Genomic DNA, 113,848 nt, shown 5'->3' with positions numbered 1-113,848 from the left:
CGAGCGCTCGGAGGATTTCGTACCGCCGCGGCCGGTCCATGGGGAGCTCGTGCATGAGCCCACGAAGGCTCCGGACGTCCTGGAGAAGCTCCCACACCTCGACGTCGCGCTCGGCGAGGGCCATCGTGCCGAAGCGGTAGAGCGGCTCGGGGCTCGCGGTCTCGCGGTCGCCTTGGGCCGTGGGGATGAACTGCCACCCCTGGGTGACATCCGGATTCGCCGCTGCCTCGACATAGAACTCGACGGCGCGGCCTCCTCCGAGGGCCGCGAGCGGGATGTACGCGTTCAGCGGGTTGAGCGCCTTGATCGGCGCGCCGTCGGGCCGCCAGGCCTGGCCCTCGCATTGGAAGCCGGGCTGGTTCGACGTGAAGCCGAGATCCACGAGGGCCTCGACCGCGAAGCCCTCGCCGCCCCAATCCTCGGGGATCTCCCCCGTGAGCCGCAGCCACGTGGTGCGCCAGGCCGGGCCCCACGCCTCCCCCTGGGCCATGGGGACGTAGTCCTGGGCGATCGCCTCCCGCGCCGGAACAGGTTCGCCGGGGGCGTCCCAGCGCTCGGCCCGGAGGGGCACAGTGCGGCGGTAGATGTTGGCTTCGAGGCGGTCGCGGACGAACCTGTCGATGCGGGCTTCGGTGATGAGCCTGTCGTCGTGCACAGACACTCCGATCAATCAAATCGTTTGACTAATATGCGCTAATCCAACGCTACCCGCCCGTAACCCAGAGTGGAAGCGGTTGCCGTCCGTTGCCCATGCCGTTGCGGGGTCCCGTCCCACCCGCCAGAGACCCCGCAACCCGGCGCCAGAGACCCCGCAACCCGAGGCGGCTAGGCAAGGAGGCGCTCGTGCCCCGCGTACACGTTGAAGCCCGTGCCCCGGCTGAAGCCCACGAGCGTCACGCCCGCCTCCTCGGCCAGTTCCACGGCGAGCGAGGACGGCGCGCTCACGGCCGCCAAGGCGGGAATTCCAGCCATCGCCGCCTTCTGCACGAGCTCGAAGGACGCGCGACCGGAAACCTGCAGGACAGTCCCTCGCAACGGCAGCAGCTCGGACCGGAGAGCCCAGCCCACCACCTTGTCGACGGCGTTGTGGCGGCCCACGTCCTCGCGGAGGCACAGGAGCTCGGCCGAGGTCCCGCCATCGTCCACGCGGAAGAGCCCGGCCGCGTGGACGCCCCCGGTCTTCTCGAAGAGCGCTTGGGCCTCGCGGAGGCGGGCGGGCAGGCCGGCGACGAGCTCCGGGAGGAGGCGCACGCCGTCGTCCGCGGGGCTGTGGTGGCCCGAGCGCCGCACCGACTCGATCGAGTCGGTGCCGCAGATGCCGCATGAGCTGGACGTGTACACATTGCGCCCGGTCTCGGGCATCACGACGTCCGGGCGCAGCTGGGCCTGGACCACGTTGAACGTCTGGCGCCCTTCGGCATCCTCGCCCCCGCAGAACCGCTCCGCGACGATCTGGCCGGCCTCCCAGACCACGCCCTCGGACACGAGGAAGCCCGCGACGAGGTCGAAATCGTCGCCCGGCGTCCGCATCGTGACGCTGTACGAGAGGTTGCCGAGCCGGATCTCGAGGGGCTCCTCGACGGCAAGCACGTCCTCCTTGTCCCGGACGGGGTGCTCGCTCTCGAGGACGAACTTGCGGACCTTACGGCGCTGGCTGAGTCGACCCATGGCGCCCTCCTTCCACGCTGGCCGCGCCCGCGCCGTCGCGCGTCCCATGGCGCTCGAAACGGACGGTGAGGGCCTTGAACCCCGGGGTGTTGGATTCGCGCGCCACGAGGTCGCGGTGCACGAGCGCGTTCGCCTCGGGGAAGTACGCCGCCGCGCAGCCCCGCGCGGTCGGGTACGCGACGAGCCGGAACCGGTCGGCGCGACGCTCCTCGCCCCGGAACACGCTCACCACGTCGACGAGCTCGCGGTCCTCGAAGCCGAGCCCCGCGAGGTCCTCGGGGTGGACCAGGATCACGCGGCGGCCGTCGGAGATGCCGCGGTAGCGGTCGTCCTGGCCGTAGAACGTCGTGTTGTACTGGTCGTGGCTTCGCACGGTCTGGAGGATGAGGTGCCCCGCGGGAGGCTCGAGGTACTCGAGCGGGCTCACCGTGAACCGTGCGCGGCCCGCCTCCGTGGCGAACGATCGCGTGTCGCGGGGCGGGTTCGGGAGCTGGAAGCCGTTCCGCTGCCGGACGCGCCGGTTGAAGTCCTCGAAGCCCGGGATCACGCGGGAGATGTGGTCTCGGATCACGTCGTAGTCCTCCGCCATCGCGCGCCAGTCCACGGGGTGGCCCTCGCCGAGCGTCGCGGCGGCGAGCCGCGCGACGATGACCGGCTCCGCGAGCAGGTGTTCCGAGATCGGCTCAAGCCGCCCTTGGGTCGAGTGCACCATCGACATCGAGTCTTCGACGGAGAGGAATTGGCGGCCGGAAGGGTGTTTGTCGTCCCGGTCCGTGCGGCCGAGCGTCGGCAGGATGAGCGACGTGCGGCCGTGCACCACGTGCGAGCGGTTCGGCTTCGTCGAGATGTGGACCGTGAGCCCCGCACGCTGCATCCCGGCTTCGAGCGCCGCGGTGTCAGAGTTGGCCTGGGCGAAGTTGCCGCCGAGGGAGACGAACACGTCCACCTCGTCGCGCTCGAACGCCGCGAGCGTCTGCGTCGAGTCGAAGCCGTGCTCGCGCGGCGACGCGATGCCGAACTCGGCATCGAGGGCCGCGAGCAGCCCCTCCTTCGGCTTCTCCCAGATGCCCATGGTGCGGTCGCCTTGGACGTTCGAGTGGCCGCGCACGGGGCACGCGCCCGCGCCCGGCTTTCCGAAGTTGCCCTGGAGCAGCAGGAGGTTCACGATCTCTCGGATCGTGTCGACCGAGTGCGGCTGCTGCGTGAGGCCGAGCGCCCAGCACACGATCGTGGCCTTCGACTCGGCGAGCAGCCTTGCGGTCGCCTCGATCTCGGCGCGCGTGAGCCCCGTGGCCCGCTCCGTCTCCTCCCAATCGAGCGACGCGCGGGCGGCGGCGTAGGCTTCGAAGCCCTCAGTCTGCGCGTCGACGAAAGAACGGTCGACGACGGCGCCGGGCGCCTTCCGCTCCGCCTCGAGGAGCAGGTGCCCCAGCGCCTGGAACAGCGCGAGGTCTCCCCCGACCTTGATCTGGAGGAACTCGTCCGCGATCGTCGCGCCCTCCCCCACGTAGCCGTCCACGCGCTGGGGATCCTTGAAGTGGAGCAGCCCGGCCTCGGGCAGCGGGTTCACGGCCACGATCTTCCCGCCTCGGTCACGGCATTCCTTGAGGGCCGAGAGCATGCGCGGGTGATTCGTCCCGGGATTCTGGCCGACCACGAACACGAGCTTCGCCTCGTGGATGTCCTCGAGCGAGACGGTTCCCTTGCCGATCCCGATCGTGGGGTTGAGCGCGGAACCCGAGGACTCGTGGCACATGTTCGAGCAGTCCGGGAGGTTGTTGGTGCCGAGGCTTCGGGCGAACAGCTGGTACATGAAGGCCGTCTCGTTGGCCGTTCGGCCCGATGTGTAGAAGACGCAGCGTTCGGGGGTCGTGGCGCGAAGGTGCTCAGCGACGAGGGCGAACGCGTCCGTCCAGGAGATGCGGCGGTAACGGTCGTCGCCGGGACGCAGCACCACGGGCTCGGTGATCCGGCCCTGCTTGCTGAGCCAGTAGTCCGTCTTGTCCCTGAGGGTTGCGACCGGGTGCCCGTCCCACCACTCGGGCGTCACCGCGCTCACGGTGGCCTCCTCCGCGACGGCCTTCGCGCCGTTCTCGCAGAATTCCGCGGCCTTCCGGTGCCCGTCCGGCTCGGGCCACGCGCAGCCGGGGCAGTCGAAGCCGCCCCGCTGGTTGATGCGAAGGAGCGAGCGTGCGGTGCGGACCGGCCCGGCCTGCTCGAGTCCTCGTTGGAGCGCGACCGCGACGGCCTTGAGGCCGGCCGCCGAGGTCTCGGGTGGTCCGACGTGCAGGGAATCCTCGTCGATGTCCTTTACGCGCGACTGGGAGCTCATGGCTCCATCCTGCCCCTGTTGCGGCGGTGAATGCACCTCGACTGACCACAGCGGCGCCACAACGGCATACTCCGCGCTCACCGAGATCGCCGGGCCGCTCTGATCGGACTTCTCGTCAGGTGGGTGACGCGAGCTGGTCTCGACGTTGCGTCAGGTAGGCGGTTTCCGCCGCGTTGCCGGGCACCTCGATGGCTCTGCCGTAGGCGGCCCGCGCCTCCCCGATCCTGCCGAGCCGGCGCAGGAGGTCGGCGCGGGTCGCGTGATACTCGCGATAACCGGCCAGCGCGTCGCCGAGGCGGTCGACGACGGCGAGCCCCACCTCCGGGCCGTCGAGCTCGGCGACCGCGACGGCCCGGTTGAGCGCGACGACGGGCGAGGGGTCGAGACGGACGAGCTGATCGTAGAGGGCCACGATCTGCGACCAGTCGGTGTCCCGGACGTCCGCTGCGGACGTGTGCACGGCATTGATCGCGGCGAGGAGCTGGTACCGGCCCGGACCCACTCCGGACGTCAGCCGCTCGCGCACCAGGCGATGGCCCTCGGCGATCAGCGCCGTGTCCCACGCGCCGCGGTCCTGCTCGCCGAGCGGGACCAGATCGCCGCCAGCCGTCACGCGAGCGGCTTGGCGTGCCTCAATCAGCAGCATGAGGGCCAAGAGCCCTGCCACCTCCCCGTCGTCCGGCATCAGGCCGCGGATGAGGCGCGTCAGCCGGATCGCCTCCGCGGCGAGGTCGCGGCGCACTGGGTCGGTGCCCGGGCCAGTCGCGAGATAGCCCTCGTTGAAGACGAGGAAGAGCACCTCGAGTACCCCGGCCACGCGGGGACGCAGGTCCCCTGCCGAGGGCACCCTGTAGGGGATGCCTGCGGTCTTGATCTTCGCCTTCGCGCGGGTGATCCGGCGCGCCAAGGCGTCCTCCCCCACGAGGAAGGCTCGGGCGATCTCGGGCACTGTCAGACCGCCCACCATCCGCAGCGTCAGCGCCACGCGAGCCTCCATCGAGAGGGCCGGGTGGCAGCATGTGAAGATCAGCCGGAGCCGCTCGTCCTCGATCGCACCCCGCGGCTCAGGAGGGTCGTCGTCGTACAACATCAGGGCCTCTCTCTGCTTGCCGTCGCGCTTCCCCTCCCGGCGGATTCGGTCGATGGCCTTGCGATTGGCCGTCGTCGTCAGCCACGCGCCGGGGCTGGGCGGCACGCCGTCGGCAGGCCACCGCTCGACGGCGGCCGCGAACGCCTCGGCCGCTGCCTCTTCGGCGATGTCGAGGTCGCCGAAGCGCCTCGTCAGTGAGGCGACCACCCGGGCCCACTCTCCTTGGTGGGCCCGGGTGATCGCGTCCGCAACGTCTCCCGCCTTCACGGGACCTCCGGCGTTCACAGGAACGGACGCACCTCGACCTTGCGGTTGCACGCCTTGGAGCCTTCGGCGGCCAACTTGAGGGCCACGTCGAGGTCGGGCGCCTCGAGGATCCAGAAGCCGACGATGTACTCCTTCGTCTCCACGAACGGCCCATCGGTGACCACGGGAGTCTCGCCTCTGTTGTCGAGGACCGTGGACGAGTCCGGGCCGCCGAGTCCGCCGGCGAAGACCCAGTAGCCGTCCGCAATGAGCCGGTCGTTGAAGACGTCGATGGCCGCCTGCTCGGCGTCGGTGGCGAGGTCGGTACTGTTGTTGATCACGGAAACCAGGTACTGCATCGAGATCATCTCCTTCGGTTTGGGGGACGCCCACTTTCGGTCGGCCGCTCACCCATGCAACGAACGCGTCTGCCCCAATCCGACACCGCCGCCCGATTCCCTTCAAGGCATGCTGAGCCGGTCAGGAGCACTTTCGGTCTCGGGCCACCACCGAGGGCGAGCGATGCCGCTGGCCTCAGTGTCCAACCGGGCCCCTACCATGGCCTTCATGACCGGCAAGCGGAGATTCAACTGGGCCGTCTTCGTCGTGGGGTTCGGACTGTTCAGCCTTCTGTGGCGCACCGTTGGGTTCGTGGAAGGTTTCCTGGCCGGGTTGGCCGGCGTCTTGGTGGTCCTCATGACCCAAGAATTCCCGCGGCGGGGTAAGCGGACCTAGCCGCCCTACGCGTCGAGGCCGCTCCAGTCCACGGGCTCCTTCGAGCCTACGGAGCGGCGCTTGGGCTTCGACCCCGGCTTGGTCTTGGTCGGCTCGCTGAGCGGCCGGCCCCACGGCAGGGGGAATGCCTCGATCGGGTCCCCGAGCTGAACCCCGTGCGGCGGCACGACCATGATCCCGTCCGCCCGCGCGAGGCCACGGAGCATCCCCGAGCCGCTCGCGCCCGCGGGGGACGCCATCCCGTAGACGCGCCGGAACGGCACGAGCCGCGTGCGCTTGAGCTCCGGCTCGAACACCGCACCCGAGGGAAGCTCGACGGCGGTAAGCGGCTCGCGCCCAGACATCGCCGCGAGCAGGGGCTCGCCCACCGCGAGGAACCCCATGATGGCGGCGAGCGGATTGCCGGGCAGCCCGACGAAGAACCGCCCGTCGGGCAGCTCGGCGAGCACGGTGGGATGCCCGGGCCGCATCGACACGCCATCCACCACGAAACGCCCGCCGAGCTCTTCGACGATTGTGCGCAGGTGGTCGGACTCCCCGCGGCCGGTGCCGCCCGTGGTGATCACGACGTCCGCAGGTCCCTCGGCGCTCACGGAAGCGGCGCCGTCGTCCGCTGTCGCGTCGTCGGCGAGCGCTGCACGCCACTCCGTGCCGTCGTCGCCGATCTTGCGCTGCCCCACGAGGATGCCTCCGAAGGCCGCCACAAGCGGGGGGACGAGGAAGCTGAACACGTCGCGCACCTGCCCGGGCGCGGGCGCGCCGGACTCGACGACCTCGCCTCCCGTCCGAACCACCCGGACCAGGGGCCGCCCCTCCACGGGGAGCTCGTCGTAGCCAGCGAGCGCCGCGAGAGCGAGCTGCGCGGGCCCGAGCTCGGTCCCCGCCGCGAGGAGGACATCGCCGGGCTGGGCCTCCTCCCCCGCGGGACGGATGTCGGCCCCGCCGGACGGCGCGCCGGGCGGTGCGGCGGCGCTCAGCCGAAGGTGCGGCAGCCCGTCCTCGTCCGGAGCGATCTCGCCGTGCTCACGCCGCAGCACCGAGCGCGCCCCTCGGGGCAGGGCGCCGCCCGTGACGATCGGACTGGCCTGGTGGGCCGAGAGCGGCTCCCCCGCGTCGACGAGAATCCATGGACCGCTCCCGGACACGGCCCAGCCGTCCATCGCGGACGAGGAATAGTGCGGCATTGCGGTGAGCGCCCCGAGGTCCTCTGAGAGCGTCCGGCCCCCGCAGCGCGCGAGCGGGACCTGGGCCGGAGGGATGTGCCCGCCTGCAGCGGCCGCCGCAGCTCGGGCCTCCGACCAGGAAAGGTGCAGGGAGTGCGGCGCGCTCGCGGCGCCTTCGGTCATTCCTCGGTCCCGGCCTGCTCGGCGCGCGCCTTCGCAAGCCGGCGGGCCGCGCCAATCGCGGAGTCCATGGCGGCCTTCTCCCCCGCCTGCCCGCTGCCAGCGGCAACGCCCGCGGCGTAGGCGGCGAGGAACGTCGTGAGCGGGGCGGCCGGACGGACGACGGCGTGCGCCGCGACCCCTGCGAGCCCCAGGACGGCGTCGATGTCCACCTCGAGCCCGTCGAGCTCGAGAGCCTCGATGAGTTCGGCGCACCACGCGCGAAGGATCTCGTCCTTGTCGTCGCCGGCCGGCGGAGTGCCTCGATCCGCGCCGGGCGCTGTATCAGACATCGTTGGCTCCTCCGCTTCGCTCGGCGCACCCGGGCCATCCGGGCGGCGAATGCCCCAGCGCTCGGCCGCCGGCCACGTGTCGACGTCGTCCGTCAGGCCGGGAGGCAGGCGCAAGGGCTGCACAGCCAGCCTAGCAACGAGGTGCTTGAGCGGGCGGTCGGCGAGGCCGCCATCGTCTGCCAAGGCGGCGACGGCGCGCTCGAGCGGGCCCCTCCGGTAGAGCCCGAGGAGAGGCTGCCAGCGTCCACCCTCATCCTCAGCGAGCACGGCGTCGGCGTCCGCGCCCGCGGCGGCCGCCGAGAGCAGCGGGCCGAGCGCCGCGTCCGCGCGCGGAAGATCGGCGGCGAGCACGGCTACCCAGTGCGGCGCACCATGGGGCTCCCCGAGCGCCGCCAGACCGGCGCCGAGCGCCGCAAGCGGACCCGAGAAGCGCGGTTCCTCAAGCGTGAATACCACTTGGCGCGGCCCGCTCGCCGCCGCCTCGACCTCAGGGCCGACGACGACGGCGCGCCGTGCCGCGTGCGCCGCACCGAGGGCGCGCTCGAGGAGGGTGGCACCTTCGAACACGAGACTGGGCTTGGGATAGCCGCCAAGGCGGCTCGACCGTCCGCCGGAGAGCACGACTGCATCGAAGGCGAGCCCGGCACCCCCGAACTCGGGCGTGTCGCGTTTCAGGCGGCCGACTCCGGCGCGAGGAACGGGCTCCACTGGTCCACGGGCTTCTCAAGCTCCTTGATCTGCCACACGGTCCCGACCGGGGCCTGCGGAGTGAAACGGAGCTTCCACCCCATCTCCCCAGGAGTCTGATCGCCCTTGACATTGTTGCACCGGAGGCAGCACGCGACCAGATTCTCCCAGCTGTCCGCACCACCGCGGGACTTGGGGAGGACGTGGTCGATCGTGTGCGCGGTCTTGCCGCAGTACGCGCACTGATGCCCGTCCCTCCGCAGCACGCCCCGTCTGCTGACGGTCGCCGCGTGCGTACGGCGGGGTCTGATGTACCGGTTGAGCAGGATGACGGACGGGCGCCCCAGGACATCGCGGGGACCGACGACTGGATCGCCGTCTTCGGCCACGATGCTCGCCTTCCCGGCGAGGACAAGGACGAGCGCCCGGCGGAAGCTGACTACCGCCAGTGGTTCGTATCCGGCATTCAAGACGAGTGTGCGCATGCGCGTTCCTCTTCGGCCGTACCCGGTCAGGGGCGCAGGGCCGGCTGCCCTGTGCTTGGCCGGGCTGATCGACTCTCCTAGAGTACTGAACGAATTTGCAGTTAACCGAACGGACGCCGCGCCACGGCGCAACGTGTAGGCGATTGTTCACGCCGCAGACACCTCCGGCGCGGGCCGTTCCCGCCCGAGCCGGGCGCTCGTGGCCGGTTCGGGCTGCGCTCCACCTCCGCACGCTCACCAGCCCCAAAACGACAGGACGCCCCTCCCGCAAGCGGGAGGGGCGTCCTGTCTGAGCTGTGGTGATCAGCCGCCGACGCGGATGAAGACCGGGCCGGAGCCGACGTTCACGCTGTAGAGCGACGTCGAGTTGCCGTTCCAGCCGCCGTGCACGGCCATGCCGTTGCCGACGTAGACAGCGATGTGGGCCATGCCCATGCCACCGTTCTGGTAGTAGGCGAGGTCACCGGGCTGAGCCTCGGCGGCGCTCACCGTGCGGCCGAGCGAGAGGTAGCCGGCCGGCCAGCCGTGGTAGTAGATGCCGACCGCGGCGAGGGCGTTGGTCACGAGGGCCGTGCAGTCCTGGTGGACACCGAGCTGTGCGTACGCGGCGGCGGCGATCGCGGCACCCATGCCCGACGAAGCGACAGGCTTCGTGGCGGCGGTAGCGGTCTGCGCGACGGCGTTCGTCGTGGTGGCGGCGGTCTGAACCGTCTGCGCAACCGGAGCCGGTGCGGCGACAGGCGCCGGAGCAGCGGTGGAGCCGACGGCGGGACGCTCGAAGCTCACCTGGGCACCGGCATCGGCGGCGACGTTGGCGTCGACAGCCGTCTGGACCTCAAGGGCGGTCGGAGCGGAAGCCTCACGCTGCGTAGGAGCTTCAGCGGCGTTGGCAGCAACACCGCTGGTGAGGACAAGGCCGGACGCTGCTGCGATGACGGCAGCCTGGCGACCCATGCCGCCGGCGTTCTCCGTCACCGCCTTCGCGATCACGGCGATGGAGGAAGTGTTCTCGGCGCGGTGCCGAGCGATTCCAGCGCGAGTGGACATCTGGGGCGTATCTCTCTTTCGTCTCCCGCGCGCCATGGGTCTCGGCACGCGGATGAGGGCACGGCCACTGGGGGAAGCCGTGATCCTCTCGATCAGGGGGTCAGCGGAGCGTACAGAAGGCGGAGCTTGCCTTGTGGGGCGAGTACGCCTTCTTTGACGCGTCCGCGCGCGGGGCGCGGAGTGCGTCGGAGAGGATCGCGGCCTTGCGCTGTGCATCGTCGATCACGACGGGCGAGCCCGACATGACGGTCAGATGCATACCAGCAGCAATGACGCCAGCCTGACGACTGGCGCTGTCCGCGTTACCCGACGCGGCCTTCACAGCACCCCTGACGGGAATGCTGCGGACCGGCGCGGCCCGGTGACGCGCAATGACATTGCGTGACGACACAGAGTTAGCCTCTCCCAATGCCTGCGAGGTGAGCTGTCGGGTTCGGACTGGAAGTATCCGGCCTCCCGGTGCAAGCACCGGGCTGCTTTACCCCAAGGCCTTCCCTGGTGAGGGCCGGCCAAAAGTGGTTCCCCCGCCCCTGCCAGACGGTTGTGCGAACGGATTCCGGACGGCGGCAGAGCTAGGCAATCCGTCCGAATGTTTCAACTTGGTTGGAGTTGGAACAGGAACGAGCGTACCCGACCCCGCAGCAAAAGTCACATTCGGATCACAGGGAGATCTCAGACAGTCACGGGCGGGACACAGCGGATTCCCGAAGGGGGCCTGAATCACCGGGATTCCGCCGACTTTGGGGTCTTGTGGCCCAATCCGAGCCCGAAGGTATCGGTTGCCACGGGTTGCATTGCCGCGTCACCAGAAACCAGGCCGTGACCATCTCGTGACCATTATTGAGAGGTCCGTCACACCTGACTGCGCTCTCGGTTTATCCATGGAGTGGATATTTGTGCGAACGCGATGTTCGTTCCTGTGTGCTTGTCGCCGGGGTGCTTGTTGCCGGGGTGCTTGCTGCCGGGAAGGCGGTGGGCGCCGCAGGCTTCAGCTGATCGACACGAAGACGTGTGCCGCCACCTCGACCGGCAGTTCGAGCGCGCCGTCGACCTTTGGCGTCCGGACGGAGATGTAGTCGCCCACGCGCTCGAGGGAGATCTTGGCGCCGGGCCGGATGCCGCCCTCGTCGAGCTGCGAGAGCAGCTCGGGGTCCACTTGGATGGGCTCGGCGAGCCGGCACACGACCACTCGGCAACCGGGAGCGTAGTCGCGCATCGCGTCAACGAGGGTCACGACGCCCTGGCCGAAACCCTCGGACGGCTCTCCCCCGAGCGCCTCAAGGCCCGGGATCGGGTTGCCGTAGGGCGACTCGCTCGGCTTGCCGAGGAGGTCGTAGAGGCGACGCTCGACCCGCTCGCTCATCACGTGCTCCCACCGGCACGCCTCGTCGTGCACATAGGCCCAGTCGAGCCCGATCACGTCCGAGAGGAGCCGCTCCGCGAGCCGGTGCTTGCGCATGACCTCCGTAGCCCTCTTGCGGCCAGCCTCGGTGAGCTCGAGGTGGCGGTCCCCCGAGACGACCACCAGGCCGTCGCGCTCCATGCGCGCCACCGTCTGCGAAACGGTCGGCCCCGAGTGCCGCAGCCGCTCCGCGATGCGCGCCCGCAGGGGAACAATCCCCTCCTCCTCGAGCTCGAGGATGGTGCGGAGGTACATCTCGGTGGTGTCGATGAGATCGGTCATGCGGTCAGCGGCTCCTCGGGACGAATGGCTGCGGCGCAGCCGGAGGCGGTGCAGGCACTGGGCACAGTACACGGCGCGCACTGACAGTCTAGCTTATTTTGAACTGCTCAGATTAGCGGCGGGCGTCGCCGGCGCTTCTCGAATTCGCACCGTGCAGAACCGTTGCGGCACACTGTTTCGGGGCGGGAGGGAGCCTCCTGCCCGGAATCGTCGCAAGGAGCCATCTATGAGCGCAACGACCCCATTGGACATTCCCGCCGACCTCCTCCCGGCCGACGGCCGCTTTGGCGCGGGCCCGTCGAAGGTCCGGAAGGAACAGGTCGACGCGATCGCGGCCGCGGGCTCGACACTCCTCGGCACGTCCCACCGCCAGGCCCCGGTCAAGAACCTCGTCGGCTCGGTCCGCGAAGGCCTGTCTGCGTTCTTCCAGGCTCCCGAGGGCTACGAGGTGATCCTCGGCGTGGGCGGCTCCACCGCGTTCTGGGACGCTGCCTCGTTCGGCCTGGTGCGCTCCAAGGCGCAGCACCTCTCCTTCGGCGAATTCGGCTCCAAATTCGCCAAGGCCACGGACAAGGCGCCCTTCCTCGACGCCTCGAGCATCCTCACGGCCGAGCCGGGCACGCGCCCCGAGCCCGTGGCCGAGGCCGGCGTGGACGTCTACGCGTGGCCGCAGAACGAAACCTCCACTGGGGTCGCTGCGCCCGTGCGCCGCATCGAGGGAGCCGACGAGGGCTCGCTTGTGGTGGTCGACGCGACGAGCGCCGCGGGCGGCCTCGACGTCGACGTTGCGCAGAGCGACGTCTACTACTTCGCGCCCCAGAAGAACTTCGCGTCCGACGGCGGCCTGTGGCTCGCGCTGTTCTCTCCCGCTGCCCTGGAGCGCGTCGAAGAGATCAAGGCTTCCGGCCGGTGGATCCCCGACTTCCTGGACCTCAAGACGGCGGTCGACAACTCGAAGCTCAACCAGACCTACAACACGCCGAGCCTCACGACGCTGGTGGGCCTCAACACGCAGGTCGAATGGCTCAACGGCCAGGGCGGCCTCGCGTGGGCCGCGAAGCGCACGGCAGACTCCGCGAGCCGCGTCTACTCGTGGGCGGAGGCCTCGGAGTACGCGACGCCGTTCGTGGCCGACCCCGCCGACCGCTCGAACGTCATCGCGACGATCGACTTCGACGACTCCATCGACGCGGCACAGGTCGCGAAGATCCTGCGGGCCAACGGAATCGTGGACACCGAGCCGTACCGCAAGCTCGGCCGGAATCAGCTGCGCGTCGCGACGTTTGTCGCGATCGAGCCGGACGACGTCACGAAGCTCACGCAGTGCATCGACTACGTGGTGGGCAAGCTGCGGGGTTGAGCCCGCGCCGACACCTGATACGTTCGGGGCCGGCTCCCTCGGGTCACAACCCGCGGGAGCCGGCCCCGAACGTTTAAGGGAAGGCGACCGGCAGAGCCGGTACTGGTCCGGTCTGTCGCGTGGACCGTCTGTCGAATGGTCCGTCAGTCGAGCTCGTCGTCGATGTCCGTGACGCCTGCGGCCTCGGCCTCGACGTCGACATCGTCCCCCGCCTCGTCCGCGGCAGCGTCGCCGTCAGCCGCCTCGCCGGCGGCAGCGGCGTCGTCGTCCGTCTCGCGTTCCGGCGTGGCTGCGGACGCGTCGCTGTCCTCGGGGCGGATGCGCTCGGACCACGGCACCCACTCGGGAGCGAGGACAGAGTCCTCGCTCGGCAGGATGCCCAGCTCGCTCACGGTCGGCGACTTCGAGCGGGAAACGCGCGCGAGCGTGACGTACCACCGCCAGCCCCGGTACCCGGGGCGGAGGCTCTCGAAGAGGTGCGTGACGAGCCGTTCGCCCTCGCTCTTGGCGGCAAGGTGCCGGCCGACCTGGACCGGGTCGACGGCGTCGACGAGCGCCGCCCGGGCGAAGTCGACGGAGCCGGCGAGGAACGCGTCCGGCTTGCCGACGCGCCACGCGGGCACGCCGGCTCGGCGCTCGGGCCTTGCCCGCTCGGGCTTCGCGGAGGGTGCGGGAGTCACGTCGTCAGCCATGTCAGGCGTCGAGCTGATCCGCGACGCGGCGGAGGGCGGCCGCGACCACGGAGCCCTTCTCGGGGTAGGTGCCCTTCGAGAGCTGGCCCGACAGGTTGTCCAGGACGCTCACGAGGTCCTGCACAATCGGGGCGAGCTCGCGCGCGGGCATGCGCTTGGCGCGGGCGACGGACGGGATCTTCTCGAGCACCCGGACGCTCAGGGCCTGCGGGCCGCGCTTGCCCTCGGCGACGCCGTACTCGAGCCGGGTTCCGGTCCTGATCTCCCCGGCATCGGCGGGCACCGCGCTGCCCGGCAGGAAGACCTCGTGGCCGTCGTCGCCGGCGATGAACCCGAAGCCTTTCGCCTTGTCGAAGAACTTGACCTTGCCTGTGGGCACTGCCCTGACCCCAATCTGTCGATGCAAGCGACCCGAAGGCCGCTCACAGGAGATGCGCGCGCCGAACGCGGCGCCGCTATGTCCTAGATTACTGGCTGCCCCGGCACGCCGACGCCGCGGTTCGCCCGAAGCACACCGCGACTCACATGACTAAGGCACCCAGCGCAGAGTCGCGTCCGGCTGTTAGGTTTGGTGTCATGGCGCCTACATTCCGCCGCGCCGCCTCGTGGGGCGGCGCCGCCGTCGCGGTCTTCTCCCTCGCCATGGTGGCCCTTGCCATCGGTCTCGCCTCGTCGGGTCAGACACCGCCAGGCTGGATGGCCAGCGTCACGCTGTATGGACTCCCCGTCGCGTTCGCCCTGCTCGGCGCCGCGCTCGTCGCGGGGTTCATCGATCGGAGGAAGCGCTAAAGGCATGTCGTCTATCCGCGCTCTCGCCGAGGAACTCACCGCTCGGGGCAATGACTCCCTGCGCAGGCTCTTCATCGCCAGGCCGGACCTCATGATGCCCGGCGTCCCCGACTTCGCTGCCCTCGCCGCCCGGGCCTGCGCGAGGGTAAGCCTCCAGCGCGCGCTCGAGACGCTCTCCAAGCCGCAGCTCGAGGTCCTCGAGGCCCTCGTCCTGACGACCGACGAGGACGAGGGCCGCAGCGGCAGCGCCGTCGAGCTGCGCCACGCCGTGGGCAACGCGACCCTCGGGACACTCGACGCAATCCTCGCCGAGCTCTCCCAGCTCGCGCTCATCTACCGCGCCGATCCCCCGGACTCGATCCACTCCGCCTCGGGGAGCCGCCGCCGGTACTACCAACCGGTCGCCCGGGTCCGCGAGGTCCTCGGGAGCTATCCCGCGGGGCTCGGCCGCTGCTACACCGAGCTCACATCCGCGTCGCAGTTCTTCGCCGAGCGGGCCGCAAGCATCGTCAACGCGATCCCGGCGGCCGTGCAGCAGCAGCCCGTCGAGCACCATATCGCGGCCGCCTACGCGCTCGAACGCTGGGCAGGGCTGCCCGAGGCGCTCGACGGCGCCCCGGACCGCACGCGCGAGGTGCTGGCCAAGTTCACCAACTGGCCGGTGGGCGCCGTTCCCCATGCGGAGGGGCGCGTGCGGCCGGGGCGCCGCACAGACAACCCCGTCGACTGGCTCCTCTCCCACGGCTTCCTCGTGCCGCTCGACGATGAGCACGTCGAGCTGCCCCGGCCGGTAGGCCTCGCGCTGCGCGGCGGCCGGATCGTGCCCGAGCTATCGCTCGACCCGCCGCCGGCTCCCAGGGCGACGACGAGCACGGCGCTGAGGCGCAACGCGGCGCTCGGCGCGATCGGCGAGCTCCTCCGCCTCGTGAGTGCGCTCGCCGTCGAGGCCGCCGAGCGGCCCATCGAGACGCTCCGCGCGGGCGGCGTCGGCACGCGTGAACTGCGGCGCCTCACGTCCGTCCTGCGCTGCGAGGCCGACCAGACGGTCCTCAGCCTTGAACTCGCCGCCGCCGCGGGCATCATCACGCTCGACGTCGATACCTCGACGTGGCGCGCGACGTCCGCCGAGCCGTGGCTCGGCATGGCCCGCCCCGACCAATGGCTCCTCCTCGCCACGGCGTGGCTCGACTCGACCCGCCTGCCATCGCTCGCGATGTCCCCCGAGGGCGGCGGGCAGCTTGCGCCGCTCGCGGGCGAGGGGCAGCGCCCCGACGCCGCGAGCGTCCGCCGGCGCATCCTCGAGGTCGCCGCTGACCTCGGCGCGGAGGCCAACTCACCCGAAGGCCGCGCGAGCGTGGTCACGGCAGACGACATCCGGCGTCGGCTCGAATGGGCCCAGCCCCGCCTCGCGCGCCGTCTCCGCGGCCTCCTAGAAGGGGTGCTCACGGAGGCAGCGATGATCGGCTTCACCGGATCGGGTGCCGTGACCCGCGCCGGGGCCGCCGTGCTGCGCGGCGACTTCGAGGGCCTGCGATCGCTCCTGGACGAGATCCTGCCGCAGAGCGTGGACAGGATCCTGCTCCAGGCCGACCTCACCGCGGTGGCTCCCGGGTACCTTGAGCCGGGACTCTCCCGGCGCCTCTCGCTGCTCGCGGACGCCGAGGGCCGCGGCCCCGCCACGATCTACCGCTTCTCCGCCGCGAGCCTGCGCCGCGCCCTTGATGCGGGGGAGGACGCCGGATCCATCATGGCGTTCCTCAAGGAGCACGCCGAGACGGACGTCCCGCAGCCTCTCGCGTATCTCGTCGAGGACACCGCGGCACGCTACGGGCGCATCCGGGTGGGGCGCGCCGGCTCATTCATCGTGAGCGACGACGAGGCCTCGATCGCGGGACTTCTGCGCGAGCCGTCCGCCGCCCAGCTGGGCCTGACGCAGATCGCGCCCACCGTCGTCGTGAGCAACGCCTCGCCCCAGGAGGCGGCGACCGTGCTCCGCGAGCTGGGGCTCGCCCCCGCCGTCGACACCTCGCTCGATCCCGCCGTGCGCCTCCAGCGGCTCCGCGGCCCGGCGGCGCCGGGACTGCTCGTGCCGACGCCGCAGCCCGTGATCCCCCACCCGGACGACGTCGAAGCCCAGCTTGGCATTCTGCGGAACCAGTCGGCGGTGGGCGGCAATGGCGAGGAGGCGGCGCCGATGCTCGGCATCGAGACGCTCCAGAAGGCCATCCGGCTCAAGCGGGCCGTTCGCCTGAATATCGTCGATGCCCTCGGGAATTCGACCGTCGAGGAGCTGCGCCCCGTCTCCATTTCGGCGGGCCGCGTGCGCGTCTTCGACCCTGAACGCGAGACCGAGCGCGTGCTGAGCGTGCACCGTATTATCGACGTTGAACTCGCGTAATCAGCCGGACGGCGCCGAGCTGGCCTGATCGGCGGGGTCGCCCGCCGGGAGGCCCGAACCTTGCAAGGAGGCCCCGGTGACTGACGGTCCGCTCATCGTCCAGAGCGACAAGACGATCCTGCTCGAGGTCGACCATGAGCAGTCCACCGAGGCGCGCCACGCGATCGCTGCGTTCGCCGAGCTCGAGCGCGCGCCCGAGCACGTGCACACCTACCGCGTCACGCCGCTGGGCCTCTGGAACGCCCGCGCGGCCGGGATCGACGCCGAGCGCGTCCTCGACACGCTCCTCACCTACTCGCGGTACCCGGTGCCGCACGCCCTCCTCGTCGACATCGAGGAGACCATGTCGCGCTACGGGCGGCTGCGGCTCGAGAAGGATCCGCAGCACGGGCTCGTGATGCGCACGGACGACTACCCCGTGCTCGAGGAGGTCCTCCGGGCCAAGAAGATCGAACCCCTTCTGGGTCCGCGCATCGACGGCGAGACGGTTGTCGTGCACTCGTCCCAGCGCGGCCAACTCAAGCAGGCGCTGCTCAAGATCGGCTGGCCGGCCGACGACCGCGCCGGCTACGTCGACGGGACCCCACACCCCATCGCGCTCGAACAGAAGGGCTGGTCCCTTCGCCCCTACCAGCAGCTCGCCGCGGAGAACTTCTGGGCCGGCGGCAGCGGCGTCGTCGTCCTTCCGTGCGGTGCGGGGAAGACGCTCGTGGGCGCCGCGGCGATGGCGCAGTCGTCCACCACGACGCTCATCCTCGTGACGAACACGGTTGCGGCGCGGCAGTGGAAGGACGAGCTGCTCAAGCGCACGAGCCTCACCGAGGAGGAGATCGGCGAGTACTCGGGCTCCGTCAAGGAGGTGCGGCCGGTCACGATCGCGACCTACCAGGTGCTCACGGTCAAGCGCGGCGGCCTCTACCCCCACCTCGAGCTCGTCGACAAGAACGACTGGGGCCTCATCGTGTACGACGAGGTGCATCTGCTCCCCGCGCCCATCTTCCGCATGACGGCGGACCTGCAGGCCCGCCGTCGTCTGGGGCTCACCGCGACGCTCGTGCGCGAGGACGGGCGCGAGGGCGAGGTGTTCTCGCTCATCGGTCCGAAGCGCTACGACGCACCATGGAAGGACATCGAGGCTCAGGGGTACATCGCCCCCGCAGACTGCGTCGAGGTCCGCGTGGACCTCCCCCGTGACGAGCGCATGGCGTACGCGATGGCCGAGGATGCCGACAAGTACCGCCTGTGCGCTTCGAGCGAGACGAAGACGGCCGTCGTCGAGCAGATCGTGCGCCGGCACGCTGGCGAGCAGCTCCTCGTGATCGGGCAGTACATCGACCAGCTCGACGAGATCGGCGAGCGGATCGACGCGCCCGTGATCAAGGGCTCAACGAGTGTGAAGGAGCGGCAGCGGCTCTTCGACGCGTTCCGCTCGGGCGAGATCAGTCGGCTCGTCGTCTCGAAGGTCGCGAACTTCTCCATCGACCTGCCCGAGGCGTCCGTCGCCGTGCAGGTTTCGGGCTCGTTCGGCTCGCGGCAGGAGGAGGCCCAGCGCCTCGGGCGGCTCCTGCGGCCCAAGGCGGACGGCCGCTCGGCCCGCTTCTACGCGCTCGTGGCCCGCGACACGCTCGACCAGGAGTTCGCCGCGAAGCGGCAGCGGTTCCTTGCGGAGCAGGGCTATGCGTACCGGATTGTCGACGCTGGGGACCTCGCCGGCTGAAGCCGCGTGCGCAGTCGTGCGGGCGGCGCGGTCCGCTGCCTGGGCGAGCGCGCGCCGTCGTGCGCACGCCTCGGAACCGCCCCGGATCCGCCGAGCCGCCACCCAGCCGCGCCGCCATCCGCTCACAGAAACCATCCAGCCGATTCTCAGAAACTGAGCGCACGATGGGAACGTGAAGAAGACCGGACCCGAAGCCAAGCTCCTCGTCGTCGACGACGAGCCGAACATCCGCGAGCTCCTCTCGACGTCCCTGCGCTTCGCGGGATTCGAGGTCGTCGCGGCGAGCAACGGCCGCGAGGCCCTCGCGGCTGCAGAGGAGCACGCGCCGGACCTCATGGTGCTCGATGTGATGCTCCCGGACATGGACGGATTCACCGTGACCCGCAAGCTGCGCGCGTCTGGCCGCTACGTGCCCGTCCTGTTCCTCACTGCGAAGGACGAGACCGAGGACAAGGTCCAGGGCCTCACGGTGGGCGGCGACGACTACGTCACGAAGCCGTTCAGCCTCGACGAGGTCGTGGCGCGCATCCGCGCCGTGCTGCGGCGCACGCAGCCCATCCTCGACGACGACGCCGTGATCCGCGTCGATGACCTCGAGCTCGACGACGACGCGCACGAGGTGCGGCGAGGCGGCCTCACGATCGACCTCTCCCCCACGGAGTTCAAGCTCCTGCGCTACATGATGCTCAACCCGAACCGCGTGCTCTCGAAGTCGCAGATCCTCGACCATGTCTGGGAGTACGACTTCAACGGCGACGCCTCGATCGTGGAGTCCTACATCTCGTACCTGCGCCGGAAGGTCGACGCGAACGGGCCGAGCCTCATCCAGACCAAGCGCGGCGTGGGCTACGTGCTCAGGACGGCCGAGAAGCGCTGACGTGCTAACCCGCTGGAAGAAGGCGTCGCTGCGCTCGCAGCTCGTCGCCATCATGATGGTGCTCCTTACCGCGGCGATCGTCTTCACGAGCGCGGGCACCCTCACCCAGCTGCACACCTTCCTGGTGAGCCAGGTCGACGCGAAGCTCCTAGACGCCTCCGACTATGCGCGGCAGAACCAGGACATCGACCTCCTCACCACGCCCAACCCGATCCTGCCGTCCGACTACACGCTCGTGCTCTACACGGCCGGGGCGCCCCCGCGGATCTACCCGGTTCCGAACACCAACGAGGTGCGGCCCGACGTCCCCGCCCTCACAGCGGACCAGGCCCAGGAGATGCAGGCGAGCCAGACCATCCGGCAGGCCAACGGCACCGACCACGACTCGGACTGGCGGTACATCGCGATCCCCGTGCGGATCACGAGCACCGGCGAACGCGCCGCGATGCTCATCGCGCTCCCGCTCACGAGCGTCGACGACGCGATGAACCACACGCTCCTGCTCGAGATCGTGGTGGGCGTGCTCGCGCTTGCTGTCGTGTTCTTCGTGGCCTCGTGGACCGTGACGCGGGCGTTCCGTCCGCTCCGCCGGGTCGAGAAGACCGCGGCCGCGATCGCGGCCGGCGACCTGTCGCAGCGCGTCGACGAGGAGGCCCCCGGCACCGAGCTCGGGCGGCTCTCCTCGTCGCTCAACGCGATGCTCGCGCACATCGAGCGGGCGTTCCAGGACCGGACCGAATCCGAGGCGCGCATGCGCCGCTTCGTGTCCGATGCCTCGCACGAGCTCCGGACGCCGCTCGTGACGATCCGCGGGTTCTCCGAGCTGTACCGGCACGGGGCGCTCGCGACGGCGGACGACGTCGGGACGGCCATGGGCCGGATCGAGAGCGAGGCGAAGCGCATGGGCACCATGGTCGAGGACCTGCTGACGCTCGCACGCATCGACGAGCAGCGCCCCGTGGTCCTCCGACCGGTGGACCTGCTGCCCATCGGGCACGACGCCGTCGTGGATACGCAGGCGTCCGCCCCGGACCGGAGCGTGCGGCTCGTGGGCCTCTCTGACGGGCACGGACCGGCCGCCGCGCCGGCGCTCGGCGACGAGGGGCGGCTGCGGCAGGTCGTCGGGAACCTCGTGGGCAATGCCCTCGCCTACACGCCGGCCGGGACCCCGCTCGAGATCGCCGTGGGCACGAGGCACGACGGCGATCGGCGCCTCTCCGTGCTGGAGCTGCGGGACCACGGGGCGGGCATCTCCGAGAAGGACTCCCCCAAGATCTTCGAGCGCTTCTACCGCGCGGACACGTCGCGCACGCGCGAGACCGGCGGCACGGGGCTCGGGCTCGCCATCGTCGCGGCAATCGTCGGGGCGCATGGCGGGCACGTGCGCCATCGCGCCACGCCGGGCGGCGGGGCGACGTTCGTGATCGAGCTGCCGTTCAAGCCCATTCCCGAACCTCCCGCGGAGCCGCCCAAGGTCGGCCGCGTCCCGCTTGCGGGGCCCGAGGCAGCGTCTTCAATTCACCCCGACCGGTCTGCACCCCGCTGAGTTCTTCACATACGACGGCGGCCGGCTGCCGTGGGCGCGCGGGCGTCCCTAGGCTCGTGGTGACGTCGGGCAGGGGGCCCGCCCGCATGAGGGGGATGCATCATGGCTGTGCTGAGGGCCGACACCGAACACATGGACGCGAGCGCCCAGAGGGTCGCCGCGACGATTGAGAGCCTGAGGGCCGAAGTCCTGGGCATGCGGGGAGCCCTCGAGGATCTCCAGGGCAGCTGGCAAGGGCAGGCCGCGACCAACTTCCAGGCCGTCGTGGCGCAGTGGGGAGTTGCGGAGACCCAGGTGCACACGACGCTCGACGCGATTGCGGCCGCGCTCCGGCACGCGAGCTTGGCCTACTCCGAGGTCGAGGGGAGCAATGCCCGGCTGTTCCAGTAGCCTCGGCCCGAGGGCGGGGCCGGGCTGTGAAGCGGACGCTGCGCTGGCGTGTCGGCGGTGTCTGGCAGGATGGTCGGCATGACGATCACCGCCGCCGCAGACGGCTCCGCCCTCGGCAATCCCGGCCCTGCCGGATGGGCCTGGTACGTGGATGAGGACACCTGGCACGCTGGAGGATGGCCTCACGGCACGAACAACCAGGGCGAGCTCATGGCGGTGCTCGACCTATTCCGTGAAACCGCACATGTGCCCGAAGAGCCTCTGCGGATCCTGTGCGACAGCCAGTACGTGATCAACTGCGTGACGAAGTGGATGCCCGGCTGGAAGCGTCGCGGATGGAAGAAGGCCGACGGCAAGCCCGTGCTCAACGTCGAGCTCCTCCGGCAGATCGATCAGGAGCTCGCGGGCCGCTCCTACACCTTCGAATGGGTCAAGGGCCACGCCGGGCACTCTCTCAACGAGGCCGCAGACCAGCGGGCACGGGCGTGCGCTACGGCGTATCAGGCCGGGGTCGCGCCCGTGGAGGGCCCCGGCTTCGAGGGCGGTCCTTCGGCCGATCCTGCCGAAGTCCGAGCCCCCGCCGCGCCGTCAGGGGCCAGGAGCGTCCAAGGGCCGGCCGCAGCCACGGCTGTTGCACCCGCTGGTTCCAGAGCGGTCGCCACGCGAGTCCAGGACCGAACGGCTGCGCCGCAGCCCGAGCACGAGATTGAGCCGGTCCAGGAGGAACTGTTCGGGGATCTTCCGGTGAGTGACGGGCCCGTCGAGGGGACGTTCCCGGGTCATTTAGATCTGGACGCGGCCATCGAGCTCGAGCAGGAACTCCTCGACCCGGAGACCCGCGCGGACTTCGGGCAGCTCGCGTACCTTCTCCACCCCGAGTATCGCGAAATCGGGCAGTCGGGCCGCCTCTGGAACCGCGACGAGATCGTGGACGCCCTGGTCCAGAACCCGGATCTGAGCGTCTCGTTCGAGCTCCTCGACGCCACACCGCTCGGTCCCGACCTCATCCAGCTTGTCTACCGGACCCAGAGTGCCGAAGGTTCCTGCCTCCGCAGCTCTCTGTGGCAGCGCGTGGACGGCCGCTGGCGCCTCCGCTTCCATCAGGGGACGCCGGAGGCCTGACGTCTCGGGTACACCAACTCCCCACCCAACCCATCTCGGGTACACCAACTCCCCGCCCCAACCCATCTCGGGTACACCAACTCCCCGCCCCAACCCGTCTCGGGTACACCAACTCCCCGCCCCAACCCGTCTCGGGTACACCAACTCCCCGCCCCAACCCATCTCGGGTACACCAACTCCCCGCCCCAACCCGTCTCGGGTACACCAACTCCCCGCCCGAACCCGTCTCGGGTACACCAACTCCCCCACCCCGGCCCTCTCTGCAGAGCGCCTGTACCCGAGTCTGCTGTGGGGTCGAGTATCTGTACCCGAAACGAAAAGCGGCGGGGCCCCCACCTAAGTGGGGACCCCGCCGTCGTGCTTCACAACCCGTCTCGCGTACCCGAAACACTACTGAGCCGGATTATCTGTACCCGAAACGCTCCTGGGCCGGATTATCTGTACCCGAAACGCTCCTGGGCCGGATTATCTGTACCCGAAACGGTGTGTGGGGGTGGGTGGGTGGGTGGGTGTGGGCTAGAAGCCGCCCATGCCGCCCATGTCGTCGCCGCCCGGCATGGCCGGCGCGTTCTTCTCCGGCTTGTCGGCCACGACGGCCTCCGTGGTGAGGAAGAGGCCGGCGATCGAGGCAGCGTTCTGCAGGGCAGAGCGGGTGACCTTGACCGGGTCGTTGACGCCAGCGGCGAGGAGGTCCTCGTAGACGCCGGTCGCGGCGTTGAGGCCGTGGCCAGCAGGCAGGCCGCGGACCTTGTCCGCGACGACGCCCGGCTCGAGGCCAGCGTTGAACGCGATCTGCTTGAGCGGAGCCTCGATCGCGATCTTCACGATGTTGGCACCGGTCGCCTCGTCGCCCTCGAGCGTGAGGTTCGCGAACGCCTTGGCACCGGCCTGGATGAGGGCCACGCCACCACCGGCGACGATGCCCTCCTCGACGGCAGCCTTCGCGTTGCGGACGGCGTCCTCAATGCGGTGCTTGCGCTCCTTGAGCTCGACCTCGGTGGCCGCGCCCGCCTTGATGACGGCCACGCCGCCGGCGAGCTTGGCGAGGCGCTCCTGGAGCTTCTCGCGGTCGTAGTCCGAGTCGGAGTTCTCGATCTCGGCACGGATCTGCGAGACGCGGCCGGCGATCTGCTCGGCGTCGCCCGCACCCTCGACGATCGTGGTCTCGTCCTTCGTCACGACGACCTTGCGGGCCTTGCCCAGGAGGTCGAGCGTGGCGTTCTCGAGCTTGAGGCCGACCTCCTCGGCGATGACCTGACCGCCGGTGAGGATCGCGATGTCGGTGAGCATGGCCTTGCGGCGGTCGCCGAAGCCCGGAGCCTTGACGGCCACGGACTTGAACGTGCCCTTGAGCTTGTTGACGATGAGCGTCGCGAGGGCCTCGCCCTCGACGTCCTCGGCGATGATGAGGAGCGGCTTGTTGGCCTGCATGACGCGCTCGAGAACGGCGACGAGGTCCTTCACCGAGCTGATCTTCGAGTTCACGATGAGGATGTACGGGTCCTCGAGGACCGTCTCCTGGCGCTCCGCGTCGGTGACGAAGTACGCCGAGAGGTAGCCCTTGTCGAAGCGCATGCCCTCAGTGAGCTCGAGCTCGAGGCCGAACGTGTTCGACTCCTCGACGGTGATGACACCCTCCTTGCCCACCTTGTCGAGGGCCTCGGAGATGAGCTCGCCGATCTGGGTGTCGCCGGCGGAGATGGACGCGGTAGCGGCGATCTCCTCCTTGGTCTCGATCTCCTTGGCGGACTCGAGCAGCTCGGACGTGACGGCGTCGACGGCCTTCTCGATGCCGCGCTTGAGCGACAGCGGGTCGGCGCCGGCGGCGACGTTGCGGAGGCCTTCCTTGACGAGGGCCTGGGCGAGGACGGTGGCGGTCGTGGTGCCGTCGCCAGCGACGTCGTCCGTCTTCTTGGCGACCTCCTTGACGAGCTCCGCGCCGATCTTCTCGTACGGGTCGTCGAGCTCGATCTCCTTGGCGATCGAGACGCCGTCGTTCGTGATCGTGGGGGCGCCCCACTTCTTCTCGAGGACGACGTTGCGGCCGCGCGGGCCGAGGGTGACCTTGACAGCATCGGCCAGCGTGTTCAGGCCGCGCTCGAGGCCGCGACGGGCCTCTTCGTCGAATGCAATGATCTTGGCCATGACGGCTATCTGTCCTTTCGGGACGGTGTGTGGTGAGCGCACCCGCTGCAGCGCCCGCGACGGCCGGCGCCCGCTTCCCGTCCATTCCCGGTCGGCTGACGCCTCACCCCAGCGAGGTGTTCCCTTCCCCCCGCGGACGACGACGGCCTGCCGGGCCGTGCGGCCCCGCCGGCTTAGCAGTCTTCCCGTGGGAGTGCTAGGTCAATAATTAGCACTCGGCACCGTCGAGTGCAAGCGCGCAGCTCGGGTTCTGCCGGTTGCGAAGCCCAGAACTCAGCGCGCCACGGCTTGGGTGCCCGCCTGCCGCGCGGTGTTGTCCGCGCTGTACCGGAAGACGGTGAAGTTCGCGGTCGTGACGCCCCCATCCTGGTCGAACGCGATGAGCCCTGACTGGCCGTCGTAGTCGATGGGCGTGCCCTTCGACTCGAGGGCGAGGCAGTCTGCCAGGACAGTGCACTTCTGGCGCTTGCCTGGATCCGTGACACCGGGCGTGCCGCCCGAAACGGCGATGAGGTGCGACGCGATGGAGGGGCCGCCGTCGTCCTGCGCGGCTCCCGCGGCGAGGATCGCGAGGGCCGCCGCATCGTACGCCTCGGGGGCGAACGTCATGTCGATGAGGCTGGGCGCCTGCTTGAGCATGTCCGTCTGGAAGGCCGCGCTCGGGTAGAGCCCGGGCACGAGGCCGCGCGCCCCATCGAGAGCGCCGCTCGCGAGGCCAGAGGCGTACTTTGCGATGAGCCCGTCAGAGAGCACGAGCTTCGAGCCGGGGACCCCGGCGTCGTGCACCTGGGCGAGGACCGCCTGGGGATCGTCCCGCGCGACGACGATGACGGCGTCGGCCCCCGCGGCGAGCGCCGCGGAGGCTGCCGCCCGCGCGTCGTGCCCGGTGAATTCGCCGCTGCCGGCTTCCGCCATGCCGGAGGCCGTCGCGGACGACGACGCGACGCCTCCCACCACTTGACCGTACGAGCCCTTCTGCCGCAGCACCGCGACGCGCTTCGCGTTCCCGGACTTCGCGACCGCCGCGAGGGCCGCGCCTTCCGACGACTCGGTCGGCGAGGTCCGGAAGTAGTACCCGCCGCTCGGGTAGTTGGAGAGCTCGTCGTCGAAGTTGGCGGGCGAGATGAGGACCGTCTTGGCCTTGTCGAGCACGTCGATCGCGCCCGCGGCGTGGCTCGAGTCGGTGGGGCCGATGACCACGTCCGCCTTCGCCGCGACGAGCTGCCGCGCGGCTTCCGCGGTGTCCGTCGACGGCGCGGGAGGGATGAGCTCGATCGGCCGGCCCTTGTGGCCGCCGGCGAGGTTGGCCTGCTGGACCGCGAGCTCGACCGCCGCCCGCTGGGCGTCGTTGAGATAGACCTGACTCCCCGAGTTGTCGAGGAGCAGGCCGACGCGCAGCACGCCGTCGCCCGACGCCTCGGTGTGCGCGAGCCGGGCGTTCCCGGCCCCGGCGCCGCACGCCGCGAGCCCCACGGCCAGCCCCGCCGCGACCGCGGCAAGTGTCCCGCGCCGAGGCGCGGGACGGGCGAGCCGGGAACGGGACGTCACTAGCCCGTGTACCCCGGCCCGACGACGGCCGCGAGGGGGTAGCCGAGCTGCTGCGCCTGCAGCACTGTCGCGATGCCGAGATCCGCCGCGAGGGCCTGGGCGGACGCCTTCTGGCTCGCGTCCTTGTAGAACACGACCGATGAGGAGACCGGCGATCCGGTCCAGTTGCCCACGCCGCCCACGGTCCAGCCCGCGTTGCGCGCCGCGGTCGCGGCGCGGTTGCCGAGGCCCGCGGTGCTTGTCGCGTTGTAGATGCCGACCGCGAGGGTCTTGTCAGCCTGCACGGGCGCCGACTGCGTGGGGGTGGGGGTGGACGACGGCGCCGTCGTGGGGGTCGGCGTCGCCGAGGGCGCGGCCGGGGCAGGGGCCGAGGACGACCCGCCCGCCGTCGGCCCCGTCGTCGCGGACGAGCCGAGGAGCTTGGGGACGATGAAGAGGGCGGCTGCGACGAGGATCACGACAATGGCCGCAGCAATGATCACACCGCCAATGCCCCGGCGGCCGCTCTCGACGGCGCCCTTCGTGCGATGCACGCCCTGGCGGCGCGGGGCCTCGGGCACATCATCGAATTCGTCGCGGGGGTAGTGGCTCATGGCGTGAAGAGTCCTCGTCGAATGCTCAGCTAGGGGGGACCGCGGCAGGCTCAGGCACTGCCGCCCAGGCGACGAGCCGTCCGTGCGCGCTGACGCGACGTCCTTAGTCTACGCAACCTCTTGACCAGCATTGGATCGTGGGCCAGCGCGGCCTCAGTGTCGATCAGTCCATTGAGCAGCTGATAGTAGTGCGTCGCAGAGAGATCGAAGAGCTCGCGGATGGCCTGTTCCTTGGCGCCCGCGTACTTCCACCAGTTGCGCTCGAGGGCCAGGATCTCGACCTCTCGCTCGGTGAGCCCCGCGTCTGCCGGCCGGCTTTCCCCGCCGTGCTCTGGCTCGAGTGCCTCGGCTGCGCCCATGCGCCACTCCCTTCGACTGGATTCCTCCGTGTCGGCTTCACCGCGTACCGGCTCAAACCAGTGTAGGAGCGAACTACACGCTTGTCATTCGTCGTCCCCGCGAGGCTCTGGAAGACTGAGGCGCGTGACCGAGCCCCTGTTCGAGCTCCCAACTCCACCCTCTGGCCCCCGCGGGTCCGGCGGCGCAGCCGCGCGGGCCGAGGCTGGGGCCGGGGCGGCCCCCGGGCCCGAGGAGACCGCCGCGCGTCTCGCCGAGATGGCCGAGGCTCCCCTCGCGGCCCTCGTCCACCCCGAGTGGGCCCACGCACTCGCCCCGGTCGAGGGCGAGCTCCGCCACGCCCTGCGCACCGCGGCCGCCGACGCGGAGGGCGGCGCCAACGTCCTCCCTCCCCCGGACGCCGTCCTCCGAGCCTTCCGCGAGCCGCTCTCCGCCGTCAAGGTGCTCATTGTCGGCCAGGACCCGTATCCGACGCCGGGACACGCCATGGGCCTGAGCTTCTCCGTCGCCGCGGGCGTGCGGCCGCTGCCGCGCAGTCTCGCGAACATCTTCCGCGAGCTCACGGACGACGTCGGGTGCGCGCCGGCCGACGGCGACCTCACCGCGTGGGCCGTCCAGGGCGTGCTCCTGCTCAACCGAGTGCTCACCGTGCGGGCCGGCGAATCGGCGGCGCACCGGCGAGCGGGCTGGGAGGCTGTGACGGACGCGGCGGTGCGCGCCGTCGTCGGCCGTGGACTCCCGCTCGTGGCGATCCTGTGGGGCAGGGATGCCCAGTCGCTGCGCCCCCTTCTCGGCGCGACGTCCGTCATCGCGACGGCCCACCCCTCGCCGCTGAGCGCGTCCCGGGGGTTCTTCGGCTCACGGCCGTTCAGCACCGCCAACTCGCTGCTCGCAGAGCAAGGTGCGTCCCCGATCGCGTGGGCGTGAACGGTTAGGCTGGACCGCATGACTTCAGCCACCACGACCGCGGCACCTGCCAAAAGGCCCCGCCCGACGCTTGATCTCGTCGTCTCGCGGACTGAATGGCTCACGCCGCACCTCGTGCGCGTCGTGGCCGGCGGTCCGGGTTTCGACGCGTTCGAGGACAACGGATTCACCGACAAGTACGTCAAGATCGCCTTCCCCAACGCCCTGCCGGGCGGGGCGTGGCCCGAGGGTCCCGTGGATCTGGGCGCGCTCAAGGAGTCGCTCCCGCGCGAGCAGTGGCCCGTGAGCCGCACGTATACGGTTCGCTCATTCGACGCCGCGGCGCGCGAGCTCGCGATCGACTTCGTGGTGCACGGCGACGAGGGCATCGCCGGGCCGTGGGCCGCGGCGGCCAAGCAGGGCGACCGTCTCGTGGCGACGGGTCCCGGTGGAGGCTACTCCCCCGATCCGAAGGCCAAGTGGCACCTCTTTGCCGGCGACGAGTCGGCGCTGCCCGCGATCGCGGCCGCCCTCGAGGCGCTGCCAGAGGACGCGAAGGGGGTCGCGTTCCTTGAGATCGGCTCGGCCGCTGACGCGCCCGAGCTCACGGCGCCCGAGGGAATCGACATCCGGTGGCTCTCGCGGGACGGCGAGCGCGCCGGCGAGACGCTCGTTCTGGCCGAGGCCATCGCCGAGGCGGAGTGGCCCGCCGGCAGCCCGAGCGTCTTTGCACACGGCGAGCGGGGCGCGATGAAGGAGCTCCGCGCGGTCTTCAAGCAGCGGGACCTGCCGCGCAAGCAGCTCTCGCTCTCGGGCTACTGGGCCCACGGACGCGCCGAGGACCAGTTCCAGGCCGAGAAGAAGCTCCCGGTCGGCCAGATCTGACCCTCGTTCGGGCCTGTCCCCGCCAGCAACCGGCTGGGGTGGCTAGCGGCGGACCGTCCGGCGGCGGCGCTCCACCCCGCCCGCGCTGCGCGTGAACGGCCGCGCGAGGTGATCCCCGAGCACCACGCCGGCGGCCGCCCCGAGGATGATCGCCATGGCCGCGAGCATCCCGCCCGCGCCGGCGGCCGTCTGCGTCGAATCGAGCGTCGCGACGTACATCGACCGGAAGATCGTGAGACCGGGCAGCAGGATGAGCGCCGCGGGCACCGCGACCACGAGCTGCGGTGCCCCCATCCGCAGCGCAATGATCCGCGCGAGGAAACCGATGACGACGGCGCTCGCGGCCGGCGCGATGCGGTCGCCGACGCCGAGGGCCTGGGCGCCCGTGAGCGCGAGGTAGCCGACGAGGCCCACGAAGGCCGTGGGCAGCACGAGGCGCCTGGACGTCTGCTCCGTCACCGCGATGGCCATGACCGACGTCGCGATGAGCAGCACCTGGACCCAATACGGATAGGCGGGCGGGAACGTCTCCGTGACGTCGATCCGGGACACGCCCAACAGCTGCCCGACGAGGAACGCGACCGCGATGCCCGCGACGAGCGCCGCGAACGTCAGGAACGCTGAGAGATACCGGCCCGCGGCGGTCACCGGAAAGCCGTTGATGGCGTCCTGCGTCGCGGAGACGAGCCGTGACGTCGGCAGGAGCAGCAGGATCCCGCCCACCACGACGATCGCCGGGGAGATCGTGACCTTGGCCCAGAACATGAGCAGCGCGAAAAGGGTCACGAGGAAGGCACTTGCGAGCGTGGCGAAGAAGTCCGGGACGCGCATCCGGCCCATCGCGCGGCTCACGAGCGAGACGCCGAGGTTGCTTACGAAGGCCACGAGCGACGCCATGGGACCGCCCCCGAGCACGCCGACGAACAGCGCGGCGAACAGCGAGTACGCGGCCGTCACGGCCCACTTGGGGAACGGCTTCGCGCGGCGCGTGATGGCCTGGAGACGCCGCATCGCCTCGTCGCGTCCAACGCCTCCCGCGGCGATCTCGCTCACGAGCTGGTGCACGAGCGAGAGCCCGGCGTAGTTGCTCGTCCACGAACGCACCACGCGCAGGAGGGTGATGGGCGTCTGATCTCGCGGCGAGTAGTTGATGGCGATCGACTGGTTCGTGATGTCCACCTCGACGTGCTGGAGCCCGAGGGCTGCCGTCACCGCGATCATCGAGGCCTCGACCTCGAGGGCGCCCGCGCCGTACCGGAACATCGTCTCGGCAAGGAGGAGCGTGAAGTCGAGCGTGCGGCGGGCCGACTCGTCGACTTGGCTCACTTGGATCCGCGGGTTTGCGTACGGGCTGCCGGCCAGCCGGTCCACGATGGTGAGCGGCGCCGTCGGAGGGTTCTCGCCCGAGATGAGCCGCCGCAGCACGCGCACGGCCGCGGCGTTGGTCCGCACCTGGGCGGGCGGGATGGGCTTCGTGAGCGGCGTCTCGCCGAACTGCCCCACGGGAAGCGGCAGCGTGTGGAGGGGCCCGGACGCTGCGGGTTGGTCCGGCAGGCTGGGCGACCCATCCGCCGTCGTCAGCTCCGCAGCGTCCGACGGCGCGCGCCCGCCCGGCGTGATCGGCCCGGGGAAGCTGGGTGCCCCGCCCGGCGTCGTCTGTTCTTGGACGCTCGGCGGTGTCACCGCCCCGTCCGGCTTACGTTCGTCGGCCATGTTTCCGGCGCGCCTGTCGACTCCCACGCCTGACTACTTTCCCCCGCCTCGCGGGTCAGTAAAACAACAACTCAGTAAAACTGCTGGCCCGTGCGGCGCGTGTAGAGCTGACGCGCTACACGCTCGCCCGCCGTGTTCCACGCCCTGTAACGGGTCGAGTCAATCACGTAGTCCCACACGCCCACGAAGTCGGTGACCGTCTTCGAGAAGGAGGTCTTGAAGAGGCCGAGCCCGTGGAAGGGGTGCGAGGAGTCCTTGAGCTGGGCCGCGGGCGGGGTACCGCAGAAATCGTATTCGGTGCACCCGAGTGCCTTGACGTCCTGGATCGCGGTCCACTGGACCAGATGCGAATCTCCGTACTGCGTCCGCTTCTGGAGGGAGCCGCCGTCCTTGTACGTGCCCTTGCGGCCGTAGTTGATCACGAACGCGCCGACTGAGGGGCGCCCGTTCTCGTAGACGAAGTACAGGCGGCCCTGCCCCCGCGACGTGAACTCGGTCCAGAACTGCCGGTAGTACTCGAAGCTGCGGACCTGGGCGCCGTTGCGGGACTTCGTGGTGAGCGTGCCGGTCATGAGCGCGTGCATGGTCCGGTAGTTCTCGAGCGTCGGCTCGGCCACCTCGACGCGGACGCCCTCGCGCTCCGCGCGGCGCACGGCGTTGCGGCCCCGCGAATGGAGGTTGCGCAGGAGCTGATTCGGCTCAGGGCTGATGTCGAGCAGTGCCGTCGAATCGTTCGGCTGAAGGTTGAACGACTTCACGAGGCCCGCACCGGCAAGGACCGCACGGGCTTCCTCGGAGTCCACGATGTCCGGCTCGATCTTGATCGCGAAGACCCGCAGGCGCTCGCTCGCCGCGAACTCCTTGATGGCCTCGAGCGCAGGCGGAACGTCCTGGACCGACGCGACATCCGGGCCCTTGATGAGGTACCACAGGCGGCCGAGCACGGGGAACGACTTCTCGAGCACGAGGTTGTAGCTCGAAGTCCCGCCACTCTCGAGGACGAGGTAGCGGACGTCCCAGCCGAAGTTCTGCTTGACGGCGGCGAACGCCGCCGACTGGAGCAGATTTCCGCCGTTCGGATTGGCCGTGACGTGCTCGTCCCAGCTCTCGATCTCATCCGGGGTCGCGAAACGCGCGGTAAAGCTGCTCAAGGGGGCTGCATCCCTTCGTCGAGGTCTCGGGGCCGAAAAACAGTCTAATCGCCGCACGGCGGACGGTTTACGACCTCCCAGCTGGGTAGGGACCGGGTATGGCTAATGACATCAGCGGAAAGAGAGTGGCGTTCCTCCTGACCAGCGGAGTCGAGCAGGTGGAGCTGACGGAGCCTTGGCGGGCGGTCCAGGAGGCTGGCGGGCACCCCGTCCTCGTCTCCCCCACGGACGACCGAATCACCGCGATGCAGCACGACTGGGAGCACGGGGATTCCTTCCCCGTCGACCTCCCGCTCTCCGAGGCGAGGGCCGAGGACTTCGACGCGCTCGTGCTGCCGGGCGGGACCGTGAACGCGGACCGGATGCGGCTCGAATCGCTCGCGGTGGCCTTGGTTCGGTCCTTCGCGGACGCCCGGAAGCCCATCGCGGCTATCTGCCACGGGCCGTGGATCCTCATCGAGGCGGGGATCGTGGCGGGCCGCGAGATGACCTCCTACCCGTCGCTTTCGACCGACCTCCGGAATGCGGGCGCCGACTGGGTGGACCGCGAGGTCGTCACCGACCGTGGCCTCACCACGTCGCGCAACCCCGATGACCTCCCGGCGTTCTGCGAGAAGATGCTCGAGGAGATCTCCGAGGGCATCCATGCGCGGCGGTGACGCCGTGGCAGGCGGCGGCCGCGCGCCGTCGTCCGTGCTCGCCTAGCACTCCACGACGTTGACGGCGAGGCCGCCCATCGCGGTCTCCTTGTACTTGCTGCTCATGTCCTTGCCGGTTTCGCGCATGGTCACGATGACCTCGTCGAGCGAGACCCGGTGGGTGCCGTCCCCCCAGAGCGCCATCTTCGCGGCGTTGATGGCCTTCGCCGCGGCGATCGCATTGCGCTCGATGCACGGCACCTGCACGAGGCCGCCGATCGGATCGCACGTGAGGCCGAGGTTGTGCTCCATCGCGATCTCGGCGGCGTTCTCGACCTGGGCCGGGGTGCCGCCCATGACCTCGGCGAGCCCCGCGGCGGCCATGGACGACGCCGACCCCACCTCGCCCTGGCAGCCCACCTCCGCGCCGGAAATCGAGGCCTGCTCCTTGTAGAGCACGCCCACGGCGCCTGCGGCGAGGAGGAAGCGGACCACAACGTCGTCCTTGTCGGCTTGAGTCGCGTTGTCCATCCCGGGGGCGTAGTTGAGCGCGTAGTAGAGGACCGCGGGAATGATCCCGGCGGCGCCGTTCGTCGGCGCGGTGACGACGCGGCCGCCCGACGCGTTCTCCTCGTTGACGGCGAGCGCGATGAGGTTGACCCATTCCTGCCAGTAGATCGGGTCGCGGTCCTTGTCCTCCTTGAGGAGCCGCTCGTGCCAGTCGGGCGCACGACGGCGGACCTTGAGTCCCCCGGGCAGGAGCCCCTCCCGCTTCAGGCTGGATTCGACGCACGCCTCCATGACCCGCCAGATGTGGAGGAGCCCCTCGCGGATCTCCTCCTCCGTGCGCGAGGCCCTCTCGTTGACGAGCATGATGTCGCTGATCGAGAGGCCCTTCGAGGCGCAGCGGCCCAACAGCTCGGCGGCCGTGCGGAACGGGAGCGGAAGCTCCTTCTTGGACTCGTCGAGCTCCTTCTGGGCCGCCGCCTCCTCGCCCTCCCGGACAATGAAGCCGCCTCCCACCGAGAAGAAGGTGGCGTCGTGCAGGACTGGGCCGCCGCCGTCGGCCGTCTCGCCCTCCGGCGCGCTCGCGCCGTAGACGCGGAACCGCATCCCGTTCGTGTGCCGCGGCAGGACGGTGAGGGGGTGAAGGACCATGTCCTCCACGCCGTACTCGAGCTCTCGGCCTCCCGCGAGGTTGAGCTGGCCGGTCTCGGCGATGGCCCCGAGGCGCTCCTCGACCTGCTCGGGCAGGATCTCCTCCGGCTCGAAGCCCTCGAGGCCAAGGAGCACGGCTGTGAACGTCCCGTGCCCTCGGCCCGTCGCGGCGAGCGAGCCGTAGAGGTCCACGCGAAGGCTCGCGACCTCCTCGAGAAGGCCGCGCTCGTGCAGCTCGCGGGCGAACACCGCGCCGGCCCGCATGGGGCCCACGGTGTGGGAGCTCGAGGGGCCGATGCCCACTGAGAACAGCTCGAAGACGCCGACGGCCATGCCGGGATTCCTTCCTGAGTCAATTATCGTTCCGCTGCGCGGACCTTGCGGGGATGCGGGGTCCAAGTGAGGACGGGACCCCGCAACCCGCCGGACGGGACCCCGCAACCGGCCGGACGGGACCCCGCAACCGGCCGGACGGGACCCCGCAACCCGCCGGACGGGACCCCGCAACCCGCGCCGGTCAGGCGAGGTTCGCGACGCCGGGGTACAGCGGGTGGGCCGCGGCGAGGGCGTCGACGCGGGCCTTGAGCGGAGCCACGTCCTCGTCCGGACCCGCGATGAGTGCCGAGGCAATGACGTCCGCGACCTCGCGGAACGCCGCCTCGCCGAAGCCGCGCGTCGCGAGCGCGGGCGTGCCGATCCGCAGGCCCGAGGTGACCATCGGCGGGCGCGGGTCGAACGGGACGGCGTTGCGGTTCACCGTGATGTCGATCGCGGCGAGCCGATCCTCGGCCTGCTGCCCGTCGAGCTCGGCGTCGCGAAGGTCCACGAGCACAAGGTGCACGTCCGTGCCGCCTGAGACCACGCCGATGCCCTTGGCCTTGACGTCCTCTGCGGTGAGTCGCTCCGCGATGATCTTCGCGCCCGCGAGGACGCGCTCCATCCGCTCGCGGAACTCGGCCGAGGCCGCGACCTTGAACGCGACGGCCTTGCCCGCGATGACGTGCTCGAGCGGCCCGCCCTGCTGGCCCGGGAACACCGCGGAGTTGATCTTCTTGGCGATGTCAGCGTCATTGGTCAGGATGATGCCGCCGCGCGGGCCCGCGAGGGTCTTGTGCGTGGTCGACGTCGTGACGTGGGCGTGCGGGACCGGGCTCGCGTGCAGACCAGCGGCGACGAGGCCCGCGAAGTGGGCCATGTCCACCATGAGATACGCGCCGACCTCGTCGGCGATCCGGCGGAACTCGGCGAAGTCGAGCTCGCGGGCGTACGCGGACCAGCCCGCGACGATGAGCTGCGGCCGGTGCTCGAGGGCGAGCCGCTCGACCTCGGCCATGTCGATCCGGTGGTCGTCCTCGCGGACCTGGTACGGGATGACGTTGTAGAGCTTGCCGGAGAAGTTGATCTTCATGCCGTGCGTGAGGTGGCCGCCGTGGGCGAGGTTGAGGCCCATGATCGTCTCGCCCGGCTTGAGCAGGGCGTGCATCACGGAGGCGTTCGCCTGCGCGCCCGAGTGGGGCTGCACGTTCGCGAACTCGGCGCCGAAGAGGGCCTTGACGCGCTCGATCGCGAGCCGCTCGATGACGTCCACGTGCTCGCAGCCGCCGTAGTACCGGCGGCCCGGGTAGCCCTCGGCGTACTTGTTCGTCAGCACGGAGCCCTGGGCCTGCATGACCGCGAACGCCGTGTGGTTCTCAGACGCGATCATCTCGAGGCCGCCGCGCTGGCGCGCGAGCTCGGCGTCGATCGACGCGGCGATCTCGGGGTCGAGCTCGGCGATGTCCGCGTCGAGGGACGCCGACTTGATCTGCTCGAACTGGCTCTGCTGGACCTGCGATTCCTGCTGGGCCGTGCTCACAGTTCGCCGCCGTTCTTCGACGCGTACTCCTCGGCCGAGAGCAGCGGGCCCTCGGCCGAGACCTCGACCGCGAAGAGCCAGCCGGCTCCGTACGGGTCCTCGTTGACGAGCGCGGGGTTGTCGATCGCCTCCTGGTTGACCTCGACGATCGTCCCGGTCACGGGCGAGTACAGGTCGGAGACGCTCTTCGTGGACTCGATCTCGCCGCACGTCGTTCCGGCGGTCACCTCGCTGCCGACCTCCGGGAGGTCGAGGTAGACGACGTCGCCGAGCGCGTCAGCGGCGACGGCGGAGACCCCGACCTTCGCGGGGCTCTGCTCGACGTCGAGCCACTCGTGCTCCTCCGAATAGCGAAGGCCGGTCTGGACTCTGCTCATGTGGTTCTTCTCCTAGGCTCAACGGCTCCCGCGGCATCGGCGCCGCGGGCTCGGGTGTGGGTGGCGGGGTGTGGATGGCGGGGTATGGGTGGCGGGGTGTGGGTGGCGGGGCGGGTAAGAAGTTGACTACTTCTCGCGCTTGTAGAACGGGAGTGCTACTACCTCGAACGGCTCGGTCTTGCCGCGGAGGTCGACATCGAGCTGCGTGCCGACTTCCGAAAGTTCGACGGCGACGTAGGCGAGCGCGACCGGATAGCCGAGCGTCGGGCTCGGCTGGCCCGAGGTCACCTCGCCGATGGCCTGGCCGTCCTTGAGCACCTGATAGTGCGAGCGAGCCGCTCGCCGCCCGAGGCCGCGAAGGCCCACGAGGCGCCTGCCGCTCGTGGTGCCGGCGCCGTCGTCCTTCTTTGCCTGCAGCGCAGAGCGGCCCACGAAGTCGCCCTCCTTGGTCTTGAGGGCGACGACGCCACCCAGGCCCGCCTCGAACGGCGTGACGTCCCGCGAGAGCTCGTTGCCGTAGAGCGGCATGCCGGCCTCGAGGCGAAGGCTGTCGCGGGAGGCGAGGCCGCACGGCACTAGCCCGCGGCCCTCCCCCGCGGCGCGCACGGCGGCCCAGAGTTCGGCGGCTCGGCCGTTCGCGACGAACAGCTCGAAGCCGTCCTCGCCCGTGTAGCCCGTGCGTGCTAGAAGCACCGGAACCCCGGCAGCCTCGAGCTCGATCGCGGAGTAGTACTTGAGGCCGGTCACGGCGTCGGCATGCTCAGCGGGGACGATCGCGAGCAGGATGTCCTGCGCGTTCGGGCCCTGCACCGCGATGAGCGACGTCTCGGCGCTCGCGTCGCGGAGCGTCACGCCCGCCTCGGCTCCGCGGGCTGCGGCGAACGCGGCGAGCCGCGCCTCGAACTCGGCCGCGACTGTCGGCGCGTTGCCCGCGTTGGGGACCACGAGGTAGTCCTCCTCGGCGACGCGGTAGACGATCAGATCGTCGATGATGCCGCCGTCCTCGGCGCAGATGAGCGAGTACTTGGCCTTGCCGACCGCGATCGCCGAGAGCTTGCCCACGAGCGCGTAGTCGAGGAACGCCCCCGCGCCGGGGCCGGCGACCCAGATCTCGCCCATATGCGAAAGGTCGAAGAGGCCCGCGGCCTCGCGGACCGCGCGGTGCTCGGCGAGCTCCGAGCCGTACTTGAGCGGCATCTGCCAGCCGCCGAAGTCGGTGAAGGTCGCACCGAGCGCCTGGTGCTGGGCGTAGAGCGCGGTGCGCTTCTCCGAGTTGGGCGCGGTGTCGGGCGCGGCTGTGGTGTCAGTGGTCATCCCAGTCTCCGTTTCTGTCGTCGCCGCGCTCAGTGCGCGTCCTCGATTGCCGCTGTGCTTTCCTCGAAGGCTTCGAGGGGAGGGCACGCGCACACGAGGTTGCGGTCGCCCGCAGCCCCGTCGATGCGACCCACCGGGGCGAAGTACTTGTCCTGGCTCGCGGTCTTCCCTGGGAACGCTCCCTGCTCGCGCGTGTACGGGCGCTCCCACTTGCTGCTGACGAGCGCGGCCGCGGTGTGCGGGGCGCGGCGCAGGGGCGAGTCGGCGACCGCGAAGTCGCCGTGGGCCACCTGGTCGATCTCGGCGCGGATGGCGATCATCGCGTCGATGAACCGCTCGATCTCGCCGAGGTCCTCCGACTCGGTGGGTTCGACCATGAGCGTGCCCGCAACCGGGAACGCGAGCGTCGGCGCGTGGAAGCCGAAGTCGATGAGGCGCTTCGCGACGTCCTCGGCCGTGACGCCGGTCTTGGCCGTGAGCTCGCGCAGGTCGAGGATGCACTCGTGCGCCACGAGGCCGCCCTCGCCCGTGTAGAGGACCGGGAAGTGGGGGTCGAGGCGCTTCGCGATGTAGTTCGCCGCGAGGAGCGCCGACTTCGTGGCCTCGGTGAGGCCGTCCCCGCCCATGAGCTTCACGTACGCCCACGAGATCGGCAGGACGCCCGCGGAACCGAAGCGGGAGGCGGACACTGGCAGCGCGGGGTCCTCGCCGCCGTCGTCCGTGTGGCCCGTCCACGTCGCCGCGTCGCCCGGCATGAAGGGCGCGAGGTGCGCGCGGGCCGCGACCGGGCCCACGCCCGGGCCGCCGCCGCCGTGCGGGATGCAGAACGTCTTGTGCAGGTTGAGGTGGGAGACGTCGCCGCCGAACTTGCCCGGCTGGGCGAGGCCCACGAGCGCGTTCATGTTCGCGCCGTCGATGTACACCTGCCCGCCCGCGGCGTGAACCGCGTCGCAGACCTCGCGGACGTCGGCGTCGTACACGCCGTGCGTGGACGGGTAGGTGATCATGATCGCCGCGATGCGGCCGGCGTTCGCCTCGATCTTGGCGGCGAGGTCGGCGTGGTCGATCGTGCCGTCCGAAGCGGTCGCAACGACCACCACCTTCATGCCGGCGAGGACCGCCGAGGCCGCGTTCGTGCCGTGGGCCGAGGCAGGGATGAGGCACACGTCGCGCTGGCTCTCGCCGCGCGAGTGGTGGTAGCCGCGGATCGCGAGGAGGCCCGCGAGTTCGCCCTGCGAGCCCGCGTTCGGCTGGATCGAGACCTGGTCGTAGCCCGTGATGGTCGCCAGATCCTGCTCGAGGTCGGCGATGAGCTCGCGCCAGCCCTCGGTCTGCGTGTCCGGCGCGAACGGGTGGATGCCAGCGAACTCGGGCCACGTGATGGCCTCCATCTCGACGGCGGCGTTGAGCTTCATGGTGCACGAGCCAAGCGGGATCATGGTGCGGTCCAGCGCGAGGTCGCGGTCCGAGAGGCGGCGCAGGTAGCGCATCATCTGGGTCTCGGAGCGGTGCGCGTGGAAGACGGGGTGCTGGAGGTAGAGGCTCGTCCGGTGGACGGCAGGCTCGAGCCCAAAGCGCTCGCCTGTCGGGACGTCCGCTGCGTCGCCCGCGGGGCCCGCGCCGAAGACGCCGGCGATCGTGGCGACGACGTCCGCCGTCGTCGTCTCGTCGCAGGAGATCCCCACCGTGTCCGCGTCAACGAGGCGGAGGTTGATGCCCTTGGCCTCCGCCGCGGCCACGAGCGACGCCGCGCGGCGCGGGACGCGGGCGGTGACGGTGTCGAAGAAGCTGCGGTGCGCCACCTCGATTCCCGCCGACTCGAGCGCCGCGGCGAGCGTGCGAGCGTGGCCGTGAGCGCGCTCGGCGATGGCCTTGAGGCCTTCCGGGCCGTGGTAGACGGCGTACATCGACGCGACGATCGCGAGGAGCGCCTGGGCCGTGCAGATGTTCGAGGTCGCCTTCTCGCGCCGGATGTGCTGCTCGCGGGTCTGGAGCGCCAAGCGGTAGGCGGGGCGGCCGGCGTCGTCCTTGGAGACGCCCACGAGGCGCCCCGGGAGCTGGCGTTCGAGGCCCTTGTGCACGGACATGAAGGCCGCGTGCGGGCCGCCGTAGAAGAGGGGGACGCCGAAGCGCTGGGCGCTGCCGACCGCGATGTCCGCGCCCTGCTCCCCGGGGGACTTGATGAGGGTGAGCGCGAGGAGGTCCGCGGCGACCGTGACCATCGCACCGCGCTCCTTCGCCGCGGCGATGAGCCCGCTCGCGTCCGCGACGAGGCCCGATACGCCGGGCTGCTGGATGACGACGCCGTTGATCGGCCCCTCCGGCAGGCCCTTGGACAGGTCCGCGACCTCGACCTCGAAGCCGAGCGCGCGGGCCCGGCCCACCACGATCGCGATGGACTGCGGGAACAGCTCGGAGTCCAGAACCGTCTTCCCGGGACCCGCGTTCTTGTCCTTGTTCGCCCGGCGCATGAGGAGCACGGCCTCCATGACGGCCGTCGCCTCGTCGAGGAGCGACGCGTTCGCGATCGCCAGGCCCGTGAGGTCTTCGACCGCCGTCTGGAAGTTCAGGAGCGCCTCGAGGCGGCCCTGCGAGATCTCCGGCTGGTACGGCGTGTAGGCCGTGTACCAGGCCGGGTTCTCGACGATGTTGCGCCGGATGACGGCGGGGGTCACGGTGTCGTAGTAGCCCTGGCCGATCATTTGGACGCGAGGCTTGTTCTTGGCCGCGAGGACGCGCAGGGCCGAGAGGGCCTCCGTCTCGCTCAGGGCGGCGGAGAGGGTGAGCGGCGCGTCCTGCTTGATGCTGTCCGGCACCGCGCTCGCGGCGAGGGCGTCGGCGCTGTCGTAGCCAATCGCGTTCAGCATGTGCTTGATGTCTTCGTCGCGACGGGCACCGATGTGCCGATCAACGAAGGCTGCGGGAACTGCGTGGTCCGTCACGGGGGAACTCCATCACTCAGGCCGCGCGGGAGCGGCATGGACTCGTTCCTCCCCGCTCTGTATCGAACCTGAGAGATTCCGCCGGCCCGTCAGGGGCCGGCTTGCACCGTCGGTGAGCCCGTGAGGGCTGCTTTCCAGAGGCGCCTTGCCGCAGCGGTACAGGTGCCTGAGAGATTCCTGGGGAGGTGTTGCTCCTACGGCGCCTGCTTGCTCATGCTCGCAGGACTCTCCCGCCGCAGATCAGAGGCTTGTTCAGTTGTTGTGGGCACGGTGTGGTGCCGCACAGGCCAATTCTGCTATGCCGGGGGTCACAGGGCAAACGGGAGTTCCACCGCGCTCCGAGTGTGAATACGCAACACTTTTGCATCCTAATTCAAGTTAGCTTAGGCTCACCTTGCCTGAGGCCCCTCGGGCGCCCCGCCCGGACACCCGAGGTTCCTATGACCGCGCCCGCTGTCTCTCCAGCACGCCCCGCCCAGGGCGCGCCAACCCGACCCCAGCCCACCCAGGCCGGTCCCCCGGCAACGATGGACGACGCCGTTGCCGCCTACCACGAGTACGTCGCCGAGCGTCTGACGGAGCTTCGCCAGCACGTGCTCGCCTTGCGCGCGAACGTCGGGAACGGGGACGTCGACTCGGCGATGCAGGCGTGGCTTGACGCGCAGCAGGCCTGGCAGAGCGTGGGGGCCGCGTACGGCAGCTTCGGCGACCTGGGCAGCGCGATCGCTCCCGGCTCACGCGGCCTCGAGGACGGTGCCGCGAACCCCGACTTCACGGGACTCCGCCGGATCGAGTACGGCCTCTGGCATGGCCAGGGCGCGGGCGAACTGATCCCCGTCATCGACAAGCTCCTCACGGACGTCGACGCGCTCGAGGCCAAGCTCCCCGAGACAGCCGTCGCGCCCTCCGACATGCCGCTGCGGCTCCACGAGATCCTCGAGGACACGCAGCGCGACCACCTCTCCGGCCGGGGAGACCAGGGCTCGGGGCTCGCGCTCGCGCTGGCCCGAGCGGACGTCGACGCCACCCAAGAGGTGCTCGACATGCTCCGTGGGCTGCTCGACAACCTCAAGTCCGGCTTCCCCGCCAGGCTCGACGGCGAGCTCGCCGCGCTCAGGGCCGCCATCGACGCCACCCAGAAGGACGGCGCGTGGACCGACTACGCCAAGGTCGCGCTCGCCGAGCGCCAGGCAGTCAACGCGGCGCTCGGGCGCGCCCTCGAATCCCTCTCGCTCGTCCCGCCGCTCTTCTCGACCGACTGACCAGAAAGCAGCCATCATGCAGCTCCAACGACGTTCCTTCCTCATCGGCGCAGGCGGCGCCGCGGCCAGCGGGCTCCTCTCCGCCACCGCGGTCCGGGCGGATGACGCACCCGAGGCGAGCTCCGACGTCGTCGGTTTCCTCGGCGAGAACCAAGCGGGCGTTTACCGCCCCGCCTCCCAGCAGCAATCGGCGTGCTTCGCGGCGTTCAAGGTGCTGAGCCGCGACACCGCGGAGCTCAAGGCGCTCCTGCAGAAGCTCACGGTCAAGGCAACGATCCTCGGCGGCGGCCACGGGGCCGGCGATGCCTTGCCGTCGAGCGAGCTGAGCGGCGTGGACGGTGCGCCGCCGGTGAACTCAGGCGTCATGGGCGAGGACATCGCGGCGGCGAACTTCACGCTCACGCTCGGGCTCGCCGCGAGCCTCTTCGACAGCCCGGTGTTCGGGCTCGCCGCGAAGAAGCCGAAGGGCCTCACGGACATGAAGGTGTTCCCGAAGGACCAGATCGAGGAGGAGTGGACCGGCGGCGACCTCATCCTCCAGCTGTGCGCGGACTCGACCGACATGGTCCACTACGCGCTGCGCGACATCATGAAGGCGACGCGCGGCCAGCTCCAGCTGCAGTGGAAGATCAACGGCTTCCACAACCGCCCGCGGCCGGACGGCGCTCCCCGCAACCTGTTCGGCTACAAGGACGGGATCGTCAACCCGGCCCAGGACGAGCAACTCGTGTGGATCCGCGGCGGCTCGGGGCAGCCGTCGTGGGCCGAGGGCGGCACGTTCATGGTGGTGCGGATCATCCGCATGCTCGTCGAATTCTGGGACCGGGTGGGCCTCGGCGAGCAGGACAACATGATCGGCCGCCATCGCGCGAGCGGGGCGCCCTTGGGGAAGAGCAAGGAGACGGATACGCCGGACTACGCGTCCGACCCCCACGGCGAGACGGTCCCCCTCAACGCCCACATCCGGCTCGCGAACCCGCGCACGCAGGAGACCTCCGGTTCGCGCATGCTGCGCCGCGGCTACAACTACGAACTCGGAGTGGACCTCAACGGCAACATGCAGGCCGGGCTCATCTTCACGAGCTTCCAGCAGAACATCCAAGAGCAGTTCGAGGCCACGCAGACCCGCCTCGCGAACGAGCCCATGACCGACTACATCGAGCCGTTCGGCGGCGGGTACTTCTTCGTGGTCCCGGGCGTCCAGAAGGACGGTGGCTTCCTTGGCGAGGGACTCTTCGCCTAGGGCTCTCCTCTCGTGCCCACTGAGGGTGGGCACGCAGGAACATCCGTTAGGCGGGTACGCGCTCGACGTACGCCGCAAGGCCGTCGAAGAGCAACCGCGTGCCCTCCTCGCGGAGAGCCGGGTCCTCGTGCCCGTCGAGGAACACGCCGTGCTCCGTGAGCGTGAGGCGCGTGGCCTCATCCTCAGGCTCGAACTCGAACGTAGCGAGGGAGACGGAGAGCTTCACGCCCTTGTGGTGCATCTCGTAGGTGTAGACGATCCGCTCGCTGGGGACGATGTCGTAGTAGTGGGCGTAGAACTCACTCCGATCGCCGTCCGGAGTCTCCCCGACGTTGACCTCCGATCCGCCGGGCCGGAAGTCGAACGTGGCCTCGACCTGGGTCCAGCCGTCGGGACCGGCGAACCACTGCTTCTTCTGCTCAAGGTCGGCGAAGGCCTGGAACACGCGCGACGGCGGCGCCGCGATGACGCGCTCGACGGTGAACGTGGATTGGATCTGCTGGCTCATGGTTACTCCTCGGGTTGGGCCTTGGCGGGCGGGGTGGGCGGCTTGGACGGCTTCGATGGGTCGGGTGGGGAGCTCTGGCTGGAAAGGAAAGCTCCCAGCCGATCGAGGGCACGCTCTTGCGGAAGCCGGCGTGTTGAAATCCATGCCTCGGCGCGCCGGAGCGCATCAGGGGCAAGCGTGCACGTCCGGACGCGACCGGACTTGAGCGTGGTGATGAGGCCGGCTTCCTCGAGCACGGCGAGGTGCTGGACGACGGCGGGGAGGCTCACCCCAAGCGGGGCGGCGAGGGCGCTCACCGTAGCGGGCCCTTCGCAGAGGCGCGTGATGATCGCCCTGCGGCGCGGATCGGAGAGCGCGTGGAAGATCGCATCAAAGATGGCCTCCTCATTGCCGCCCTCCGAATACTTAACCATGTACTTAAGTATCTGCGCCACGCCCGAGGTGTCAAGTGGTTGCCGAGGTGCACCAAAAACGTCACCAAACTCGGCGATGGATTTAAACTGCGGCTCATAAGTTCACACGCATGACAAAACTGTCAGAAATCCCCCAGAGAAATCTCAACGAGCGCCCGCGCAGACCCCTCGGCCTGCGCCGGCTGAAGGAGATCATGGGTGGCCGCAAGCCGCTCACGATCATGGCCGCGAGCTGCACACTCGTCCTCCTGGGCGGTGGCATCGCCGCCGCGTCGACGATCGCGTTCGGGCAGCAGCAGGTCGGCACCCAGTACGACGACGGCGAGCAGATCTCGTCGAACCAGGTCATCAAGCCCATTGGCGACCGCGTCATGACGCCGTTCGGCAAGATCATGGGCTCGACGGTCAGCCCAGATGGCCGCTACCTCGTGGGGACGAGCGCCGATCGCTCAGTCGACCTGCAGGTGTTCGACCTCAAGACCTACAAGCCGGTGGCGGCGGCCGGGACGCTCGCGGCCGCGTCGTTCGCCGCGGCGGCGAGCAACGCCGGCTACCTGAACATGGCCTACCAGCACATCACCGACGGCTCGGTAGGGCAGGAAGGGCCGGTCTTCTCCCCCGACGGCAAGTTCCTGTACGAGCCGGTGTCCACGGGGATCGTGCGCTACGCCTTCAACGCGGACGGTTCGCTCGGTGCCGGCACGAAGATCAGCATCCCGACCGCGTCCGGCAAGCAGGCGCTGACCGCCGGGATGACGTTCTCTCCCGACGGCTCGACGCTGTACGCCGCTGTGAACGGCCAGAACACCGTCGTCGCCATCGATCCGGCAGCCGGCACGGTCAAGCAGACGTTCAACGTTGGCATTGCCCCGCGCCAGTTGAAGTTCGTGGGCGCCAAGCTGTACGTCTCCAATGAGGGTGGCCGCCAGGCCGTCGCTGGTGACGCGACTATGGACTCGTACCACACGCAGGTTCCCGCGGACACGAACCTCGGCACCTCCACGACTGGTACGGTCAGCGTCGTCGACACCGCCAACCCCGCCGCCGCCGTTTCGTCGATCGACGTCCAACTGCACCCGACCGCGATGTTCCTCGACGGCTCCACGCTCTACGTGGCGAACACCAACAGCGACACGCTCTCGGTCGTCGACACGGCGAGCAACAAGGTGGTCCAGACCATCGCGACCCAGCCGTGGGCCCCGTCGAAGGTGGGCTACCAGCCGACCGCCATCACCATGCAGGGCGACCGTCTTCTGGTCTCCTTGGGCCGCGCGAACGCGATTGCAGTGTTCAAGGTGAACAAGAAGGAGGCAAAGGACCCGGCCAGCTACGTCGGCCTCCTGCCGACGGACTACTTCCCCGAGAACGTGACGGCCGTGAACGGCCAGATCGTGGTCACCAACACCCGCGGCATCGACGCCCGCGGGCCGGCGCTGAGCTACAACAAGGGCCCGGGCACAACGGTTGCAACCGGTCACGGCACGCACTCCACCACCGCCTCGCTCACCAAGTTCACCCTGCCGAGCGACGACCAGATCCAGCAGTACACGGACACGGTCTTCAAGCAGAACGGCTGGGATGACCACTCCGCCAAGGACAACCAGGACAGCCAGGACAGCCAGGGCAACCAGGGCGAGGCCGTCGCGGTCCCAAAGCAGGTCGGCGACCCGTCGACGATCAAGCACGTCTTCCTGATCGTCAAGGAGAACCGCACGTACGACCAGGTCTACGGCGACATGAAGCAGGGCAACGGCGACCCCTCGCTCGCGCAGTTCGGCGCGAAGGTCACTCCGAACCAGCACGCGCTGGCAGCCCAGTTCGGCCTCTACGACAACACGTATGACATCGGCACGAACTCGGCCGAGGGCCACAACTGGATGATGCAGGGCGACAACCCGGCGTACACCGAGACGAGCGCCGGCGAGTACACCCGCTCGTACGACACCGAAGAGGACGTCCTCGGCCACCAGCGCTCCGGTTTCCTCTGGACTGCGATCCAGTCGGCGGGCAACACCGCCCGGAACTATGGCGAGTTCGAGTACGGCGAGGGCAAGCCGGCCGGCGCGACGTGGCAGCAGTACTACTGCGCGGCCACGAGCACGATGGCCGGCGGCGACCCGAAGCAGCTCTTCGACCCGTCGATCCAGATGCATGCCAGCTCGGCGATCCCCTCGCTCAACGCGATCGCGGACACCAACGCCGCGCCGTTCGACACCTCGGTGCCGGACATCTACCGCTACGCGACCTGGAAGCAGGACTTCGAGAAGAACGGTCCGAAGAACTTCCAGATGATGTGGCTCTCGAGTGACCACACCGGCGGCACGGCCGACCCTGAGGCCCAGGTCGCGGACAACGACCTTGCTGTGGGCAAGATCGTCGACGAGATCTCGCACTCGCAGTACTGGAAGGACTCCGCGATCTTCATCGCCGAGGACGACAGCCAGGACGGCGCCGACCACATTGACGGCCACCGAGCCCCGGTCCAGGTCATCAGCCCGTACGCCGTGCACGGCCAGACCGTCAGCACGTTCTACTCGCAGATCAGCATGGTCCGGACCATCGAGCAGATCCTCGGTGCCCAGCCGCTGAACCAGAAGGTCGCCGCGGCCACTCCGATGTTCGACGCCTTCACCAACAAGGCGGACCTGACGCCGTACAACGCGGTCCCGAACCAGGTTCCGCTGACCGAGGGCGTCAAGACCGCCCCGGCCTGTGGGAACGACACGCTGGGCCAGACCGGCGCAGCGGCCGCCGTGGTCAACTCCGCCGCCGCTCAGGCCACGGCCGTCCCCGACTCGATGCAGGAGATCGCCGAGGACTGGGACAGCTGGTCCGAGCAGCAGCACCTGACCGGCAACGGCGCGAAGGAGGACTTCGCGAACCCGTACCTGTTCAACCGCTGGACCTGGTACCAGACCCACAACTGGCAGAGCCCGTACCCGGGTGACGCAAAGATCTACGGCCCGAACGAGGTGCCGGGCATCCCCGCTGGCTCGACGAACCACGAGGACGGCTGATCGCTCCTGACAGGCGGTTGACCGCCGGTCGCTGAAGGCCGGCAGGCGCCGGGTCCGACGGACAACCCGTCGGGCCCGGCGCCTGTTTCATCTGCGGGCCACACAGGACGCACAAGGACCGCATCCCCCTCGGCGGGGGAAGCCGCCCTTGGCATCTGACCCTTGGCATCTGCCCGCGGGGCTCAGGCTGCGGGGGCTCTGCCTGCGGGGCTTCAGGCGGCGCGAACGGGCGTTAGCCGCAGACCTTGACGCTCACGAGCCCGCTGAGCGGGGCAACACAGTCCTGCTTGGGAGCCGTCGGCGTCGGCGAAGCCGCCGGCGTGCTCGCGGGTGCGCTGGTGGGGGCCGGGCTCGAGGGGCGCTGGGCGGCGGCCGGTGGGGGCGCCGGCGCGGCCGCAGGAGCGCTCGAGGCGGGCTGCGGCGCGACGGTGGCGGCCGGCGGCGGAGCCAAAGGAACCACCGGTGCCGCTGGCTGAGCCGCCGCTCCGCCCTGGGCCGGCGCCGCGGGAACGGTCGCCTGGGGAACCGAGGCCTGAGTCAGGTGCTGCGCGGGCTCGGCCGACTGCACCGAGATCGTCGAGGACGGCGATGCCGCGGGGCTGCTCGCAGGCTGCGGCTGGCTCGCCGAAGGATCGTCTGAACCGAAGGCGCCCGGCGAGGCCGATGCCGCGGAAGGCAGCTCGAGCCCGGGGATCACCGTCCGCGCCGCGACGGCGCCGACAGAGAGGACGAGCGCCCCGACTGCGCTCCACACGACCGCGATGGGCATGAGGCCTGAACCGAGCGCGCGCGACGACCGCGAGCGCCAGACGAGGGCGACGATCAGCAGGAGGCCACACGTGATGAGCAGCTCCAGGGGGAAGTAGATGAGGGCCATGACGGCAAGCGCTGCCGCCACGAGGCCCGCTGTCCAGAGGGGCAGGCGGCCCCGTAGGTTCACTTGTCGGCGACGCCGCCTGAGCCCCCCTGTGGGCGTTTCGGCGGCGTCCTTTCGGGGACGGGTAGGAAACGTCACCGTTCAAATGCTTCCATGTTTCACTGGCCCGCCGCCAATCGAGGGCCTCGCCAGGCGGGCTTCAGCCCGTCAGTCCTGCCCTCCTGAGGGCGTCGGCGAGGGCCGTATCTGGCCCCGCGGACTGCTGCCTGCCGTCCGCTTCTCCCGCGCCAGTCCGCGGACGACGGCGGCCCTCGCCTCCGCGCGGGCCGTCGCCGCGGCCGCCGCGATCCTGGGCGCCGCCGCGGTTCTGACCCGGGCGCGGGCCGTCGCCGTCACGCCTCTGGTCCGCTCCACGCGGGCCCTCGCCGCGACCCTGACCGGCCCCGCGGGGACCACCCCCGCGGCCGCTGGAGGCCTCGTCGTCGAGCCGGAGCGTGAGCGAGATGCGCTTGCGGGGCACGTCGACGTCGAGCACCTTGACCCGGACCACTTGGCCGGACTTCACGACCTCGCGCGGATCGGAGACAAATTTCGAGCTCATCGCGGAAACGTGCACGAGGCCGTCCTGATGAACACCGATGTCTACGAACGCGCCGAACGCCGCGACGTTGGAGACCGTGCCCTCGAGGACCATGCCGGGCTTGAGGTCGCCGATCGTCTCGACTCCCTCCTTGAGGGCAGCGGTGACGAATTCAGGGCGGGGGTCGCGTCCCGGCCGCACAAGCTCGGCCACGACGTCCTTGACCGTCGGCAGGCCAAAGCGCTCGTCCACGAAGCCCGCGGGGTCGAGCGTGCCCACCGAGGAGGCGGCGCTCGCGGCACCCGCACGGCCAGGGGCGCTCGCGCCGGCAGCGGCGAGGATCCGGTGCGCGAGCCCGTAGGCCTCCGGGTGCACCGCCGACGCGTCGAGCGGTTCGGATCCACCCGTGATGCGGAGGAAGCCGGCGCACTGCTCGAACGCCTTCGCGCCAAGCCGCGGGACCTTCTTGAGCTCGGCCCTGCTCGCGAACGGGCCGTTGGCGTCGCGGTAGTCCACGATGCTGCGGCTCAGGAGCGGACCGACGCCGGCCACGCGGGCGAGGAGCGACGGCGAGGCGGTGTTGACGTCCACGCCGACCGCCGTGACGCAGTCCTCGACCACGGCGTCGAGCGAGCGATCCAGCTTTGCGGGAGTGAGGTCGTGCTGATACTGGCCCACGCCGATCGACTTGGGCTCGATCTTCACGAGCTCCGCGAGCGGGTCCTGGAGGCGCCGGGCGATCGAGACCGCCCCGCGGAGCGAGACGTCGAGCTCTGGCAGCTCGGCTGAGGCGAGCGCCGACGCCGAGTACACGGACGCGCCAGCCTCCGACACGATGACCTTCGCGATCTTGCGGGCCGGCTCGCCAGAGCCGCGCTCGCCTGAGCCGCTCTGCGCCAGCCGAGCCAGCAGCTCGCCCGCGAGCCGATCCGTCTCGCGGCTTGCCGTGCCGTTGCCCACGGCTACGAGTTCGATCCCGTGCTTCGCTGCGAGCGCCTCGAGCGTCCCCAAGGCTTCCTTCCACTTGTTCGCCGGCGCGTGCGGGTAGATCGTGGCCGTGTCCACGACCTTGCCGGTGCCATCGACGACGGCGACCTTCACACCCGTGCGGAGCCCCGGGTCGAGGCCCAGCACTGCCCGGTTCCCTGCCGGCGCCGCGAGCAGCACGTCGCGCAGATTCGCCGCGAACACGCGCACGGCCTCTTCCTCCGCGGCCTCGAACAGCCGCCCGCGCAGGTCCGTCTCGAGGCGGGGCTGGAGCCGTCCGCGCCACGCAATCCGGACGGTCTGCGCGAGCCACTTGCCCGCCGGGGCCTCGCCCGCGGCGCGGATCCCGAGCGAGCGGGCCACGGCGGACTCGTAGCCGGAACGGGCCTCCTCGAGACCGGCTTCGTCGCGCGGATCAGACTCGACGAGCCCCACCGTGAGCGCACCCTCACGCTCGCCGCGCAGGAGTGCGAGGACGCGGTGGCCGGGCAGGGACTCGATCGGCTGCACGTAGTCCGCGTAGTCGGCGTATTTGCCGGCCAGCTCGGCAGAGACGCCCTCCGCCGCTTCCGCGCGCACGCGGCCCCGGCTCCACAGCCGCTCGCGCAGCTCGGCCACGAGAACGGTGTCCTGGCCCACGCGGTCCGTGAGGATCGCCCGCGCCCCGGCGAGCGCGTCCGCCGCCGAGGCGACACCCCGCGCGTCGTCGACGTACGCCGCAGCGGCCTCGTCCGGGACCCGTGTGGGGTCCGCGATGAGCGCGTCCGCGAGCGGCTCGAGGCCTGCTTCGCGGGCGATCTGCGCCTTCGTGCGCCGCTTCGACTTGTACGGCAGGTAGAGGTCTTCGAGCTCGGCCTTGGTCTCGGCGCGGACGATCGCGTCCTGCAGCTGCTCCGTCAGCGCGCCCTGCTCCTCGATCGCCTTGAGCACGGCACCCCGGCGGTCCTCGAGCTCGCGGAGGTAGCGGAGCCGCTCCTCGAGGTCGCGGAGCTGGGCATCGTCGAGCGTTCCCGTGGCTTCCTTGCGGTAGCGCGCGATGAACGGCACCGTCGCCCCGCCGTCGAGGAGAGCGATCGCTGCCTCGACCTGCCACGGCTTGACGCCGAGCTCGGCCGCGATCGTCGCGGCAATCTTCTGGGCCGCGGCACCGTTGCCAGGGCGTGCGGCCTGGCCGGCCGGTCGCGCCGAGGGTGTGGACGGAGCGGTGTTCGAGGCGGTCTTCGAGGGCGAGGGCACTGCGGGGTGAGTCACGGAACTACTTTGCCCTATCCGGCCGACATTGCAGACCCGCCGACGCCTCGGGGCCACCGGCGCCCCTGGGCGAGTCTCCGCCAACCTCCGTCAACGCTCCGGAACCGCCGCTCAGCCAACGCCCCATGCCCCCGCGAGGGCCGAGAGGCCTGTGCGGCCCAAAGCCAGCAGCGCGCCCGCGACCCCGGCAATCGCATAGAGGCTCACGGGGACGAGCATGAGCCATTCGCGCCACGAGCCCGCGTCCCCCAGGATCGGGAACGCGACGCGCCCGCCGCGATGCCACACCCAGGCGACGAGCGGCACGCGAGACAGGCGCCGCGGCCGCCGGATCGCGATCGGCCAGAGCGGATTGCACCCGCCGTCCGTGAGCATGTCGCCGGCGACGTGGACGGCGGAGCCGAGGGCGACGGCGAAGGGGAACCAATTCTGTTCGTGCGGGGCGTAGAGGGCGATGAACGCGGCGAGCGGGACGGAAAGGACCCATGGCAGCTTCCGGACGCCGTCGGGCAGGATCCCGAGCACCTTGGCCGCGAACGCAACGAGCAGAAGCGAGACGATCCCCGCGCCGACGTGGACGGACCCGAAGTGGGGCACGTCCATGGTCCAGAGGCCCGCCACCCAGGCGATGGCCGTGAACACGGCAATGCCGAGGAGGGAATGCGTTCCGTTGCGATGACCGCCCGAAACAGCCCCAATCCCTTCGCACACCCACCGCGATACCGGCGGAAGCGAGTGTGCGATCGTCGCGCTGCGATGGTCGGCATCGGGAAGGAGCGCCGCCCCAGCCGTCACGAGCGCGCCGGCGATGACACCCAGCGGAGTGGCGTGCAAGACGGGCCAGCCGAGGTCCACGCTGTGGGGACCCCATCCGAGGGGCACCGTGACGAGTGCCAAGTCCAGATGCAGCCGGGTTGTCACTGCCACCCAGGCGGCAGCGCCACACGCAGCGTGATGGGGGCCCATCATTCGGCCAATCCTCCTCTGACCTGCGGATACGCCGAACGCGTAGCCCCATCGACCCGGGGCAGACCTACCTTACCGGGCCGAGACCTACCGCCTGTGCGCTACGAGAGGCAGTCGGTGCAGACTCCGGCCACGAGGTCGGCGTCGCGGAGCACGCGCCCGCAGTCCCCGCACTCGGCGTGCAGGGCGAGGTCTGCGCAGTCCGCGCAGTGGACTTCCTCGAACAGGGCAAGGCCGCGGCCGCAGCCGGCACACGCGTCCTCGGCCAGGACGGGCACCATGGAGGGGCGGGCGGCCCCCCGGAAGACGAGTTCGTCGATAGCAAGTGCGCTCATGTTTCGAGGCTAGGATCGGCCACCGACAAAATAGCGATGCTGGCCCGGCGCGGCGGGAATCCGCGCAAGTCGCCGCGGCGCCGTCGTCCTTTCATGACGCCTCGCCGGGCAGGCGAAGTGACGCCGGATACCGGATCCCTCATACTCTGATGAGGGCGGCCTGCATCCTGGTGCGCACTGAGGTACGAAGGAACACGGGATGAGAGCTCAGAGTCTCCCTCCGCGCGCACAGACCGCGCCCACGCCGGTCCAGGTGGCCCGCCGCTTCCGTGTCCGCCCGCTGTGGCCCCGGATCCTCCTCGCGGTCGGCACGACGACCGCCGTCGTTGTCGCGGGAGGCCTCGCCTATGCTGGCGCGACGGCCGCCCAGATCAACTCCAATATCCACCGCTCGGACATCCTCCTCGCGGACCCCTCCCAGACGGTCCAGTCCGTGCCCAAGCTCACGGCGGACACCAACATCCTCGTCATGGGCATGGACTCCCGGCTCGGCGAGGATGGCAAGCCGCTCCCCGCGGACGTCTACGACGCCCTGCACGCCGGCGGAGACGACGTGGGCGGCTACAACGCCAACGTCCTCATGCTCCTCCACATCCCCGCCGACGGGTCCAAGGCCACCGCGCTCTCGATCCCCCGTGACGACTATGTCCAGACGGCAGGCTTCCCCGGGGCAGGGTTCAAGGCCAAGATCAAGGAGGCCTACGGCTACGCGCTCGCAGCGGAGCAGACGGCCCTGCTGAACGAGGGCAAGGCGAACGACGACGCGACCTACCAGGCGGCGCGGGACGCCGGCCGCAAGGCTGAGATCGCGACAGTCTCGAAGTTCCTCGGCAGCGTGCACATCGACCACTTCGTCGAGGTCACGATGGCCGCGTTCTACCAGGTCGCACAGGTCATCGCGCCCATCACCGTGTGCATCAACCGTGCGACGAAGGACACGTTCTCCGGCGCCGACTTCAAGGCCGGCACCCAGCAGATCGACGCCAAGCAGGCCGTGGCGTTCGTCCGGCAGCGCCGGGACACGAGCGACTCGACGTACTTCTTCACCGATCTGGACCGCGAGCGGCGCCAGCAGGCGTTCATCGCCTCGGTGCTCCACCAGCTCAAGCAGGCCGGCACCCTCACCGACATCCCGAAGATGCAGGGCGTATTCGACGCCGTGAGCAAGAACATCGCGGTCGACTCCGGCCTGGACCTCATCCAGCTCGCCCAGCAGGCCACGTCCCTCACCGGCGGCAACATCTCCTTCTCGACGCTTCCGATCACAGGCTTCGGCTGGTCGCCGGAGGGAGCGTCGATCAACACCGTGGACGTGGCGCAGGTCCAGGCGACGGTCAAGACGCTCCTCGCCCCGCCTTCCCCGAGCTCCACGGCGGCCGCCCCGACGAGCCAGGCATCGCCGTCGAACGCTCCGGCTCCCGCCGCGACGGGCGCGCCCGCCGCCCAAGCCCCGGCGGAACCCGGGGCCCCGGCCCAGGCCACCATGGCGACCCCCTCGCCCACAGCCAACACGTACGCCGACTGGACAGGCTCCCTTCAGGGCGGCGGGATCCCTTGCGTGAAGTAGCCGGGCAAGCCAACACCGAGGCTCAACCGCCGATCGCCAAGCCCTGAGGCGTAGGCTCGGGGAATGGCGCGCTACTTCGACGTCCACCCCGTGGACCCCCAGCCGCGGCTCATCGGGCAGATCGTCCAGATCCTGCGGGACGGCGGACTCATCGCCTACCCCACGGACTCGTGCTACGCGCTCGGCGCCCAGATGGGCAACCGCGACGCGCTGGACCGCATCCGGCAGATCCGGCGCCTCGACGGCAAGCACCACTTCACGCTCGTGTGCCGCGACTTCGCGCAGCTCGGCCAGCTCGTCAACGTGGACAACGACGTCTTCAGGGCAATCAAGGGCGTGACACCCGGACCGTACACGTTCATCCTCCCCGCGACGCGCGAGGTCCCCCGGCGGATGCTCCACCCCAAGAAGAAGACGGTGGGCGTGCGCATCCCGGACAGCAACGTGGTCCGCTCGCTCCTGGGCGAGCTCGGCGAGCCGATTCTCTCCTCGACGCTGCTGCTGCCCGGCGACGAGGATCCGCTCATCGATGGCTGGGACATCAAGGAGCGGCTCGACCACGTGCTCGACGCCGTGGTGGACGCCGGCGACTGCGGCACGGAACCGACCACCGTGATCGACTTCTCCGACGGCTACGCGGAGGTGGCCCGGCACGGCTCGGGCGACGCGTCCCGCTTCGAGTAGCGGCCGCTTCCGCGGCTCACCTCAGGACGGAGCCGCCAGCCACGTCGAGCACCACTCCGGTGATCCAGCCGGCGTCCTCGGAGGCCAGGAACGCCACGGCGTCAGCAACGTCCTGCGGCGTGCCGAGGCGGCGCAGCGGGTGGTACTCGGCCAGTGCCGCCTGCTGCTCGACGGGGATCCGCTCGTGGTTCCGCTCCGTGAGGATCGTCTCCGGCGCGAGGCAGTTCACCCGGACGCCGAACGGACCGGCCTGGGCCGCAACGTCCTGGGTGAGCAGCACGATCCCGGCCTTCGCGGCGCCGTAGGCGATGGGCGACCGTGCGTCCGGCCTCCTCGCGGCGGTGGACGCGATCGTGACGATCGAGCCTCGACCGCGCGCCTTCATCCCAGGGAGGAAGCTCTTGAGCGTGAGGAACGTCGCGGTGAGGTTCCCGTCCACCGTCGCGCGCCAGCCGGCTTCGGGGATGTCCTCGAGTGCCGCGGGCGGCGTGAAGTTCCCGCCGGCGTTGGCCACCAGCACGTCCACCGGGCCGAGGCCCCGCTCGACGTCGCGCCGCACCGCCTCGAGGTCGTCGAAGCTCGTCACGTCGCCGAGCACCCCGAGGGCCTTCCCGCCGCCGCGCGCGATCGCTGCCACCACGGAGTCGACGGCGCCGCGATCCCTCCCGTGCACAGCCACGGCGGCACCCCGGCTGGCAAGTTCGACGGCGATCGCGGCACCGATGCCGCGCGAGCTTCCGGTGACGAGGGCGACCTGGCCGTCGAGCCCGCTCACCGGACACCCCCTTCTGCCCGGAGCGGCGTGCGAAGCCCGGCCAAGCCGGGAGCGAAGACATCCATGATGGGTCCTTTCGAATCGAGCGAACCGCGGGCTCCCGGCGTGCCGGATACCCACGAGCCTAGAATGGGGATAGCGAGAGGAGGCCTGTCGTGGCACGGTTCCGCTATCGCAATCATCAGAGTTCCGGGCGCTTTCCGGTGAGCTCCCCGGACCAGCCACACGCGGAGGCGCCGGCGCCGCCGTCGTCCGCCGCTGCGCAGCACCACGCCCCACACGAGCCGATCCCGGGCCCCCACCTGCCGGCCCGGCAAGCACCGGCGCCGCACGCGGCACCCGGGCCGCAGACCCCGCGGCCCCGCGCCAGCGCGCCGCGCCGCCGCACCCGTCGAACGGGGCTCGGCGTCGTCTCACAGCAGACCACCGACGCGTGGCGAGACCTCCTCGCGCCGGACGGGTCGCCGCTCGCGCTTCCGTTCCAGGTGGACTTCGTGCGCAGCGCCGTGTGGCAGCAGACTGGCCTGCGGCCGAGCCTGCGCGGCCTCACTATCGGCCAGGCCGTCCGGATCCTCAGAGCGATCAACGTGGACCCGAAGCCGCTGTGGCACAGCGGCCGCAACAGCTGGGCCATGACGGTCCTCGCGATGAGCGGCAAGTGGATCGCGTTCGCAGTCCTGTTCATGCTCATCCTGGGGCTGGGCCGGGCCGACGGGGCCCCCTTCGTGCTGCTCATCCTGCTCGGCCTCGGCCTCTCCGCCGCGCGGAGGCAGCGCCGCCAGTTCTTCGAGGAGCGCTACTACCGCCGGCGCGACGGCGAGCCGCGGCCTTCGCGTGCCGCGGAGCGGGAAGCGCGGCGCGCCGGGCGTGCCGCAGCGCAAGGCGCCGCCAAGCGCCCAGCGCTGCCAGCCTCACCCAGCGCGCCGCCCACCGGGGGCGACCCCTACGACGTCGAGACCTACCTCCGCAGGCTCCACGACGAGGGGCGCTGACCCGGTCGGGACTACTCCCCGCGCTTCTCCTTGAGCCACGGTGCCGACTCGCCGGGCCCAATGAGCGGCCCGCTCAGCTGGACATTCGCGATGACCCAGCCCTCGCCTTGGCGCACCAGGACGACGAGCACGCGGAACGAGGCGCTCGCGTCCTTCCCGCGGGCCATGGTCTTCTGCCGCTGGATGGCCTCGACAAGCGCCGTGTCCCCGTAATAGCGCACGTGCGGTTCGAGGATCTCGAACTCCTCGTTGACCACGTCGCCGAGGTGCCGCTGTGCCCAGCGGTCCTTGTCGAGGACGAAGCCGACGGGGCCGATGCCTTGGAAGTCGTCGGCGAACAAGGGTCCGTACGCATCGACGTCCCCCGCGAGCTCGGCCGCGGCCCAGGCCTGTACGAGGTCGAGGACCTCTGTGGTGGTGTTGGTTTCCATGGTGGTGCTCCTTTCGTGCGGATTTCAGTTGGTAGGGGTTGGAGTTGGGGGCGGAAGCAGCGCGGCGAGCGGCAGGGCCAGGACGACGGCGGCCACCGGCAGCCAGAAGACCGCACCGAACGCGGCGGTCATCTGGGCCGCGGAATGGGCGTCGGCGAGCAGTCTTCCGAGGACGACGGCGAACGTCGCCGTCCCGAGCGCGCCACCGATGCGCTGGAGGATATTGAGCGTGGCCGTCGCGCGCGGAATCGCCGCGCGATCGAGGGCGGAGTAGGCCGCGGTGTTGAGGGGTGTGATGGTGCAGCCCGCGCCGAGGCCGGCCACGAAGAGGGCTCCGATGAGCACCGCAAGCGGTGGGTCGGCCGGTGCGAACGTGTACGCCGCGAGTCCGGCGGCCATGAGCACGGCGCCCGCAGAGACCACGGCGCGGCCACGCCCTCGATCGACGAGCGGCCCGCTGGCGTAGAGCGCGATCGCCGCGCCGACTCCCTGCGGGATGAGCATCAGCCCGGTGAGGCCCGGCGTGAGCCCTCTGGCCTGCTGGTAGTAGAGCGGCAGCAGGAGCATCGAGCCGATGAGGACGCCGCCCAGGAGGAACTGAATGACCGCGGCCGCTGTGAAAGTGCGCAGGCCGAAGTGCCGCAGCTCGAGAAGCGGCTCGGACGCCCGGAACGCGCGCCACGCAAACGCCGCCACGAGCACGGCGCCCACCCCGGCCCACACGCCTGCCGCGCCCGGCGACTCGGTGACGACGCTGAGCCCGTAGACGAGCGCGGCGAGCCCGGGCGAGAGCAGCACGAGGCCCGGAACGTCGAGCCGATGGCCTGGCCGAGGCTCCCCCGCCGGCATGACACGCGGCGAGAAGGCGAGGACCACGAGCCCGATAGGGATGTTGATGAGGAATATCCAGCGCCAGTCCGCGGCAGAGACGAGGATGCCGCCGACCACGGGCCCCAGGACGGGCCCGAGCATCATCGGGATGCTGACAGCGCTCATCGCGCGGCCCATGCGCTCTCGCCCCGCCGACTGCGCGACGAGGGACATCCCCACCGGGACGACCATGCCGCCGCCGAGCCCTTGGACGGCGCGGAACACGATGAGGCTCTCGGCGGACCATGCGAGGCTCGCGAGCGCGGATCCGAGGACGAACAGGCCGACCGCCGCCATCCACACGCGGCGGCCGCCGAAGCGGTCCGCGGCGTAGCCCGTGAGCGGGATGACTGCGGTCATGGCCACGAGATACGCAGTGATGACCCATTGGATCTCCGCGATCGGCGCCCTGAAGCGCGAGGCGAGGGTGCCGATCGCGACGCTCACGACCGTCGCGTCGAGGACCGTGATGAGGGCGCCCCCGACCACGACCACGATGATGCCCACGAGCTCGGGCCCGAGGCGCGGCGGCGCCTGGGCGGTGGCCGGAGCGGAGATGTGCTGGGACGAGGCCATGATGCCTCCCTTCGATTTCGTCGAGACTTCGGGTCAATTTTCTGGAGCAACTCAATCTTTATAGTAACTCTAAATATCTGGTGACCGTAGGTCAAGGGGCTAAGGTAAGCGCATGACCGAGCAGCTGGGACTCCGCGAGCGCAAGAAGCTCGAGACGAGACGGCGGATCGCCGACGCCGCACTGGGCCTGTTCGACGAGCGCGGCTTCGACCGCGTCCCCGTCACAGAGATCGCGCGCGCGGCCAACGTCTCCGAGGCGACTGTCTTCAACTACTTCCCCAGCAAGGAAGACCTCGTCTACGGCGGGATGCAGTCCTACGAGGAGCGGCTCCTCGCCGCGGTCGCAGCTCGGCCCGAGGGCACGAGCGCCGTGGTGGCCTTCCGCGAGTTCGTCCTCGAGCCGCGCGGGGCCCTGGCGGACGACGACGGCGGGGCAAGCTCCGCCGTCGCCCGCACCGCGCGCATCATTGCGGGGAGCGAGACGCTCCAGGCCCGCGAGCAGCGCATCGTCGACCAGGCAACCGACGCCCTCGCCGAGCTCATCGCACGGGACCCTTCGGCGCCGTCGTCGGCCCTGAGCGCGTGGGTCACGGCGAACGCCCTCATGGGAGTGAACCGTGCCATGACCCGCCTCGCGCAGCGGCTCGCCGCCCAGGGCGGGAGCGGCCTCGAGATCGGGCGGGCGATGCGCAAGGAGGGGCGCGAGGCATTCGAGCTGCTCGAGCGAGGGCTCTGAACTGCGTCGGAGGGCTCCGCAAGGGTAATGCCCCTTACGGAACATCCGATCGCAACGAAGGAGAGCACGCATGACTTTCGCACCGCGCACCGCCATCGTCACGGGTTCGGACTCGGGCATCGGGCGGGCCACCGCCGTCGCACTCGCCCAGGCAGGGATGGACGTCGGAGTGACCTGGCACTCGGACGAGGCCGGCGCGCAGCAGACCGCGGAGGAGGTTCGCACGCACGGTCAGCGAGCCGTGATCCGCCGCCTCGACGTCTCGGACGCGCCAGCCTGCGGCGACGTCGTCGACGGCCTCGCCGACGAGCTCGGCGGGCTCGACGTCTTCGTCAACAACGCCGGAACCGGTGCCAACGTTCCGTTCCTCGACACCGACTACGAGCGCTGGCGGCATATCGTCGCGACCGATCTGGACGGCGCCTTCGTGTGCCTTCAGCGCGCGGCGCGCCGCATGGTGCGCACCGGAAACGGCGGGCGGCTCATCGCCGTGACGAGTGTCCACGAGCACCAGCCTCGCGTGGGCTCATCCGCGTATGACGCCGCCAAGCACGGACTTGGCGGCCTGATGAAGACCATCGCGCAGGAGCTCGGGCACTTCGGCATCACGGCCAACTCGGTTGCGCCCGGAGAGATCGCCACGCCCATGACGGGCCAGGAGGATCAGGATCCCTTCCAGACCCGCCGACCCGGCGTCCCGCTCGGCCGGCCCGGAGACGCCCGCGAGGTCGCCGCGGTGATCGCCTTCCTGGCCTCCCCCGCGTCGAGCTACGTCACGGGCGCGTCCTGGACGGTCGACGGCGGCATGCTCCAGATGGGCCCGCAGGCTGGCTCGCACCTCACCGACGACGAATGGCGGAAGGGCTAGCCGACGCCGGCCGCGGCGCGGGTCCCCCGTGAAGCAGTCTGGTTCAACCCTCCCGCGCGGGGAAACGCCCCTGAGGCAACCACCACCGCACAGGAGGGGAACCATGGCCCCGGGAGACAGCAGCAACCGCGACCAGGATCGACGGCGCGGCGTACTCTTCGACGTCGACGGCACGCTCGTGGACTCGAACTACTTCCACACGCTCGCGTGGTGGCACGCGTTCCGCCGCTTCGGCCATCAGGTGACGATGGCCGCGATTCATCGCGCCGTGGGGATGGGCGGAGACAAGCTCATCGCCCACCTGCTCGGAGATTCCCGGGACTCAGCCCAGGACGCCGACCTCAAGGCAACGCATTCCGCGATCTTCTCGACGCTCTGGCCATCCTTGGTCGCCTTCAAGGGGGCCCGCGAGCTGGTCCGCCGCTGCGCCTCGAGCGGCCTCGCTGTGGTGCTCGCGTCCTCGGCGAGCGCCCGGGACCTCGAGGTCCTGCGTGAGGCCCTCGGCGCGGACCGGGCCATCACGGCCGCGACGAGCTCCTCGGACGCCGAGGAGAGCAAGCCCTCCCCGGACATCCTCGAGGCCGCGCTCGCGGCGGGCGGCCTCCGCGCCGAAGATGTCGTCTTCGTGGGCGATTCGGTCTGGGACGTCGAAGCCTCGTCGAGGCTCGGCATCCCGACAGTCGGCCTCACGTGCGGCGGAACCAGCGAGGCCGAACTGCGCGACGCCGGGGCAGCCGAGGTCTTCAAAGACGCGGAGGCACTCCTCGCCGAGTTCGACGCGAGCGCCGTGGGCCGGTTGGCGCGCGCCGAGGTGTGATTTCCACCATGGCACACAGCACGGACGACGGCGGCCTTCCGCGGGATTCCGGGGATCAAACCTACTCGCGGGTCACTTTGCCGCCACGCGAGCCGTGTAGCCTTTCCGCCGTGCCTCACACCTGGCTCCAAGAACTCCGCAGGCGCATCGACACCCAGATGACGTGCTGCCCCGAGGATGAGCGAGCGCTGATCGACCACCACTTGATCAGCGCAAACCACTCACCCTGCGAGACCCCGAACCCCGACTACTGCTTCTGCGGCCGCGACTGGCCGTGCCTCTGGATACGCGAGGCGGCTGCGCGCTACGGCGTGACCGTGGGGCCGTCGAGCCCCGAGGCGCTGGCACCGCGGACTGCACTCCTGCCAGCGGTCACCTTCGCCACCACCTGAAGCCCGCGCTTCAGCTCCCCACCCCTGCCTCGCTGGGGCGCACCCTCCGTCCTGCCTCGCTGGGGCCCACCTCCGTCCCGCCTCGATGAGGCGCGCCCCCCGTCGCAAAGTGTCGCCGATCACATGAAAGAGACATTTCAGATGCATAATGTGAGGGCTGAATTAGACCGAGAGCTGGGGGCACAACCATGGACGACTTCACGAGGCGAGAACTGTCGCGGCAGATCACCGGACTGCACGACCCGATGCAGGGCAGCGACGAGCTCTTCCTCTCGACGCTGCAGCGACTGAAGACCTTCTGCGCCGCGCACGGCCGGAACCCGGAACCGGCGTCCGCTTCCGCGGAGGAGGGCCGGCTGGGTCGCTGGGTCGAGGGCCAGCGGGCCGAGGCCCGGCGCGGAACGCTCTCCGAACAGGGGCGAGCGCTGCTCGACGAGGCGCTCGGCGAAGGCTGGGCCTTCGACGCCATCGAGCGCGGCTAGCGGCCGCTGGGCCTCAGCGGACCAGACCGATCGCCTCTCCCCTATCCGAGATCGAGGTCTTAGCATCACGAACATGGAGTACGCCCCTTCAGACCGGCTGTACCTTGAGGACGATCTCGGCGTGGACGTCGCGTGGCTCTTGCGCCGCATCCATGATGACCCCTCCCTCCTCAGCGTGAGCGACGCTCCGCTGGACCTCGAGGACGCCTACCTCTCGGTTCGCGCGAACTCGATTACCGTGCTCCTCAACAGCGACGACGCTGGGGTGCGCCACGTCGTCGAGGTGAAGCTCTCCGACGCCGACGTCGAGCAGGTGGTCCGCGCCCTCGAGCTCTGGCTGGTCGAGCAGCAGCGACACCCGGAAGCGGAGCACCAGCCTTCCGTGGTCGCCGAACACATCCCGCCCACGGTGTCGCGCGCGGTCCTCATGGCCCAGGCCATTGCCCCCATGGGAGCCTTCGAGCTGCACGCCCTCCAGGTCGGCGACGCGCTCGCGATGCACACCGAGCCCGTCGAGGCCCCCGCCGTCGCCGATCCTCAGGGGAACAGCGAGATCGCCATGCTCCTCGCTGACGCCATGGAGCGCGTGGATCCCCGCGGCGCGGCCTATCGCGAGGAGCTCCAGGCGCGGCTCATCGGCGGGCTGAAGCGTCCCGGCAACGCGTCAAGCTGAAGGTTGCCGAGCCCCCGCTCACGCGGGGATGGACGGCGTCAGCATCGGGATGAGGCTCATCATCTTGAAGATCATCAAGATGTTGGTGAGCACAAAGGCCGCCGCGAAGACCCACACCGGAGCCAAGCCGCGGGGCCGCGCGACCTGATGGACAATCACCGACCGCCCGATGACGTAGACGATCGAGGAGAGGAACGTCCAGGCCCAGTGGAACGGCCGGACCACACCCTCGGCCTCGAGCCGGCGGCTGTCGAGGTAGGCGAACCAGACGGCCAGCCCATAGGCCAGGATTCCGGAGACCATCGTCACGAAGTAGAGCGGCGTGAAGACGGAACCGGGATCGAGCATCTGGACCTGCCGGCCGCCGCTCACGACGGTCCGGTACTGGAAGGTCGGGTACCACGCGAGCTCGAGCGCAAAAGCGACGTAGGGCAGCAGCGTGACCAGCCAGATGGCCCACCCGTAGATGGGGGCACCCTGGCGGAGCGGCGAGCGCCCCACGGCTCCCCGCATGTACATCGGCTGGTAGTACGCCGACCACATGCGCCCGTCCCACCATCTGACCTGGCCGGGACGGTCAGGGGCCGGATACCAGCCGGGTCCCGCGGCGACGCCTCCAGATCCCGTCACGTGAACGGCCGAGGGCCATCCCCCACTGGATCCGTGCATGCGCGTCCCCCCCACATCCCGTCCAGCCCCGGCCCGTTGCCGAGGGCAATCACGGCGATCATAGGCGACACCGCCCTGAAGCGCACAGGACCAAAGACCGGGGTGCGGTACGGTCTTTATCCCCAGAGCGGGCGCGGCTTGGCCTCCTATAATGCGGTCTATGGCCCATGTCCTGCACGTGGCCAGAGCGCTCGGGCTGTTCTTCGCCTACCTGAGCGTCAGCGCCCTCTGCGGAGTCCTTGTGGCGGGCCTGATGATGCCTGCCGCGGCGGTAACTGGTGGCGCAGCATACGGCTCGGTCCAGTTCTTCGACAGCCTTCCGACCCAGCTCAAAGTCGAACCCCCGAGCCTCGTCACGCGAATCCTCGCGGCCGATGGCTCCCAGATCGCGACACTCTTCACCGAGAACCGGACGCCGGTTCCCCTCGATCAGATCTCACCCAGCCTCAAGAACGCGATCGTCGCCGTCGAGGACTACCGCTTCTACGAGCACGGCGGCGTCGACACCACGGGCATCCTCCGGGCGGTCATCGCCAACGCGCGGGGCGACCGTCAGGGAGCCTCGACGCTGACCCAGCAGTACGTCTCCAACGTGCTCAGGGAGAACTCGGTCGCCCAAGGCGAGGACACCGCCGTCGCCCTTGATTCCCAGAAGACGATCGGCGACAAGCTGCGCGAGATGAAGCTCGCGATCGCGCTCGAGCAGCAGTACTCGAAGGACCAGATCCTTCAGGGCTACCTCAACCTCGTCTTCTTCAACACCAACGCGTACGGCATCCAAGCGGCGAGCCAGTACTTCTTCTCGGTCGACGCGAAAGATCTCACGCTCCCCCAAGCCGCGCTGCTCGCGGGAATCGTCAACGGGCCCACCATCTATGACCCCACGACGCACCCGGACGCCTCGGTGGAGAGGCGCAACCTCGTCCTCGACGCGATGCTCAAGCACGGCTACATCAACCAGAAGGATCACGACGCGGCAGTCGCGACGCCGCTCCAGCTCAAGGTCAACACGCCCAAACAGGGCTGCGCGTACGCGTCTCAGGCCCAATACTTCTGCGAATACGTGCTGCATCAGATCGAGAACGACCCCGCCTATGGCAAGGACCTGGCCGAACGCGACCAGAACCTCAAGCGCAACGGCCTGACCATCAAGACCACGCTCGATCCGCGGCTCCAGGGCCCGGCCCAGGCCCAGGTGGATGCGACCGCCGGCGCCAACCCTGACAAATGGGGAACGGCACTCGTGTCGGTTCAGCCAGGCACGGGCCGGATCGTCTCGATGGCGCAGAACACCCGGCTGCTCCCGGGCCAGGGGTCCAATTTCGTCACGTCCTACAACTTCAACGTCGACAAATTGGATGCGAAGGGCAACCCGTTGGGCGGCGCCGGCGGGATGCAGCCCGGATCGGCGATGAAACCCGTCACCCTCACGGCGTGGCTCAACGAGGGCAAACCCACCGACCAGATGGTCGACGCGTCCAAGCGGGTATACCCGCTGAACTACCCGTGGAAGGACTCGTGCGCCCACGTGGTGGGCGCCTTCGACTCGAAGACCGCGGTGCCGCCCTTCAACACCGCGCCGGATCTGCAGAATGACGAGCCCCAGTGGTACCGGCCCATGAGCGTCCGCGAGGGCGTCGTGCAGTCGATCAACACCGCGACGTTCGCCGAGGCGGCCGGCCTCAACGACTTCTGCGACATCCAGCGCGCCGCGGATGCGCTGGGTCTCCACGACGGTGAAGGCGGCGGCAAGAAGGCGGACATGTCGACGCTCGGCAACCTGCTCGGCGGCCTGAACCTCGCGCCGCTCACCCTCGCCGACGAGTACGCGACGTTCGCGAGCAACGGCACGTACTGCGCGCCAATCTCGATCACCGATGTGATCGACGCGCAGGGCAAGAAGATCGGCGGGCAGTCCCCGGCCTGCCAGCCCAACGCGATCAAGCCCGACGTCGCCAAGGCGGTCAACAGCGTCCTCCAGGAGGTCCTCACGAAGGGCTCCGGCTACAACATCAAGGACACCAACGGCCAGACCATCAAGCTCGGCGTCCCGGACGCCGCGAAGACGGGCACCAACCAGTACAACAGCGAGACATGGCTCATCGGATACACGAAGGGGCTCTCCACGGCCTCGTACTTCGGCGAGGCGCTCGGAAATCCCGAAGACCACCTCGGCCGGAACGTGGTGGTCAACGGCAGGCCGTGGCCGGTGATCGACGGCGCGTACATCGCTGGACCGCAATGGGCTTACTACATGCAGCAGGTCCTGGGCTTCTTCGACCACGGGCCGTTCGACGGCCCGCCGCCCAACCTGGTCAACGCGCCCGGGCCACCGCCGCCCGCCCCCGCTGCGGTTCCCGCCCCGGCACCGGCGCCGCCCGCTCCAGCGCCGGCGCGGCCCGCCCCGCCCGCTCCTCCGGCGCTCCCCGTCCTGCCGCCTCTGCCGCCGATCCCCGTGCCGCCCTACGGGGGAGAGCAGTGAGCGAAAGGCGCGGCGCAGGCGTGAGCCCCGCGCCGCCGTCGTCCGTTGGGCAAGACCCCGCAGGCGACGCTGTCGCGTGAGGCGGCGCGGTGACGGTGCAGGATAGGGGCATGGACCCTGTCGACGCGCTCAACGAGATCGCCTTCCGGCTCGAGCGGGAACTCGCCCCGAGCTTCAAGGTCAAAGCCTTCCGCAATGCCGCGGCTGCGATCGCCGGCCTCCCGGCCGGCGACCTCGCAGCGCAGGCCCACGATGGCCGGCTCAAGCGCCAGCCCGGGATCGGCGCGCGGACGCTGGAGGTGATCCAGCAGTCCCTCGAAGGGCAGGTCCCGGACTATCTCGTGTCGCTCCGCGAGCGCGGCGAGGAGCCGCTTGCGGAGGGCGGCCGCGAGCTGCTCGGGAAGCTCCGGGGCGACCTCCACAGCCACACGTCGGCGTCCGACGGCGGCTCTCCCCTCGAGACGATGGCGCAGGCGGCGCAGCTCCTGGGCCGCGAGTACCTCGCGGTGACCGACCACTCGCCGAACCTGACCGTCGCGAACGGGCTCACGGCCGAGCGCCTCGCCGAGCAGGTGGACCTCATCGACGCGTTGAATGCCGCGCGCCCGGCGGAAGATCGCCTGACCCTGCTCGCGGGCATCGAGGTGGACATCCTCGAGGACGGCACGCTCGATCAGACCGACGAGATGCTGAGCCAGCTTGACATCGTCGTCGCGAGCGTGCACTCGAAGCTGCGGTCCGAGGCGCCCGTGATGACCCGGCGCATGCTCCGGGCCATCGAGGACCCGCACACGGACGTGCTCGGCCACTGCACTGGGCGGCTGGTCACAGGCTCGCGCGGAACGCGGCCCGAGTCCCAGTTCGACGCAGCGCGCGTCTTCGCGGCCTGTGCCGAGAATCAGGTCGCCGTGGAGATCAATTCGCGCCCTGAGCGCCAGGACCCGCCCGACGGCCTCATCCGCCAGGCCCTCGACGCGGGGTGCCTCTTCAGCATCGACAGCGACGCCCATGCGCCGGGCCAGCTCGACTTCCTCCAGTACGGCGCAGCGCGCGCGGAGGCCAACGGTGTCCCGGCGGAGAGGATCGTGACGACGTGGACTCGAGAGCGGCTTCTCGAGTGGAGCGGACGACGGCGGTAGCTCGGCTCGCGCGGCTGGGGCGCCGTTTGTTGTTCGAGGCTCGGGCTCCCGGCTCGGGTGATCCGGGCATACGATGGCGGGCCCACGCTGCGGACCCGCCATCTCACCGAAACCACCCACGCGAGGCGCCTCACCGTACCGGCTCCCCAGTCAGCCGGCGACGCCTCACTCACGTTTTACCCTTCCGAAGAGCCCCCGAAACCCGCGGGGCGACTACTTCCGAACGGGTTCCGCCGTGACCACGGTGTTCTTTCCCCACGGATCATCCAGGTCGCAGGTGATCATCACCACTCGGTTCGGGACGACAGCCCAGATGGGTGAATCGGCGAGTGTTGCCTTGTCGTAGTCCGTGACCGAGTCGACGGCGTATTCGAGCGTGCCAGCCTGCGTCTGGACGAGGAAGTGGTCGCCGGGCCGGGCCCCGCTGCCAATCCGGTTGAACGGCGCGTCCTCGCCGATCCACCGGTGGCTGATGATGAACGTCGTATCCGTGGATCCGCTGCCCGGGCGGCCGTAGTTGCTGAGCCAGTAGGCATCCTTCGTGAGGGGTGGGTCCAGGGTCCGCTGGGCCAGCTCCTGCGGCGTGGGCGTCAGCGTCCTGACCGGCATGTCGACGCCGAGGCTCGCGTACACGAGCCGCACGGGAGCGGCCACGGGCACCGGCGAGGCTGCCGGCTGGGGCGCCGACGAAGGGGCCCTGGCCTGCGAGGTTGCCGTCTCCTGGACCGCCGGGCCGCCCGGCGCCGTCGGCTGGGGGAGCGCGAGGCCTACCCCGACCACGAGGGCGCAGATGAACAGCGCCACGGCGGCAGCGCCCAGGATTGTTCGCCTGCGGGGCCAGCGGACGGGACCCAGTCTGCCGGCCCGGCGGCCGCCGGGCACCTCGGCCTTGCCTGAGTTCTCCACGGCGGCTGCCCTATCGCCCTCCGGTCAACGTTCCCCGAAAACGTTCGAGAGTCCAGTAGGAGCCTAGGGCTGCGCAGCGACATTCAGCAAGAAGCTCTCCCGCCCGGCGTAGGGTGGGAGCATGTGCCGCCTGTTCGCACTGCACGCAGGAAGAACCCCAGCCCGGGCCACTTTCTGGCTCCTCGACGCCCCAGACAGCCTGCGCGAGCAGAGCCGTCGCGAACCTGACGGGACGGGCGTCGGCACGTTCACCGGCCAGGGCCGCCCGAAGGTGGAGAAGCAGGCGGTCGCCGCCTGGCAGGATCGGGCCTTCGCCCGGGAAGCCCGCGACCTCAAGAGCACCACGTTCCTGGCCCACGTGCGCTACGCGAGCACCGGGGCCCACACGTTCGTCAACACGCACCCATTCGAGCAGGCCGGCCGGCTCTTCGCCCACAATGGGTCCTTCGGGGGCCTGGAGCAGCTCGACCGCCGCCTCGAAGACCTCGGAACCGCGGGACTCGTTCGGGGCGAAACCGACAGCGAGCGGCTCTTCGCCCTCATCACCGGCGAGACCCGGAACGCGGGCGGGGACGTCGCCGCCGGGGTGGTCAACGCCGTCTCCTGGATCGCCGAGCGCTTGCCGGTGTTCAGCCTCAACTTCATCATCACCACGGCCACGGAGCTGTGGGCGCTCCGCTACCCGGAGACGCATGAGCTCTACGTGCGCGAGGACCGCGGGGTCCCCGATCCGTCCGTCCGCCGGCTCGACGCCCGAAGCCAGCGCATCAGCGTGCTCAGCGACGACGTCGCCGAGCACGTCCTCGTCGCCACCGAGAGGATGGATGACGACGCTCGCTGGCGGCTCCTCGACCCGGGCGAGCTCCTCCACGTGGGTCCCGACCTCCGCACCACGTCCTCCCGCCCGTTCCCTCACGGCCCCGCGAACCAGCTCACGCTCCGCGATCTGGATCCCAAGGCGGCGGCGTCCCAGCAGCCGCACTGACGTCTACGAGATCTTGCGGCGGTAGGTTGCCATCGCGAAGAAGTAGGCGACGACCAGGATGCCGACGCACCACGCCAGAGCGGTCCAGATGTCGGCGCCCACGGGTTGGCCCGTGAACAAATCCCGGATCGCGTTCACGATGGACGTCACCGGCTGGTTCTCTGCGAACGCCCGGACCGGCCCGGGCATCGTCGCGGTGGGGACGAAGGCCGAGCTGATGAACGGCAGGAAGAGGAGCGGGTAAGAGAACGCGCTCGCGCCGTCGACGGACTTCGCCGTGAGGCCGGGGATGACGGCGATCCAGGTCAGCGCGAGCGTGAACAGGATCAGGATGCCTGCGACCGCGAGCCACGCGAGCACCCCGGCCCCGGAGCGGAAGCCCATGAGGAGCGCCACGAGGACCACGACGACGAGCGAGACGAGGTTGGCCACGAGCGAGGTCAGCACGTGCGCCCACAGCACGGACGAACGCGCGATGGGCATGGACTGGAACCGCTCGAAGATGCCGCTCTTCATGTCGAGGAAGAGCCGGTACGCGGTATAGGAGATGCCCGAGGCAATCGTGATGAGGAGGATGCCTGGGAGCAGGTAGCTCACGTAGGAATCCGAACCCGAGTTGATCGCCCCGCCGAACACGTAGACGAACAGGAGCATGAAGGCGATCGGCATGATCGCGGTCGTGATGATGGTGTCGAGGCTGCGCGCGATGTGGCGCAGGGAGCGGCCCAACAGCACGGCAGTGTCGCCGAAGAAGTGCGTGGTCATCGGATCTTCCTTACTCGTGGCCGACGATCGCGAGGAAGACGTCCTCGAGGGTCGGCTGCTTCTCGATGTATTCGACCTCGGCCGGCGGGAGCATGCGCTTGAGCTCGGCGAGGGTGCCGTTGACGATGATCCGGCCCTCGTGGAGGATCGCGATCCTGTCGGCGAGCTGTTCGGCCTCGTCCAGATACTGCGTGGTGAGCAGCACGGTCGTGCCCCGCGCGGCGAGTTCCCTGACGGCGTCCCAGACTTCGAGGCGAGCCTCGGGGTCGAGGCCTGTGGTTGGCTCGTCGAGGAAGATGAGCGGCGGGTTGCCGATGAGGCTCATCGCGATGTCGAGACGCCTGCGCATGCCGCCCGAGTAGGTCGAGACCTTGCGCGCCGCGGCATCGGTCAGCGCGAAACGGTCCAGAAGCCCGTCCGCGATCGCACCCGCGCCCTTGAGGTGCCGCAGCTTGGCGACGAGCACGAGGTTCTCGCGGCCGCTCAGCATCTCGTCGACCGCGGCGAACTGGCCCGTGAGACTGATCGACTGGCGAACCTCGGCTGGCTGGGCGACGACGTCGAAGCCATTGACGCTGGCCTCCCCGGCGTCCGCCTTGAGCAGCGTGGAGAGGATCTTCACCACAGTGGTCTTGCCCGCCCCGTTCGAGCCGAGCAGGGCAAAGATGCTGCCGGGGGCCACCTCGAAATCGACGCCTCGCAGCACCTCGAGCTTCTTGTAGGACTTCTGCAGGCCCCGGACCTGGATTGCCGCGTCGGTGCTCATTTTTGGTCTCCTCGCTCCGCGTCCTCGATGGCCTTGGTCAGGCGGGCGCGCTCCTTGTCGATCCACCGCGTTCCGGCATAGGCCTGCGCGAATGTCTCGGCGAACTCGACGGGATCCTCGCCGACGATCGCGCGCACGGGCGTGCCGTCGGCCGCCGCACGCTCCCACAGGTCGGCGAAGTCGCCGAACATCGTCAGGACGGTCTCGCCGTCCGTGGCGATGCCCCCGAAGTACATGAGGTACCGTTCGAGGGCCTTCGCCGCGGCGGCGTACGGCTCGGGAAGGGTCTCGATGCGCTTCTTGTACTGCCTGTACTGCTTCTTCTGCTCGAGCGATCCCGTGACCAGCTCGATCCATTTGGCTGCCATCTCACTTGCCTCCTTCTACCTGGAGCCGTTCGAGGCGCTCCGCGAGGAAGCTCCACGTCGTCCAGAACTCTTCTAGAAAGCCGCGCCCTGCGGCGTTGAGCGAATACACCTTCCGCGGTGGCCCCTTCTCGGAGGGGACCTTCTCCACGTCGACGAAGCCCTTCTGCTCGATCCTGACGAGCAGCGCATAGACGGTGCCTTCGGCGATGTCGGAGAAGCCCTGGTCCCGCAGCCTGGCCGTGATCTCGTACCCATAAGCGGGCCGCACGGACAGGATCGCCAAGACGATGCCCTCCAGAGTGCCCTTGAGCATCTCCGTCATTTGCTTGCCCACGGAACACTCCTAGCTACTCAGTAATGTTGACTACCACTACATAGTAACGCTGAATAGCTGGAGCGCAAGGCCCCCAGGCACGGACTTCTAGGCGGAGATTTGAGGCCAGATTCGAGCCCTAGCGCGTTGGCTGGCTCGCTTCGAGGAAGGTGAGCACGAGCTCGGTCACCACGGCCCGCTGCCGAGGCGTGAGCTTCTCGGAGCCCTCGGGGAGCACGAACGGAACAGTGTCAGGCGCGGGCTCGGGGGCGGATGGGTTCGCCTCCCCGGCGAGGGGAACCATGAGGTCCGCCAGCTCGTCGGGGCGCAGACGCATGGCCGCGGCAAGCTTCTTGCGCGAATCGTCGTCGAGGGCCGCAGCGCCGCACACCACCGCGACGACTTGGTTGGTGGACATCCGGGCTTCATTGGCCAAGGCGCTGAGGCTACCGAAGCCCGCGGAGCGGATCGCGACAGCCCATCGCTCTGGGATCTCCAACCGACCGCTCCTTCCAGAAGTACCGCGCTCCACTCTATGCCCGGCGGCCCGGCGGATCCGGGAGGCCGTCAGGCGCTGCTTGCGGCGCGGGCCCGGACGGTGCTGATCACGCGTCGCAGGCTCATGGCGACGGAGGAGGCGGCACTCACGGACGCCTCCTCCGAGGCAGCCGAGAGGATCCCCGAGTTCAGGGTGTCCACGGCCGCCTGGGCCTGATCCGCCAAGTCGGGAACATCGCCGTCGTCCGTCCAGCCCCGGATCATCGCTGCTGTCGCGTTGAGCGCCTCGGCGATGAGGTCTGTGACCTCACCGGGGATGTACGTCCCGGAGCTGTCCTCCCAGATCGCGCTCGCCAAGACCTCCGTGATGTCCTGGATCTGGAAGGTCACGCGCTCGATGGCCCGCACATCTTCGAGGTCGCGGCGGAGGTCGCGGGAGCGCCGCTCCCGCCGGGGATTGGCGCGTGCGCTCAGCTCTGCCTGTCCCACGGCCTGCCTCACCTCCGAGGCCGTGGCCGTCAGGACGCCCTCGCGCTCGGCCCACTCCTCGTGGTCCGGGGGCCAGGACTCGGTCATCGCCGTCGCCATGTCCTCAAGCTGGTCGCCGAGCGCATGGCGATGCCGCACGAAGGCCGCTCCGACGGCCTCGAAGTGCAGTGGCGGCAGGATCATCCAGTTGACCGCGAAGCCGATCCCCACGCCGAGCGCCATCTGGACGATGTACGCCGCCGAGAACTCATCCGCCCGGTGGCCTCCGATGACGAGGACGAACAGGGCGGCGATCGGGGCCCAGTCCCGCGCGGCACCCATCTTCGGGAGTCCGCCGATGAGCACGCCGATCCCGACCACGAGCGCGATCGTCAGCGAATTGGCGTCGGCGTTGGCAGCCACCGCGAAAGCGGCGCCGATGCCCAGGCCGAGGCCGAGCAGACTCTGGAACCCGTTGCGCGCCGAGTCGGCGACGGTGGGGTGCATCGTGATGAGCGCGCCGAGCGGGGCATAGTACGGATACTGGGCGGCCGGGCCTGGGATGAGGGGCGCGAGGGCCCACGCGAGACCGGCGGCGAGCGCAGTTTTGGCGGCGAGCGCGATCCGGTGCCGGGCGAAGGCCTGCTTCAGGCCCCGCAGGACCGTGCCCTTCGGGTCGATCACGTCACGAGAGGCCGCCGAGCTTGGCGGGCAGGCGCTTCCGGAGGTCCTCGAAGCCGTCTTCGGCCTCCGCGGCCCGCTGCAGCTGCCGGCCGTAGAGCAGTCCGAACGTGAAGGCGTTCTCGCCCCGCAGATAGGCCTCGACGCCCAGGCGCCTCAGCTCCCCCGCGGTGACGATGCTGTCGTGGTGCTCGCCGAGCACGTCCTGGAGGCGCTCGGCGCGCCGGCTGAGCTTGCGGGCCTTCGGCTTCCCGAGCGGCTTCGCAGCATCGGCCGCGTACCGGAGCCGTTTCGCGGCCTTCCGCGCAGTGTGGAGGGCGGCGACCGCGTCCGGCGAGCCCGAGCTCGCAGCCGCGGCACGCACCGCCTTCCGCAGGCGCTTCGAGTCCTTGCGGACGATCTTCGAGACCTTCTTCGTCCTGGCTGGGCGGCCGGCCAGGCGACGCTCGAGCTCCTCGACGCTGTCGAGGAGGCTGAAGTACCGCTCGGACACGAGCGCCTCCGCGAGCCCCTCGGCAGCGTGGCGATGCTCCGCGCCGAGCTGCTCCTCGATTCCTTGGGCCACCGGGCCCATGATGAGGTCGCCCGACTCCGCGGCGATGAGATCGCGCAGGCGCGCACGCATGACGTCGGCATCGCGCACCTGCCCGAGGCGGCGAGCGATCCAGCGCAGCTCAGCCCGGAGCTGCGCCTGCTGCGGCCCGGCCTCCTTCTTGAACGTCGAGAGCGCCGAGCGCAGCCGGCGGCAGGCGACCCTCATCTTGTGCACGGCCTCCTGCTCTCCGGCGCGCACCAGAGGGTCCTGCTCGATGAGGCGCTCCAGCTGCGCGGAAACGTAGGCCGGGAACACCCCGCGCGGCTCGGCGGCTCGGCTCGGCCCCGGCGCAAGCGCGATCCGCAGCGGATCGAGCTGCGCTGGCTCGGCCCCCGATTCAGCGAACATCGCCGGAAGTTCCACCGTGAGCTCTGGCCCAGCTGCGGTCCAGAGCTCGTAGTTCCAGAGGCGGAGCATTCGGGGGGCCGACGTGGGGTCGAGCGGCACCACGCGGACGTCGTCGCTCTCCACTTCGGCGAGGGCACCGCCGTCGGACGCGAGGAGCCGCCAGCGCCGGGCGGCCGTCCTGATCTCGCCGGAGGGGACGAGCGCCCGCCCGCGGATGTGGACCTGGAGCCCGTCGGTCAGCGCGGCTGGGGGCTGGTCGCTCGTGCCGAGCGGCTCCCGCCTGCCGTCCGCTGCGTCGAGGGACTTGAGGTGCCACCCCGCATCCATGCCCCCAGTTCGGCGGAACAGGGCGAGGCCCTGCCGCGCGAGCCTGCGGTCGACGGTGTCGAAGAGCCTGTCTTCGATGGAGGCTTCGGGCACCGCCTCGACATCCTCGACGCCGGGCAGCAGCCGGAAGGGCGGCACGTGCTCGGCGTGCGAAGCATCGAATCGTGCCGTATTGGGATGGGCTGGCGTTGCGACCATGGGACTTAATTTCCCCGCGCTCGCCCGCGGAAACCGATAGGCCGGGCGAGCGCGATCTCGGTCAGCCGGTTTCGGTCAGCCGGTTTCGGTCAGCCGGCCCATCAGTCGGCTCCGGCGGGAGCCTCGGCGCGGAGCGCCTCGGCGAGCACCTCCACGAGGTGGCGGCTGTCGAGCCCGGCGAGGTCGCGGACCTGGGTCCGGCACGAGAAGCCGTCGGCGAGGAGACGTCGGTCCGGCGCCGCGGCGGCCTTGGCGAGGATCCCGTCGCGGGCGATCTTCTCGGAGACCTCGTAGTGCCCTTTCTCCATGCCGAAGTTCCCGGCGAGGCCGCAGCATCCGGCCGAGGTCTCGACGTCGCAGCCCATCTTCTCGAGGAGCTCTTGGTCGGCGTCGTAGCCCATGACGGCGTAGTGGTGGCAGTGCGGCTGGACGAGGAGCTTCTCCGCGGACCTCGGAGGCTCCCAGCCGATCGAGCCGAGGAACTCGGCGACGGTCCTGACCGAGCGCGCGAGCTCCGCGGCGCGGGGGTCCTCGGGCAGGAGCTCGAGGAGGTCGGAGCGCAGGGTCGCGGTGCAGGAGGGCTCGAGCCCGATGACCGTCCGGCCGTCCCGCACGTGGGGGACGAGGAGGTCCAGCGTCTTGCGGAGCCTGGCCTTGGCTGCCGTGAGCTGGCCGGTCGAGACGAGAGTGAGGCCGCAGCACGCGCCCGGGCCCGCGATTTCCACGTCGCAACCGGCCGCGGCGAGCACGCCGAGGGCGTCGCGCGGGATGCCGGGATCGAGGGAGTCGGAGAAGGAATCGACCCACAGCAGGACCTTGGGCCCAGCTTCCCTCCCCTCCGGGGTGCGCGGACGACGGCGGGCGGCGCGGTCCCAGCGGAACGGCGCCCTGGGCAGCCGGGGCAGGGAGCGACGGGTGTCGGCGCCCATCGCGGCCATCATCACCTGGCGCAGCGGCGCGACGCGCCCGGCGAGGTTGACGAGCGGCGCGAACGGCGCGGCGAGCTTGAGCCAGTCCGGGAGGCGGCCGAGCGTGTAGTGGCTCCTCGGGCGGAGCCGGCCCTTGTAGGCCCGATAGAGGGTCTCGGACTTGTACGCGGCCATGTCGATGCCTGTGGGGCAGTCGCTCGCGCAGGCCTTGCAGGACAGGCACAGGTCCAGGGCCTCGTGGACCTCGGGCGAGCGCCAGCCCTGGGTCACCACTCCCCCGTTGAGCATCTCCTGGAGGGCCCGGGCGCGGCCCCTCGTCGAGTCCTTCTCGCCGCGGGTCGCGATGTAGGAGGGGCACATGAACCCGCCCTCCCCGCGCGGATCGGCGCGGCACTTGCCCACGCCCACGCAGCGGTGCACGGCCTGGGTGACGTCGCCGCCGTCGTGCGCGAAGGCGAAGCCGCCGCTCGCGAGCAGCGGCAGCGCCTGGGGGCGGCGCAGGTCGGCGTCCAAGGGCGCGGGACGGACGACGACGCCGGGGTTCATGGCGTCGTCGGGGTCGAAGAGCGCCTTGAAGGCCTCCATCGCGCGGATCGCCTCCGGGCTGTACATGGCGGGGAGGAGCTCGGAGCGGGCGCGGCCGTCGCCGTGCTCGCCGGAGAGCGAGCCGCCGTGCTCGGCCGCGAGGGCCGCCGCGCGTTCGAGGAAGCGGCGCATGAGCACGGCGTCCTTCTCGAGCGGGAAGTCGATGCGCACGTGGACGCAGCCGTCGCCGAAGTGCCCGTACGCGAGCCCGGACACGCCCTCGTCCGCCATGAGCGCCTCGAGCCCGCGCAGGTAGCCGCCGAGCCGCTCCGGCGGGACCGCCGAGTCCTCCCAGCCCGGCCACGCCTGCTCCCCGGCCGCGGTGCGCCCGGCGAGCCCGGCGCCGTCGGCCCTGATCTGCCACAGCCGGGTCGCGTCGGATCCTGCGGGAAGGACGACGGCGCCGATCGCCCGTGACGCCGCGACGAGCCTTTCCGCTGCGGCCACCGCCTCCTGGGACGTCGCGCCGCCGACCTCGGCGATGAGCCAGCCCCCGCCCGCGGGCAGCGCGGGGACGCTGCCGGCGCCGTGGGCGCGGCGGACCACGTCGAAGAGCCGGGCGTCGAGCCCCTCGAGCGCGAGGGGGCGGAGGGGCAGGAGGTTCGGGACGTCGTCGGCCGCCGTGGGCATGTCCTCGTAGCCGAGCACGGCCAGCGCGGGGGCCGGCGCGCGCGGAACGAGCTTCACCCGGGCCTCGAGCAGGATCCCGCAGGTGCCCTCCGTGCCGACGAGCGCGGCCGCGAGATTGCGCCCGTTCTCGGGGAGCAGGTGCTCGAGGGAGTAGCCCGAGATCTGCCGGCCGAAGCGGCCGAACTCGGTGCGCAGCACTGCGAGGTTGTCGGCGACGAAGGCCTCGAGCCCCGGCACGGCGCCCAGCGCGCTGCTGCCCGCGCCGACCGTGATGACGTCGCCGCGCCCGGTCAGCCACGTCATGGACACGACGTTGTCAGCCGTGCGCCCGGAGGCCAGCGAGTGCGGGCCGCACGCGTTGTTCCCGATCATCCCGCCGATCGTGCAGCGGTTCGCCGTCGAGGGATCTGGACCGAACCGCAGCCCGTGCGGCGCGGCGCGTTCTTGGAGGGCGCTCAGCACGACTCCCGGTTCCACGACTGCGGTCGCCGTCTCGGGGTCGATTTCCAGAACCCGGTCCATGAACCGTGAGAAGTCGATCACCAGGCCTGGGCCGATCGCGTTGCCGGCGCACGAGGTGCCCCCTCCGCGGGCCGTGACCGGAACCCCGTGCGCCCGGGCGACGGCCGCGGCAGCGATGACGTCCTGCCTCGACCGGGGCAGGACCACGGCCTCCGGAACCACGCGATAGTTCGACGCGTCAGAGGAATACAGCGCCTTGGTGAGGGGCGAGACGTCCACGCGGTCCCCCAGCTCAAGCTGCAGCTGGCCGACGAAGCCGCGGCGAGGCGCGGCGGGGCTCGTGGCCTGCGGGGAGTCCGCGGTCGGGGCCATTGGCCTGCACCTCCACTGCTGCGGCTGACTTCTCGCAAGCCTACTGGGATGCTCGGCCTGGGGCCCGGCGGCCTGTGGTCCGGCGGCCTGGGGCCCGGTGGCCTGTGGTCCGGTGGCCGAGTGGCCGAGGACGGGTGGCAACCCCAGCCGAAGCGCCCGTGATAGCGTCGTTTCAACGTTAGAATCATGTTTCTGGGCCGAGATACCATGGCCACTGCCCCGCTCACCCACAAAAGGATCATGGTGATGGTGGAAACCGAGTCCGAGTCCCTCGAGACACCGACGCCGGCCCGGGAAGACACACCGGCCCTGCCGGTCGCCTCACGCCAGGACGGCAGCTACCCGCGGCCACAGCTGCTGCGGGCGAGCTGGTGTGACCTCGACGGACCGTGGTCCTTCCGGCATGACGACGACGGCGCCGGCACCGCAGCCGGGTGGCCCAACGGCTTCAGCGGCGGCCCCCAGATCGAGGTCCCCTTCCCGCCCGAATCGACCGCGTCGGGGATCGCCGAGCCCGGGTTCCATCCGGTGGTCTGGTACTCGCGTCAGATCGGACCCGACGAGCTCGCCGTGGCCGGCCATTGCGCCTCCCGGCCCCGCCTCCTGCTGCACTTCGGCGCCGTCGACTATCGCGCGCGGGTCTGGATCGACGGGCACTTCGTCGGCGAGCACGAGGGCGGCCACACACCTTTCACCTTCGATGTCACCCACATCGTGGGGCCCGGGGCCGCCGACGCCGGCGAGCAGCACACCATCGTGCTCCGCGCCGAAGACGATCCGCACGACGTGTCACAGCCGCGCGGAAAGCAGGACTGGCACGAGGCTCCGCACGCGATCTGGTACCGGCGCACTACCGGAATCTGGCAGACCGTCTGGCTCGAGGCCGTCCCCGTGACCCACATCGCGAGGCTCCGGTGGTCCCAGGCCGGCCCGGCCACCGTGACGGCGACACTCCACCTCGACGGCCCCATCCCGGCCGGTTCCGCCGCCCGCGTCACCCTGCGCTCGGAGGAGCGCGGCGAGGAACTCGGATCCGCGAGCGCCGGCGTCGAGGTCACCGCCCGCCGCATGGACGTGACCGTGCCCATCGCCCGCCAGACCAATGGGCAGGCGGAGAGCGAACTGCTCTGGAGCCCGGAGCACCCCCATCTCATCGACGCCGAGGTCACGCTCACCGACGGCGAAGGGAACGAGCTGGACGCCGTGGCGAGCTACCTCGGCCTCCGCACCGTCGGCGTCGACCGCGAGCGCTTCCTCCTCAACGATCGCCCCTACGACGTGCGAAGCGTCCTGAACCAGGGCTATTGGCCGCAGTCTCATCTCGCGGCGCCGAGCCACAGCGCCCTGCGCACGGAGCTTGAGCTCATCAAGGCCCTCGGGTTCAACGCCACGCGGATCCACCAGAAGATCGAGGACCCGCGGTTCCTGTACTGGGCGGATCGCCTCGGGCTGCTGGTCTGGGGCGAGGCGCCGGGGGCCTACGAATTCTCCCCGACCGCCGTCCAGCGGCTCCTGCGCGAGTGGATGGACGCCGTCGAACGCGACGCGTCGCACCCGAGCATCGTGACCTGGGTGCCGGCCAACGAAAGCTGGGGGATGCAGCACATCGCCCACTCCCCCGCCGAGCAGGCGTTCTCCCGCGCACTCGCGGATGTCACCCGCGCGCTCGACCCGTCGCGGCCTGTCATCTCCAATGACGGCTGGGAGCACCAGAACTCGGACATCCTGAGCGTCCATGACTATGAGGGCGACGGCAGCGTGCTCGCGCGCACCTACGCGGACGGCGCGGCGCGGGCCCGGCTCCTCGCCGGCATGGGACCGGCCGGGCGCCGGATCCTCGTGGGCGGCGCGCAGGACCAGGGCCAGCCGATCATGCTGACGGAGTTCGGCGGGATCGACTACCAGGTCGGCCCCGGGCGCGACGACGGCTGGGGCTACACAGCTGCCGCGAGCGGCGAGGACTGGATCGCCCGCATCACGGGCCTCTACGACGCGATCCGCTCGAGCGCCTTCCTCGCCGGGAGCTGCTACACCCAGCTGGCGGACACGATGCAGGAGACCAACGGGCTCCTGACCGAGGACAGGGAGCCGAAGGTGCCCATCGAACAGATCCGGGCGGCGGTCACCGGGCGCTGAGAGCCAGCGGACGACGGCGGCCGGTGGGCTTTCGCCTCAAACCCACCGGCCGAGCATCAATTCTGAGCTTCGCCGAGCCCCGGCATGAGGCGGTTCGTCGCGTCGGCGATGACCTTCTGGCCGCCCGCCGTGGGGTGCACGCCGTCCTTCCAGATGAGCTCCGGATGGCCGCCGAGCGGAGCCCCGAGGTCCACGTACACGCCGCCGACGCTCTCCACGGCCGCCTTCACGGCAGGCTTGACGCTGGGAAAGCTGGACGGCGTGTCGTCCGCGCCGAGGAGGGGCGAGAGTGCCACGATCTTCGCGTCCGGCAGCCCCTTCCGAAGCTCGGTGAACACGGCCTGGATATTCTTCAGGATCTCCGGGAGGGGCTTGCCCAGGTCGTTCCGTCCGCCCGAGACGATGACGACGTCGGGCGACGCCGCGACCGCCTCAGGCACCATCTCGAGGTAGTTGCCGCATGCACTCTTCCCGCAGCCGAGCTGCCCTGCTCCGTCGAAGCCCGTGACGTATCCGGTTCCTCCCAAGGCGAGATTCGTGGAGGTCCAGCCGCGATCCTTCGACAGGAGCTCGGGCCACAATTGGCTCCCGGGCACCCCCGCGGCACCCGCCGTGTAGGAGTCGCCGATGAACGCGACCGTCTTCGGCTTGGCGAAACGCACGGTCTGCGGCGCCGCCCATCCCGGCGGTGCCGACAGGGCGCTGCCGGTCACGGGCCGGGCCAAGGCCACCCCAACGATCGACAAGAACACGAGGCCGAACGCCAGGATCGAGATCATCGCCCCTCGCGTCACGGGCGCTCGGCTGGCCAGGGAGCGGCCTGTCCCGCGTATCGCCATCCCTGCTGCTCCTTCCCGTCGCTGTCTCGGCACATAGTTCGCCTTACCCACTCACGGCACGGTTTATCGATCAGGTCCCGTGGAAGGGACAGACGAAGGGCGCCCCTCCCACGAGGAGGGGCGCCCTTCGATCACGCAGCAGGTGGGACTCAGTCCCGGTCGGAGTCCTCGGAGTCAGTCCTCGTCGGCAGCACGAGCACCGCGTCGCCGACCGGGCGCTCGGCCGATCCGGATGGGCTGTTCACCACCGAGCCGCCGGCAACCGCCGTCGTGGACCCGCCGCCGTCGAGGTTCATCGCCTGGACCATGCCGAGCGACTTGGCGACGTCGGCCTCCTCCTTGAGGCTCAGGCCGAGGGAGTTCGTCGAGCGGCCGTCGGCGGTGACGAGGAGCGTGCGGCCCTGCGCGTCGGTTCCCGCGAACGTCCGCGGATTCCGCTTGTGGACCCAGCCGTAGTAGAAGCTGTTGTTGTCGTTCGGGCGAACCATCCCGTCCTGTCGGACGGTGACATCCTCCTTGCCGTCCTTGACCAAAAGCGGTCCGCCGTTGACCACGCTCGTGTGCTTCGTCGTCGTCAGCGGTCGGCCGTCCTGCCCTATCGTGCGGGCGTCCACGCGCAGCTTCTGCCCCACCTGGGCGAGCCCGCGGAGCTGCCCGACGTCCGTGCCCGTGGCCTGGATCGTGTGGCCGCCGGCCGGAACGGCGGTTCCTCGGGATTCCGCGACTGCGGTCACGGTGTCGTGGGAATCGAGCGTGACCTCAAGGCCGGCGCCTGCCGGGGTCTTGGCACCGAATTCGGGGGTGAAGGCCACGAGTTCGTTCGGGTTCGTGCACGTGACGTCCTGCTGGGGCAGCTCGGTGGGCTGGTCGCCCTTCTCGCCGCAGTTCCGGATGAGCCCGGGATTGCGGTTGATGCCCGAGAGGGTCAGGTTCCCGCCCGCGCCCGAGACCGATCCGCTCCACGTGAGGCGCTGGATGCTCGCGCGGTTGGTCGCGCCGTTCAGGATCAGGCCCGGGCGATCCCCGACTGGCTCGCGCAGCGTCTTCCCGCTGTAGACCCCGACGCCGGCGGGGTCGCCGGGGGCACCGGCTGCCGGGTCGAAGACGAAGAAGCCGGCGTTGATCCCGGCGAGCGCGTTCTGGGAAGCGGCGAGCTGGCTCGTGGTCTCGGGCTTCTCGAGGTCCGGGCCGAACGAGGCCGCGAGCTGGCCCTGGTACTCCTCGGGGTCGATCGTGACGACGTCGAGGTTCCAGGGCCCACGCGACTGCGAGCTCGTTCCGGCGTCGCCGTCCCATCCCGTGTAGACCACCGACGACGAGTAGCCAGCGGCCTTGATCTTGGCCACCGTGCCGTCACCGTCGGGCCGCCCGGCGAAGTGCCCGGCGCGCACCCGGTAACCGAGGGAGCCGCCAGCGTCCGCGAGCTGCGGCGAGACCACCTGCTCGACGCGAGCGTCGACGCCCGCGGCTTGGAGCTTGGCCGCGACCTTCTGGGCGGTTGCCTGGCTCGAAAGGGCCGACGACGGCGCGTCCGGATCCGGCGAGTCGGACGGGATCGCGACCTCAGCGGTCCAGAACAGCGAGGTGTCTGGCGCACCGCGGTGGATCGTGGTCAGCGTCACGCCGGGGGCGAGAGTCTTCTCGGTGCGGCTCTCGGGGAGGTCAGCGGCGCCGAGATTGAGGTGCGCGGTCGTGACCGCGGGCGCATCGGGTTCGCTCGCGTGGGTCGGGCCCGCCGGGCCGAGAAGGGCCGAGGACACGGCGACCGCGAGGCCAGTGGACAGGAGTCTTCTGCGGGTTCTTGGAGAGAGCACCGTTCAAGGCTAGGGAGCGAATCGGGACCAGGGCCCCGGGTTCGGCTGCCCTTGGCCGAAGCTTCTCGCGCCGTTAATAATCCCGGGCGGGTCGAGCCGTTCGGATGGGCACCGGGGTCAGGCGAGCCGTGTGGCGGTGGGCCCGAGCCTTGCTCAGTGGCCTCGCGACGGGCGTCTGCCCGGCCTAGAATCCCGTCAACGAGGACGTGAGCGGGCGAGTCTGAGGGGTCCGAGCATGCGGAAGCTGATTGCGTGGGTGTTCCTGTACTCTCTGGACGGCCTTCTGGCCGATCAGGGCACCGAGTATTGGAAATTCTGCTTCGGCCTGCCACCTGACCCTGCGGAGACGGAGCAGAAGATCGAGGTCTTGAGGAGTGCGGATCTGCACCTCATGGGCCGCACCGCCTACGAGGGCATGTCCGAAGCCATGCCGGCGTCCGACCACCCGTTCACGCCGATCCTCAATCCGGCGCGCAAGGTCGTCTTCTCCCGGACCCTCGAATCGGCGGAATGGGCGAACACGACCATCGTCTCCGGCGACACGGCGGAAGAGATCGACAAGCTCCGGCAGGGCGGCGAGGGCCACATCGTGGTCTGGGGCGGCGTGACCCTTTGGCGCTCGCTGATCAAGCTCGACGTGATCGACGAGCTGCGCGTCGATGTGCACCCCTACATTGCTGGCGAAGGCACGCGGCTCTTCGACGGCGTGCCAAAGGACTACCGGCTCGATCTGGTCTCGAGCACTCAGTTCACGAATGGGATCGTCGGGCTGCGATACCGCCGCTACCGACCTTAGGCGGCCGGTCCGAAGCAGGCGGCAAGCTCCGCGATGCGCCGCGAGCGGTCGCCTGGGCGCATGCGGCCCGCGCGTTCGAGTTCGCTGATGCCATGCAGCGCACCCCAGAACACCTCGGTCCTGGTTCCGTCGCCGTCGTCGCGCACCGCGTCGCGAAGGGCCTCGAAGCCGGCGCGGAGTTCAGGTTCCGTGTCCTCGCTGGCGAAGCGCGTGTCGATCGGCTGCTGGAACATGGCCTCGTAGACGGCCGGGTGCGCCGCGGCGAAGTCGAGATAGGCGATCGCGACGGCTTCGACCGCCCCTCGACCGGTCGCGCGTTCCGCGGCCAAGCGAGACTGGTGCGCCAACTCGACGAAGCCCTCGAAGGCGAGGGCCCTCATGATCTCGGTCTTGCCGCCCGGGAAATGGCGGTACAGCACCGGCTGCGTGTAGCCGATGGCATCGGCGAGGTGACGCGTGGTCACGGCGGCCCAGCCCTCGGCCTCGGCTCGCTCTCGGGCCGCATCGAGAATGTGCCTGCGCCGCTCGTCGCTGCGTAGCTGCCGGGTCGTGGGTTTGGCCATCGATCCTCCCCTTGCGAAGTGGGTCATGGAGACTTATGTTAGCACTGCTAGAAAAACTAGCAGTGCTAACACTTTGGGAGTAGCCATGATTTCGGTCCTCGCCGTCACCACCTCCACCGTTCTCGGACTCATGGTCGGGGTGGAGTTCGCCGTCGCGTTCGTGTTCAACCCGATCCTGTTGCGGCTTCCGGCCGGTGCCATGCTGGAGGCTCGAGCGGCCGGCGGCCGCATGCTGGGCCGTGCGATGCCGTTCTGGTACATCGGCTCGCTCATCCTCATCGCCGCGCTTGCCGCGGCGACGTGGGGCACATCGTCAGCCGCCGCGTCCCTTGTGGCCGCCGTGCTGCTCGCCGCCAGCGTCGTCATGTCGATCACTCTGCTCGTTCCGATCAACAACCGCTCGGTCACCTGGACGGCCGAAGACCACCCCGCCGACTGGCGGGAACAGCAGCAGCGGTGGGACCGCCTCCACTACGCGCGTGTGGCGATCATCGTCGCGGCCTTCGTGCTCGTGCTGGTCGCGGTGGCGCGCTGACCCCAGGGCGTGCCCCCGCAAGGCGGCCGCCAGCACCGACGCGGTCAGCGCTTGGCGAGCTCGCCGGGGGTCGGATTCAACGCCCACTCCAGGGCGAAGTCGGCCACTTCTTCCCAACCGTCCTCGCCGCACGTGTAGTGGCAGCGGCCGTCGAACAGCCTGTACGCGGTGGTCGCGGTGGAGTGCTTGACGTTCTTGTCGTAGTTCTCCCGCTGTACGGCCGGGGGCAGGATGTGGTCGTTGCCTCCGGAGATGAAGAGCAACGGCGCCCGGTCGTCGTTGGCAAAGTTGTAGGTCGTGTCCGCGTCGGCGGTGAAGTTGGCGAGCCCGCCCTGGAACAGGATCCGACCTGACACCGGGACCGCGTACCGGTCGAATACCGCTTGGGACTGCTCTTCGGTGAGGTTGTTGGTGAACGCGTAGTGGAACTCCTTGGGCGCGATCGGCACCGCCCTCTTGCGGTTGGCGGGGTTGTGCAGCACAGGGAAGGTCGACTTGATCTCGCTGAACGGCAACGCCTTGACCCCCTTCACCGCCGCGCCGTCGATCGATACGCCCGCCGCACCGTACCCGGCGTCCAGCAGCAACTGCACGAACGCGCCACCGAACGAATGACCCATGATCACCGGCTTGGTGCCCAAGCCCCCAATGACCTCGGCCAAATGGTCTAACACGTCCCGCACGCCCAAGCCCGCCAATGGCGACGGGTCCTCGCGCAGAGCGGCAACCCCCGCCTCGCCCGGCTGGATGCCCGGGTACCCAGGGGTGATGACCTTCAGGCCGCGCCGCTGATAGCGGTCGACCCAGTGTTCCCACGAGAGCGGCGTCATCCACAGTCCGTGGATCAGCACCACGGTGTCGGGCGCGGAGGGTTCTTCGGGCATCACAGGTCCTCTCGTTCGTCCACGGCGCGGCCGCACAGGCCGGTCCCTCGCATCGACGGTAAGGGGACGACCGGTGAAGTGAAATACCCGGAAGGCCGGTCTTCTTCTGCGGTCCTAGACGTTTGCCCTTTCCGCACCTCGGACAGCGGACTGCGCGTGTTCGGCTGTAGTCCTGAAGACAGCTGCGGCTTGCTCGCCTGCGGGGCTGAGCCTGCGACTCGCCAAGTGGGCGAGGAGGATCCTGCGCGCTGGGGATCGCGCAAGCGAGACGGCGGCGACGTCCGGGCGCAGCGCACTCAGGGCCAAGCGGGGCGCCAGGGCGATGCCGATGCCGGCAGCAACCATGCCCTGGGTCTCCTGATAGTCGTTGGCGGCGAACGCGATGCGTGGCTCGAAGCCGGCGTCGCGGCAGACGCGGCGGAGGACGTCGGCCACTGGGTGTTCGTCGCGGACGATCCACTCCTGGTCCTTGAGTGCCTCGATCCGCGCGGAACGTCGTCCCGCGATGGGGTGGTCGTGGGGCACCAGGAGCACAGTGGGGTCGTTCATGAGCGGGATGAGGGTCAGGTCGTCGTTCTCGATGCGCTCCCAGGGGTAGTCCCACAAGAGGGTGAGCTCGATGTCGCGGCGCCTGAGGCGTTCGAGCAGCCCCGCGCGTCGTGCGCTGATCACCGTGACGGCAACCTCAGGGTGGCGGGCCCGGAAGGCGAGCACGACGTCGGGCATGAGCGAGGCGCCCACGGTCGGAAAGGTCCCCATTCGCAGCTGGCCGCGGCGCAGGCCGGCGAACTCGCCCATCTCGGCGCGGGCCGCCTCGATAGTCCTGTCGATATCGTCCGCGTACCGCAGCAGCGCGTGGCCTGCGTCGGTGAGCACCACTCCCCTGGGGTGCCGCTCGATCAGCGCGACCCCCACCTCGTGCTCGAGCTTCGCGATCTGCTGCGAGACCGCAGAGGTCGTGAAGGTCAGGGTCGCCGCGGCGGAGGTCAGCGACCCCGCGCGTGCCACTTCCCGGAGCAGATGGAGCCGGTGCAGGTCAAGGTCAGCCACGGTTTGAGTTTAGCAAAACTAGATACGCGTCCAGTTTCCTGTGATTGTGCTGAAGTCTCGAGCGACGGATCGTAGAAGGAGCAGGCGCTGTGAAGCGCACCACTCCAGAGCACGAAGGAGAAGACCGTTGCAACTTCGCGGTCACTGGTACCGGGGCGGCACAAGCAAGTGCTGGCTCTTCGACGCCGATGACGTGGCTCTCCACGCCACCACCCAGGACGAGGTCCTGATGCTGCTTGCCAACGCCTTCGGGGCGGCGGACTCACGGCAGCTCGACGGCATCGGAGGCGGCACCTCGACGACGTCGAAGGCCGCGATCATCACGCCGACTCCCAAGGGGTCGGCCGACCTCGACTACCTCTTCGCGCAGGTCGGGATCGGCGACCCGACGGTCGAGCTGGGCTCCAACTGCGGCAATTGCGCCACAGCGATTGCCCTGTACGCGGTTCAGTCGGGCATCGTCGCCCCGAGCGCCGGGACGACGCGGGTCCGCATGCGCAACGTGAACACGGGAGCCGTTTTGAGCGGGACGATCTCGACGCCGGGCGGGCGCGTCCCAACGTCGGGACGCGCGCGGGTTCCGGGCAGCAGCGCCCTCGGGGTCCCCGTGAGCCTGTCGTTCCACGCCCCGTGGGGGCAGACGACCGGCTCGGTCCTGCCGACAGGTAATCCTGTTGACGAGATCGGGGCTGGACTCATGGGGAGCATGGTCGACGCCGGCGCGCCGGCGGTCTTCCTCTCCGCGGACCAGGTGGGCATCGACCTGTCCTCGATGACTGACCCCCTCACCACGCATCTGGCCCAGCTGATTCGGGCGCGCTCTGCAGCGGCCGTCCAGATGGGAATCCGACGGCCTGAGGATCCGCCGCAGAACGCGGTGCCGAAGGTCGGCGTCGTCGCCCCCGCTGGGGATTACATCGCCAGCGACGGCGCAGAGATCGCGGCAGAGGGCCACGACGTGCGGGTGCGGATGCTCTCGATGCTCGCTCCGCACCCGGCAATCGGGCTCACCTCCGCCGTCGCCGTCTCTCTTGCCTCCGCCCTTCCGGGAACGGTCGTTGCGGAAGCCGCTCGTTTGGCCCCCCTCAGCAGCGGCGCATCCGGGCTGCTGCGCATCGGCACCCCCGCCGGAGTCATCACCGCCGAAGTCACCTCGGACGGCCTCGGCAACGTCACGGAAGTCGCCCTGCACCGGGCGGCTCGCCAGCTCGCCGTCGCCGACATCGACGTCGCACACCCCGTGGCCCAGACGGCATAGCCCAAACCACCAGCCCCCTGCCATCATGGATGGGGCTTACCAAGGAAGTTGTTCAATGAAGATCAAATCTGTCCTCGGACACCTGTACGTCCAGGTCCTCATCGGCGTCGGGCTTGGCATCCTCGTCGGCGCCTTCTGGCCCGACCTCGGCTCCTCGCTCCAGCCCCTCGGCGACGGCTTCGTCAAGCTCGTGAAGTTCCTGATCGCCCCGATCGTCTTCTGCACGATCGTCAGCGGCATCACGTCCCTGACCGACACCAAGAAGGTGGGGCCAACCCTTCTGCGCTCCCTCGGGCTCTTCTACACCCTCACAGCCCTAGCCCTCGCCCTCGGTCTCGGGGCCGTCCTGCTCTTCCAGCCCGGGGCCGGGATGCACATCGACCCCGCCCACCTCAACGGCTCCGTCGCCTCCAAGTACACGAGCCAGCTGCCCAGCAGCAACCCCGCGGATTTCCTGCTGAACATCATCCCCACGACGCTCGTGGGAGCCTTCGCCAACGGCGAGGTCCTGCCCGTGCTCCTGGTCGCCCTGCTGTGCGGCTTCGCCTTCACCAAGCTCGGCGCCCCCGGGAAGATCGCGCTGGACGTGGTGAACAGCTTCAACCGGCTCCTGTTCGTGGTCTTCGGCTACGTCATGAAGGTTGCACCGATCGGCGCCTTCGGGGCCATGGCCTTCACCGTCGGCAAGTACGGCGCCCACTCGATCGACAACCTCGGGATGCTCATCCTGGCCTTCTACGCCGCCTGCATCGTCTTCGTCGTCGTCGGCCTCGGGATCCTTGCCAAGTTCACCGGCTTCAGCCTCTGGCGGATCCTGCGCTACTTCAAGGACGAGATCCTCATCGTCCTGGCCACCTCGTCGAGCGAGCCCGTGCTGCCCCGCCTGCTCTCCAAGCTCGAGCGGATCGGCTGCGACCGCGGCGTGGTGGGGCTCGTTGTTCCCACGGGTTACTCCTTCAACCTCACCGGCACGGCCGTCTACCTGACCCTCGCCTCGATGTTCATCGCCCAGGCCTGCGATATCCACCTCAGCTGGGACCAGATCCTCCTCATGCTCGGAATGATGCTCCTGACTTCCAAGGGCGCGGCTGGCGTCACGGGCAGCGGCTTCGTCGCCCTCGTCGCCACCCTCACCGTCATGCCCACCCTTCCGGTGGCCGGCGTGGCCCTCATCGTCGGCATCGACCGCTTCATGAGCGAGGCCCGTGCCCTGACCAGCACCGTCTGCAACATCGTCTCGTGCGTCGCTGTTGCCAAGTGGCAGCGCGCATTGGACACCGAGACTCTCCACGCCGAGCTCAAGGCCGGGTTCATCCCCACCGACGCGGAGAAGATCCAGCTGCCCGAACCAGCTCTGGCCCACTAGCCGCCCTCGCTTCGGCGCGCGCCTTCCCAGGCGCGCGTTGCGAGGAAGCGGGACAGAAACCAGAGCTCTTCAAGGCCGCGCCGGGAATCCAGGCCTGCACACCCATCGCAACAGGTACCCCGAAAGACGGGCGCAGGACTGAGCCGGTGCAAAACGAGGCGGGAGGCAGCCATCTGCCTCCCGCCTCGACCCATGTCCAACGGCGATCGAAACACCCCTGCACCGAGGGGCACGTTCATGAGCGACCCGAGAGGACAGGGCGTGTTTCACCTCCAGTCCATGCGTGGTTCATCACCGCCGCCTAGGCTTTCAAGCTCATCGTGGCCCAACCACCGGAAGGTCCCACCATCGTGAGCAACACCCGAACTCGCTCCCTTCTTGCCGCCGGGATCGCCATCCTGATCGCCGGCTCGGCAGGCACCGTCGTCGCAGCCCAGGCAGCACCGCCGGCCCCGGCGTCCGACCACCACGAGGTGAACACCGCACTCGCCGACGACTTCAACGCCGTCGACCGGAACACCAACTGGCAGCTGACGAGCAAGCTCAAGCTGAACTTCCCGACCTACCACACCGAGGGCATCGCGTTCAGCGACGACCACATCTTCCTCTCGGCCGTCCAGATCATCGAGCCCACCCAGAAGTACCCGACCCCGCAGGGCGGCTACGACCGCACCCCGGGCAAGGGCATTGGTCACTTGTTCGTCATGGACAAGTCCGGGAACCTGCAGAAGGACATCACCCTCGGCGAAGGCGATATGTACCACCCGGGCGGCATCGACTTCGACGGCACCAACGTCTGGGTTCCCGTCGCCCAGTACCGGCCCGACAGCAGCGCCATCATCTACCGCGTCGACGCATCGACGCTCGACGTCCACAAGCAGTTCGAGGTCAAGGACCACTTCGGCGGCATCGTCATGGACAAGCGGACCGGCCACCTCGTCGGCAACACCTGGGGCTCGCGCCGCTTCGCCGAATGGGACCTCGAGGGCGAGCAGGTGGCCACCTGGGAGAACCCGAATTTCTTCATCGACTACCAGGACTGCCAGTACGTGCCCAACTCCAAGATGCTCTGCGGCGGCGTCACCAACCTGCCCCAGACCCCGGCCGCCGGCGGCGCCGGCAGCACCTACGAGCTCGGCGGAATGGCCATGCTTGACCTGACCAGCCATCAGGTCACCCGCGACGTCCCCTTCCAGAAGTGGTCCACCGCCGGGCACGTCGCCACCCGGAACCCGTTCAAGATGACCGCCGACGGCGGCCACCTCACCATGAAGGTCGCCCCCGACAACGGCGACGAGGGCAACGGCACCGAGATCCTCACCTATGAGGCCACCGTCACCCCGCCAGCATCCTGATCTTGCGGTCTGAGGAGAGGAGGAGCCGCCTGCCGGTTCCTCCTCTCCTGCGGTCAGGTGCTCGTGGCCGGCAACGTCTGGCCCAAAGGGCGCGGACGGTCACCCGTGCCGGTCGAGCGCCGCGAGCAGGCGCTTGACCGATCCGCCGAGGTTCCACGCCGAGGCGAGCCGTTCAAGCTCGAGGCGGGGGCCGCCGTCGACCGCGCGGAGCCGCGCCCCGGCGACGTCCAGCGCGGGGAGGTCGAGGTCGCGGACCACATTCACGACGGCGGGCGCGACCTGGAGGTAGGGTGCGGCTGCGGTGAGCTTGGCCCGCATTGGGGCTGGCAGCCCGCTGTCGGGATCCTCGACCGCTTCGAGGAGGCCCTCGAGCGTGCCGAAGCGCCCGAGCAGGGTGGCGGCGGACTTCTCGCCGATGCCCGCCACACCGGGGAGCCCGTCCGAGGCGTCGCCGCGGAGCACCGCGTAGTCGGCGTACTGCTCGGGCAGCACGCGATATTTGGCCACTACGACGGCGTCGGTGACGGTCTCGAGGTTCTTCATGCCGCGCGCGGTATAGACAACGCGCACATCGCGGGCGTCGTCGACCACCTGGAAGAGGTCGCGGTCGCCGGTCACGACGTCTACGGGCAGCGCGGCGTGCGCTGCGTAGCTGCCGATGACGTCGTCCGCCTCGTGCTCTGGGGCGCCGACGACGGCGATCCCGGCGAGGCCCAGCACGTGGCGGATCAGCGGGACCTGGGCGACGAGCCCTGCGGGGACGGCCTCGACGTCGGGGCCGTCCGCGACGTTCCGCTCGACGCGGTGGGCCTTGTAGGAGGGAATGAGGTCGACGCGCCAGCGCGGGCGCCAGTCGTCGTCCCAGCACGCGATGAGGTGGGTGGCGCCGTAGTCCATGGTGAGCCGGGAGATCATGTCCAGCAGGCCGCGGACGGCGTTGACTGGCGTCCCGTCCTCCCGCCGGATCGTCTCGGGCACCCCGTGGAAGGCGCGGAAGTACAGAGAGGCGGTGTCGAGGAGCATGAGGCGCTCGGTCATAGCCCATCCTGACATGGCGCCGCGCAGGGACAGCGGCCCTTCTCGGTCTGGAGTCCCTCTACCTGATACATCAAGCGCGTTCGAGCAGGATCCGCGCGACGGCCTCCGGCCGGGTGTACATCATGACGTGCGGCTGGTCCGCGAGGACCGCAACCTCCGGTGAGCGGCACCGCGAGGCGAGTGCGTGGAGCCACTCCGGAGGCGCGATCGGGTCTTTCTCCCCGCCCACGAGGAGCACCCCGCGTTCGACGTGGGCGATGCGTTCCTCGATGTGGTGGGCCAACATCTCCCGCAGCGTTTTGAGCCACCACCTGACTCCGCATCGGTAATAGTCGTTCGCGATGATCGCGTTCACACCGCGCGGCTCCCGCAGCGTGTCCTGGGCAAGGCGAAGCCCCTGCAGGACTACCGCGCGCTCTGCGGCGTTGACCGTCGGGGCCAGGAGTGCGATCGTCTCGGGTCCTGGCCGCTGAAGCCCCATCTCGACAGCTATCTGACACCCCATCGAGTGGCCCACGATCACGGGATGCCGCGCTTCGAACCGGTCGAACGACGCCCAAGCGATCTCGGCGAACTCCGCCATGGTCAGCGCACGCCCCGGCTCGAGATTCCGTCCGTGCCCAGGCAGTTCGAGCAGGTACACGCGAGCGTGCTTGGCGAGTTCGTGGGCCAGGGGACCAAAGTAGACCGACGAGACGCCGATCCCGTGGATGAGCGCAAACGCCCGTTCGCCCTCGCCGCCCGTGCGCATCTCCACGCCGTGGCGCTCGTCAAGCACGTGCAACTCGCCGAAGGGCGGGCGCGCCGTTCTGTTCTTCCGGTTCATAGGGGATTCCGTGTCATCGCCTGCCAAGCCTAAGCGGCGGCCTGGCTGGGGAGGTGTGGTGCTGGCATGAGTCAGGCGAGCCGTGCGGGGCGAACGCACTGATGACGGCCATGAGAGTTTACCCGTCTGCGCCATGGCCGTGACATAACGGAAATCTTCGATGTGTCTACTTATAGACATTCAGCGGTCCGCATATGCAACAAATGGAACCGAACAGCCCTCTAGTTCAGCTTTCTGGACTGGTAACGACGTGAGTCCCGTCATCCACATAGGAGCTCCAATGGTCCATGAAGCCGTCGATCCTGGTTCGAAAGACATCACCCCACTCATCCACCATCCCGTACTCTGGGCGGGCGCAATCGGTGTTTTCGCCGTGGTCATCCTCCAGTCAGTCATCTACTTCAGGGCCATCAGGAAGGCAGCTCCCGCCGCTGACCTCACCCCGGCCCAGGTCACCGGCTCGGTCCGCTCCGGAGCGGTGGCCGCGATCGGGCCCTCCCTCGCCGTAGCCCTTATCGCCGTCTCCCTGCTGCCACTCTTCGGAACACCCGCCGTGCTAACCCGCATCGGCCTGGTCGGCTCGGCCGCTTTCGACGTCGCGGCAGCCGGTATCTCAGCCGGTACCCAGGGTGCCCAACTCGGCGGCCCGACGTACACCCAGAAAATCTTCGCCATCGCCTTCGCGGCGATGACCATCGGCGGGCTCGTTTGGATGCTGACCGCCCTGATCCTCACCCCCATCCTGAGCAAGGGCGGCGCCAAGCTCCGCAAGGTCAATCCTGCCGTGATGGCCATCGTCCCGACCGCGGCCCTGCTGGGGGCCTTCTTCACCCTGTCCTTCCAAGAAGTTCTCAAATCGCCGGTGCACCTCGTCACGATGCTTGCCTCTGCGGCAGCAATGGGCGTCTGCCTCCTTCTGGCACACAGGCTCCGCCTTCCCTGGCTGCGAGAGTGGGGCCTGGGCGCCTCCATCATCGTGGCCCTCGCCTGCGCCTATTTCATGACGTCCGCGGCCTGAAACTCACTGAACGGAACCACCCAGATGTCAAATAAGCCATCCGCAGATACTTCCGAAGGCTTCTCCGCCTTCGATCGCACTACGTCCTTCTGGGGCCCGATCACATTAGGCCTTGGACTCCTTATTTCCCTGGCCGCTGCCCTCTACGCAGCATTCGGCACCGGGCTGGGGGTTACACCGCTGGAGCTGATCACCGCCGTCGGGGCTGTCTTGGCCACCTTCGGCATCATCGCCGTAATCGAACCGGTCTCGTATTTCCCCATCCTGGGCCGCTCGGCCATGTACCAGGCATTTCTGATCGGCAACATCGCCAACAAGCTGCTCCCGGCGGCCATCGTGGCCCAGGCCAATCTCGGGGAAAAGCCCGGAACCCGCCGCGCCGAACTGATTGCCGGCAGCGCCATCATTGGGGCGGTACTGGTCCACATCACCACGCTCATCCTTCTCGTAGGAGTCCTCGGGACCTGGCTCGTGGGGATGTTGCCCGCGCCCCTTATCGCGACGGCGCGCACCTACATTCTGCCGGCAATTTTCGGCGCCGTGCTGCTGCAAAGTGTCCTAGCCATGAAGAGCCGCCGCACCACCATCGTCGCCGTCGTCGTAGCCGCGGCCATCGTCTTCCTCGCGGTCCCGCTGGCACCGTCATTGACCTACTTCGCCACCGCCCTCGCCGTAATCCTCACCATCGCCATTTCCTGGTTCGCGCGGGTCAAAACGGCCCCGCCGACCGTGACGCATGCCGAGGAAACCAGCGCACCCGACGCGGCCGCCACCAACTGATAGGGAAAACTGCACATGACTATCAGCACAAGCATCCGCCTGACGGCCGCCGTCGACGTTCCCGAATCATTCGTCGAGGACTACATCGCGGTCTATAAGCACCTGCACGCCAACCCAGAACTCTCGGCCCAGGAATTCCGCACCGCGGAGTACATCGAAGCCCACCTTTCCGGGCTGGGCATTGAGTCCTTCCGGTGCGGCGGGACGGGCGTCGTGGGCATCCTGAAGAACGGCGACGGACCAGTCATCGGGTTCCGTGCCGACACTGACGGGCTGCCCATTTCCGAGCAGACGCGCCTAGATTACGCGAGCGAAGCCACCGGCACCCTTCCGGACGGGAGCACCGCGCCGGTGATGCACGGCTGCGGCCACGACACCCACATCGCAGCCGCCCTCGCCCTCTCGTCCCTGCTGACGGAACGCACGGACCTCTGGGCGGGAACCCTCGTCCTGATTTTCCAGCCCGGGGAAGAGACGGCTTATGGCGCCAAGGCCATGATTGACGACGGCCTGTGGGACAGGGCGCCACGGCCCGAGGTGGTCCTCGCCCAGCATGTCATGCCGCTGGGCCGGAACAAGCTGCTGATCCGCGGCGGCCATATGGCCAGCCTGGCCGACTCATGGAAGATCACCGTTCACGGCAGGCAGGCACACGGCTCCCAGCCGGAGAAGTCCATCGACCCGATTGTCGCCGCGTCCTCCATGGTGCTTCGCCTGCAGACCATCGTGTCCCGGGAACTGGCACCCTCCACACCAGCCGTTGTCACGGTTGGCACCTTTCACGCCGGCCTGAAAGAAAACATCATCCCGGAAACGGCAGAGTTCACTCTTAACGTCCGCACCCCCGACGAGGAGACCCGGACCACCGTCCTCGCTGCCATCCGACGGATCATTTCAGCCGAAGCGGCAGCATCCGACGCTCCGGAACCTACAATCACGGAGCTGAACGCCTTTCCCCGTTGCTACAACGATCCCGCCTCGGCAGACCGAGTGATCGAGGCGTTCACGGCGGACTTCGGCGCGGATGCCCTGATCGACGCACCGCTAGGAATGGGCTCGGAGGACGCGGGCTGGCTCAGCGACGCCATCGGTGTTCCCGGCGTGTTCTGGGCCTTTGGCGCCTTCGACCCGGAGCTCTTCGAAGACGGCGCGTCACCGGCCGGCAACCACTCACCCTTCTTCGCGCCGGACGCGCGGGCCGCCGTCATCGGTGGAACAGGAGCCGCTCTGTCCGGGGTGCTAGCCTATCTGGGCCGGAACTGAGGTTACCGGGCGGGGTGGCGGCATTCCGCCGCCCCGGAACGGTTCCGGGGACGCTGGGGTGCCGGCGTCGTGCGAGGGCGGCGGTACTGAAAGGACCGGGACGTGGAGCAGCTTGATGCGCTGGACCGGCAGATCGTGGCGGCGCTCGTCCGCAACGGCCGTGCTCCCTGGCGCCAGATCGCCGAGGTCCTGGGCCAGCAGGAGCGCACCGTGGCACGCCGCGGGAACAAGCTGCTCGAATCCGGAGCCGTCCGCACGAACTCCTTCATCAACCCTCCATCGGTGGGCTCACGCACCCCCTTCCTGCTGCGCGTCACCGCAGCCCCAAGAAGCCTTCGATCGGTATGTTCGTGGCTGGCGCAGCAGGACGAATCGTCCTGGGTGAGCGCGCTTTCCGGCTCCAACGAGGCAGTGGCGGAACTGTTCATTTCCCCAGGTGAGCTCAGCGGCATACTGTACGGCCGCCTCGCGGAAGTGGAAGGGGTGCAGTCGTTTGCAATGATGCCGCTGCTGGAATATTTCAGGACACCCTCCGGATGGACGCCGGACGTCCTGAACAGCGACCAGTACGCAGCGCTTCACCCAGGAGAGGACGCGCAGCTTGGAAGCATCCGGGCCGGCCACCCCGGCGAGCCACTGGACGAGATCAACACGGCCATGGCTGAGCTCCTACACCGCAACGGCCGGGCCACCGTTGACGAACTGGCTTCTGAGCTCTCCGTCTCCAAAGCCACCATCAGCCGGCGCCTGGAAGCGATGACCACATCGGGTGTCCTGTTCATCCGAGCAGTAGTCGACCCTGCCGCACTGGGATTTCCCGTGGAGTCGCTCCTGACCCTCACCCGCGCCAACACGCCCACCGAGCGTCTCGGGCATCACCTCGCTGGCCTTCCAGTAACGCGCTGGGCCGCCGCTTCAGGCGAACAGGTGCTGGCACAAGTCGCCGTGGCGACGCTGGATGATCTGCGCATGCTCCTTGATGACCTGAGGCTCCGGGACGACGTCATTTCCGTCCGATCCTCCGTCTATGCGGAAATTTTCAAGCGCAGCACCGTGCTCTACCGGGACGGGAAGCCGGAAAATCCCGCGCCGTCGGCTCGCCGACGCGCACCACTCAGCGCCTAAACCCTTCTCGGCGATCTGCTCTTTCCAGGACCGCTTCGAGATGCTCCCCACAGGCAAGGAGAAACGCTCGCGGAGGACGACGCCGCGGCCGTGGGGCTGATCATGTTCTCGCCCCCGGCCCTCCTGGCCGTGACGGCGCTCCAGTGTGTCGGGGCGGCGTCGGCCTGCAGGGGACGCTCCCCCAATCCTCGGTCGCCCGGCCACAGACCCTGCTCATCCGGTCTGTCAGACTGAGCGCATGGGGACACACGACGCGGCAGCCGCCCTGCCCGTTCTTGGATGGGTATTCACCGGGGTGCTGCTCCTGATCATCCTGATCAGTCGGGCAGCGGGCGACGGGAGGATCCCACCGAACGGCACCATAGGGATCCGCATCCCACAGCTGCAGCGAAGCGACGCCGCGTGGGCAGCAGGCCATGCGGCCGGGGTCAGGCCAGCGGCAATCGCCTGCTGCGCGGCGGCCGCCTGCAGCCTCCTCGGGCTGTTCACCCCCGTCGCGTACTGGGGAGCGATCGCAGCCTTCGCCGGAGGCCTCACATGGGTCCTCACGGCGGCCGTCCGAGCAGCGAACTCGGCCTGAACGAGCTGACGGGAGCACTTCAGATGAAACCGACAGGTGTCGTTCGAGCCGCAGCGACAGCCCTCCTCCTCGGGTGCCTGTGCTCCTGCACGTACCAGCCGCCAGAGACGTCAGGCCCCGCCGCCAGCCGAACGCCAGCGGCGGTCGCTGCACGGGACATACTCGGTGCGGCACCGGGCGGCATCGTGCAGGAGGGCGCCGGGCACCTCGGAGCCCGCGGCGCCGTCGGACTCGGCGTCACCTCCGTCCCGGCCGGCGACTTCTCCGTGACCGCTGCGTGCGACGGCGCAGAGCAGGCCACCCTGACAGTGAGCCAGCAGGGAGCGGGCACGCCCGACCTGACCGCCTCCTTCCGCTGCGGCGTCCCGTTCATGCAGCGGGTGCACCTCGTGCCCGGGTCCGTCAACGCCCGCGTCACCCTCCCCGAGGGCAGCACGGCATCTGCGGACGCGACCGCTGCCGTGCGGATCGCGGGGCGCTGAAGCGCCCCTCCCTCCCGGCGGCGCATGTCCGGTCAGTGCGGCGGCCCGACCACGGCCAGAGCCACCCTAGAGCCGCTCGGCCTCAGGACCGGGTAGCTTTGGTTCCATGACGGACACAACCAGGCCCGGGCATGCCGCTGAAGAGCGGGTGAAGGCGTTCATGGCAGAGTTCGAAGCGCAGTGGAGGATTGCCGCGCCCGCATTCGAGAAGCGCCGCACCGATCGCCTGAGCAACCCGTTCAAACTCTGGGGCGAATTGATGGCCCAGACGAAGCAGAACCACTTCACCGACTCGTCCGGAGTCAACTTCTCGCAGTCCTTCAGTCAGCCCGCTAAACACGGGGCTGAAGCGGAGGAACTCGTCCGGTCCGAGGTGCAGGGTGGGGTCGCCTACGTGCTGACCCGCTGCACCCCACCCCCTACGAGTTTCAACGAGTACACGCTGCATGCGCAGGATGCGGACTGGAAGATCTCCTCCATTGCCACGCACTACGGTGAGCCGACGCAGCCGTTCGTCGATCGCGCGACAATCGAGGACCATCTGCTTGCGTGTTCCGCGGATGCGCCGTTCACCGAGATGCCGCGAGAAGAGGCCTTGTTGGACGAGGCGCGCAACTTCACAGAACGCGAGGTCCGCCGCGATGACGGTGCCGAGCCCACCCGGACGCAGGTCTCCCCCATCGGGACGCTCGTCACCAGCACCGGTGCGCTGTCAGTTCGTGACTTCGGATATGAGAACGATGACGCCCGACCGCTCACGCGCACTGTCGCCCCGGGCGCCTACCCCGTGGAACGGGTCCTCGGATTTGGGCGCAACGCCGCCGTACGGGTGCGCTTCAGCGAAATGCCGCCGGTTTCGTGGCACCCGGCAGCCGACCCCAGAGGCGGCCACGTGATCGGCGTCGACACGGGAACCGTCTGCATCGTGGACTACGTCGCGTATGCGGCCATGACGCGGCGGGAGAAGGTGGCAGCCTACGAACGGTTCACCGAGGCGTCACGACCGGCGGCCGCCGAGATCCCGCTTGGTGGCGCAGACGTGGGGCTCGCCTTCGATTCCGGATACGGCGACGGCGGCTACCCCGTCTACTGGGGCGTGGATGCGCAGGGCAGCGTTGCGCAGCTCGTCGTTGATTTCATGATCCTTGCCGACCAAGACGACGATGGAGTGCTCACGCACCTGTGACGGCGATCCGGCACCGTCCCGGCTGCGGTACTCTCGCGGTCGAGGCGGTGGGCCACAACCGGATCCGCCTGCGGCAAGATGGATGCATGGGTGAACTGACCGCCGGCCGTGCACACGATGCGGTGCTGCGCCACATCGAGGATAGCCTCCGCTCTGGCGCCATCAAGCTGGGTGACAGGCTCCCTGGCGAACGGTCCCTCGCCGAGCAGTTCGGAATCTCTAGGGCCTCTGTCCGGAACGCCATCCGATCTCTTGAGGTGATGGGCGTGGTGCGCGCAGCGACCGGATCGGGGCCGCATTCAGGCACCATCGTCGTTTCTGACCCGTCCTCGGCGCTCGGCGTAGCGCTACGCATGCACGTCGCAAGCCACCAGCTCCCGCTCAAGGACGTCGTCGAAGCCAGGATCATGACGGAAACGTGGGCACTCGAACACGCTGCTGCTGCGCCGTGGACGCTTGAGCAGCTCGATGATGCGCGGCGCTTGCTTGAGGCAATGGACGACGAGACCATGCCTTCGCAGATCTTCACTCTCCTGGACGCCCAGTTCCATGTTGCTCTGAGCACTCTGGCTGGCAACGTCGTCGTAAGCACCATGATGGAGTCGATGCGCGAGGCAATCCGCGACTACATCAACGACGCAGTGACCCGGCGCGGCACATGGGAGGAAATGGTGCACGTCCTCCGCGAGCACCACCATGGCATTTTCGAGGCCGTCGAGGCACGCGACGGGGCCAAGGCAGCCCTTCTTGTCCGCGAGCACATCGAGTGGTTCTACGGCCAAGCCACGTGAACGCGCCTGCCCCCGTTCCTCGAAGGCGCGGTCTTCGAGGAACGGGGGCAGAGCTGCCCTTCCCCGGTGGGGCTAGGCGATTTGCGCCGTGAGGCCGGCGGCTTGGATGGCCTTGGACGCTGCGGTCTCGTCGTTGTCCGAGCTGTCCCCGCTGATGCCCACGGCTCCTTGCACCGTACCGTCGTCCGCGCGGACGAGGACGCCGCCGGGGACTGGGATCAGGCGGCCGCCGAGGGCTGCCGCCGCTGCGGTGATGAAGTAGGCCTGCTGTTCGGCGCGCTCCATAAGGGCTCGCGAGCCCATGCCGAGGGCGAGGGCGCCGTATGCCTTGCCATGGGCGATCTCGAAGCGGTTGTTCGAGGCGCCGTCCTGCCGTGCTACGGCAACAATGTGGCCGCCGGCGTCGAGCACCACAACGGTCAGGGGCTTGAAACCGTGCTGTTGGCCTGCTGCGAGGGCCTCGGCGACGATGGACTGGGCGGTGGCGAGGCTCATGCTCATGATGCGCTCCTTGCGAGGTCGTCGCTGTGCTTCTGGGCTTCGCGGCGCCGGTGCAGGATGGGCTCGGTGTACCCCGAGGGCTGGTGGGCGCCCTCGAGCACGAGCTCCCGGGCGGCCAGGAAGGCCTCGGTGTTGAAGGCCGGAGACATGGGCATGTAGTCCGGGTCGTTGGCGTTTTGCTCGTCGACGACGGCGGCCATGCGCCGCAGCGACTCCTCCACCTGCTCTTCGGTGATGACGCCGTGCAGGAGCCAGTTGGAGATGTGCTGGGAGCTGATGCGGCAGGTGGCGCGGTCCTCCATCAGCGGCGTGCCGTGGATGTCGGGGACCTTGGAGCAGCCGACGCCGGCGTTGACCCAGCGCACCACGTAGCCGAGGGTGCTCTGGATGTTGTTGTCCAGCTCGTTGCGCCGGGCTTCGGCGTCCCACGCGGAAGGGTCGCCGGTCGGGATGGTGAGCAGCTGCTGGAGTGTGGAGCGCCGTGCCCCGCCGGCGAGCTTGGCCTGCTGGGCGTCCACATCTATCTGGTGGTAGTGGATGGCGTGCAGGGTGGCCGCTGTGGGTGAGGGGACCCAGGCGCAGTTCGCTCCGGCGAGCGGGTGCGCGATCTTCTGGTCGAGCATCTCTGCCAGGTTGTCCGGGGCGGCCCACATGCCCTTGCCGATCTGGGCGCGGCCGCGGAACCCGCACTCGAGCCCGATGTCGACGTTGGCGTCCTCATACGCTTTGATCCAGCTGGTGGAGCGCATGTCCTCCTTGCGGACCATGGGGCCGGCGAGCATCGACGTGTGGATCTCGTCCCCGGTGCGATCCAGGAAGCCGGTGTTGATGAAGACCACCCGGTCTCGGGCCTCCCAGATGCACGCCTTGAGGTTCGCCGAGGTGCGGCGCTCCTCGTCCATGATCCCGATCTTGAGGGTGAGCGGCTCCAGGCCGAGCACCGACTCCACGCCGGCGAGCAGCGCGCAGGCCACGGCCACCTCGCGTGGTCCGTGCATCTTAGGCTTGACGATGTACACCGAGCCGGTCCGCGAGTTCCCGCCGGCGGAGGGCCCGCGCAGGTCGTGCACGGAGCCGAGGCCGGTGAACAGTGCGTCGAGGATCTCCTCCGGCACTGGGTTCCCGGCCGCGTCGAGGACGGCGTCGCTGGTCATGAGGTGGCCCACCTGGCGGATGAGCAGCAGCGAGCGGCCCGGCAGTGTCAGCTCGGAGCCGTCGGGGGCGGCGTAGACCCGGTCGGAGTTCAGCCGCCGGGTCTGGGTGCGTCCGCCCTTCTCGACCTCGGCGGTCAGCGTGCCCTGCATGAGCTGGAGCCAGTTGCGGTAGCCGACCACCTTGTCCTCGGCATCGACTGCGGCGACCGAGTCCTCGAGGTCCATGATGGTCGTGACCGCGGATTCGAGGACGATGTCCTTCACCCCGGCCGCGTCGCCGGAGCCGATCGGGTGGCCGCGGTCGATCTGGATCTCAATGTGGAGGCCGTGGTGCACGAGCAGCACGGCCTCGGGCTGCGTGGGGGATCCGCGGTAGCCCGCGAATTGGGCGGCCTCGGCGAGCCCGACGGGCCCGGCCTCCGTCTCGGCGACGAGCGCGCCCTCGGCAATGCGGTAGGCGGTGACCTCCGTGTGCGAGGCGCCGGCGAGAGGCGTGTGCTCGTCGAGGAACTGCCGTCCCCGGGCGACGACGGCAGCACCCCGGACGGGGTTGTAGGCGCCAGCGCGCTCGCGCCCCTCCCCCTCGTCGATGACGTCCGTGCCGTAGAGCGCGTCATAGAGCGAGCCCCAGCGTGCGTTGGCCGCGTTCGCCGCAAAGCGGGCGTTCAGCAGCGGCACGACCAGCTGCGGGCCGGAGACGGTGGCGATCTCAGCGTCGACGCGATCGGTCGTGATCTGGAAATCCCCGGGCTCGTCCACGAGGTAGCCGATCGAGCGCAGGAATGCCCCGTACGCCTCCGGGTCCGTCTCGCCGCCGCCGGCGGAGCGGTGGAACTCGTCGATCTGTTCCTGCAGCCGGTCCCGCACGTCCAGCAACTCGCGCACCTGTGGGGTGAACTCCTCGAGGAGCCGTCCAGCACGGACCCAGAAGTCCTCCTCCCGGATGCCCGTGCCTGGAAGCGCCTCATCACGGACGAAGGCATAGAGCTCTCCGGCTACGCTGAGCCCGTTCGTCTCGACCCGTTCTGGCATAGGTCTGCACTCTCCTTATTTCCGCAATGCAAAAAAGCCATTTCGACTGACAAGAACCTAGTCGGGACCGTCTGAGTCTGTCAACGTGTGGACTGACCACCCTCTCGTGTCAGTCCCAGATGTGGACTGACCACTGTGGACTGACCATTGACGGTGACCTATCGCACACCTAGACTCGGCTGCGCGGCCGTTCCGCCTTTCTGAAAGCGGCCTTCCTCAACGGTCGCAAGAACACAGACAAAGGAGTCTCTGTGCCCACGTTCCACCAGCTCGTCGACCCTCTGGGCGGCTCACTCGCCCTCGCTGCCCTGCTCGCGGCCCTGCCCCTCATCCTGCTGTTCATCATGCTCGGCGTCTTCCGCACCAAAGCGTGGAAGGCCGCCGTCGCGAGCCTCATCCTTTCGATCGTCCTGGCTGCCACGGTGTGGCGGATGCCGCTGGACCAGACCCTCAGTGCGACCGCCGAAGGGGCGTTCTACGGGTTCTTCCCGATCCTGTGGATCCTCATCAACGCCCTGTGGGTATACCGGCTGACCACGGAGACCCGCTGGTTCGAGGTGCTCGGCGCGACGATCCGCTCGATCTCGAACGACCACCGCATCCTGGCGATCCTGATCGCCTTCTGCTTTGGCGCGCTACTCGAAGCCCTCGCCGGGTTCGGTGCGCCCGTCGCGATTACCTCGGCCATGCTGATGGCCGCGGGCATGAAGCCGCTCAAGTCCGCCGCGGTCTCGCTTCTGGCCAACACAGCCCCGGTCGCATTCGGGGCCATGGGATCGCCGGTCATCGCCCTCAGCGGCGTCACGGGCATCCCCCTCGCAACCGTTTCGGCCATGGCGGGGCGCCAGACTCCCTTCCTTGCCCTCATCGTTCCGCTCCTGCTGGTGTTCATCGTCGACGGCAGGCGTGGCGTCCGCCAGACATGGCCCGCGGCCCTCGTCGGCGGCACAGTGTTCGCCATCGTCCAGTTCCTCACGTCGAACTTCTTCACCGTTGAGCTCACGGACGTCCTCGCGAGCATTGTGGCCATCGCCGCCGTCCTCCTTCTGCTGCGGGTGTGGACGCCTGCCGCCGCGACGTCGAACGCCGAGGACGAATCCGCCGTCGTCCGCGAGGCTGAGGTGATTGCGCACGGCAGTGCGGACATCGGCGCGCGCAGCCCTCGAGTTGGCGCAGCGGCCGACGGCGGGAGGGCCACCGGTATAGGAGGTCCGACGAGATCGAACGCAGCAGCGGACGGGGAAGTCGACATCCCCGAGCGCCCATCGCCTCGGGAGATCTGGATGGCGATCGCACCTTACCTCGTGATCATCGCGGTCTTCTCCTTCTCCCAGATTCCGGGCATCAAGGCCTGGCTGACTGACGCCGGCGGGTTCTCATTCCGCTGGCCGTGGCTGGACGTCGTCGGCGCGAACGGCAAGCCTGTGTCCTCGCAGATCATGCGCTTCGACCATCTCAAGGCAACTGGGACGCTCCTCCTCATCTCCGGGCTCATCACGCTTGCCCTCTACCGGATCCCCTTCCGGTCCGGCGTCAGAATCTATGGCCAGACCCTGACGATGCTCCGGTGGACGATCCTGACCGTGTGCTCCGTCCTGGCACTCTCGTTCGTCATGAACCTCTCGGGCGAGACGGGTACGCTCGGTGTGGCGCTCGCCTCGGCAGGCGGGATCTTCGCCCTTCTTTCACCCGTCCTTGGCTGGATCGGCGTCGCGCTCACAGGCTCGGACACGTCGTCGAATTCGCTCTTCGGTCAGCTCCAAGTGACCGCGGCCTCCCACGCGGGCCTCTCTCCGGTGCTCATGGCCGCGACAAACTCCTCTGCCGGCGTCCTCGGCAAGATGCTCTCACTCCAGAACCTGGCCGTTGCTGCAGCCGCCGTCGGAATCGACGGGCTGGAAAGCACGCTGTTCCGGCGGCTCCTCGGCTGGAGCGTCGCCCTCCTCGTGGTGCTGACCGGGCTCGTCCTCCTGCAGACCTCGGTCCTTGCCTGGATGGTGCCGTGACCACCGCGACCAACTCACTCGACCCTCGAAACGAAAGCCCGAAAGGCTCCGCTATGCCGATCAAGACCCCCTCTGACACTCCCGGCGTCACCGCCGGCGCTGCGACAAGTCTCGCGGGCCACCCGCGTTACACCTCCGATGCCGACGCACGCGCAGCCGCTGCCACCGACCGGTCCGGCTACATCCCGCCTACCCTTCCCGACGGCGTTATCCGTGCCCGCAGCGTCGATGACGTCGTTGAGGCACTCCGTCTTGCCCACGCCCACGCCATCCCCGTGGTCCCCCGCGGCGCGGGAACCGGCTTGGCTGGGGGCGCCAGCGCGCACGCCGGCGAGGTCGTGGTGGACCTCTCCGGCATGAACCGCATTCTGGCCATCGACCCAGTCGAGATGACCGCCGTCGTCGAACCCGGCGTGCTCAATGCCGAAGTCAACGCCGCCGCCGCCGAGTACGGGCTCTTCTACGCCCCCGACCCGGCCAGCACGGCGATCTGCTCAATCGGGGGCAACATCGCCACCAACGCCGGAGGCATGTGGTGTGCGAAGTACGGGGTCACCAGGGAATCGGTGCTCGGGCTCCGCGTCGTCCTCGCGGATGGGCGCATCCTGCGCACCGGCCGGGCGACCATCAAGGGAGTCACCGGCTACGACCTCAACGCCCTCTTCATCGGTTCCGAGGGCACCCTCGGTGTCGTGGTCGAAGCGACGCTGCGGCTGCGCCCCCGCCCCGTCCGGACCGAGACCGTCGCGGCCTACTTCCCTGACATCGAAACGGCGGGCCGTGCGGCCTCAGCGATCACTGCCGCACGCATCCAGCCCTCGATCCTGGAGCTCATGGACGGCCCCACCCTCGAGGCGGTCGACGAGGCCGAGGGCACCTGCCACCGCGAACTCGGCGGCGCCTTCCTCCTCGCGCAGACCGACGGCTACGGAGCCCACCTCGAGCTCGACGAGATCGCCCGAGCCATCAGCCCCTACGCCACGTCCACCCACCGGGCAGCGAGCGCGGAAGAGGCCGAAGCGCTGGTCAAGGCCCGCCGCGACGCGATCCCCGCCCTCGAAAGGCTCGGCCGCGTCTCGATCGGCGACATCGCCGTCCCGCGGAACCGCCTCGCCGAGGCCTTCGCCGGCCTCGAGGACATCTCGGCCCAAACGGGCGTGCGGATCTTCAGCGTCGCCCACGCCGCCGATGGCAACCTGCACCCTATGATCGTCGTCGAACCCCACGAGTCGATCACTGACCGACCCGCCAAAGCTGCGCTCGGGGACATGTTCCACCTCGCCCAGCGCCTCGGCGGCACGCTTACGGGTGAGCACGGCGTGGGACTGCTCAAGCGCGAATGGGTCGGCGAAGAACTCGGCGAGACCTCCCGCGCCGTCCAGCAGGCCATCAAAGCCGCCCTGGACCCCTCCGGCATCCTGAACCCCGCAAAGGCCATCTAGGAAGCCAGGGAACCCTCGAGTTCCCGCGGCTCTGCAGAGCCCCCTGCCGGATTCGAACCGGCGACCCTCTGTTTACAAGACAGATGCTCTGGCCAACTGAGCTAAGGGGGCGCGGCGCCCGAGCCTGCGGGCGCACCATCCAAGCGTAGCGCTTGGTGGCCGCGGGCCCGAAAACGGGTCGCCAGCCGGATCCGCGGGCGAACGAAGTCCCGTTCTCGCAGAGGAAGTTCCCCCGAAGGTGACTCCTGCCGCAACAGGGGGACTTCCCGATCGCGCCACCAGAAACGAAGCGGCCCGGCCCCCACCAAGGGGAGCTGGGCCGCCGTCGTCCGCCGTATGCGGGAGGCGAGGGCGTCAGGGCTTGGCGCGCGCGTCCAGGTCAGCCTGGAGGAACGCGTCGAACCCCTGGCTCTGCGAGTCTCCGATCCCCCACTGCTTGCCGTCCACGATCGCCGTCGGCGTGCCGCTCACGCCGCTCGCCGTGGCGAGCTGCGTGGTGTATTTGACCCACGGTCTGTACGTCTTGTCGTCCACGCACTTCGAGATATCGGCCCCGAGACCCGAGGCGATCTCCTTGAGCTGCTGGTCCGAGAGGCCGGCCGAGCCCTCGGCGGGCTGCTGGTCGTACAGCTTCGAGAAGAAGTCCGCGTACTTGTCCGGGTTGGAGTTAGCCACGCACGCCGCGGCGGCCGCCGCGCGCGAGGAGTAGTTGGTCGTCGAGTTCCGGTCGAGGAACGCGATGGGCCGGTACTCCAGCGTGATCTGACCGGCGTTGCGCAGATCGGTCAGCTTCTGGCCGTACGTCTGCTCGAACTGGTGGCAGATCGGGCAGATGAAGTCCACGTACACCACGACCTTGGCCGGCTGCCCCTTCGGTGCCGGATCGATGCCCGGCGCCGCGGTGGCCTGGCCCTGGGAGGGCTGGGTGCTGGGCGTGGGAACGCTCGCCACATTGACGTTCGACGCCGGCTGCGCGGTGACCGCTGTGCCCTTGCCGAGGGTGATCCCGCCGTTGGTGTTCATGTTGGCCGGGCTCGGCCCGCTGTCCGCGATGGGCGCGTTGCTCTGCATGCTGGTCGTGATCACGAGCGCCACGACGGCGATCACGGCGACAAGCGCCACGACGACGCCCCACCGCAGGAGCAGCTTGTTCCGCTTCTCCTTCTTGAGCTGGGCCTCGCGGATCTGGCGGGCCTTCTCGCGGGCAGCTGCGGTGCGCTCCGCTTTCGTGGGGCGTGGTTGGTTGGAGGGGCTCATCGTTCCTCGTGTCATTTCGCGGGCGCGGGGATGCGCTTCGGGTCGGCGACGGGGCCAGTGTATGCCAGCAGGCATGGCTGTCCCTGTCAGGGTCTCCACAGGCCGCAACGAGCGGCTATTCCGAACGGTTCCATGACCCGGTTGTGACGATTGCCGCACCCCGCCCCCGGGTAGGGTGGACATGATCCCATGGGAATGCGAGGTAGGGCGAAAGTGGCTCACGAGAGTGAACAGATAGCACCCGAGACGAAGACCAGGAAGGGCAGGGGCTCCGGCCAGTACGACTTCCTTGTCGTCGCCAACCGCCTGCCCGTCGATCGTGCCGGAGACGGCCAGAACTCCGGCTGGAAGCGCTCCCCTGGCGGCCTCGTGACGGCCCTCGCGCCCGTCATGGAAAAGGCCGACGGCGCGTGGGTGGGTTGGGTGGGCTCCCCCGACGAGGAGATCGAGCCGTTCGAATACGGCGGCATGGCGCTCGTTCCTGTCGAGCTCTCGACGTCCGAGGTCGAGCTGTACTACGAGGGCTTCTCGAACGCGACCCTCTGGCCCCTGTACCACGACGTCATCGCGCCCCCGGAGTTCCACCGCACGTGGTGGGACGCGTACCGCAGGGTCAACGAGCGCTTCGCTGTCGCCGTGCTGGCCCGCGCGGCAGAGGGCGCCACAGTATGGGTGCAGGACTATCAGCTCCAGCTCGTCCCGGCGATCCTGCGCGAACGGCGCCCGGATCTGCGCATCGGCTTCTTCAACCACATCCCGTTCCCGCCTCCGGAGATCTTCTCCCAGCTGCCGTGGCGCCGCCAGGTCCTCGAGGGCCTCCTCGGCGCCGACCTGGTCGGGTTCCAGCGTCCCAACGATGCCCTCAACTTCGCGCGGAGCGCACGGCGCTACGGCAGTGCGGGCGGCAAGGGCACCCACCTTCTTGTGGGCCCGGAGCAACGCACGGTGCGCGCGGAGCCGTTCCCGATCTCGATCGACACGGCCCGGATCTCCGAGCTCGCCAGCCAGCCCGAGATCCGCGAGCGCGCCCGCCAGATCCGCCACGACCTCGGCAACCCCAAGACGATCATGCTCGGCGTCGATCGCCTCGACTACACGAAGGGCATCCGGCACCGTCTGAAGGCCTTCGAGGAGCTCCTCTCCGACGGCCGGATCCAGGTCGGCGAGGTGACGCTCATCCAGGTCGCGAGCCCGAGCCGCGAACGGGTCGAGCAGTACCGCCTCCTCCGCGAGGAGATCGAGGGCACGGTGGGCCGCATCAACGGCGCCTTCGACACGCTCCAGCACACCGCGGTCCGCTACCTGCACCACAACTACCCGGTCGAGGAAATGGTGGCGCTCTACCTCGCGGCGGACGTCATGCTCGTGACGGCGCTGCGCGACGGCATGAACCTCGTCGCGAAGGAATACGTCGCCGCCCGGGGCGACGGGACGGGCGCGCTCGTGCTGAGCGAGTTCGCGGGGGCCGCGGATCAGCTCAAGCAGGCGCTCCTCATCAACCCGCACGATATCTCGGGTCTCAAAGACGCGATGGTCACGGCCATCGGGCTGCCCTCCGGGGCGGCGGGGCGGCGCATGAAGGCCATGCGCCGCCAGATCATCGTCCACAATGTCGAGGAATGGTCCACCTCGTTCCTCGACCGGCTCGCGGAGGTCACGCATGGCTAGCACCGGAGTCCCCCACGACCTGAGGATCGCGCTCGAGCGGCTCGCCGCCGTCGAACGCCTCCTCGTGGCCCTCGACTTCGACGGGGTCGTCTCCCCGATCGTCGAGCGGGCCGAGCAGGCCCGCCCGCTCCCCGAGACCGCGGCGGCGGTGGCTGAACTCGCGGGCCTCGCCGGCACGTGGACGGCGTACGTCTCCGGCCGCTCGCTCGAGAGCCTCATCGCCGCGGCCTCCCCGGACGCCCGCACGCTGCTGATCGGCAGCCATGGCGCCGAAGTGCGGCTCGGCGGCGAGGAGCATCCGGTGACCCTCGACCCGGACCAGAAGGAGGCGCTCGACGTCCTCCACGCGACGCTCACCGCCGTCGCGGCGGGCGCGCCCGGGACGTGGGTCGAGGAGAAGCCCGCCGGCCGGGTCCTCCACACGCGCCAGGCCGAGGCAAGCGTGGCCGAGGCGGCCGTCGCCACCGCCCGAGAGCGCCTCGCGGGCCGCCGCGACGTCTTCCTCAAGACCGGAAAGCAGGTGCTCGAAGGCTCGGTGGTCCATGCGACGAAGGGCGAGGGCATCGCCTTCCTGCGTCAGGTCACCGAGGCGGACGCGGTCCTCTTCGCGGGCGACGACGTCACGGACGAGGACGGCTTCCTCGCCTTGGAGGACGGCGACGCCGGGATCAAAGTGGGCGACGGCGACACCTCCGCGGGCTTCAGGGTGGGCGGACCCGAGGACATCGCCGAGGCGATGGCGCTCCTCGTGCGGTTCCGCGCGGAACTGGGCGCACAGCGGACTTCGTGACTCGATCGGACGTCGTGACTCGATCGGAGCAGAGCCGTCCACGTGGCGGACGTCACACTTTGGATCCCGATGTGATGCATGCCATACTCGTCTGGTGACTCCGGGCACATCCCGGCAGATCGCACTGTGTCAGAATCGGCGATGCCAGCTTCGGCAGCCGTAGTCGGCACACAACTGAACAACATGAACCATTCACAACGGATCGTCCGGCACGTACCTGCCGGTGAAGGGACACGATTACTGTGGCAACAGTGACGTTCGACAACGCTACGCGCCTGTACCCGGGCACCGATAAGCCCGCGGTGGACAAGCTCAACATCCAGATCGCGGACGGCGAGTTCCTGGTTCTGGTCGGCCCCTCGGGCTGCGGAAAGTCCACCTCTCTTCGTATGCTGGCTGGCTTGGAGGACGTCAACTCCGGCCGCATCCTCATCGGCGATCGTGACGTCACGGACGTCCCGCCGAAGGACCGCGACATCGCCATGGTGTTCCAGAACTACGCGCTGTACCCGCACATGTCGGTTGCAGACAACATGGGCTTCGCGCTCAAGATCGCCGGCGTCTCCAAGGAAGAGCGCGCGCAGCGTGTTCGCGAGGCGGCCAAGCTCCTCGACCTCGAGCAGTACCTCGACCGCAAGCCGAAGGCTCTCTCGGGCGGCCAGCGCCAGCGTGTCGCCATGGGCCGCGCGATCGTCCGCAACCCGCAGGTCTTCCTCATGGACGAGCCGCTCTCGAACCTCGACGCCAAGCTCCGCGTCCAGACCCGTACGCAGATCGCGTCCCTGACCCGCCGCCTCGGCGTCACGACCGTCTACGTCACGCACGACCAGGTCGAGGCCATGACCATGGGTGACCGCGTCGCGGTCCTCAAGGACGGCCTCCTCCAGCAGGTCGACACCCCGCGCAACCTCTACGACAAGCCGCAGAACGTCTTCGTGGCCGGCTTCATCGGCTCGCCTGCGATGAACCTCCTCGAGCTCCCAGAGGTCGACAACGGCGTGCAGTTCGGCGGCACGGTCTACCCGGTGGCGCGCGATGTCCTCGCCGAGGCGACGGGCAGCACCGTGACGCTCGGTGTCCGTCCCGAGGATCTCGAGGGCGCCCCGCAGGGCGAGGGCCTCGAGGTCGAGGTCGACGTCGTCGAGGAGCTCGGCGCCGACGCGTACATCTATGGCCACACCACGCTGAACGGCCAGACCCACGACATCGTGGCGCGCACCGACGGCCGCCGCCCCCCGATGAAGGGCGACAAGGTGTGGGTGCGCCCGCAGCAGGGCCACGTGCACCTCTTCGACACGAAGTCGGGCGCGCGCCTCGGCTAGTCAATCAGTACACATCGCTGTGCCCGCCGGGTCTCCGGCGGGCACAGCCGTTTTCCCGGAAAAGAGCACGATGAACGGCGCAAACTGGCAGGACGAGCCGACCGACTACGAGATGCTCGGCAAGCTTCCGCGGAACGAACCGCTTCCCGAGCCCCCGCCCGCGAACGTCATGGGGTCCCTCAGCATCACCGCCGCCGCGGCTGACCCCGAACTCCTGGACCTCCCGTGGCACATCCGGCTCGAGGAGTGGCCGGAGGAATACCTCGCCGCCCTCCCGCGCGGCATCTCACGCCACATCGTGCGCTTCGCCAAGCTCGGCAGCTCGGTCATCGCCGTCAAGGAGACCGGGGAGCACATCGCGAGGCACGAGTACCACATGCTGCGCCGCCTCCAGCGCCTCGACGTCCCCTGCGTCGAGCCGGTCGCCGTCATTCGCGACCGCCAGACGCCTGACGGCCGCCCCCTCGATCCCGTGCTCGTGACGCGGCACCTCAAGTTCTCGCTCCCGTACCGCGCGCTGTTCTCGCAGACGCTGCGGAAGGACACGCTCACGCGCCTCATCGACGCGCAGGCCCTCCTGCTCGTCCGGCTGCACCTCATCGGCTTCTACTGGGGCGACGTCTCCCTGTCGAACACGCTCTTCCGCCGCGACGCGGGATCGTTCGCCGCCTACCTCGTCGATGCCGAGACCGGCGAGCTCTACCCCGACCTCTCGACGGGGCAGCGCGAGTACGATCTCGAGATTGCGCGCGTCAACATCGCCGGCGAACTGATGGACCTCCTCGAGGGCGGACTCATCGACCCCGAGGTCGATCCGGTCGCGACGAGCGAACGCATCATGGACTCCTACCGCAACCTGTGGGCCGAGCTCACGGAGAAGGAGTCGTTCGAACTCGGTGAGCGCTGGCGCGTGAGCGCGCGCATCCGCCGGCTCAACGAGCTGGGCTTCGACGTCGAGGAATACGCGATCAAGACGACCGCCGGCGGCTCGACGATCCAGCTCCAGCCCAAAGTGGTCGACGCCGGCCATCACCAGAGGCGGCTCCTGCGCCTCACCGGGCTGGACGCCCAGGAAAACCAGGCGCGCCGGCTCCTCAACGACATGGACTCGTTCCGGGCCGACAACTTCCCTGACCAGGACCAGGAGATCGCAGCCCACGCGTGGGTCACCCAGGTCTTCGAGCCGATCGTGCGGGCCATCCCGAGGGAGCTCTCGGGAAAGCTCGAGCCGGCGGAGGTTGTGCACCAGGTCCTCGAGCACCGGTGGTACATGTCGGAAAAGCTCGACCGGCACGTGCCCCTCGCGGAGACTCTCCAGTCCTACATCGACACGGTCCTCCGGCACCGCCGCGACGAGGCTGCGATCATGCTCAACCCGGACACGAACATGCTCAAGGTCCTCGCGGCCGAGGAGGCTGCCCGGCGGGAGGCCGAAGCCGAGGACGCGTTCGACGACGACGGCGCCGCGCGCGACGAGTCCGACTTCGCCGAGGAAGATACCGTCGACGCCGACTGAACGCGAGCGTCCGGCCGGCCCCGCCTCGGTGGGGCCAGCCTGCTGGGCGTCAGGGCGCTAGCGGACGTGCTCCGAGAGCCAGGCGACGAGCGGGCGCAGCTCGTTCCAGTAGCCACGGATCCGGTCGAGGGCCTCCGGCGTGTCGAGCCACTCCGGGGTGCCGAGCGCCTTCCCGGCGGTGATCGACTTGTGCTTCAGGAGTTCGCCGCGCGGATGGTCGGCTCCGAACTCGCGCGGAACGGTCTTGAGGCGCTCCCCCTCGATCGCGAACCCGCCGTCGCGGAGCGCGCCGACGATCCGCTCGAGCTCCTCCCCGGACGCCGGCGCGTTGATCGCGGCCCGGAGCCGCGCCACCTGGTCAGGCGTGCTCGTGTGGCACCCACCGCCGACCATGAGGCCCGTCGAATCGAGGTGCAGGTAGTACCCGGTCCCTTCCGCTGTCGAGGCGAAGCCGCCCTGCGACGTCTTGTACGGCGACTTGTCCTTGCTGAACCGCACGTCGCGGTTGGGCCGGAACGCCTTGCCCTCGCCGAAGTCGTCGGACAGCTCATCGAGGAGCGCGAGCATGGGGCCGCGGATGGCCTTCTCGTAGATGTCCTTGTGGTCGAGCCACCACTCACGCGTGTTGTTCTGCTCGAGCTCGGCGTAGAACGCCGGTCCGTCGGCCGGGAAACCCTCGAAGTCGCTCATGCACAGGATCATGGCTGATTGCCTAGCCTCCCGCAACGCGCGGACGACGGCGGCCCGAACCGCCGCCGGACCCTCACCATCTTCCGCGCCCACCACGCGGCGAGTCGGCGCGAATCGCCGTCTTCTGGGGCCTTCCAGCCGCGTGAAGAGGGTGAGACTCCGACGGTCGGCATCAGCCGACGGGCAAGAGCTGGCTCCCTTCAACCGCACTATTCTGGTGATGCTGGACCTCGGACGCGCCGCCATTGGGCTGCGTTCGCTATCGAGAACAGGAGAGAGGAGGCCACGTTGGGCGTCAGCATCCGTGACGTGGCCGAATCCGCCGGCGTCTCGATGGCCACCGTGTCCCGAGCCCTGAGCGGGCGGGGCAACGTGTCGGAACGGAGCCGCAAGCGCGTGCTCGACGCCGCCGCGGAGCTCGGCTTCGTCCCCTCCTACACGGCCTCGAGCCTCGCCTACGGGCGCACCCGCAACATCGGCGTCATGCTGCCGAGCGTGAGCCGCTGGTTTTTCTCGAGCGTGCTTGAAGGAGCTTCGAAGGCACTGCTCGATGCCGGCTACGACCTCACTCTGTACAACACGGGCGAGCAGCCGGACGACCGCGAGAGCGTGCTCAACGACTTCCTTCTCCGCCAGCGGCTCGACGGCATCATCGCCGTCTCGCTCGAGCTCACCGCCGCCGAGGTCAAGCAGCTCCTCCGCGTGAGGCGTCCCGTCGTTGGAGTGGGCGGCACGATCGAGGGCGTCGCGACGCTGCGGATCGACGATTTCGAGGTCGCGAGGCACGCGACCGAGCACCTTATTGGGCTCGGCCATCGCGACATCGCCCACGTGAGCGGTACCCCCGAGTTCGAGCGCGACTTCGCCCTGCCCACGAGCCGCCGCGAGGGCTATCTCGAGGCGATGCGGGACGCCGGTCTTGAGGTGCGCGCATCGTGGCTCGCCGCGACAGACTTCACGATCCCTGGCGCCTACGATGCCTCGAAGCGGCTCCTCGCCGCACCTGGCGGGCGTCCCACCGCAATCTTTGCGGCGTCGGATGAGATGGCATTCGGAGCGGTCCTTGCGGCCCGCGATCTCGGGCTCCGCGTCCCCGACGACCTCTCGGTGGTCGGCATCGACGGCCACGACCTCGGCGGCCTCTTCGGGCTCACCACGTTCGACCAGGATCCCCGCGCTCAGGGCGCCGCCGCCGTGAGGATGCTCCTGCGCCAGCTCGACGGCGACGGCGATGCGCCGCACAGCGAAATCATCGAGCCCGAGCTCGTGGTGCGACAGAGCACCTCGACGCCGGCGGCCGCGCGCCGCGCCTGACCCGATCAGAGTCGCTCGGGTCCCCACCTCCGTTGGACCGCGACAACATCAGCGTCGCGGCACCAGCACGCCGTCAGCGGCCTAGCATTAGCTGCCGAGAATCAGCGGCCCAGCATCAGCGCCGGGGCACACCGCTGCAGCGGCCCAGCATCAGCGCCGGGGCACACCGCTGCAGCGGCCCAGCATCAGCGGCGGGGCTAAGCGATCGTTTCGACGGCCTCGGCCGACACTCCGAAGTAGGCCGCATAGCGGCCCAGGATCACGGGCCATTCACTGTACTTCTCGTACTGCTCTCGCCCTTCGGCGCCGCGAGCCCAGCCGTCGTGGGTGAACGTCACGAGCGTCCCGCCGTCGGGAAGGTCCTCGAACTCGACGCCCACCCGTGTGGGTGCGTCGGGTCGCCAGGCGAGCGTCCATGAGAACTCGACGAACGACGGCGGCTCCTCCTCCCGCACTTCTCCCCAGATTTGCGTCTCCCCGGACTCGGACTCCTCGCCGATGACACCGTCCGCGACGTAAGCGTGAGTCGTGGGTCCGAATCCCGTGTAGCTGGCAGGCCACCAGAGGTGGATGTCGCCGACAAACGCCGAGAACGCGATCTCTCGAGGCGCCGGAACGGAGAGGCGGTACACGCGCGCCGGGGGTGCCTGGACGCCTTCCTCGGAAGGGTCGGGCTGCGAGCCATGAGAGAAGAGGGGTTCCACGCAGAGGATCCTACCGACGCCGACCGCCGACCGAAAACCACCCGCCACCCACCCCGTCTCGGGTACAGATACTCCCCGCCCCACCCCGTCTCGGGTACAGATACTCCCCGCCCCGCCCGTCTCGGGTACAGAAACCACCCGCCCCGGGCCGTCTCGGGTACGGATACTGCCCGTCCCGGGCCGTCTCGGGTACGGATGCCGTCCCCCGCCGGCGGCAAGGGTGGTGCTGCCGGGGCGGGGCCGTCGGGGAGTTGGCGTGCCCGAGAGCCGGAGGAGGGGGAGTTGGCGTACCCGAGACCCGGAGGAGCGGGAGTTGGCGTACCCGAGAGCCAGAAGAGCAGGAGTTGGCGTACCCGAGACCGCAAGGTGGGGCGGGGTTCTTGGGCTGCTTTGGGTTGGGTTTTGGGTGTTAAATGCCTGAGGGCCCCACGTCGGTGTGGGGCCCTCGGGTGGGGTGTTGTCCGGCGGTGTCCTACTCTCCCACACCCTGGCGGGTGCAGTACCATCGGCGCTGTGGGGCTTAGCTTCCGGGTTCGGGATGGGTCCGGGCGTTTCCCCCACGCTATGGCCGCCGTAACCTGTTCTCCGCGCACCGGCCCCGGGGTGGGGTGGTGGGGAAGCCTTGTGGTTGCGGTGCTGGCCCCCCGGTGTCCCGCGGGTGCGGGTTGGGGGTCCGTGCGTGCTGTATTCGGTTGTGGCGTATTCGGTTGTGGTGGTGCTGTTGTGGTGTCCGTGGTGCTGTGGGTGGTGGGGGGTTGTTGTCTGGGGACCGTAGAGTGGACGCGAGCAGTGTGCTGTGCTGTGTGGTGTGAGGCTGTTGGCCTATTAGTACCGGTCGGCTTCGCAGGTCGTTGGTC

At 69.5% G+C, this 113,848-nt stretch carries 103 protein-coding genes, 1 tRNA gene, 1 rRNA gene and 3 riboswitches (1 of these 108 cut by a window edge); of the genes, 48 read left to right on the top strand and 57 right to left on the bottom strand.

The genetic code is table 11. The annotated features are described in order from the left end of the window. The 5 genes from E6A26_RS00520 to E6A26_RS00500 all read right to left on the bottom strand — a co-directional run. A protein-coding gene (locus E6A26_RS00520) for an alpha-mannosidase (protein ID WP_136609475.1) crosses the window boundary here: on the bottom strand, positions 1-655 show its start. Its footprint begins 2,408 nt before the window's first position; only the first 655 of its 3,063 coding nucleotides appear in the window; the start codon lies at positions 653-655; the stop codon falls past the left edge of the window. A gap of 170 nt (positions 656-825) precedes the next feature. Beyond that, on the bottom strand, positions 826-1,668 hold the full coding sequence (gene fdhD / locus E6A26_RS00515; protein ID WP_136609236.1) for a formate dehydrogenase accessory sulfurtransferase FdhD: 843 nt from the start codon (positions 1,666-1,668) through the stop codon (positions 826-828). Next, the gene (locus E6A26_RS00510) at positions 1,643-4,000 is read right to left on the bottom strand and encodes an FdhF/YdeP family oxidoreductase (protein ID WP_136609235.1); all 2,358 of its coding nucleotides are present in this window, start codon (positions 3,998-4,000) and stop codon (positions 1,643-1,645) included. Before E6A26_RS00510 ends, fdhD begins: the two co-directional genes overlap by 26 nt. Positions 4,001-4,115: 115 nt before the next feature. Further along, on the bottom strand, positions 4,116-5,375 hold the full coding sequence (locus E6A26_RS00505; protein ID WP_407695345.1) for an RNA polymerase sigma factor: 1,260 nt from the start codon (positions 5,373-5,375) through the stop codon (positions 4,116-4,118). Further along, positions 5,372-5,695, bottom strand: a complete 324-nt coding sequence (locus E6A26_RS00500) for a YciI family protein (RefSeq protein WP_136609233.1) — start codon at positions 5,693-5,695, stop codon at positions 5,372-5,374. The genes E6A26_RS00505 and E6A26_RS00500 overlap by 4 nt, the downstream gene beginning before the upstream one ends. Positions 5,696-5,903: 208 nt before the next feature. On the opposite strand from E6A26_RS00500, the gene E6A26_RS17525 reads away from it, so the two are divergent. Further along, entirely contained in the window at positions 5,904-6,071 is a 168-nt protein-coding gene (locus E6A26_RS17525; RefSeq protein ID WP_168928637.1) for a hypothetical protein, read from the top strand. Between the two features lie 5 nt (positions 6,072-6,076). Here the strand turns inward: E6A26_RS17525 and E6A26_RS00495 are convergent, their stop codons facing one another. The 6 genes from E6A26_RS00495 to E6A26_RS00475 form a co-directional block, all read right to left on the bottom strand. After that, positions 6,077-7,417 carry a molybdopterin molybdotransferase MoeA gene (locus E6A26_RS00495; protein WP_136609232.1) on the bottom strand — a complete coding sequence of 447 codons (1,341 nt, stop codon included), beginning with the start codon at positions 7,415-7,417 and terminating at the stop codon, positions 6,077-6,079. Next, on the bottom strand, positions 7,414-8,454 hold the full coding sequence (locus tag E6A26_RS17810; RefSeq protein ID WP_234864831.1) for an NTP transferase domain-containing protein: 1,041 nt from the start codon (positions 8,452-8,454) through the stop codon (positions 7,414-7,416). The genes E6A26_RS00495 and E6A26_RS17810 overlap by 4 nt, the downstream gene beginning before the upstream one ends. After that, positions 8,418-8,918, bottom strand: coding sequence for an HNH endonuclease (locus E6A26_RS00485; protein WP_136609231.1), 501 nt, complete (start codon positions 8,916-8,918; stop codon positions 8,418-8,420). Before E6A26_RS00485 ends, E6A26_RS17810 begins: the two co-directional genes overlap by 37 nt. 303 nt (positions 8,919-9,221) lie before the next feature. Next, positions 9,222-9,965, bottom strand: coding sequence for an NlpC/P60 family protein (locus E6A26_RS00480; protein WP_136609230.1), 744 nt, complete (start codon positions 9,963-9,965; stop codon positions 9,222-9,224). 100 nt (positions 9,966-10,065) lie between these two features. Then, positions 10,066-10,224 (bottom strand): hypothetical protein, encoded by a 159-nt coding sequence (locus tag E6A26_RS17520; RefSeq protein ID WP_168928636.1) that lies wholly within the window; start codon positions 10,222-10,224, stop codon positions 10,066-10,068. Between the two features lie 136 nt (positions 10,225-10,360). Then, positions 10,361-10,523: riboswitch (cyclic di-AMP (ydaO/yuaA leader) on the bottom strand. 430 nt (positions 10,524-10,953) lie between these two features. Continuing rightward, positions 10,954-11,649, bottom strand: a complete 696-nt coding sequence (locus E6A26_RS00475) for a metal-dependent transcriptional regulator (protein ID WP_136609229.1) — start codon at positions 11,647-11,649, stop codon at positions 10,954-10,956. Positions 11,650-11,875: 226 nt separating this feature from the next. On the opposite strand from E6A26_RS00475, the gene serC reads away from it, so the two are divergent. Next, positions 11,876-13,009, top strand: coding sequence for a phosphoserine transaminase (gene serC / locus E6A26_RS00470; RefSeq protein ID WP_136609228.1), 1,134 nt, complete (start codon positions 11,876-11,878; stop codon positions 13,007-13,009). A gap of 143 nt (positions 13,010-13,152) precedes the next feature. Here the strand turns inward: serC and E6A26_RS00465 are convergent, their stop codons facing one another. Beyond that, entirely contained in the window at positions 13,153-13,701 is a 549-nt protein-coding gene (locus tag E6A26_RS00465; protein ID WP_136609227.1) for a DUF3027 domain-containing protein, read from the bottom strand. 1 nt (position 13,702) lies between these two features. Beyond that, positions 13,703-14,080, bottom strand: coding sequence for a cold-shock protein (locus tag E6A26_RS00460; protein ID WP_136609226.1), 378 nt, complete (start codon positions 14,078-14,080; stop codon positions 13,703-13,705). Between the two features lie 197 nt (positions 14,081-14,277). Between E6A26_RS00460 and E6A26_RS00455 the strand changes: the two genes are divergently transcribed. The 7 genes from E6A26_RS00455 (at position 14,278) to E6A26_RS00425 (ending at position 22,540) form a co-directional block, all read left to right on the top strand. Further along, entirely contained in the window at positions 14,278-14,490 is a 213-nt protein-coding gene (locus E6A26_RS00455) for a hypothetical protein (RefSeq protein ID WP_136609225.1), read from the top strand. Positions 14,491-14,494: 4 nt separating this feature from the next. Beyond that, positions 14,495-16,888, top strand: coding sequence for a helicase-associated domain-containing protein (locus tag E6A26_RS00450; protein WP_136609224.1), 2,394 nt, complete (start codon positions 14,495-14,497; stop codon positions 16,886-16,888). A 76-nt stretch (positions 16,889-16,964) separates the two neighbouring features. After that, complete coding sequence (locus E6A26_RS00445) at positions 16,965-18,605, top strand: DNA repair helicase XPB (RefSeq protein ID WP_136609223.1); 1,641 nt, start codon at positions 16,965-16,967, stop codon at positions 18,603-18,605. 172 nt (positions 18,606-18,777) lie between these two features. Further along, positions 18,778-19,482 (top strand): response regulator transcription factor, encoded by a 705-nt coding sequence (locus E6A26_RS00440; protein WP_136609222.1) that lies wholly within the window; start codon positions 18,778-18,780, stop codon positions 19,480-19,482. Between the two features lies 1 nt (position 19,483). After that, positions 19,484-21,028: a sensor histidine kinase gene (locus E6A26_RS00435; RefSeq protein ID WP_136609221.1), complete on the top strand. Its 1,545-nt coding sequence runs from the start codon at positions 19,484-19,486 to the stop codon at positions 21,026-21,028. Between the two features lie 102 nt (positions 21,029-21,130). Continuing rightward, positions 21,131-21,418: a WXG100 family type VII secretion target gene (locus E6A26_RS00430; protein WP_136609220.1), complete on the top strand. Its 288-nt coding sequence runs from the start codon at positions 21,131-21,133 to the stop codon at positions 21,416-21,418. A gap of 78 nt (positions 21,419-21,496) precedes the next feature. Further along, entirely contained in the window at positions 21,497-22,540 is a 1,044-nt protein-coding gene (locus E6A26_RS00425; RefSeq protein WP_136609219.1) for a ribonuclease HI family protein, read from the top strand. A gap of 516 nt (positions 22,541-23,056) precedes the next feature. Here E6A26_RS00425 and groL read toward each other — a convergent pair. From groL to E6A26_RS00405, 4 genes are all read right to left on the bottom strand, one after another. Continuing rightward, on the bottom strand, positions 23,057-24,685 hold the full coding sequence (gene groL, locus E6A26_RS00420) for a chaperonin GroEL (RefSeq protein ID WP_136609218.1): 1,629 nt from the start codon (positions 24,683-24,685) through the stop codon (positions 23,057-23,059). 273 nt (positions 24,686-24,958) lie between these two features. Beyond that, the gene (locus E6A26_RS00415; RefSeq protein WP_136609217.1) at positions 24,959-26,233 is read right to left on the bottom strand and encodes an ABC transporter substrate-binding protein; all 1,275 of its coding nucleotides are present in this window, start codon (positions 26,231-26,233) and stop codon (positions 24,959-24,961) included. Then, on the bottom strand, positions 26,233-26,826 hold the full coding sequence (locus tag E6A26_RS00410) for a LytR C-terminal domain-containing protein (RefSeq protein ID WP_136609216.1): 594 nt from the start codon (positions 26,824-26,826) through the stop codon (positions 26,233-26,235). The genes E6A26_RS00415 and E6A26_RS00410 overlap by 1 nt, the downstream gene beginning before the upstream one ends. Positions 26,827-26,876: 50 nt before the next feature. Then, complete coding sequence (locus E6A26_RS00405) at positions 26,877-27,185, bottom strand: DUF3263 domain-containing protein (RefSeq protein ID WP_136609215.1); 309 nt, start codon at positions 27,183-27,185, stop codon at positions 26,877-26,879. A 256-nt stretch (positions 27,186-27,441) separates the two neighbouring features. Between E6A26_RS00405 and E6A26_RS00400 the strand changes: the two genes are divergently transcribed. Both E6A26_RS00400 and E6A26_RS00395 read left to right on the top strand, forming a co-directional pair. Further along, the gene (locus E6A26_RS00400; RefSeq protein ID WP_136609473.1) at positions 27,442-28,110 is read left to right on the top strand and encodes a uracil-DNA glycosylase; all 669 of its coding nucleotides are present in this window, start codon (positions 27,442-27,444) and stop codon (positions 28,108-28,110) included. Positions 28,111-28,128: 18 nt separating this feature from the next. After that, positions 28,129-28,974 carry a siderophore-interacting protein gene (locus E6A26_RS00395; protein WP_136609214.1) on the top strand — a complete coding sequence of 282 codons (846 nt, stop codon included), beginning with the start codon at positions 28,129-28,131 and terminating at the stop codon, positions 28,972-28,974. Between the two features lie 42 nt (positions 28,975-29,016). Here E6A26_RS00395 and E6A26_RS00390 read toward each other — a convergent pair whose 3' ends face one another. Beyond that, positions 29,017-30,687 carry a threonine/serine exporter family protein gene (locus E6A26_RS00390; RefSeq protein ID WP_136609213.1) on the bottom strand — a complete coding sequence of 557 codons (1,671 nt, stop codon included), beginning with the start codon at positions 30,685-30,687 and terminating at the stop codon, positions 29,017-29,019. 71 nt (positions 30,688-30,758) lie between these two features. Beyond that, positions 30,759-31,838 (bottom strand): lipid II:glycine glycyltransferase FemX, encoded by a 1,080-nt coding sequence (locus E6A26_RS00385; protein WP_136609212.1) that lies wholly within the window; start codon positions 31,836-31,838, stop codon positions 30,759-30,761. 98 nt (positions 31,839-31,936) lie between these two features. Between E6A26_RS00385 and E6A26_RS00380 the strand changes: the two genes are divergently transcribed. Beyond that, positions 31,937-32,497 (top strand): type 1 glutamine amidotransferase domain-containing protein, encoded by a 561-nt coding sequence (locus E6A26_RS00380; RefSeq protein ID WP_136609211.1) that lies wholly within the window; start codon positions 31,937-31,939, stop codon positions 32,495-32,497. A 42-nt stretch (positions 32,498-32,539) separates the two neighbouring features. Here E6A26_RS00380 and E6A26_RS00375 read toward each other — a convergent pair whose 3' ends face one another. The 5 genes from E6A26_RS00375 to gcvP all read right to left on the bottom strand — a co-directional run bounded on the left by E6A26_RS00375 (position 32,540) and on the right by gcvP (position 40,122). Then, complete coding sequence (locus tag E6A26_RS00375) at positions 32,540-33,967, bottom strand: L-serine ammonia-lyase (protein WP_136609210.1); 1,428 nt, start codon at positions 33,965-33,967, stop codon at positions 32,540-32,542. Positions 33,968-34,151: 184 nt separating this feature from the next. Beyond that, entirely contained in the window at positions 34,152-35,489 is a 1,338-nt protein-coding gene (gene glyA / locus E6A26_RS00370) for a serine hydroxymethyltransferase (RefSeq protein ID WP_136609209.1), read from the bottom strand. After that, complete coding sequence (gcvH, locus tag E6A26_RS00365) at positions 35,486-35,866, bottom strand: glycine cleavage system protein GcvH (protein WP_136609208.1); 381 nt, start codon at positions 35,864-35,866, stop codon at positions 35,486-35,488. The genes glyA and gcvH overlap by 4 nt, the downstream gene beginning before the upstream one ends. Positions 35,867-35,992: 126 nt before the next feature. Then, complete coding sequence (gcvT, locus tag E6A26_RS00360; protein ID WP_136609207.1) at positions 35,993-37,180, bottom strand: glycine cleavage system aminomethyltransferase GcvT; 1,188 nt, start codon at positions 37,178-37,180, stop codon at positions 35,993-35,995. A 29-nt stretch (positions 37,181-37,209) separates the two neighbouring features. Next, entirely contained in the window at positions 37,210-40,122 is a 2,913-nt protein-coding gene (gcvP, locus tag E6A26_RS00355; RefSeq protein WP_136609206.1) for an aminomethyl-transferring glycine dehydrogenase, read from the bottom strand. Between the two features lie 55 nt (positions 40,123-40,177). After that, positions 40,178-40,262: riboswitch (glycine riboswitch) on the bottom strand. A gap of 4 nt (positions 40,263-40,266) precedes the next feature. Further along, positions 40,267-40,365: riboswitch (glycine riboswitch) on the bottom strand. Between the two features lie 284 nt (positions 40,366-40,649). Between gcvP and E6A26_RS00350 the strand changes: the two genes are divergently transcribed. After that, complete coding sequence (locus E6A26_RS00350; RefSeq protein WP_168928635.1) at positions 40,650-41,384, top strand: EfeM/EfeO family lipoprotein; 735 nt, start codon at positions 40,650-40,652, stop codon at positions 41,382-41,384. Between the two features lie 16 nt (positions 41,385-41,400). Continuing rightward, positions 41,401-42,627: a Dyp-type peroxidase gene (locus tag E6A26_RS00345; protein ID WP_136609204.1), complete on the top strand. Its 1,227-nt coding sequence runs from the start codon at positions 41,401-41,403 to the stop codon at positions 42,625-42,627. Positions 42,628-42,673: 46 nt separating this feature from the next. Here the strand turns inward: E6A26_RS00345 and E6A26_RS00340 are convergent, their stop codons facing one another. Both E6A26_RS00340 and E6A26_RS00335 read right to left on the bottom strand, forming a co-directional pair. Continuing rightward, positions 42,674-43,135 (bottom strand): SRPBCC family protein, encoded by a 462-nt coding sequence (locus tag E6A26_RS00340; RefSeq protein WP_136609203.1) that lies wholly within the window; start codon positions 43,133-43,135, stop codon positions 42,674-42,676. 2 nt (positions 43,136-43,137) lie between these two features. Then, positions 43,138-43,548, bottom strand: a complete 411-nt coding sequence (locus E6A26_RS00335) for an ArsR/SmtB family transcription factor (RefSeq protein ID WP_136609202.1) — start codon at positions 43,546-43,548, stop codon at positions 43,138-43,140. Between the two features lie 110 nt (positions 43,549-43,658). Here E6A26_RS00335 and E6A26_RS00330 point away from each other — a divergent pair, with 110 nt between their 5' ends. After that, a complete protein-coding gene (locus E6A26_RS00330) occupies positions 43,659-46,565 on the top strand; it encodes an alkaline phosphatase family protein (RefSeq protein WP_234864830.1) in 2,907 nt (968 codons plus the stop codon). Between the two features lie 232 nt (positions 46,566-46,797). Here the strand turns inward: E6A26_RS00330 and E6A26_RS00325 are convergent, their stop codons facing one another. From E6A26_RS00325 to E6A26_RS00310, 4 genes are all read right to left on the bottom strand, one after another. Beyond that, positions 46,798-47,463: a hypothetical protein gene (locus E6A26_RS00325; protein ID WP_136609201.1), complete on the bottom strand. Its 666-nt coding sequence runs from the start codon at positions 47,461-47,463 to the stop codon at positions 46,798-46,800. Between the two features lie 178 nt (positions 47,464-47,641). Continuing rightward, positions 47,642-50,260, bottom strand: coding sequence for a Tex family protein (locus E6A26_RS00320; protein WP_211128859.1), 2,619 nt, complete (start codon positions 50,258-50,260; stop codon positions 47,642-47,644). A gap of 111 nt (positions 50,261-50,371) precedes the next feature. Further along, the gene (locus tag E6A26_RS00315; protein WP_234864889.1) at positions 50,372-51,226 is read right to left on the bottom strand and encodes a metal-dependent hydrolase; all 855 of its coding nucleotides are present in this window, start codon (positions 51,224-51,226) and stop codon (positions 50,372-50,374) included. Between the two features lie 101 nt (positions 51,227-51,327). Next, positions 51,328-51,561, bottom strand: a complete 234-nt coding sequence (locus E6A26_RS00310; protein ID WP_136609199.1) for a hypothetical protein — start codon at positions 51,559-51,561, stop codon at positions 51,328-51,330. Between the two features lie 199 nt (positions 51,562-51,760). Between E6A26_RS00310 and E6A26_RS00305 the strand changes: the two genes are divergently transcribed. Both E6A26_RS00305 and E6A26_RS00300 read left to right on the top strand, forming a co-directional pair. Next, on the top strand, positions 51,761-53,128 hold the full coding sequence (locus E6A26_RS00305) for an LCP family protein (protein WP_136609198.1): 1,368 nt from the start codon (positions 51,761-51,763) through the stop codon (positions 53,126-53,128). 63 nt (positions 53,129-53,191) lie between these two features. Further along, positions 53,192-53,812 carry an L-threonylcarbamoyladenylate synthase gene (locus tag E6A26_RS00300; protein ID WP_136609197.1) on the top strand — a complete coding sequence of 207 codons (621 nt, stop codon included), beginning with the start codon at positions 53,192-53,194 and terminating at the stop codon, positions 53,810-53,812. 16 nt (positions 53,813-53,828) lie between these two features. Here the strand turns inward: E6A26_RS00300 and E6A26_RS00295 are convergent, their stop codons facing one another. Next, positions 53,829-54,587, bottom strand: coding sequence for an SDR family NAD(P)-dependent oxidoreductase (locus tag E6A26_RS00295; protein ID WP_136609196.1), 759 nt, complete (start codon positions 54,585-54,587; stop codon positions 53,829-53,831). 203 nt (positions 54,588-54,790) lie between these two features. Here E6A26_RS00295 and E6A26_RS00290 point away from each other — a divergent pair, with 203 nt between their 5' ends. After that, entirely contained in the window at positions 54,791-55,579 is a 789-nt protein-coding gene (locus E6A26_RS00290) for a hypothetical protein (protein ID WP_136609195.1), read from the top strand. Positions 55,580-55,590: 11 nt separating this feature from the next. On the opposite strand, the gene E6A26_RS00285 is transcribed toward E6A26_RS00290, so the two are convergent. Next, complete coding sequence (locus E6A26_RS00285; RefSeq protein WP_136609194.1) at positions 55,591-56,010, bottom strand: nuclear transport factor 2 family protein; 420 nt, start codon at positions 56,008-56,010, stop codon at positions 55,591-55,593. A gap of 24 nt (positions 56,011-56,034) precedes the next feature. Next, positions 56,035-57,456 carry an MDR family MFS transporter gene (locus tag E6A26_RS00280; RefSeq protein WP_136609193.1) on the bottom strand — a complete coding sequence of 474 codons (1,422 nt, stop codon included), beginning with the start codon at positions 57,454-57,456 and terminating at the stop codon, positions 56,035-56,037. A gap of 112 nt (positions 57,457-57,568) precedes the next feature. Here E6A26_RS00280 and E6A26_RS00275 point away from each other — a divergent pair, with 112 nt between their 5' ends. From E6A26_RS00275 to E6A26_RS00250, 6 genes are all read left to right on the top strand, one after another. Further along, on the top strand, positions 57,569-58,192 hold the full coding sequence (locus tag E6A26_RS00275) for a TetR family transcriptional regulator (RefSeq protein ID WP_136609192.1): 624 nt from the start codon (positions 57,569-57,571) through the stop codon (positions 58,190-58,192). Between the two features lie 70 nt (positions 58,193-58,262). Beyond that, positions 58,263-59,060, top strand: a complete 798-nt coding sequence (locus tag E6A26_RS00270; protein ID WP_136609191.1) for an SDR family oxidoreductase — start codon at positions 58,263-58,265, stop codon at positions 59,058-59,060. 103 nt (positions 59,061-59,163) lie between these two features. Next, positions 59,164-59,877, top strand: a complete 714-nt coding sequence (locus tag E6A26_RS00265) for an HAD family hydrolase (protein WP_136609190.1) — start codon at positions 59,164-59,166, stop codon at positions 59,875-59,877. A 110-nt stretch (positions 59,878-59,987) separates the two neighbouring features. Further along, positions 59,988-60,269, top strand: a complete 282-nt coding sequence (locus E6A26_RS00260; RefSeq protein ID WP_136609189.1) for a hypothetical protein — start codon at positions 59,988-59,990, stop codon at positions 60,267-60,269. A gap of 188 nt (positions 60,270-60,457) precedes the next feature. Then, positions 60,458-60,751, top strand: coding sequence for a helicase associated domain-containing protein (locus tag E6A26_RS00255; protein WP_136609188.1), 294 nt, complete (start codon positions 60,458-60,460; stop codon positions 60,749-60,751). A 73-nt stretch (positions 60,752-60,824) separates the two neighbouring features. Continuing rightward, a complete protein-coding gene (locus tag E6A26_RS00250) occupies positions 60,825-61,424 on the top strand; it encodes a hypothetical protein (protein WP_136609187.1) in 600 nt (199 codons plus the stop codon). Between the two features lie 18 nt (positions 61,425-61,442). On the opposite strand, the gene E6A26_RS00245 is transcribed toward E6A26_RS00250, so the two are convergent. Beyond that, positions 61,443-62,054 (bottom strand): DUF2510 domain-containing protein, encoded by a 612-nt coding sequence (locus E6A26_RS00245; protein WP_168928633.1) that lies wholly within the window; start codon positions 62,052-62,054, stop codon positions 61,443-61,445. A 199-nt stretch (positions 62,055-62,253) separates the two neighbouring features. Between E6A26_RS00245 and E6A26_RS00240 the strand changes: the two genes are divergently transcribed. Together E6A26_RS00240 and E6A26_RS00235 are read left to right on the top strand one after the other, a co-directional pair. After that, positions 62,254-64,575 (top strand): transglycosylase domain-containing protein, encoded by a 2,322-nt coding sequence (locus E6A26_RS00240; RefSeq protein WP_234864829.1) that lies wholly within the window; start codon positions 62,254-62,256, stop codon positions 64,573-64,575. Positions 64,576-64,685: 110 nt separating this feature from the next. Continuing rightward, on the top strand, positions 64,686-65,714 hold the full coding sequence (locus E6A26_RS00235; RefSeq protein WP_136609184.1) for a PHP domain-containing protein: 1,029 nt from the start codon (positions 64,686-64,688) through the stop codon (positions 65,712-65,714). A gap of 213 nt (positions 65,715-65,927) precedes the next feature. On the opposite strand, the gene E6A26_RS00230 is transcribed toward E6A26_RS00235, so the two are convergent. After that, on the bottom strand, positions 65,928-66,620 hold the full coding sequence (locus tag E6A26_RS00230) for a class F sortase (RefSeq protein WP_136609183.1): 693 nt from the start codon (positions 66,618-66,620) through the stop codon (positions 65,928-65,930). A gap of 121 nt (positions 66,621-66,741) precedes the next feature. Between E6A26_RS00230 and E6A26_RS00225 the strand changes: the two genes are divergently transcribed. Continuing rightward, on the top strand, positions 66,742-67,605 hold the full coding sequence (locus tag E6A26_RS00225) for a class II glutamine amidotransferase (RefSeq protein WP_136609182.1): 864 nt from the start codon (positions 66,742-66,744) through the stop codon (positions 67,603-67,605). Positions 67,606-67,608: 3 nt separating this feature from the next. Here E6A26_RS00225 and E6A26_RS00220 read toward each other — a convergent pair whose 3' ends face one another. The 8 genes from E6A26_RS00220 to E6A26_RS00185 form a co-directional block, all read right to left on the bottom strand. Next, a complete protein-coding gene (locus E6A26_RS00220; RefSeq protein ID WP_136609181.1) occupies positions 67,609-68,370 on the bottom strand; it encodes an ABC transporter permease in 762 nt (253 codons plus the stop codon). A gap of 10 nt (positions 68,371-68,380) precedes the next feature. Beyond that, positions 68,381-69,136 (bottom strand): ABC transporter ATP-binding protein, encoded by a 756-nt coding sequence (locus E6A26_RS00215; protein ID WP_136609180.1) that lies wholly within the window; start codon positions 69,134-69,136, stop codon positions 68,381-68,383. Next, positions 69,133-69,504: a DUF1048 domain-containing protein gene (locus E6A26_RS00210; RefSeq protein WP_136609179.1), complete on the bottom strand. Its 372-nt coding sequence runs from the start codon at positions 69,502-69,504 to the stop codon at positions 69,133-69,135. The genes E6A26_RS00215 and E6A26_RS00210 overlap by 4 nt, the downstream gene beginning before the upstream one ends. A 1-nt stretch (position 69,505) precedes the next feature. Beyond that, positions 69,506-69,838 carry a PadR family transcriptional regulator gene (locus tag E6A26_RS00205; protein ID WP_136609178.1) on the bottom strand — a complete coding sequence of 111 codons (333 nt, stop codon included), beginning with the start codon at positions 69,836-69,838 and terminating at the stop codon, positions 69,506-69,508. A 118-nt stretch (positions 69,839-69,956) separates the two neighbouring features. Further along, entirely contained in the window at positions 69,957-70,235 is a 279-nt protein-coding gene (locus E6A26_RS00200; protein ID WP_136609177.1) for a hypothetical protein, read from the bottom strand. 149 nt (positions 70,236-70,384) lie between these two features. Then, positions 70,385-71,467 carry an FUSC family protein gene (locus tag E6A26_RS00195; RefSeq protein WP_234864828.1) on the bottom strand — a complete coding sequence of 361 codons (1,083 nt, stop codon included), beginning with the start codon at positions 71,465-71,467 and terminating at the stop codon, positions 70,385-70,387. A 1-nt stretch (position 71,468) separates the two neighbouring features. Then, positions 71,469-72,932, bottom strand: coding sequence for a CYTH and CHAD domain-containing protein (locus E6A26_RS00190; protein WP_136609176.1), 1,464 nt, complete (start codon positions 72,930-72,932; stop codon positions 71,469-71,471). A 101-nt stretch (positions 72,933-73,033) separates the two neighbouring features. Next, positions 73,034-75,910, bottom strand: coding sequence for an FAD-binding and (Fe-S)-binding domain-containing protein (locus E6A26_RS00185; RefSeq protein WP_136609175.1), 2,877 nt, complete (start codon positions 75,908-75,910; stop codon positions 73,034-73,036). 246 nt (positions 75,911-76,156) lie between these two features. On the opposite strand from E6A26_RS00185, the gene E6A26_RS00180 reads away from it, so the two are divergent. Continuing rightward, positions 76,157-78,046 carry a glycoside hydrolase family 2 protein gene (locus E6A26_RS00180; RefSeq protein ID WP_136609174.1) on the top strand — a complete coding sequence of 630 codons (1,890 nt, stop codon included), beginning with the start codon at positions 76,157-76,159 and terminating at the stop codon, positions 78,044-78,046. 56 nt (positions 78,047-78,102) lie between these two features. On the opposite strand, the gene E6A26_RS00175 is transcribed toward E6A26_RS00180, so the two are convergent. Beyond that, on the bottom strand, positions 78,103-78,825 hold the full coding sequence (locus tag E6A26_RS00175) for an SGNH/GDSL hydrolase family protein (RefSeq protein ID WP_168928632.1): 723 nt from the start codon (positions 78,823-78,825) through the stop codon (positions 78,103-78,105). A gap of 209 nt (positions 78,826-79,034) precedes the next feature. Then, positions 79,035-80,699, bottom strand: coding sequence for a phosphodiester glycosidase family protein (locus E6A26_RS00170; RefSeq protein WP_136609172.1), 1,665 nt, complete (start codon positions 80,697-80,699; stop codon positions 79,035-79,037). Positions 80,700-80,934: 235 nt separating this feature from the next. Here E6A26_RS00170 and E6A26_RS00165 point away from each other — a divergent pair, with 235 nt between their 5' ends. Further along, positions 80,935-81,495, top strand: coding sequence for a dihydrofolate reductase family protein (locus E6A26_RS00165; protein ID WP_136609171.1), 561 nt, complete (start codon positions 80,935-80,937; stop codon positions 81,493-81,495). On the opposite strand, the gene E6A26_RS00160 is transcribed toward E6A26_RS00165, so the two are convergent. Continuing rightward, on the bottom strand, positions 81,492-82,085 hold the full coding sequence (locus E6A26_RS00160) for a TetR/AcrR family transcriptional regulator (RefSeq protein WP_234864827.1): 594 nt from the start codon (positions 82,083-82,085) through the stop codon (positions 81,492-81,494). The genes E6A26_RS00165 and E6A26_RS00160 overlap by 4 nt on opposite strands. Before the next feature lie 58 nt (positions 82,086-82,143). On the opposite strand from E6A26_RS00160, the gene E6A26_RS00155 reads away from it, so the two are divergent. After that, positions 82,144-82,593, top strand: a complete 450-nt coding sequence (locus E6A26_RS00155; RefSeq protein ID WP_136609170.1) for a DUF1772 domain-containing protein — start codon at positions 82,144-82,146, stop codon at positions 82,591-82,593. A gap of 44 nt (positions 82,594-82,637) precedes the next feature. Here the strand turns inward: E6A26_RS00155 and E6A26_RS00150 are convergent, their stop codons facing one another. Next, positions 82,638-83,477 (bottom strand): alpha/beta hydrolase, encoded by an 840-nt coding sequence (locus E6A26_RS00150; protein ID WP_136609169.1) that lies wholly within the window; start codon positions 83,475-83,477, stop codon positions 82,638-82,640. A gap of 114 nt (positions 83,478-83,591) precedes the next feature. Beyond that, entirely contained in the window at positions 83,592-84,527 is a 936-nt protein-coding gene (locus E6A26_RS00145; protein ID WP_136609168.1) for a LysR family transcriptional regulator, read from the bottom strand. Positions 84,528-84,654: 127 nt separating this feature from the next. Here E6A26_RS00145 and E6A26_RS00140 point away from each other — a divergent pair, with 127 nt between their 5' ends. From E6A26_RS00140 to E6A26_RS00130, 3 genes are all read left to right on the top strand, one after another. Further along, positions 84,655-85,785: a PrpF domain-containing protein gene (locus E6A26_RS00140; protein ID WP_136609167.1), complete on the top strand. Its 1,131-nt coding sequence runs from the start codon at positions 84,655-84,657 to the stop codon at positions 85,783-85,785. Between the two features lie 55 nt (positions 85,786-85,840). Continuing rightward, entirely contained in the window at positions 85,841-87,151 is a 1,311-nt protein-coding gene (gene dctA / locus E6A26_RS00135) for a C4-dicarboxylate transporter DctA (RefSeq protein ID WP_136609166.1), read from the top strand. A 350-nt stretch (positions 87,152-87,501) separates the two neighbouring features. Further along, positions 87,502-88,506, top strand: coding sequence for a DUF6454 family protein (locus E6A26_RS00130; protein ID WP_136609165.1), 1,005 nt, complete (start codon positions 87,502-87,504; stop codon positions 88,504-88,506). A 99-nt stretch (positions 88,507-88,605) separates the two neighbouring features. On the opposite strand, the gene E6A26_RS00125 is transcribed toward E6A26_RS00130, so the two are convergent. Both E6A26_RS00125 and E6A26_RS00120 read right to left on the bottom strand, forming a co-directional pair. Further along, positions 88,606-89,544 carry a 5'-3' exonuclease gene (locus tag E6A26_RS00125; protein ID WP_211128857.1) on the bottom strand — a complete coding sequence of 313 codons (939 nt, stop codon included), beginning with the start codon at positions 89,542-89,544 and terminating at the stop codon, positions 88,606-88,608. Positions 89,545-89,614: 70 nt separating this feature from the next. Beyond that, positions 89,615-90,370, bottom strand: coding sequence for an alpha/beta fold hydrolase (locus E6A26_RS00120; protein ID WP_168928631.1), 756 nt, complete (start codon positions 90,368-90,370; stop codon positions 89,615-89,617). Positions 90,371-90,650: 280 nt separating this feature from the next. On the opposite strand from E6A26_RS00120, the gene E6A26_RS00115 reads away from it, so the two are divergent. The 8 genes from E6A26_RS00115 (at position 90,651) to E6A26_RS00080 (ending at position 97,595) form a co-directional block, all read left to right on the top strand. Further along, a complete protein-coding gene (locus tag E6A26_RS00115; RefSeq protein WP_136609162.1) occupies positions 90,651-91,388 on the top strand; it encodes a DUF5058 family protein in 738 nt (245 codons plus the stop codon). A gap of 24 nt (positions 91,389-91,412) precedes the next feature. Continuing rightward, a complete protein-coding gene (locus tag E6A26_RS00110; protein ID WP_136609161.1) occupies positions 91,413-92,168 on the top strand; it encodes a hypothetical protein in 756 nt (251 codons plus the stop codon). Between the two features lie 15 nt (positions 92,169-92,183). Beyond that, a complete protein-coding gene (locus E6A26_RS00105) occupies positions 92,184-93,431 on the top strand; it encodes an amidohydrolase (protein WP_136609160.1) in 1,248 nt (415 codons plus the stop codon). A 102-nt stretch (positions 93,432-93,533) separates the two neighbouring features. Next, a complete protein-coding gene (locus E6A26_RS00100; RefSeq protein ID WP_136609159.1) occupies positions 93,534-94,556 on the top strand; it encodes an Lrp/AsnC family transcriptional regulator in 1,023 nt (340 codons plus the stop codon). A 238-nt stretch (positions 94,557-94,794) separates the two neighbouring features. After that, on the top strand, positions 94,795-95,136 hold the full coding sequence (locus tag E6A26_RS00095; protein WP_136609158.1) for a hypothetical protein: 342 nt from the start codon (positions 94,795-94,797) through the stop codon (positions 95,134-95,136). Between the two features lie 185 nt (positions 95,137-95,321). Further along, complete coding sequence (locus tag E6A26_RS00090) at positions 95,322-95,618, top strand: hypothetical protein (RefSeq protein ID WP_136609157.1); 297 nt, start codon at positions 95,322-95,324, stop codon at positions 95,616-95,618. A 106-nt stretch (positions 95,619-95,724) separates the two neighbouring features. Beyond that, on the top strand, positions 95,725-96,804 hold the full coding sequence (locus E6A26_RS00085; protein ID WP_136609156.1) for a DUF4241 domain-containing protein: 1,080 nt from the start codon (positions 95,725-95,727) through the stop codon (positions 96,802-96,804). Positions 96,805-96,890: 86 nt separating this feature from the next. After that, positions 96,891-97,595 carry a FadR/GntR family transcriptional regulator gene (locus E6A26_RS00080; protein WP_136609155.1) on the top strand — a complete coding sequence of 235 codons (705 nt, stop codon included), beginning with the start codon at positions 96,891-96,893 and terminating at the stop codon, positions 97,593-97,595. Positions 97,596-97,667: 72 nt separating this feature from the next. Here the strand turns inward: E6A26_RS00080 and E6A26_RS00075 are convergent, their stop codons facing one another. Both E6A26_RS00075 and E6A26_RS00070 read right to left on the bottom strand, forming a co-directional pair. Beyond that, on the bottom strand, positions 97,668-98,096 hold the full coding sequence (locus E6A26_RS00075) for a GlcG/HbpS family heme-binding protein (RefSeq protein ID WP_136609154.1): 429 nt from the start codon (positions 98,094-98,096) through the stop codon (positions 97,668-97,670). Continuing rightward, positions 98,093-100,282: a malate synthase G gene (locus tag E6A26_RS00070; protein ID WP_136609153.1), complete on the bottom strand. Its 2,190-nt coding sequence runs from the start codon at positions 100,280-100,282 to the stop codon at positions 98,093-98,095. Before E6A26_RS00070 ends, E6A26_RS00075 begins: the two co-directional genes overlap by 4 nt. Positions 100,283-100,533: 251 nt before the next feature. Between E6A26_RS00070 and E6A26_RS00065 the strand changes: the two genes are divergently transcribed. Then, a complete protein-coding gene (locus E6A26_RS00065; protein WP_136609152.1) occupies positions 100,534-102,288 on the top strand; it encodes an L-lactate permease in 1,755 nt (584 codons plus the stop codon). 53 nt (positions 102,289-102,341) lie between these two features. After that, complete coding sequence (locus tag E6A26_RS00060) at positions 102,342-103,730, top strand: FAD-binding oxidoreductase (RefSeq protein WP_136609151.1); 1,389 nt, start codon at positions 102,342-102,344, stop codon at positions 103,728-103,730. A gap of 37 nt (positions 103,731-103,767) precedes the next feature. Here E6A26_RS00060 and E6A26_RS00055 read toward each other — a convergent pair. Both E6A26_RS00055 and E6A26_RS00050 read right to left on the bottom strand, forming a co-directional pair. Further along, a tRNA-Thr gene (locus E6A26_RS00055) sits at positions 103,768-103,841 on the bottom strand. Positions 103,842-104,084: 243 nt separating this feature from the next. Continuing rightward, positions 104,085-104,987, bottom strand: coding sequence for a DsbA family protein (locus E6A26_RS00050; protein WP_136609150.1), 903 nt, complete (start codon positions 104,985-104,987; stop codon positions 104,085-104,087). A gap of 195 nt (positions 104,988-105,182) precedes the next feature. On the opposite strand from E6A26_RS00050, the gene E6A26_RS00045 reads away from it, so the two are divergent. The 4 genes from E6A26_RS00045 to E6A26_RS00030 all read left to right on the top strand — a co-directional run bounded on the left by E6A26_RS00045 (position 105,183) and on the right by E6A26_RS00030 (position 110,283). Continuing rightward, positions 105,183-106,655, top strand: coding sequence for an alpha,alpha-trehalose-phosphate synthase (UDP-forming) (locus tag E6A26_RS00045; RefSeq protein ID WP_136609468.1), 1,473 nt, complete (start codon positions 105,183-105,185; stop codon positions 106,653-106,655). Continuing rightward, the gene (otsB, locus tag E6A26_RS00040; RefSeq protein ID WP_136609149.1) at positions 106,648-107,445 is read left to right on the top strand and encodes a trehalose-phosphatase; all 798 of its coding nucleotides are present in this window, start codon (positions 106,648-106,650) and stop codon (positions 107,443-107,445) included. The genes E6A26_RS00045 and otsB overlap by 8 nt, the downstream gene beginning before the upstream one ends. A gap of 242 nt (positions 107,446-107,687) precedes the next feature. Further along, entirely contained in the window at positions 107,688-108,767 is a 1,080-nt protein-coding gene (locus tag E6A26_RS00035) for an ABC transporter ATP-binding protein (protein ID WP_136609148.1), read from the top strand. 70 nt (positions 108,768-108,837) lie between these two features. Continuing rightward, positions 108,838-110,283: a DUF4032 domain-containing protein gene (locus E6A26_RS00030; RefSeq protein ID WP_136609147.1), complete on the top strand. Its 1,446-nt coding sequence runs from the start codon at positions 108,838-108,840 to the stop codon at positions 110,281-110,283. Between the two features lie 57 nt (positions 110,284-110,340). On the opposite strand, the gene E6A26_RS00025 is transcribed toward E6A26_RS00030, so the two are convergent. After that, positions 110,341-110,973, bottom strand: coding sequence for a DUF2461 domain-containing protein (locus E6A26_RS00025; RefSeq protein ID WP_136609146.1), 633 nt, complete (start codon positions 110,971-110,973; stop codon positions 110,341-110,343). A gap of 300 nt (positions 110,974-111,273) precedes the next feature. On the opposite strand from E6A26_RS00025, the gene E6A26_RS00020 reads away from it, so the two are divergent. Further along, positions 111,274-112,287, top strand: coding sequence for a LacI family DNA-binding transcriptional regulator (locus tag E6A26_RS00020; RefSeq protein WP_268815197.1), 1,014 nt, complete (start codon positions 111,274-111,276; stop codon positions 112,285-112,287). A 197-nt stretch (positions 112,288-112,484) separates the two neighbouring features. Here the strand turns inward: E6A26_RS00020 and E6A26_RS17515 are convergent, their stop codons facing one another. Both E6A26_RS17515 and rrf read right to left on the bottom strand, forming a co-directional pair. Continuing rightward, a complete protein-coding gene (locus E6A26_RS17515) occupies positions 112,485-112,991 on the bottom strand; it encodes an SRPBCC domain-containing protein (RefSeq protein WP_168928630.1) in 507 nt (168 codons plus the stop codon). A gap of 459 nt (positions 112,992-113,450) precedes the next feature. Continuing rightward, a 5S ribosomal RNA gene (gene rrf, locus E6A26_RS00010) occupies positions 113,451-113,567 on the bottom strand. Between the last annotated feature and the right edge of the window lie 281 nt (positions 113,568-113,848).

Origin of the sequence: Sinomonas albida (genome assembly GCF_004919045.1) — a bacterium.
Classification (GTDB): domain Bacteria; phylum Actinomycetota; class Actinomycetes; order Actinomycetales; family Micrococcaceae; genus Sinomonas; species Sinomonas albida.
The sequence above is the reverse complement of the archived record's forward strand: the minus strand, read 5'-3'. Positions and strand labels throughout refer to the sequence as shown.

What these genes read in the sequence shown, in the direction of transcription:
- fdhD (WP_136609236.1), bottom strand. Translation starts at nt 1,668, where the DNA reads ATGGGTCGACTCAGCCAGCGCCGTAAGGTCCGCAAGTTCGTCCTCGAG.
- E6A26_RS00510 (WP_136609235.1), bottom strand. Translation starts at nt 4,000, where the DNA reads ATGAGCTCCCAGTCGCGCGTAAAGGACATCGACGAGGATTCCCTGCAC.
- E6A26_RS00500 (WP_136609233.1), bottom strand. Translation starts at nt 5,695, where the DNA reads ATGCAGTACCTGGTTTCCGTGATCAACAACAGTACCGACCTCGCCACC.
- E6A26_RS17525 (WP_168928637.1), top strand. Translation starts at nt 5,904, where the DNA reads ATGACCGGCAAGCGGAGATTCAACTGGGCCGTCTTCGTCGTGGGGTTC.
- E6A26_RS00495 (WP_136609232.1), bottom strand. Translation starts at nt 7,417, where the DNA reads ATGACCGAAGGCGCCGCGAGCGCGCCGCACTCCCTGCACCTTTCCTGG.
- E6A26_RS00485 (WP_136609231.1), bottom strand. Translation starts at nt 8,918, where the DNA reads ATGCGCACACTCGTCTTGAATGCCGGATACGAACCACTGGCGGTAGTC.
- E6A26_RS00480 (WP_136609230.1), bottom strand. Translation starts at nt 9,965, where the DNA reads ATGTCCACTCGCGCTGGAATCGCTCGGCACCGCGCCGAGAACACTTCC.
- E6A26_RS17520 (WP_168928636.1), bottom strand. Translation starts at nt 10,224, where the DNA reads ATGCATCTGACCGTCATGTCGGGCTCGCCCGTCGTGATCGACGATGCA.
- E6A26_RS00475 (WP_136609229.1), bottom strand. Translation starts at nt 11,649, where the DNA reads ATGACCGATCTCATCGACACCACCGAGATGTACCTCCGCACCATCCTC.
- serC (WP_136609228.1), top strand. Translation starts at nt 11,876, where the DNA reads ATGAGCGCAACGACCCCATTGGACATTCCCGCCGACCTCCTCCCGGCC.
- E6A26_RS00465 (WP_136609227.1), bottom strand. Translation starts at nt 13,701, where the DNA reads ATGGCTGACGACGTGACTCCCGCACCCTCCGCGAAGCCCGAGCGGGCA.
- E6A26_RS00455 (WP_136609225.1), top strand. Translation starts at nt 14,278, where the DNA reads ATGGCGCCTACATTCCGCCGCGCCGCCTCGTGGGGCGGCGCCGCCGTC.
- E6A26_RS00450 (WP_136609224.1), top strand. Translation starts at nt 14,495, where the DNA reads ATGTCGTCTATCCGCGCTCTCGCCGAGGAACTCACCGCTCGGGGCAAT.
- E6A26_RS00430 (WP_136609220.1), top strand. Translation starts at nt 21,131, where the DNA reads ATGGCTGTGCTGAGGGCCGACACCGAACACATGGACGCGAGCGCCCAG.
- E6A26_RS00425 (WP_136609219.1), top strand. Translation starts at nt 21,497, where the DNA reads ATGACGATCACCGCCGCCGCAGACGGCTCCGCCCTCGGCAATCCCGGC.
- groL (WP_136609218.1), bottom strand. Translation starts at nt 24,685, where the DNA reads ATGGCCAAGATCATTGCATTCGACGAAGAGGCCCGTCGCGGCCTCGAG.
- E6A26_RS00410 (WP_136609216.1), bottom strand. Translation starts at nt 26,826, where the DNA reads ATGAGCCACTACCCCCGCGACGAATTCGATGATGTGCCCGAGGCCCCG.
- E6A26_RS00405 (WP_136609215.1), bottom strand. Translation starts at nt 27,185, where the DNA reads ATGGGCGCAGCCGAGGCACTCGAGCCAGAGCACGGCGGGGAAAGCCGG.
- E6A26_RS00400 (WP_136609473.1), top strand. Translation starts at nt 27,442, where the DNA reads ATGGCCGAGGCTCCCCTCGCGGCCCTCGTCCACCCCGAGTGGGCCCAC.
- E6A26_RS00395 (WP_136609214.1), top strand. Translation starts at nt 28,129, where the DNA reads ATGACTTCAGCCACCACGACCGCGGCACCTGCCAAAAGGCCCCGCCCG.
- E6A26_RS00390 (WP_136609213.1), bottom strand. Translation starts at nt 30,687, where the DNA reads ATGGCCGACGAACGTAAGCCGGACGGGGCGGTGACACCGCCGAGCGTC.
- E6A26_RS00380 (WP_136609211.1), top strand. Translation starts at nt 31,937, where the DNA reads ATGGCTAATGACATCAGCGGAAAGAGAGTGGCGTTCCTCCTGACCAGC.
- E6A26_RS00375 (WP_136609210.1), bottom strand. Translation starts at nt 33,967, where the DNA reads ATGGCCGTCGGCGTCTTCGAGCTGTTCTCAGTGGGCATCGGCCCCTCG.
- gcvH (WP_136609208.1), bottom strand. Translation starts at nt 35,866, where the DNA reads ATGAGCAGAGTCCAGACCGGCCTTCGCTATTCGGAGGAGCACGAGTGG.
- gcvT (WP_136609207.1), bottom strand. Translation starts at nt 37,180, where the DNA reads ATGACCACTGACACCACAGCCGCGCCCGACACCGCGCCCAACTCGGAG.
- E6A26_RS00350 (WP_168928635.1), top strand. Translation starts at nt 40,650, where the DNA reads ATGGACGACGCCGTTGCCGCCTACCACGAGTACGTCGCCGAGCGTCTG.
- E6A26_RS00345 (WP_136609204.1), top strand. Translation starts at nt 41,401, where the DNA reads ATGCAGCTCCAACGACGTTCCTTCCTCATCGGCGCAGGCGGCGCCGCG.
- E6A26_RS00340 (WP_136609203.1), bottom strand. Translation starts at nt 43,135, where the DNA reads ATGAGCCAGCAGATCCAATCCACGTTCACCGTCGAGCGCGTCATCGCG.
- E6A26_RS00335 (WP_136609202.1), bottom strand. Translation starts at nt 43,548, where the DNA reads ATGGTTAAGTATTCGGAGGGCGGCAATGAGGAGGCCATCTTTGATGCG.
- E6A26_RS00330 (WP_234864830.1), top strand. Translation starts at nt 43,659, where the DNA reads ATGACAAAACTGTCAGAAATCCCCCAGAGAAATCTCAACGAGCGCCCG.
- E6A26_RS00315 (WP_234864889.1), bottom strand. Translation starts at nt 51,226, where the DNA reads ATGGGCCCCCATCACGCTGCGTGTGGCGCTGCCGCCTGGGTGGCAGTG.
- E6A26_RS00310 (WP_136609199.1), bottom strand. Translation starts at nt 51,561, where the DNA reads ATGAGCGCACTTGCTATCGACGAACTCGTCTTCCGGGGGGCCGCCCGC.
- E6A26_RS00305 (WP_136609198.1), top strand. Translation starts at nt 51,761, where the DNA reads ATGAGAGCTCAGAGTCTCCCTCCGCGCGCACAGACCGCGCCCACGCCG.
- E6A26_RS00300 (WP_136609197.1), top strand. Translation starts at nt 53,192, where the DNA reads ATGGCGCGCTACTTCGACGTCCACCCCGTGGACCCCCAGCCGCGGCTC.
- E6A26_RS00285 (WP_136609194.1), bottom strand. Translation starts at nt 56,010, where the DNA reads ATGGAAACCAACACCACCACAGAGGTCCTCGACCTCGTACAGGCCTGG.
- E6A26_RS00280 (WP_136609193.1), bottom strand. Translation starts at nt 57,456, where the DNA reads ATGGCCTCGTCCCAGCACATCTCCGCTCCGGCCACCGCCCAGGCGCCG.
- E6A26_RS00275 (WP_136609192.1), top strand. Translation starts at nt 57,569, where the DNA reads ATGACCGAGCAGCTGGGACTCCGCGAGCGCAAGAAGCTCGAGACGAGA.
- E6A26_RS00270 (WP_136609191.1), top strand. Translation starts at nt 58,263, where the DNA reads ATGACTTTCGCACCGCGCACCGCCATCGTCACGGGTTCGGACTCGGGC.
- E6A26_RS00265 (WP_136609190.1), top strand. Translation starts at nt 59,164, where the DNA reads ATGGCCCCGGGAGACAGCAGCAACCGCGACCAGGATCGACGGCGCGGC.
- E6A26_RS00255 (WP_136609188.1), top strand. Translation starts at nt 60,458, where the DNA reads ATGGACGACTTCACGAGGCGAGAACTGTCGCGGCAGATCACCGGACTG.
- E6A26_RS00250 (WP_136609187.1), top strand. Translation starts at nt 60,825, where the DNA reads ATGGAGTACGCCCCTTCAGACCGGCTGTACCTTGAGGACGATCTCGGC.
- E6A26_RS00240 (WP_234864829.1), top strand. Translation starts at nt 62,254, where the DNA reads ATGGCCCATGTCCTGCACGTGGCCAGAGCGCTCGGGCTGTTCTTCGCC.
- E6A26_RS00235 (WP_136609184.1), top strand. Translation starts at nt 64,686, where the DNA reads ATGGACCCTGTCGACGCGCTCAACGAGATCGCCTTCCGGCTCGAGCGG.
- E6A26_RS00225 (WP_136609182.1), top strand. Translation starts at nt 66,742, where the DNA reads ATGTGCCGCCTGTTCGCACTGCACGCAGGAAGAACCCCAGCCCGGGCC.
- E6A26_RS00220 (WP_136609181.1), bottom strand. Translation starts at nt 68,370, where the DNA reads ATGACCACGCACTTCTTCGGCGACACTGCCGTGCTGTTGGGCCGCTCC.
- E6A26_RS00215 (WP_136609180.1), bottom strand. Translation starts at nt 69,136, where the DNA reads ATGAGCACCGACGCGGCAATCCAGGTCCGGGGCCTGCAGAAGTCCTAC.
- E6A26_RS00210 (WP_136609179.1), bottom strand. Translation starts at nt 69,504, where the DNA reads ATGGCAGCCAAATGGATCGAGCTGGTCACGGGATCGCTCGAGCAGAAG.
- E6A26_RS00200 (WP_136609177.1), bottom strand. Translation starts at nt 70,235, where the DNA reads ATGTCCACCAACCAAGTCGTCGCGGTGGTGTGCGGCGCTGCGGCCCTC.
- E6A26_RS00190 (WP_136609176.1), bottom strand. Translation starts at nt 72,932, where the DNA reads ATGGTCGCAACGCCAGCCCATCCCAATACGGCACGATTCGATGCTTCG.
- E6A26_RS00185 (WP_136609175.1), bottom strand. Translation starts at nt 75,910, where the DNA reads ATGGCCCCGACCGCGGACTCCCCGCAGGCCACGAGCCCCGCCGCGCCT.
- E6A26_RS00180 (WP_136609174.1), top strand. Translation starts at nt 76,157, where the DNA reads ATGGTGGAAACCGAGTCCGAGTCCCTCGAGACACCGACGCCGGCCCGG.
- E6A26_RS00175 (WP_168928632.1), bottom strand. Translation starts at nt 78,825, where the DNA reads ATGATCTCGATCCTGGCGTTCGGCCTCGTGTTCTTGTCGATCGTTGGG.
- E6A26_RS00165 (WP_136609171.1), top strand. Translation starts at nt 80,935, where the DNA reads ATGCGGAAGCTGATTGCGTGGGTGTTCCTGTACTCTCTGGACGGCCTT.
- E6A26_RS00160 (WP_234864827.1), bottom strand. Translation starts at nt 82,085, where the DNA reads ATGACCCACTTCGCAAGGGGAGGATCGATGGCCAAACCCACGACCCGG.
- E6A26_RS00155 (WP_136609170.1), top strand. Translation starts at nt 82,144, where the DNA reads ATGATTTCGGTCCTCGCCGTCACCACCTCCACCGTTCTCGGACTCATG.
- E6A26_RS00150 (WP_136609169.1), bottom strand. Translation starts at nt 83,477, where the DNA reads ATGCCCGAAGAACCCTCCGCGCCCGACACCGTGGTGCTGATCCACGGA.
- dctA (WP_136609166.1), top strand. Translation starts at nt 85,841, where the DNA reads ATGAAGATCAAATCTGTCCTCGGACACCTGTACGTCCAGGTCCTCATC.
- E6A26_RS00125 (WP_211128857.1), bottom strand. Translation starts at nt 89,544, where the DNA reads ATGACCGAGCGCCTCATGCTCCTCGACACCGCCTCTCTGTACTTCCGC.
- E6A26_RS00120 (WP_168928631.1), bottom strand. Translation starts at nt 90,370, where the DNA reads ATGAACCGGAAGAACAGAACGGCGCGCCCGCCCTTCGGCGAGTTGCAC.
- E6A26_RS00115 (WP_136609162.1), top strand. Translation starts at nt 90,651, where the DNA reads ATGGTCCATGAAGCCGTCGATCCTGGTTCGAAAGACATCACCCCACTC.
- E6A26_RS00110 (WP_136609161.1), top strand. Translation starts at nt 91,413, where the DNA reads ATGTCAAATAAGCCATCCGCAGATACTTCCGAAGGCTTCTCCGCCTTC.
- E6A26_RS00105 (WP_136609160.1), top strand. Translation starts at nt 92,184, where the DNA reads ATGACTATCAGCACAAGCATCCGCCTGACGGCCGCCGTCGACGTTCCC.
- E6A26_RS00095 (WP_136609158.1), top strand. Translation starts at nt 94,795, where the DNA reads ATGGGGACACACGACGCGGCAGCCGCCCTGCCCGTTCTTGGATGGGTA.
- E6A26_RS00085 (WP_136609156.1), top strand. Translation starts at nt 95,725, where the DNA reads ATGACGGACACAACCAGGCCCGGGCATGCCGCTGAAGAGCGGGTGAAG.
- E6A26_RS00080 (WP_136609155.1), top strand. Translation starts at nt 96,891, where the DNA reads ATGGGTGAACTGACCGCCGGCCGTGCACACGATGCGGTGCTGCGCCAC.
- E6A26_RS00075 (WP_136609154.1), bottom strand. Translation starts at nt 98,096, where the DNA reads ATGAGCATGAGCCTCGCCACCGCCCAGTCCATCGTCGCCGAGGCCCTC.
- E6A26_RS00070 (WP_136609153.1), bottom strand. Translation starts at nt 100,282, where the DNA reads ATGCCAGAACGGGTCGAGACGAACGGGCTCAGCGTAGCCGGAGAGCTC.
- E6A26_RS00060 (WP_136609151.1), top strand. Translation starts at nt 102,342, where the DNA reads ATGCCGATCAAGACCCCCTCTGACACTCCCGGCGTCACCGCCGGCGCT.
- E6A26_RS00050 (WP_136609150.1), bottom strand. Translation starts at nt 104,987, where the DNA reads ATGAGCCCCTCCAACCAACCACGCCCCACGAAAGCGGAGCGCACCGCA.
- E6A26_RS00045 (WP_136609468.1), top strand. Translation starts at nt 105,183, where the DNA reads ATGCGAGGTAGGGCGAAAGTGGCTCACGAGAGTGAACAGATAGCACCC.
- otsB (WP_136609149.1), top strand. Translation starts at nt 106,648, where the DNA reads ATGGCTAGCACCGGAGTCCCCCACGACCTGAGGATCGCGCTCGAGCGG.
- E6A26_RS00030 (WP_136609147.1), top strand. Translation starts at nt 108,838, where the DNA reads ATGAACGGCGCAAACTGGCAGGACGAGCCGACCGACTACGAGATGCTC.
- E6A26_RS00025 (WP_136609146.1), bottom strand. Translation starts at nt 110,973, where the DNA reads ATGAGCGACTTCGAGGGTTTCCCGGCCGACGGACCGGCGTTCTACGCC.